Origin of the sequence: Frankia sp. Mgl5, from assembly GCF_023242985.1 — a bacterium.
In the GTDB taxonomy this organism is placed as follows: Bacteria; Actinomycetota; Actinomycetes; order Frankiales; family Frankiaceae; genus Parafrankia; species Parafrankia soli.
This window is the reverse complement of the sequence record NZ_JALKFY010000004.1, coordinates 1-115,343: the sequence shown is the minus strand read 5'-3', so window position 1 is coordinate 115,343 and position 115,343 is coordinate 1. Positions and strand designations below refer to the sequence as shown.

Annotated in this window: 69 protein-coding genes (1 of these 69 running past the window's edge); 27 read left to right on the top strand and 42 right to left on the bottom strand. The window is 73.1% G+C overall.

The genetic code is table 11. From position 1 onward, the window contains the following. The 5 genes from MXD62_RS03335 to MXD62_RS03320 all read right to left on the bottom strand — a co-directional run. Positions 1-140: the start of a lysine N(6)-hydroxylase/L-ornithine N(5)-oxygenase family protein gene (locus MXD62_RS03335; protein WP_248827943.1), read on the bottom strand. 1,252 nt of this gene lie to the left of the window's left edge; only the first 140 of its 1,392 coding nucleotides appear in the window; the start codon lies at positions 138-140; the stop codon falls past the left edge of the window. A 410-nt stretch (positions 141-550) separates the two neighbouring features. Then, positions 551-679, bottom strand: a complete 129-nt coding sequence (locus MXD62_RS39060; protein WP_285223938.1) for a hypothetical protein — start codon at positions 677-679, stop codon at positions 551-553. A 209-nt stretch (positions 680-888) separates the two neighbouring features. Then, positions 889-1,677 carry an ABC transporter ATP-binding protein gene (locus MXD62_RS03330; RefSeq protein ID WP_368862307.1) on the bottom strand — a complete coding sequence of 263 codons (789 nt, stop codon included), beginning with the start codon at positions 1,675-1,677 and terminating at the stop codon, positions 889-891. 173 nt (positions 1,678-1,850) lie between these two features. Further along, positions 1,851-2,906 (bottom strand): FecCD family ABC transporter permease, encoded by a 1,056-nt coding sequence (locus tag MXD62_RS03325; protein WP_368862306.1) that lies wholly within the window; start codon positions 2,904-2,906, stop codon positions 1,851-1,853. Between the two features lie 82 nt (positions 2,907-2,988). After that, a complete protein-coding gene (locus MXD62_RS03320; RefSeq protein WP_248827941.1) occupies positions 2,989-4,128 on the bottom strand; it encodes an iron ABC transporter permease in 1,140 nt (379 codons plus the stop codon). A 275-nt stretch (positions 4,129-4,403) separates the two neighbouring features. On the opposite strand from MXD62_RS03320, the gene MXD62_RS03315 reads away from it, so the two are divergent. The 3 genes from MXD62_RS03315 (at position 4,404) to MXD62_RS03305 (ending at position 31,580) form a co-directional block, all read left to right on the top strand. Next, a complete protein-coding gene (locus tag MXD62_RS03315) occupies positions 4,404-5,327 on the top strand; it encodes an iron-siderophore ABC transporter substrate-binding protein (protein ID WP_248827940.1) in 924 nt (307 codons plus the stop codon). A gap of 254 nt (positions 5,328-5,581) precedes the next feature. Further along, positions 5,582-31,258, top strand: a complete 25,677-nt coding sequence (locus MXD62_RS03310; RefSeq protein ID WP_248827939.1) for a non-ribosomal peptide synthase/polyketide synthase — start codon at positions 5,582-5,584, stop codon at positions 31,256-31,258. 100 nt (positions 31,259-31,358) lie between these two features. Next, positions 31,359-31,580 carry an MbtH family protein gene (locus tag MXD62_RS03305; RefSeq protein ID WP_248827938.1) on the top strand — a complete coding sequence of 74 codons (222 nt, stop codon included), beginning with the start codon at positions 31,359-31,361 and terminating at the stop codon, positions 31,578-31,580. 13 nt (positions 31,581-31,593) lie between these two features. Here MXD62_RS03305 and MXD62_RS03300 read toward each other — a convergent pair whose 3' ends face one another. The 6 genes from MXD62_RS03300 to MXD62_RS03275 all read right to left on the bottom strand — a co-directional run bounded on the left by MXD62_RS03300 (position 31,594) and on the right by MXD62_RS03275 (position 44,079). Then, positions 31,594-33,426, bottom strand: a complete 1,833-nt coding sequence (locus MXD62_RS03300; RefSeq protein ID WP_368862305.1) for an ABC transporter ATP-binding protein — start codon at positions 33,424-33,426, stop codon at positions 31,594-31,596. 102 nt (positions 33,427-33,528) lie between these two features. Further along, positions 33,529-35,265 carry an ABC transporter ATP-binding protein gene (locus MXD62_RS03295; protein WP_248827936.1) on the bottom strand — a complete coding sequence of 579 codons (1,737 nt, stop codon included), beginning with the start codon at positions 35,263-35,265 and terminating at the stop codon, positions 33,529-33,531. A gap of 311 nt (positions 35,266-35,576) precedes the next feature. Next, on the bottom strand, positions 35,577-37,019 hold the full coding sequence (locus MXD62_RS03290) for a lysine N(6)-hydroxylase/L-ornithine N(5)-oxygenase family protein (RefSeq protein WP_248827935.1): 1,443 nt from the start codon (positions 37,017-37,019) through the stop codon (positions 35,577-35,579). Between the two features lie 414 nt (positions 37,020-37,433). Continuing rightward, the gene (locus tag MXD62_RS03285; protein WP_248827934.1) at positions 37,434-38,381 is read right to left on the bottom strand and encodes a methionyl-tRNA formyltransferase; all 948 of its coding nucleotides are present in this window, start codon (positions 38,379-38,381) and stop codon (positions 37,434-37,436) included. Positions 38,382-39,042: 661 nt separating this feature from the next. Continuing rightward, positions 39,043-40,839, bottom strand: coding sequence for a serine/threonine-protein kinase (locus tag MXD62_RS03280; RefSeq protein ID WP_248827933.1), 1,797 nt, complete (start codon positions 40,837-40,839; stop codon positions 39,043-39,045). Positions 40,840-40,929: 90 nt separating this feature from the next. Further along, on the bottom strand, positions 40,930-44,079 hold the full coding sequence (locus MXD62_RS03275) for a serine/threonine-protein kinase (RefSeq protein ID WP_248827932.1): 3,150 nt from the start codon (positions 44,077-44,079) through the stop codon (positions 40,930-40,932). Positions 44,080-44,284: 205 nt separating this feature from the next. Here MXD62_RS03275 and MXD62_RS03270 point away from each other — a divergent pair, with 205 nt between their 5' ends. From MXD62_RS03270 to MXD62_RS03255, 4 genes are all read left to right on the top strand, one after another. Beyond that, positions 44,285-44,731 (top strand): cytidine deaminase, encoded by a 447-nt coding sequence (locus MXD62_RS03270; protein WP_248827931.1) that lies wholly within the window; start codon positions 44,285-44,287, stop codon positions 44,729-44,731. Then, on the top strand, positions 44,728-46,062 hold the full coding sequence (locus tag MXD62_RS03265) for a thymidine phosphorylase (protein WP_248827930.1): 1,335 nt from the start codon (positions 44,728-44,730) through the stop codon (positions 46,060-46,062). Before MXD62_RS03270 ends, MXD62_RS03265 begins: the two co-directional genes overlap by 4 nt. A 324-nt stretch (positions 46,063-46,386) precedes the next feature. Next, complete coding sequence (locus MXD62_RS03260) at positions 46,387-47,487, top strand: adenosine deaminase (RefSeq protein WP_248827929.1); 1,101 nt, start codon at positions 46,387-46,389, stop codon at positions 47,485-47,487. Then, positions 47,484-48,110, top strand: a complete 627-nt coding sequence (locus tag MXD62_RS03255; RefSeq protein WP_308301186.1) for a DNA-3-methyladenine glycosylase I — start codon at positions 47,484-47,486, stop codon at positions 48,108-48,110. Before MXD62_RS03260 ends, MXD62_RS03255 begins: the two co-directional genes overlap by 4 nt. A gap of 25 nt (positions 48,111-48,135) precedes the next feature. On the opposite strand, the gene MXD62_RS39055 is transcribed toward MXD62_RS03255, so the two are convergent. Both MXD62_RS39055 and MXD62_RS03240 read right to left on the bottom strand, forming a co-directional pair. Continuing rightward, positions 48,136-49,497, bottom strand: a complete 1,362-nt coding sequence (locus tag MXD62_RS39055) for a PfkB family carbohydrate kinase (RefSeq protein ID WP_285223937.1) — start codon at positions 49,495-49,497, stop codon at positions 48,136-48,138. A gap of 39 nt (positions 49,498-49,536) precedes the next feature. Then, positions 49,537-50,988, bottom strand: coding sequence for an NAD(P)H-quinone dehydrogenase (locus MXD62_RS03240; RefSeq protein ID WP_112105614.1), 1,452 nt, complete (start codon positions 50,986-50,988; stop codon positions 49,537-49,539). 213 nt (positions 50,989-51,201) lie between these two features. Between MXD62_RS03240 and MXD62_RS03235 the strand changes: the two genes are divergently transcribed. Then, positions 51,202-51,642, top strand: a complete 441-nt coding sequence (locus MXD62_RS03235) for a gamma-glutamylcyclotransferase (protein WP_020463372.1) — start codon at positions 51,202-51,204, stop codon at positions 51,640-51,642. A gap of 97 nt (positions 51,643-51,739) precedes the next feature. Here MXD62_RS03235 and MXD62_RS03230 read toward each other — a convergent pair whose 3' ends face one another. The 4 genes from MXD62_RS03230 to MXD62_RS03215 form a co-directional block, all read right to left on the bottom strand. Then, positions 51,740-52,984 carry an amidohydrolase gene (locus MXD62_RS03230; RefSeq protein ID WP_248827928.1) on the bottom strand — a complete coding sequence of 415 codons (1,245 nt, stop codon included), beginning with the start codon at positions 52,982-52,984 and terminating at the stop codon, positions 51,740-51,742. Between the two features lie 52 nt (positions 52,985-53,036). Beyond that, positions 53,037-54,185, bottom strand: coding sequence for a glutamate--cysteine ligase (locus MXD62_RS03225; protein ID WP_248827927.1), 1,149 nt, complete (start codon positions 54,183-54,185; stop codon positions 53,037-53,039). Positions 54,186-54,454: 269 nt separating this feature from the next. Then, positions 54,455-56,305 carry an aspartate--tRNA ligase gene (gene aspS / locus MXD62_RS03220; protein ID WP_248827926.1) on the bottom strand — a complete coding sequence of 617 codons (1,851 nt, stop codon included), beginning with the start codon at positions 56,303-56,305 and terminating at the stop codon, positions 54,455-54,457. Positions 56,306-56,478: 173 nt separating this feature from the next. Further along, positions 56,479-56,892, bottom strand: coding sequence for a hypothetical protein (locus MXD62_RS03215; protein WP_041256640.1), 414 nt, complete (start codon positions 56,890-56,892; stop codon positions 56,479-56,481). 84 nt (positions 56,893-56,976) lie between these two features. Between MXD62_RS03215 and MXD62_RS03210 the strand changes: the two genes are divergently transcribed. Further along, positions 56,977-57,795 (top strand): purine-nucleoside phosphorylase, encoded by an 819-nt coding sequence (locus MXD62_RS03210; protein ID WP_248827925.1) that lies wholly within the window; start codon positions 56,977-56,979, stop codon positions 57,793-57,795. A gap of 36 nt (positions 57,796-57,831) precedes the next feature. Then, complete coding sequence (locus MXD62_RS03205) at positions 57,832-59,571, top strand: phospho-sugar mutase (RefSeq protein ID WP_248827924.1); 1,740 nt, start codon at positions 57,832-57,834, stop codon at positions 59,569-59,571. A 275-nt stretch (positions 59,572-59,846) separates the two neighbouring features. On the opposite strand, the gene upp is transcribed toward MXD62_RS03205, so the two are convergent. After that, a complete protein-coding gene (gene upp / locus MXD62_RS03200; RefSeq protein ID WP_248827923.1) occupies positions 59,847-60,470 on the bottom strand; it encodes a uracil phosphoribosyltransferase in 624 nt (207 codons plus the stop codon). Positions 60,471-60,520: 50 nt separating this feature from the next. Here upp and deoC point away from each other — a divergent pair, with 50 nt between their 5' ends. Continuing rightward, entirely contained in the window at positions 60,521-61,288 is a 768-nt protein-coding gene (deoC, locus tag MXD62_RS03195; protein WP_248827990.1) for a deoxyribose-phosphate aldolase, read from the top strand. A gap of 68 nt (positions 61,289-61,356) precedes the next feature. Here the strand turns inward: deoC and MXD62_RS03190 are convergent, their stop codons facing one another. The 5 genes from MXD62_RS03190 to MXD62_RS03170 all read right to left on the bottom strand — a co-directional run bounded on the left by MXD62_RS03190 (position 61,357) and on the right by MXD62_RS03170 (position 66,826). Further along, positions 61,357-61,797 (bottom strand): DUF5313 family protein, encoded by a 441-nt coding sequence (locus tag MXD62_RS03190; protein ID WP_248827922.1) that lies wholly within the window; start codon positions 61,795-61,797, stop codon positions 61,357-61,359. A 10-nt stretch (positions 61,798-61,807) separates the two neighbouring features. Further along, a complete protein-coding gene (locus MXD62_RS03185; RefSeq protein WP_248827921.1) occupies positions 61,808-62,524 on the bottom strand; it encodes a histidine phosphatase family protein in 717 nt (238 codons plus the stop codon). A 436-nt stretch (positions 62,525-62,960) separates the two neighbouring features. Further along, a complete protein-coding gene (locus tag MXD62_RS03180) occupies positions 62,961-64,724 on the bottom strand; it encodes a biotin carboxylase N-terminal domain-containing protein (protein WP_248827920.1) in 1,764 nt (587 codons plus the stop codon). Between the two features lie 135 nt (positions 64,725-64,859). Continuing rightward, complete coding sequence (locus tag MXD62_RS03175) at positions 64,860-65,111, bottom strand: acyl-CoA carboxylase epsilon subunit (protein WP_248827919.1); 252 nt, start codon at positions 65,109-65,111, stop codon at positions 64,860-64,862. A 119-nt stretch (positions 65,112-65,230) separates the two neighbouring features. Continuing rightward, on the bottom strand, positions 65,231-66,826 hold the full coding sequence (locus MXD62_RS03170; RefSeq protein ID WP_251081131.1) for an acyl-CoA carboxylase subunit beta: 1,596 nt from the start codon (positions 66,824-66,826) through the stop codon (positions 65,231-65,233). Between the two features lie 83 nt (positions 66,827-66,909). Here MXD62_RS03170 and MXD62_RS03165 point away from each other — a divergent pair, with 83 nt between their 5' ends. Then, entirely contained in the window at positions 66,910-67,839 is a 930-nt protein-coding gene (locus tag MXD62_RS03165; protein WP_248827917.1) for a biotin--[acetyl-CoA-carboxylase] ligase, read from the top strand. A gap of 73 nt (positions 67,840-67,912) precedes the next feature. Then, a complete protein-coding gene (locus MXD62_RS03160) occupies positions 67,913-68,422 on the top strand; it encodes a PH domain-containing protein (protein ID WP_248827916.1) in 510 nt (169 codons plus the stop codon). 23 nt (positions 68,423-68,445) lie between these two features. Here the strand turns inward: MXD62_RS03160 and MXD62_RS03155 are convergent, their stop codons facing one another. The 5 genes from MXD62_RS03155 to MXD62_RS03135 form a co-directional block, all read right to left on the bottom strand. Next, complete coding sequence (locus tag MXD62_RS03155) at positions 68,446-69,126, bottom strand: hypothetical protein (RefSeq protein WP_248827915.1); 681 nt, start codon at positions 69,124-69,126, stop codon at positions 68,446-68,448. Then, positions 69,123-71,285, bottom strand: coding sequence for a hypothetical protein (locus tag MXD62_RS03150; protein ID WP_248827914.1), 2,163 nt, complete (start codon positions 71,283-71,285; stop codon positions 69,123-69,125). The genes MXD62_RS03155 and MXD62_RS03150 overlap by 4 nt, the downstream gene beginning before the upstream one ends. 188 nt (positions 71,286-71,473) lie before the next feature. After that, positions 71,474-72,763 carry a hypothetical protein gene (locus MXD62_RS03145; RefSeq protein ID WP_248827913.1) on the bottom strand — a complete coding sequence of 430 codons (1,290 nt, stop codon included), beginning with the start codon at positions 72,761-72,763 and terminating at the stop codon, positions 71,474-71,476. 427 nt (positions 72,764-73,190) lie between these two features. Further along, the gene (locus MXD62_RS03140) at positions 73,191-73,793 is read right to left on the bottom strand and encodes a TetR/AcrR family transcriptional regulator (protein ID WP_020463351.1); all 603 of its coding nucleotides are present in this window, start codon (positions 73,791-73,793) and stop codon (positions 73,191-73,193) included. 245 nt (positions 73,794-74,038) lie between these two features. Next, positions 74,039-74,488: a GtrA family protein gene (locus MXD62_RS03135; RefSeq protein ID WP_248827912.1), complete on the bottom strand. Its 450-nt coding sequence runs from the start codon at positions 74,486-74,488 to the stop codon at positions 74,039-74,041. A gap of 553 nt (positions 74,489-75,041) precedes the next feature. Between MXD62_RS03135 and MXD62_RS03130 the strand changes: the two genes are divergently transcribed. Continuing rightward, positions 75,042-75,620 (top strand): carbonic anhydrase, encoded by a 579-nt coding sequence (locus tag MXD62_RS03130; protein ID WP_248827911.1) that lies wholly within the window; start codon positions 75,042-75,044, stop codon positions 75,618-75,620. Between the two features lie 42 nt (positions 75,621-75,662). Here the strand turns inward: MXD62_RS03130 and MXD62_RS03125 are convergent, their stop codons facing one another. The 4 genes from MXD62_RS03125 to MXD62_RS03110 all read right to left on the bottom strand — a co-directional run bounded on the left by MXD62_RS03125 (position 75,663) and on the right by MXD62_RS03110 (position 81,499). Next, positions 75,663-77,093, bottom strand: a complete 1,431-nt coding sequence (locus MXD62_RS03125) for a UDP-glucose/GDP-mannose dehydrogenase family protein (protein ID WP_248827989.1) — start codon at positions 77,091-77,093, stop codon at positions 75,663-75,665. Between the two features lie 40 nt (positions 77,094-77,133). Next, a complete protein-coding gene (locus MXD62_RS03120) occupies positions 77,134-78,090 on the bottom strand; it encodes a TIGR03089 family protein (RefSeq protein ID WP_248827910.1) in 957 nt (318 codons plus the stop codon). Positions 78,091-78,290: 200 nt separating this feature from the next. After that, complete coding sequence (locus MXD62_RS03115) at positions 78,291-79,802, bottom strand: LCP family protein (RefSeq protein WP_248827909.1); 1,512 nt, start codon at positions 79,800-79,802, stop codon at positions 78,291-78,293. Between the two features lie 224 nt (positions 79,803-80,026). Then, the gene (locus MXD62_RS03110; protein WP_248827908.1) at positions 80,027-81,499 is read right to left on the bottom strand and encodes an LCP family protein; all 1,473 of its coding nucleotides are present in this window, start codon (positions 81,497-81,499) and stop codon (positions 80,027-80,029) included. Between the two features lie 72 nt (positions 81,500-81,571). On the opposite strand from MXD62_RS03110, the gene MXD62_RS03105 reads away from it, so the two are divergent. Next, positions 81,572-81,781 carry a hypothetical protein gene (locus MXD62_RS03105; RefSeq protein WP_248827907.1) on the top strand — a complete coding sequence of 70 codons (210 nt, stop codon included), beginning with the start codon at positions 81,572-81,574 and terminating at the stop codon, positions 81,779-81,781. Positions 81,782-82,166: 385 nt separating this feature from the next. Further along, positions 82,167-83,237 (top strand): glucose-1-phosphate thymidylyltransferase, encoded by a 1,071-nt coding sequence (locus tag MXD62_RS03100; RefSeq protein ID WP_248827906.1) that lies wholly within the window; start codon positions 82,167-82,169, stop codon positions 83,235-83,237. A gap of 517 nt (positions 83,238-83,754) precedes the next feature. On the opposite strand, the gene MXD62_RS03095 is transcribed toward MXD62_RS03100, so the two are convergent. Continuing rightward, positions 83,755-85,743 (bottom strand): glycosyltransferase family 39 protein, encoded by a 1,989-nt coding sequence (locus tag MXD62_RS03095; RefSeq protein WP_248827905.1) that lies wholly within the window; start codon positions 85,741-85,743, stop codon positions 83,755-83,757. 80 nt (positions 85,744-85,823) lie between these two features. Here MXD62_RS03095 and rfbD point away from each other — a divergent pair, with 80 nt between their 5' ends. The 4 genes from rfbD to MXD62_RS03075 all read left to right on the top strand — a co-directional run bounded on the left by rfbD (position 85,824) and on the right by MXD62_RS03075 (position 91,159). Beyond that, positions 85,824-86,789, top strand: a complete 966-nt coding sequence (gene rfbD, locus MXD62_RS03090) for a dTDP-4-dehydrorhamnose reductase (RefSeq protein ID WP_248827988.1) — start codon at positions 85,824-85,826, stop codon at positions 86,787-86,789. A 108-nt stretch (positions 86,790-86,897) separates the two neighbouring features. Continuing rightward, positions 86,898-88,595, top strand: a complete 1,698-nt coding sequence (metG, locus tag MXD62_RS03085) for a methionine--tRNA ligase (RefSeq protein WP_248827904.1) — start codon at positions 86,898-86,900, stop codon at positions 88,593-88,595. A 66-nt stretch (positions 88,596-88,661) separates the two neighbouring features. Then, on the top strand, positions 88,662-90,305 hold the full coding sequence (locus MXD62_RS03080; protein WP_248827903.1) for a hypothetical protein: 1,644 nt from the start codon (positions 88,662-88,664) through the stop codon (positions 90,303-90,305). Further along, positions 90,302-91,159 carry an NAD(P)-dependent oxidoreductase gene (locus MXD62_RS03075; protein ID WP_248827902.1) on the top strand — a complete coding sequence of 286 codons (858 nt, stop codon included), beginning with the start codon at positions 90,302-90,304 and terminating at the stop codon, positions 91,157-91,159. Before MXD62_RS03080 ends, MXD62_RS03075 begins: the two co-directional genes overlap by 4 nt. A 1,711-nt stretch (positions 91,160-92,870) precedes the next feature. Here MXD62_RS03075 and MXD62_RS03070 read toward each other — a convergent pair. The 5 genes from MXD62_RS03070 to MXD62_RS03050 form a co-directional block, all read right to left on the bottom strand. Continuing rightward, the gene (locus MXD62_RS03070) at positions 92,871-94,010 is read right to left on the bottom strand and encodes a glycosyltransferase family 1 protein (RefSeq protein ID WP_248827987.1); all 1,140 of its coding nucleotides are present in this window, start codon (positions 94,008-94,010) and stop codon (positions 92,871-92,873) included. 64 nt (positions 94,011-94,074) lie between these two features. After that, positions 94,075-95,583 (bottom strand): glycosyltransferase, encoded by a 1,509-nt coding sequence (locus MXD62_RS03065; RefSeq protein ID WP_248827986.1) that lies wholly within the window; start codon positions 95,581-95,583, stop codon positions 94,075-94,077. A 152-nt stretch (positions 95,584-95,735) separates the two neighbouring features. After that, complete coding sequence (locus tag MXD62_RS03060; RefSeq protein ID WP_248827901.1) at positions 95,736-97,154, bottom strand: glycosyltransferase family 2 protein; 1,419 nt, start codon at positions 97,152-97,154, stop codon at positions 95,736-95,738. Beyond that, positions 97,151-98,407: an ABC transporter ATP-binding protein gene (locus MXD62_RS03055; RefSeq protein WP_248827900.1), complete on the bottom strand. Its 1,257-nt coding sequence runs from the start codon at positions 98,405-98,407 to the stop codon at positions 97,151-97,153. Before MXD62_RS03055 ends, MXD62_RS03060 begins: the two co-directional genes overlap by 4 nt. Next, positions 98,407-99,339 carry an ABC transporter permease gene (locus tag MXD62_RS03050; RefSeq protein ID WP_248827899.1) on the bottom strand — a complete coding sequence of 311 codons (933 nt, stop codon included), beginning with the start codon at positions 99,337-99,339 and terminating at the stop codon, positions 98,407-98,409. Before MXD62_RS03050 ends, MXD62_RS03055 begins: the two co-directional genes overlap by 1 nt. Before the next feature lie 341 nt (positions 99,340-99,680). On the opposite strand from MXD62_RS03050, the gene MXD62_RS03045 reads away from it, so the two are divergent. Beyond that, entirely contained in the window at positions 99,681-102,272 is a 2,592-nt protein-coding gene (locus tag MXD62_RS03045; protein ID WP_248827898.1) for an HAD-IA family hydrolase, read from the top strand. Beyond that, entirely contained in the window at positions 102,269-104,581 is a 2,313-nt protein-coding gene (locus MXD62_RS39050; protein ID WP_285223936.1) for a class I SAM-dependent methyltransferase, read from the top strand. The genes MXD62_RS03045 and MXD62_RS39050 overlap by 4 nt, the downstream gene beginning before the upstream one ends. Before the next feature lie 29 nt (positions 104,582-104,610). Here the strand turns inward: MXD62_RS39050 and MXD62_RS03035 are convergent, their stop codons facing one another. After that, positions 104,611-105,432 (bottom strand): SDR family oxidoreductase, encoded by an 822-nt coding sequence (locus MXD62_RS03035; RefSeq protein WP_248827897.1) that lies wholly within the window; start codon positions 105,430-105,432, stop codon positions 104,611-104,613. A gap of 135 nt (positions 105,433-105,567) precedes the next feature. Here MXD62_RS03035 and MXD62_RS03030 point away from each other — a divergent pair, with 135 nt between their 5' ends. After that, positions 105,568-106,284, top strand: a complete 717-nt coding sequence (locus tag MXD62_RS03030; RefSeq protein WP_248827896.1) for a TetR/AcrR family transcriptional regulator — start codon at positions 105,568-105,570, stop codon at positions 106,282-106,284. On the opposite strand, the gene MXD62_RS03025 is transcribed toward MXD62_RS03030, so the two are convergent. From MXD62_RS03025 to MXD62_RS03015, 3 genes are all read right to left on the bottom strand, one after another. Continuing rightward, positions 106,281-108,917: a WD40 repeat domain-containing serine/threonine protein kinase gene (locus MXD62_RS03025; protein WP_248827895.1), complete on the bottom strand. Its 2,637-nt coding sequence runs from the start codon at positions 108,915-108,917 to the stop codon at positions 106,281-106,283. The genes MXD62_RS03030 and MXD62_RS03025 overlap by 4 nt on opposite strands. A 63-nt stretch (positions 108,918-108,980) precedes the next feature. Continuing rightward, positions 108,981-111,092, bottom strand: coding sequence for a DUF2142 domain-containing protein (locus MXD62_RS03020; protein ID WP_248827894.1), 2,112 nt, complete (start codon positions 111,090-111,092; stop codon positions 108,981-108,983). Between the two features lie 4 nt (positions 111,093-111,096). After that, positions 111,097-111,729, bottom strand: a complete 633-nt coding sequence (locus MXD62_RS03015) for a DapH/DapD/GlmU-related protein (protein ID WP_248827893.1) — start codon at positions 111,727-111,729, stop codon at positions 111,097-111,099. A gap of 182 nt (positions 111,730-111,911) precedes the next feature. Here MXD62_RS03015 and MXD62_RS03010 point away from each other — a divergent pair, with 182 nt between their 5' ends. The 4 genes from MXD62_RS03010 (at position 111,912) to MXD62_RS02995 (ending at position 115,287) form a co-directional block, all read left to right on the top strand. Next, positions 111,912-112,856: a glycosyltransferase family 2 protein gene (locus MXD62_RS03010; RefSeq protein ID WP_020463328.1), complete on the top strand. Its 945-nt coding sequence runs from the start codon at positions 111,912-111,914 to the stop codon at positions 112,854-112,856. Positions 112,857-112,864: 8 nt separating this feature from the next. Further along, entirely contained in the window at positions 112,865-114,085 is a 1,221-nt protein-coding gene (locus MXD62_RS03005; protein WP_248827892.1) for a glycosyltransferase family 4 protein, read from the top strand. A 130-nt stretch (positions 114,086-114,215) separates the two neighbouring features. After that, positions 114,216-114,929, top strand: coding sequence for a class I SAM-dependent methyltransferase (locus tag MXD62_RS03000; RefSeq protein ID WP_248827891.1), 714 nt, complete (start codon positions 114,216-114,218; stop codon positions 114,927-114,929). Positions 114,930-115,092: 163 nt separating this feature from the next. Continuing rightward, positions 115,093-115,287 (top strand): hypothetical protein, encoded by a 195-nt coding sequence (locus MXD62_RS02995; protein ID WP_248827890.1) that lies wholly within the window; start codon positions 115,093-115,095, stop codon positions 115,285-115,287. Positions 115,288-115,343 lie beyond the last annotated feature (56 nt).

Genomic DNA, 115,343 nt, shown 5'->3' with positions numbered 1-115,343 from the left:
ACGGCGCGCAGCGCCGCACCGGCGGAGACACTGCTGTTGTGTTCCTCGACTGCGATCGCCAGAGCGATGTTCGAGGGCCCGAACCCGACTCCGATGATGTCGTGCACACCGAGTTCCACAGTCGGCGGACGGTCTACCACGGCTGCCCCTCTGGTCGGTCAATGAAACCGAGCTAAACTTAGGTTTACCTAACTTAGGTTCCGGGAGGCGTGTCGAACTGTCAAGGGATTCGTGGAGGTTGGCCGTCGTCGGCGGCCTCGCGGCGTCGCTCCCGTCGGCTTTTCGGGTACGGCCGCGTCTCGTGCGCGGGGTCTTTCTTCGCGTCGCGTGGCCCGGTGGTGGCGTGGTCGGGGGCTGCTCGGTTTCCCGGCGGATGCGATAAGTTAAGTGAGGCTAACTTAGGTTGGTTGCGGGTGATGGTCAAGCGGATCCCGGGTCGCCGTTCCGTAGCCCACCCGCCCTTGACTCCGCCTGCGATTGCCTGCTAAGGGACAAGTAGCCCAAGATCATATTTGGGGTGGGAACGGTTGGCGGTGCGGCCTCCGGTCGGTCAGCTGGTACAGACGGCGTCGACGGCCTCGTCCGTCGTTCCGGGCGCGTCGGCGTTCTCCGCCAGCCGTCGGCGCCGGGCCCGGGCGGCCGGCGCGACGAGCGGAGTGCCGGTCTCCGGGTCGCGCACCGGCAGGCCTGGTCGAGGTCGTGCAGGACGGCTACCAACGTGCGGCTGCGCTGCTCGTTCACGTAACGGTCCGCGAGATCGTCCGTCCCGGTCGTGGTCAGTGCCCTCCGACTCAAGGAGATCAAGAACTATCTGCGGGAACGCGGTCTCGCCCGGCGTCCGCCCCTGCCCTGCGGCGGGCGCCGCGCGACAGCCCCGGATCTCCGGCGTCAGGGCTCTGGGACCGCGGACCGGGTGTCGTGGTGGCGTCCCATCGGGATGACCAGCGGGGTGCCGCTGACCGGGTCGGTGACCACCCGGCAACGCAGGCCGAACACCTCCTCGACCAGGTCGGCGGTCACCACTGCGGCAGGCGGCCCCTGCGCGACGATGCGGCCGGACTTCATCGCGACCACCTGGTCGGCGTAGCGACAGGCCTGGTTGAGATCGTGCAGGACCATCACCACCGTGCGCCTCTCCCGCTGCTTCAGGTCGACCACCAGGTCGAGGATGTCGATCTGGTGCGCGAGGTCGAGGAAGGTCGTCGGTTCGTCCAGCAGCAGCACGGGGGTGCCCTGAGCCATGGCCATGGCGATCCACGCCCGCTGGCGTTGCCCGCCGGAGAGCTCGTCCACCGGCCGGTCGGCCAGGTCCAGCATGTCCGTCGCCAGCAGCGCCTCGGTCACGGCCTGCTCGTCCGCGGCGGACCACTGACGCCACCAGGTCTGGTGCGGCGAGCGACCGCGGCTGACCAGGTCGATCACGCTCAGTCCGTCGGGCGCGACCGGGGACTGCGGCAAAATCCCCAGCCGCTGGGCGACCTGCCTGGTCGGCATCGCGTGGATCGACCGGCCGTCCAGGTGCACGGCGCCCGCGCGCGGCCGTAGCAGCCGGGCCAGGGCGCGTAGCAGGGTGGACTTGCCGCAGGCGTTGGCACCGATGATCACATTGATCTGGCCTGGGGGTATGACCAGGTCGAGGTCCTCGACGATGATCCGCTTGTCGTAGGCCAGGCGCAGCCCGCTCGCCCGCAGCTCGGGTAGGTGGGAGTCGGCGCCGGCGGCCTCCGCAGGAACGGCCTCCGCAGGAACGGCCTCCGTTGGAACGGCCTCCGCAGGAACGGCCTCCGTTGGAACGGCGTCCGGGGGATCGGCTGGCGCCGCGGGCCACGAGGGCGGCTGGAGTGTCACGGTCAGCCTCCGGAGCTGGTGCGATTCGCCCGGCTGAGCAGCCAGAGCAGGAAGGGGGCGCCCAACACGCCGGTCACGACTCCGACCGGGAGCTCGGTGTCGGGTAGGAGCTGCCGTCCGAGCAGGTCACTGGACAGCACGATCAACGCTCCGGTGAGGCCGGAGGCGAGTGGCGGTGGCCAGGCGAGATTCGCCAGTCGTTGGGTGATCTGGGGCGCCACGAGCGGTACGAAGACGATCGGCCCGGCGGTGGCGGTCGCGAAGGCGACCAGCCCGACGGCGGTGAGCATGAGGGCCAGCCGGGCTCGCTGGACCGGGATCCCGAGCCCGGAGGCCACCTCGTCCCCCATCTGGAGGGTCCGGGTGACCCCGCTGAGGGCCAGTGTGCAGGGGACGAGCACGATCATGGCCAGGGCCAGGGGGCGTACCTGGTCGAAGCTTCGACCGTTGAGGTTGCCGACGAGCCAGCCCACCGCCTGGCTGGCTTCGGCGAGCCGGCCCTTCGCCAGCAGGTAGTCGGTGAGACTGGTGCAGATCCAGGACACTCCGATACCCACCAGGATGATCCGGTAGCCGGAGGTGCCGCCCGCCTTCCAGGCCAGGAGGTAGATCAGCAGGGCCGTGGCGAGGCTGCCGACGAGGCCGAGCAGCTGGGTGCTGAGGCCGGCGCCGAACCCGACCACGATTCCCGCGACGACCGCGGTCTGCGCGCCGGCCGTGATACCGATCATGTCGGGGCTGGCCAGTGGGTTGCGGGTCATCGTCTGGAACACGGCGCCGGAGATACCGAACGCGGCGCCGCCGAGGAGCCCGGCCAGGGCGCGGGGCAGCCGAAGCTCACGCACGACGAACAGGGATCCGGGGTCGCCGGACCCCCACAGGGCCGGAACCACTTCCGTGACGCCGATCGGATAGTCACCGATCGCGATCCCCAGGCAGAACACCGCGAAGGTGGCGGCGGCCATGACGGCGCAGACCGCGACCAGCCGAGGCCGCAGGATGCCGGAGGCGGCTGGTCGCGACAGCCGGAACGCGCTGCGGCCACCCGTCCGGGTCAGGCTGAGCGGCCCCCATGCCGTGGTGGCCGTGGTGGTGGTCGTGGTGGGCGGAGCGGTCGTCACCCTGGAGCTGGCCGTCACCCTAGACCTCCGCGAGGCGCCGACGGCGGACCAGCGCCACGAAGAAGGGTGCTCCGAGGAGCGCGATGATGATGCCCACGTTGATCTCCTGCGGTCGGGCCACCACCCGCCCGATCACGTCCGCCGCGAGGACGAGACCAGCGGCCAGCACCATCGCGGTCGGGAGCAGCAGCCGGTGGTCCCCGCCGCTGATCATCCGGGCGGCGTGTGGCACGACCAGACCGACGAAGACCAGGGGGCCGGCCACGGCGACCGTGCTTCCGGTGAGCACCGTCACGGCGACGGCACCCTGCAGCCGGATGAGGCCGACCCGGCGGCCCAGGGAGGCGGCGACGTCGTCGCCGAGCACGAGGCTGTTCAGCGCGGGCGCGAGCGCGAGGGCGAGCACCGTCCCGGCCAGGATGAATGGTGCGACCTGCGCCACGAGGGAACTGCCGCGGCCCGCGATGGACCCCGCCGACCAGTACCGGTACCTGTCCAGCGCGGCCGGGCTGGCCAGGACGATTGCGCTGGTCACCGAACCGAGAAAGAAGGTGACCCCGACACCGGCGAGCGCGAGCCGGATCGGGTTCGCGCCCGACCGCCCCGTGCTGCCCAGGAGGTAGACGAGGACGCTGGCCGCGAGGGCTCCGGCGAAGGCGAACCAGATGTAGCCGTAGAGCGAGGTCAGGTCCAGGGCCGACACGGCCAGGACGACCGCCAGGGTGGAGCCGGCGCTCACGCCCAGCAGACCTGGATCCGCCAGCGGATTGCGGGTCAGGGACTGCATGACCGTTCCGGCGAGGCCGAGGGCGGCTCCGACGAGCAGCCCCAGGAGCGTTCTCGGTACCCGCAGCCCCCACACGATGGCGTCGACGTCGGTGTCGCTGCGGTCCGTCAACGCTCGGAACACCTGGTCGAGCGGGACCGGCCGGCCGCCCAGCGAGATCGACAGGACGCACAGGACGGCCAGGGCGGCGACGGCGATCCCGAGCGGGACCGGGCGGACCTGGCGTGGCGTCCGCCGTGGCCGCCCTCCGGCGGCGGACCGGGTCCCCGGCCGAGCCACGGCCGGGCCGTCGGGTGAGGCCTGGCCGTCGGGTGAGGCCTGGCCGACCGGAGGGGGCATCCCCGCTGGCGTGATTCGAGTCCTGTCGGTCACGCAATCCTCACAAGTGTGGGATGTTAGGAAAGCCATACCTAAGAGGTGATGGCCGCAAGGTCTTGTTGTTTTGGTAAGGATAACCTTAGTATGCGCTCCGTCGGGTGTCGGACCTGGGCCTTCGGGTCTCGTGTCCGGCCAAACACGAAGAGGAGCTGATGTCCGCCACGTCACCGCGCCCCGCGCGGGTTCATGTTGTTGCCTGGCTGCTACGGTGCGTTTCCATATTTGCGGTGATCGTGGTCGGGCTTGCCGCCTGCGGTGATGATGGAGACGTGACCGGGGCTTCCCCCGCCTCCACTGGCGAGGGTGCGTTCCCCGTCACGATCGGTCACAAGTACGGCTCGACCGAGATCACCGCTCGGCCGACCCGGGTCGTGGCGGTCGGCCTCACGGACCAGGAGCCGCTGCTCGCCCTCGGGGTGAAGCCGGTGGGTGTCGTGGACTGGTTCGGGGAGCGCCCGTTCGGCAGTTGGCCCTGGAGCAAGGACCTGTGGGCCGGGGTCGAACCGGAGATCGTGGGCGAGCGTGGCGAGCTCAACTTCGAGAAGATCGCCGGGCTCAAGCCGGATCTGATTCTCGCGGTCTACTCCGATCTGACGCAGGAGCAGTACGACACCCTGTCCAAGATCGCTCCGACGGTGGCCCAGTCGCCCGACCATGACGACTTCGCCACGCCCTGGAAGGAGATGACCCGGACGGTCGGCCAGGCGGTGGGCCTGGAAGACCGGGCTGACGAGCTGATCGCCGCGATCGACCAGAAGTTCGCGGCTGCTCGGAAGGCCAACCCGGGCTTCGAGGGGAAGACCGCCGCCGTCGTCGACCCGTACGAGCCCGGCAAGTACGCCGTCTTCGCGCCCACCGACCCGCGTTCGGTGTTCCTGGGCGAGATCGGCTTCAAGGTTCCCGAAGAGATCGGGACGCTCGCCGGATCGGAGTTCGCGGCGGAGATCGGCTCCGAGCGGCTGGACCTCGTCGACGTCGATCGCCTGCTGTTCGTCACGAGCGCTCCGGACGCCGAGGCGACGGTCAACGCGGACCCGGTCTACAGCCGGCTGGCAGTGGCCCGGGAGGGCCGCGCGCTCTTCGTGCCCTATGAGACGCCGCCGGTGGGCACGGCGCTCACCTTCAACACCGTGCTCAGCATCCCCTATGCCCTCGACCAGCTGGTGCCGCTGATCGCGAAGATCGGCTCGTAGCTGGAACGGCCGTCCCCGGCCTCGCGATGGCGGGGCCGGGGACTCCTGCGCCTGTTGGACGATTTAGGTAAAGTTAACTTAAATAGATCAAGATCGATGGCCTGACCGGCGACTTCTCACCATGCGGTGCACCGCCCGCCAAGCGCTCCGCGCTGCGGGAGAGGGCCGTGACCAGGGGAGAGGTGCGCCGTCGGCGTCGCGCGGCCGCTTCTCCGGTGGTCGCGCTCCATCAGAGCGTGACCGGGAGGCACAGGGTGTCCGGCAACGAAGCGGCGACCGAGACGCGGACCGCCCAAGGCGACAATGGGGACGACCCGCTGCTTTCCGCGCCACGGGCCGGAGACGGGCTGTCACCGCAGGAGCGGCACCGGATCCTCGTCGAGTGGAACGACACCTCGTGCTCGATTCCGCCGGGGACGCTTCCCGAGATGTTCGAAGCCCAGGTGCGTCGCAACCCCGCCGGCGAGGCCCTGGTCTTCGCCGACACCAGACTGACCTACGCCGAGCTCAACGCCCAGGCGAACCGTCTCGCCCATGTGCTGATCGCCCGTGGGGTGGGCCCCGAGCAGGTGGTCGCCCTGGCGGTGCCCCGGTCGGTCGAGATGCTCGTAGCCGAACTCGCGGTGCTCAAGGCCGGCGGGGCCTATCTCCCGCTGGACACCGACTACCCGGCCGAACGCCTCGCCTACATGCTTGCCGACGCGCGGCCGGTCTGCCTCGTCACCACGGTGTCACTGGATTCCGCGGTCCCCGGCACCCCGGGCATGTCGCGTCTCGTCCTTGACGATCCCACCGTCGCGGCGGCCTGGGCGCACGCGTCGGAGGAGAATCCCACCGACGACCACCGCACCGGACCGCTCCGGGTGCGCAACGCCGCATACGTGATCTACACGTCCGGCTCGACCGGGCGGCCCAAGGGCGTGTTGCTCTCCCACACCGGTGTCGCCAAGCTCGTCGCCACCCAGACCGAGCGCCTCGGGGTCGGTCCCCACAGTCGCATCCTGCAGTTCGCCTCGCCCAGCTTCGACGTCGCCTTCTGGGATCTGTGCCTGGGGCTGCTCTCGGGCGGGTGCCTGGTCATCGTCCCGGCCGACCTGCGGGTGCCGGGCGCCGAACTGGCGGACTATGCCCGCGAGCACGGCGTCACCTTCATGATCCTGCCACCGGCGCTGCTGGCGGCGCTGCCACGGGACGTCCTGCTCCCGCCGGGCGCGACCCTGCTCGCCGGTACCGAGCGGGTCTCACCCGAGCTGGTCGGGCGGTTCGGCCGGGGCCGGCGGATGTTCAACGCCTACGGCCCGACCGAGGCGACGGTCAACTCCACTCTCGGCGAGTGCCATCCCGACAACCTGTCGGGATCCATCGTGCCGATCGGGCGGCCCGACCCCGGCACCCGGGCGTACGTGCTCGACGCCCGCCTCGCCCCGGTCGCGCCCGGGGTCGTGGGCGAGCTGTACCTGGGTGGCTCGGGTCTGGCCCGGGGGTATCTCGGCCGGCCGGACCTGACCGCGGAACGGTTCGTCGCCGATCCGTTCTCCGCCTCGGGCGAGCGGCTCTACCGCACCGGTGACCTGGCGCGTTGGCGAGATGACGGCCGACTGGAGTTCGCCGGGCGTTCCGACGACCAGGTGAAGATCCGCGGCTTCCGGATCGAGCTGGGTGAGATCGAGTCGGTGCTGGCCAGACATCCGTCCGTGGCGCAGACGGCCGTCGTCGTGCGGGAGGACTCTCCGGGCGACCCCCGCATCGCCGTGTACGTCGTCCCGTCGACGACCGTGGAACAGGACCGGGACGAGACGGTCGAACATGATCAGGTCGACGAATGGCGCCGGCTGCACGATCTGCTGTACGAGGCCGCGGATTCCGAGGCCGCCACCGAGAACTTCGCCGGCTGGAACTCCACCTACGACGGCCTGCCGATTCCGCTGGAGCAGATGCGGTCCTGGCGGGACGCCACCGTCGAACGGATCCTGGCGCTCCGGCCGAGACGGGTGCTGGAGATCGGGGTCGGCAGCGGGCTGCTGCTGTCCCGGGTGGCGCCTGCCTGCGAGGCGTACTGGGGCACCGACCTGTCCGCGGAGGCCGTCGCGAAGCTGCGGCGCTCGCTGGCCGAGGGATCCGAGCTCGCCGAGCTCGCCGACCGGGTCGAGCTGCGCGCACAGCCCGCCCACGCGTTCGACGGCCTTCCGACCGGGTTCTTCGACACCGTGATCGTCAACTCGGTCGCCCAGTACTTCCCGAGCGTCGACTACCTCACCACGGTGCTGCGCCAGGCGGTGGACCTGCTCGTCCCCGGTGGTGCCCTGTTCGTCGGCGACGTGCGCAACCTGCGGCTGCTGCGCTGCCTGCGGGCCGCGGTCGAGGTGACGCGGCGGACCGCCGCCACCGGGTCGGTCGATCCGCTCGCCGCGAGCCAGGCGCTGGAACGGGCGGTGCGCTGGGAGGGGGAGCTGCTCCTCGACCCGGACTACTTCGCCGCTTTCGCGCGGTCCGTCTCCGCCGCCGGGGAGGTGGACGTACGGATCAAGCGCGCCGGCTACCACAACGAGCTGTCCCGCTACCGCTACGACGTCGTCATCCGCAGGCGGTCGGCGGACACCCCCGCGCCGGTGCCGGACCTGTCCGCCCCGACACCCGGCGGGGCGCGGTCCGCGGCACCCGGCTGGGGCGAGGTGTCCTGGGAGACGCTGGCGCACGGGCTCGCCGATCTGACCGCGGTGCTGACCGAGCGCCGTCCGGCGCGGCTTCGGGTGACGGGGGTGCCCAACGCCCGCCTGCGTACCGACCTTGCCGTGCTGCGGGCACTCGACGCCGGCATCCCCCCGCCGGCCACCGATGACGACGCCACCGATGACGGGGCCGCCGCCGACGTCAGCTCCGCCCACCCTGATTCCCATGGCGGAAGGGGGCTCTGGACCGACCCGGAGGCGTTCCACGACCTCGGCGAGGAGTTGGGCTACCGGGTGGCTACAACCTGGTCGGCAGGGGTGGACGACGGGAGCGTCGACGTCGTCTTCGTGGATCCCGCGGTTGTCACGCCCGCCGGCCCGCACGACCCGGTGGCTCCGGAGAACGTCTACCGCCCCGGGCCGCACGCGGCCGGGCCGCTGGCCGGGTTCGGCAACCGGCCGGCCCGCTTCCGTGACGTTCCCGCCCTGTTGAAGTCCCTGCGGTCGCACGCGCGGGAGTGGCTGCCCGATCACATGGTGCCGGCCGCCTTCGTGGTGCTCGAACACCTGCCGCTGTTGCCGAGCGGGAAGCTGGACCGCAGGGCCCTCCCGGTTCCGGACAGCCCGGTGTCCACCTCCGGCCAGCGCCCGCGCAGCCCGCGCGAGGAGCTGTTGTGCTCCCTGTTCGCAGAGGTCCTCGGCCTGCGGACGGTCGGCGTCGACGACGACTTCTTCGCCCTCGGTGGCGACAGCATCGTCTCGATCCAGCTGGTGGTGCGGGCGCGGCGCGGCGGCCTGACCATCACGCCGCGCCAGGTCTTCACCCACCGGACCGTCGCGGAGCTCGCGTCCGTGGCGGGTGTCGCCGAGAACCTGGCGGTCGAGGCGGCGGACGCCGGCGTGGGCCCGGTGCCGTTCACCCCGATCCTGAAGTGGCTGGACGAGTGCGGCGGCCAGATCGACGCCTTCAGCCAGTGGATGTTGATCACCTTGCCGACCGGAGTGACCGGCGAGCAGATCGCCGCCGTGCTGCAGGCCGTGGCCGACCGGCATGATCTGCTCCGCGCGCGGCTGCTGCGCGCCGGGCCCGGTGTCGAGGGGATGCTGCGGGTGGAGCCCGCCGGCTCGGTGCGTGCCGGCGAGTGGCTGCACAGAGTGGCCGTCGGTGACCTGACTGGCAGCCGGCTTCGGGAGGTCGTAGATGCCGCGGCCGCCGACGCGTGCGCGCGTCTCGCGCCCGGCAACGGGGTGATGGCCCAGGCGGTGTGGTTCGACGCGGGCGAGACCCGCCCGGGGTCGTTGCTGTTCGCGGTGCACCACGCCGTCGTCGACGGCGTGTCGTGGCGGATCCTGCTCCCGGACCTGGCTTCCGCCTGGGAGTCCGTGGCCGCCGGCGGCACCCCGGAGCTGGAGCCGACCGGGACGTCGTTCCGTCGGTGGGCCAATCTGCTCGCCGACGAGGCGCACCGGCCGGGGCGGGTGGCCGAGCTGCCACTGTGGACCGGGATTCTCGCCGGCCCCGACCCCGCGATCACCGCGCGGCCGCTGGACCCGGTCGGCGATCTGGCCACCGTCGGACACCTGACTCTGCGACTCCCCGCGGATCACACGCTCGCCCTGCTGACGAGTGTGCCGGCGACGTTCCACGCCGGGATCAACGACGTCCTGCTGACCGCGCTGGCGTTGGCGGTACGCCAGTGGCGGCGGGGACGACAGGGCGATCAGGCCCGGTCGGTCCTGCTCGCGCTCGAAGGCCACGGCCGGGAGGAGGAGATCGTCGACGGCGCTGACCTCTCCCGGACGCTCGGCTGGTTCACCAGCATCTTCCCCGTCCGGCTCGACCCGGGGCCGGACGAGCTCGACGAACTGCTCGTCGACGTGGCCGGAGACGGCCTCGGCCGGGCGCTCAAGCGGGTGAAGGAACAGCTGCGCGCCCTGCCCGACCAGGGCGTCGGCTTCGGTCTGCTGCGCCACCTCAACGCCGAGACCGCCGAGGTGCTGCGGAACCTGCCCGCGCCGCAGATCAGCTTCAACTATCTCGGTCGTTTCCAGGTCGAGAGCGAGACCGGCCTCCCGTGGACGGCCGTGCCCGGATTCGGCGTGCTCGCGGGGGGCTACGACGCGGCGATGCCGGTCGCCCCGTACACCCTGGAGATCAACGCCTTCACCGAGGACCACGCCGACGGGCCTCGGCTCGGCGTGACCTGGGCGTGGCCCCGGGCGCTGCTGGCCGACTCCGCCGTGCGGGAACTCGCCGAAAGCTGGTTCACCGCGCTCGCCGCGCTGGTCACCCATGCCGCGACGGCGGGCGCCGGCGGCTTCACCCCGTCGGACTTCCCGCTGGTCGAGCTGACGCAGGCCGGGGTCGACGAGTTGTCCGCGGCCGTCCCGAACCTGACGGACGTCCTGCCGCTCTCACCGATGCAGGAGGGCTTCTTCTTCCACGCGCTGGTGGACGGGGACGGGACCGCCGGCCGGCAGCCCGGGGAGCCGCAGGAGGCCGGCCCGGACGTCTACGTCGTGCAGGTGGTGGCCGAAGTCGCCGGGGAGGTGGACGCAACCGTTCTGCGGGCGGCCGCTCAGGGCGTGCTGGACAGGCACCCTCCGCTGCGGGCGTCGTTCCACCAGCGGCCCGACGGGCGGGTCGTGCAGGTGATCTCCGACGGGCTCACTCTCCCCTGGCAGGTCGTCGACCTGTCCTCGCATGGCGAGGCCGAACGTGCCGACCGGGCGCGGGCGGTGGCCGAGGCCGAGGCCGGCCACCGCTTCGACCTGGCCCGACCACCGCTGCTGCGGGCCACCCTGCTGCGTCTCGGTGAGGGCCGGCACCGGCTGCTGCTCACCCACCATCACATCGTGGCGGACGGCTGGTCGGTGCCGGTCATGCTGGGCGACCTGCTCTCGATCTACACCACCCTTCGGACGTCGCCGGGGGGCGGCGCGGCCCGTCTCCCTGTCGTCACCCAGTACCGGGAGTACCTGCGCTGGCTGACGGGTCTGGACCGGACGCAGGCCCGCTCCGCCTGGCGGGGGGCCGTCGAGGGGATGCGTGAACCGACCCGACTGGTCGCCGCCGACCATCATGGTGTGCGGTTCCGAGCCGGTCAGCGTGGCCTGCGGCTGTCCGAGGACGCCACCGCGGCGCTGCTCGCGCGGGCCCGGGAGCATGGCCTGACCCTCGCGACGGTCGTGCAGGGAACCTGGGGCCTGGTCCTCGGCCGGCTGGCCCGCCGCACCGACGTGGTCTTCGGTACGACCGTCTCCGGCCGCGGGGCGGACGTCCCGGGCATCGAGGCGATGGTCGGCATGTTCGTCAACACGCTGCCGGTACGGATGCGCTGGTGTGCCGACCAGCCGCTCGTGCAGGTGCTGACCCGGCTGCAGGCCGAGCAGTCCGACCTGCTCGACCACCAGCATCTGGGGCTGGGGGAGATCCAGCGGATGGCCGGCCTCGGCGACCTGTTCGACACCGTCGTCGTGCTGCAGAACTACCCGATGGACGCCGACGCCGCGGCCCCGGCGGGGACGCCGCGGATCACCGAGGTCGCGGACCTCGGCGTCGGTCATTTCCCGCTCGCCGTCCTGGTGACCCCGGGCAGGTGCCTGGACGTCCAGTTCAAGTACGACGCGGCCCGGCTCGACGACACGGAGGTCGAGCGGATCGCGCAGCGGTTCACCCGTGTGTTGGAGGCTCTGTCGACCGACTCCCGGCTGCCGGTGGGACGTGCCGCGGCGCCGGGGGGCGACGCGCGTGCCCGGATGCTCGACGAGCTGACCGGCCCGGTCCGGTCCGTGAAGGACACGACGCTGGTGTCCGCGTTCGAGGCGAGTGTGGCCCGGACCCCGGAGGCGGCCGCGGTCGTGTTCGAAGGGCGCGCGGTTTCCTACGCGGAGCTCGACCGGCGCGCGGCGGCGCTCGCGCACCGGCTGCGTGGCCACGGTGCGGGCCCCGGGCAGATCGTCGCTGTCGCGGTCCCCCGGTCGGTGGAGCTGGTGGTCGCGGTTCTCGGGGTGCTCAGGAGCGGAGCGGCCTATCTTCCCGTCGACGTGGACTACCCGGCGGAGCGCGTCGCTTTCATGATCGCCGATTCGGGTGTGCGGGTCATGGTGACGACCTCCGACGGCGTCGCCCGGCTCGCCCCGGTCGACGGTCCGCACCAGATCGTTCTCGGCGCCGTCGGCGCGGACGACCTGACGACCGGCGACCCGACGACCGGCTGGCCGACGACCGGCGAGCCGACCGCGCCGCGACCGGAGCATCCCGCCTACCTCATCTACACGTCCGGATCGACCGGGCGCCCCAAGGGCGTCGTGGTCAGCCACGCCGCCGTTCTCGGTCTGGTCGAGTCCCTGCAGAGCGCGTTCGCGCTCGGCGGCGACGACCGGATGCTTCAGCAGACCTCCACCAGCTTCGACCCCTCGGTCATGGAGATCTTCTGGCCGCTGTGTTCCGGGGCGGCCGTGGTGCTGCCGCGCCCGGACGGCCACCGCGACCCGCGCTACCTCGCCGGTCTCGTGCATTCGCAGCGGGTCACCACGCTCGCCTTCGTCGCCTCGACGCTGGCCGCGTACCTGGAGTACGCCGAGGTCTCGGGCGACCGGAGCGGGGTCGAGGGCCTGCGCCGGGTCATCACCGGTGGTGAGGCGCTGACCACGGACCTGGCCGGGCGGTGGTATGAGCTGACCGGCGTGCCGGTGTCGAACGTGTACGGGCCCACCGAGGCGACCGTGCTGGTCACCCGATGGGAGTTCGGCGCGGGACAGGCCGGTGCCGGGACGGCGGCCGCCGGGCACACCGTGCCGATCGGCCGGCCGGTGCCGAACACCCGGCTGTACGTGCTGGACGCCGGGCTCGATCCGGTCGACGTCGGGGAGTCGGGTGAGCTCTACGTCGCCGGGCTCCAGCTCGCCCGCGGCTACCATGATCGTCCGGGTCTCACCGCGGAGCGGTTCGTCGCCGACCCGTTCGGCCCGCCCGGGGCGCGGATGTACCGCACGGGTGACCTCGTCACCCGCCGGGCCGACGGCGTGCTCGTCTACGCCGGGCGCTCGGACCGCCAGGTCAAGATCCGCGGCAACCGGGTGGAACTCGGGGAGATCGAGGCCAGGCTCGCCGCGGAGCCCGGCGTCGGGCGGGCGGCGGTGGCCGTCCGCACCGACGGCCCCGGCGCGGCCCGGCTCGTCGCGTACGTCGTGCCCGCCCCGGGCGGCGATCCGGACGTCGACGTGCTGCGGGCCGCGGTGGCCGGTGCGCTGCCCCCGCCGATGGTTCCCGACGCCTTCGTGGTGCTCGACGAGTTGCCGCTGACCCCCAACGGCAAGGTCGACCACGACGCACTGCCCGCACCCGTCGTCCACCGGGCGCCCGTCCGCGGGCCCCGCGACGACCGGGAGCGGGTGCTCTGCGAGATCTTCGAGTCCGTACTCGGGATCGACCAGATCGGGGTGGATGAGGACTTCTTCGCCCTCGGCGGGGACAGCATCCTGTCGATCGCCGTGGCGAGCCAGGCGCGTCGGGACGGGATGGAGATCACCGCCCGGGACGTGTTCGCCCACCGGACCCCGGCCGGACTGGCGGCGTTCGTCGCGGCGGCCGCCGGTACCGGGACGGACCCGGCCGGCGGCCCGGCCGGGGCACCGGCGGACGCCGGTGATCCCGACGGCACGGGTGACGTACCGCTGCTGCCGATCATGCACCGGTTGCGTGACGCGGGTGGCCAGATCGGGCGGTTCAACCTCTCGATGCTGGTCACCACGCCGACGGCGGCGACCCTGGAGACGCTCACGGCGGTGCTCGCCGCCGTACTCGACCGGCACGACGCGCTGCGGCTGCGGCTGAGCAGGGTCGGCCTGCCCATGACCGGTGGCAGGCCGCCGGGTGGCTGGGCGCCGCCGGCGCTGTGGTCCCTGGAGGCGTTGCCGGCCGGGCCGGCGGCGGCGGACCTGCTCCGGCGGGTGGATGTGGCCGGCCACGACGACGATCGGCTGCGCGCCGCCGTCGCCGCGGAGTCCGACGCGGCCGTCGGGCGGCTCGATCCCGATGCCGGCGTCATGCTGCAGGCGGTCTGGTTCGACGCCGGACGGGACCAGCCCGGACGACTGCTGCTCGCCGTCCATCATCTCGCGATCGACGGGGTGTCCTGGCGGATCCTGTTCACCGATCTCGCTGCCGCCTGGACGGCGGTGGCGGCCGGGCGACGCCCCGGCCTCGAACCGGTCGCGACGTCGCTGCGGACCTTCGCGCGCGTGCTCACCGAGCAGGCACAGTCACCGGTGCGCCTCGCCGAACTCGGGCACTGGGGCGAGACACTGCGGCCCGGTGGCGAGCTCCTGCCCGGCGTCGGTGGACCGTTCGGAAAGGCCGGCGGGACGATCGGTGGCGCTGCCCGGCACATCGTCGGGTTGGACGCCGACGACACCGTGCCGTTGCTGACCTCGGTGCCGGCCGCGGTCAACGGCGACGTCACCGACGTCCTGCTCGCCGGGCTCAGGCTGGCGGTCACCCGCTGGCACGCCCGGCACGGCCGGGACGACTCGGCCGACCTGCTCGTCGACCTGGAGCGGCACGGCCGGGAGGAGATCAAGGCCGGACTGGACCTGTCCCGCACCGTGGGCTGGTTCACCAGCGTGACACCGGTGCGGCTGGCGGGCCGCGCCGCGTCCGGCGATCCAGCGGCCGGGCCCCGGCCCGCCGGGCTCCCCGGGGCACCGGTGAGCGGGCCGGACGCGGTGGATGTGCTCAGGGAGGTGAAGGAACATCTGCGGGCGGTCGCCGACGGCGGCCTCGGCCACGGGTTGCTGCGCTACCTCAATCCCCAGGTGTCGCCCCTGTTCGCCCAGGCCGCCACGCCCCAGGTGCTGTTCAACTACTTCGGTCGGTTCCCGGCGGGACGGACGGAGGACTGGCTGCCCGCCCCGGAGTCCGACGCGCTCGCCGTCGCCTTCGACGCCGACCACGCGCTGCCCTACCTGTTGCAGGTGGACGCGGTCTGCCGGGAGACGCCGCAAGGGCCACAGCTGACCGCGACCTGGACCTGGCCCGCGGGCGGGCTGTCCGAGGACGACGTCCGCGAGCTCGCCGAGGACTGGGCGGACGCGCTGCGGGAACTGGCCGCGGCCGTCGGTGACGCCACCGGTCCGACCCCGTCCGACCTGCCCGCGATCACGCTCACCCAGGCCGAGATCGACGTGGTGCGGCGGGTGAGCCCGGTGCCGGTCGAGGACATCTGGCCGCTGTCGCCCCTCCAGGAGGGCCTTTTCTTCCACGCCAGCTACGACGCGGGCGAGCTGGACGTCTACACCGCCCAGGCGGCGTTCGACGTCGACGGCCGGATCGACGCGGATCGGCTGCGCCTGGCCGGCGCCACCCTGCTGGCCCGCAATCCGAGCATGCGGGCGGGCTTCACCAGCGACGGCCTGCCCCGGCCGGTCCAGTTCATCGGCGCCGCCGCCGGGGGGCCCGACCGGGAGTCCGCCCCGCCGGCTGAGGGCGGCACCGGGCCCGCGATCCGGGCGGCCGACGGGCTGTCCGTGCGCCTGACCGAGGTCGACCTCACCGGGTTGACCACCGCCGAGCGGGAACGGCGGACCGCTGAGCTGATGGCGGCCGACCGCACCCGGCGGTTCGATCTGGCCGACCCGCCGCTGTTCCGGCTGTTGCTGCTGCGGCTGGACGACGGCCATGACCGGCTCGCGATCACCCATCACGTGCTGCTGTGGGACGGCTGGTCCGGGCGACTGGTCGTCGAGGAGCTGTTCGCTCTGTACGAGCGGGCCGGGGACGACCGGGACCTGCCGCGGCCGGGTTCCTACCGGGACTATCTGACCTGGCTCGCCGGTCAGGACACCGAGCTGGCCGCCGCCTCCTGGCGGGAGGCGCTCGCCGGCCTGGCCGAGCCGACCCTGCTCGGCCGGGCCGGGGGCGGCCGCGCCTCGGCGCTGCCCGAGCGGTGCGGGACAGACCTGTCCGTGTGGCTGAGCGACCAGCTGCGGACCCAGGCCCGACGCCACGCGGTGCCCCTGAACGCCGTGCTGAGCGTGGCCTGGGCACTCGTCCTGTCGAACGCGGTGGGCCGCGGCGACGTGGTCTTCGGCACCACCGTCGCGGGTCGACCGGCGGACCTGCCGGACGTCGACCGGGTCGTCGGACTGTTCCTCAACACCGTGCCCGTCCGGGTCGCGTTCGACCCGGCCGAGTCGGTCGGCGATATGCTGCGCCGCTTCGCGGCCGAACGGACCGCGCTCATGCTCCACGAGTATCTGGGCCTGGCGGACCTGCAGCGCCAGACCGGCCACGGCCAGCTGTTCGACACCCTGTACGTCCTGCAGAACTTCGGCGGTGGCGGTGGGGAGGCCACCGACCGGTTGCGGGAGCGGCTCGGCATCAGCGACGCCGGCTACACCGACGCCACCCACTATCCGCTGACGCTGGTCGTCTTCCCGGGCGAGCGGGTCCGGGTAACCCTGCACCACCGGCCGGACGTCATCGCCCCCGGGCTCGCGGAGAGCCTGCTCGCCCGCTACGTCACCGCGCTGGAGAGCCTCGTCGGTGATCCGAGCGCCAGGGTGGGCTCGCTCGCGCTCGTCCCACCGGGGGAGCGCCGGGCGCTGGCCGAGGACCAGACGGACACCGCCCGTCCGCTGCCCGACGACACCGTCGCCGACCTGCTGGGCGCCCAGGCCGCGCGGACGCCACAGGCCGTCGCCCTCGTCTTCGGGGACCAGCGGCTGACCTACGCCGAACTCGATGCCCGGGTGAACCGGATGGCCCGCCTGCTGCTGGCCGAGGGTGCCGCTCCCGAACGGGTCGTGGCCCTGGCGCTGCCCCGTTCCATCGACATGATCGTGGCACTGTTCGCGGTGCTGCGGACGGGCGCGGCCTACCTTCCGCTCGACCTGGACTATCCGGCCGACCGGCTGGCGTTCATGCTTGCCGACGCGGCTCCCACGTGCCTGCTCACCACGTCCGCGGTCACCTCGCTGCCGCCGGTGCCCGCCAGCGCGGGCGAGTCGGGCGCGGGCGAGTCGGGCGGGGGCGAGGCCGGTGCCGCGGTGCCGCGCATCGTGCTCGACGACCCGGCGGTGGCCGCACGGCTCACCGCGCTGCCCGGAGGAGATCTCGCCGACGACGAGCGGCCGCGGTTCGCGCCCGGTCGGCCGCACCGGTTGGACCACGCCGCCTACATCATCTACACCTCCGGCTCGACCGGACGTCCCAAGGGCGTCGTCACCCCGTACCGGGGGCTGACGAACATGCAGTTCAACCACCGGGAAGCCATCTTCGCGCCGACGGTCGCGGCGGCCGGTGGGCGACGGCTGCGGATCGCGCACACGGTCTCGTTCGCGTTCGACATGTCCTGGGAGGAGCTTCTCTGGCTGGTCGAGGGGCATGAGGTGCACGTCTGCGACGAGGAGCTGCGCCGCGACGCCCAGGCGCTGGTCGACTACTGCGACGCGCACCGCATCGACGTCGTCAACGTGACGCCGACCTACGCCGGGCTGCTGTTCGAACACGGACTGTTGGACGGGGGGGCCGCCGGCGGGCACCGGCCCGTGCTGGTGCTGCTGGGTGGTGAGGCCGTCTCCGACGCCGTCTGGTCGCGGCTGCGGGACACCGAGGGCACCAGCGGCTACAACCTGTACGGCCCGACCGAGTACACCATCAACACCCTCGGCGGCGGGACGGTGGACAGCGACATCCCGACGGTCGGCCGTCCCATCTGGAACACCCGCGTCTACCTGTTGGACGCCTGGCTGCGGCCCGTCCCCGAAGGTGCCGCCGGGGAGCTCTACATCAGCGGAGCGGGCCTGGCCCGCGGCTACCTCGACCGGCCGGGCCTGACCGCCGGGCGGTTCGTCGCCGACCCCTATGACAGCCGCGGCGGGCGGATGTACCGCACCGGTGACCTCGCTCGCCGCCGTCCCGACGGCAACCTGGACTTCCTCGGCCGCACCGACACCCAGGTGAAGATCCGCGGCTACCGGGTCGAGCTCGGCGAGATCGAGTCCGTGCTCGCCCGCCACCCGCAGATCGCCCAGGCGGCCGTGGCCGTCCGCGCGGATCCCGCGGTGTCGGGTCTGGCCCGGCTGGTCGGGTATGTGGTGCCGGCCGAACTGACCGGCGGCGCCCGCGCCGAGGTCGAACAGGAACAGCTCGGCGAGTGGCGCCAGATTTACGACGCCGAGTACACCGAGATCGACACCGCCGTCTTCCAGGAGGACTTCGCCGGCTGGGACAGCAGCTACGACGGCCAGCCCATCCCGACGGAGCACATGCGCGAGTGGCGGGACGCGACCGTCACCCGCATCCGGGAGCTGCGGCCCCGGCGGGTGCTGGAGATCGGGGTCGGCAGCGGTCTGCTGATGTCCCAGCTCGCGCCCGACTGCGAGGTCTACTGGGGAACCGACATCGCCCCAGCCGTGATCGACAAGCTGCGTGCCGACGTGGCGAGCCATCCCGGGCTCGCCGGCCGGGTGGAGCTGCGCGCGCAGCCGGCGCACGTGACCGACGGGCTGCCCACCGGCCTGTTCGACACCGTCATCGTCAACTCGGTGGCGCAGTACTTCCCGGGTGCCGACTACCTCACCGGCGTGCTCGCGGCGGCCGTGGGGCTGCTCGTCCCCGGCGGCGCCCTGTTCGTCGGCGACGTGCGTAACCTGCGGCTCGCCCGCGTCTTCCACACCGCGGTCGCGACGACCCGCGCCGGCGACGGCACCGACGCGGCCCGGCTGCGCCGCACCGTCGACCGCGGCGTGCGGCTGGACAAGGAACTGCTCGTCGACCCGGACTTCTTCGCCGCGCTGGTGGCGACGATTCCGGACGCCTCGGTGAACGTGCGCCTCAAGGACGGCCGGCACCACAACGAACTCACCCGGCACCGGTACGACGTGGTGATCCACCGCTCGCCCGCGGCGCCCCTGTCGCTGGCGGACGCCCCCCTGGTGACCTGGGCGGGCCTGGCCGCGGCGGTCGGCGGCCACACCGGCGACACGGACCACACCGGTGACACGAGCCAGACCGGTGACACGGACCAGACCGGCGACACCGATCACACCGCGGCGATGGACGCGCTGCGCGCGCACCTGCGGGAGCACCGGCCCGACCGGCTGCGGGTCGGCGGCATCCCGAACGCGCGCCTGGCCGGTGAGATCGCCGCCGTCCAGGCGCTGGACGGCGGACACCCGGTCGCCGACATCCGTGCCGCGCTGGCCGTGACCGGCGGCGGGATGGAGCCGGACGCGCTGCGCGTCCTGGGAGACCAGCTCGGCTACGCGGTCCTCACCACCTGGTCGCCTGCCGCGGCGGGCCCCGGCGCGCAGGGGGGACCGGAGGCCGGTGACGGCCGTTTCGACGCCGTGTTCGTCGCCGGCGACCGGCTCGGCGGCCGGGCCGTCGTCGACGTCCACCGCCCGAGCGCGGCGGTGTCCGGGCTCACCAACGACCCGGCCGCCGTGCGCGACGGCACCGCGCTGATCGCCCGCCTGCACGAACACCTGCGGGCCGTGCTGCCCGACTACATGGTCCCGGCGGGGATCATCGCCCTGGACGCGCTGCCCCGGACGGTCAACGGCAAGTTGGACCTCGCGGCCCTGCCGGACGCCGACACCGGCGCCTCCCCGACCGATGGCAGGCCTCCCGAGACCCCTGAGGAGGAGCTGCTGTGCGACCTGTTCGCGCAGGTGCTGGGTCTGCCGACGGTCGGCGTCACCAACAGTTTCTTCGACCTCGGCGGGCACTCCCTGTTGGCCATCCGGCTGATCAGCCGGGTGCGGACCGAGCTCGGCGCGGAGGTCGCCATCCGCGACCTGTTCGAGGCGCCCTCCCCGGCGCAGCTCGCCGCGCGGATCGGCGGTGGCGGCCCGGCCCGCCCGCCGCTGGTGCCGGTGCCGCGACCGGAGCGCGTCCCGCTGTCGTCCGCGCAGCGCCGGCTGTGGCTGGTCGACCGGATCGCCGGCGGGATCGCCTACAACTACCCGCTGATGTTCCGGGTGCGCGGCGATCTCGATCTTGACGCGCTGCGCGCCGCCGCCGCGGATGTGATGGATCGTCACGAATCGCTGCGTACCGTCGTCGAGGACCATCAGGGTTCCGGGTTCCAGCGGATCCTCGACACCGGCACCGCCCGGCCGGAGGTCACGGTCGTCGACTGCGGACCGGACACGCTCGCGCAACGGGCCGCCGAAGCCGCGGCCAGGCCGTTCGACCTGAGCAGCGATCCGCCGTTGCGGCTGGTGGTCCTGCGGCTCGGCGCGGATGACTGCGTGCTTGCGGTCGTCCTGCACCACATCGCCACGGACGAATGGTCCGACCAGCCGTTCCTGCGCGACCTGGACACCGCCTACGCCGCCCGGCGGAACGGTTCCGCGCCCTCGTGGGCACCGCTGCCGGTGCAGTACGCCGACTACACCCTGTGGCAGCAGCGGCTCCTGGGTGACGCGGCGGACCCGGACAGCATGGCCGCCCGGCAGCTGGCGTTCTGGACGGACGCGCTGCGTGACCTTCCCGAGGAGATCCTGCTGCCGGTCGACCGGCAACGGCCGGCGGTCCGCGACAACGTCGGTGCCCGCGTGCGGATCGAGGTGCCCGACACGACGGCGCAGGCGCTGCACGTCCTGTGCGCGCGGACCGGGACGAGCATGTCGATGCTGGCTCATGCCGCCGCCGCGGCCCTGCTGCACCAGCTGGGCGCCGGCGAGGACATCCCGCTGGGCGTCCCGATCGCCGGCCGTACCGATGAGGCGCTGGACGACCTGGTCGGCTTCTTCGTCAACACCCTCGTGCTGCGCTCCGACCTGTCCGGTGACCCGACCTTCACCGAACTGCTGGCCAGGACCCGCGAGACCGATCTCGCCGCCTTCGACCATCAGGACATCCCGTTCGAACAGGTGGTCGCGGCGCTGAACCCGGGCCGGGTCGCCGGCCGCAACCCGCTGTTCCAGGTGATGACGGGTTACCATCGCCGCGGCGAGGACACCGGCACCCTGTTCGGCCAGGCGCTGGACTGGTACGCCACCGAGACGATGACCGCGAAGTTCGACCTGCACTTCACCTTCCTCGAGCAGGTACCGCGCAACGCCTCGGCGGGCCGGATCAGCCTCCTGCTGGACTACGCCACCGACCGGCTCGCCCCCACCGGCGCCGACCAGCTGGCCCGACGGATGATCCGGCTTCTCGAGCGGGTCGCGGCCGACCCGGATCGGCCGCTCGGCGCCATCGACATCCGCGATCCGGCCGAGCGCCGCCGACTTCTGGCCGACGGGACCGGTGCCACCCACACGGTGCCGGACCGCACGCTGCCGCGCCTGTTCGAGGAGCAGGTGGATCGCAGCCCGGACGCGGTCGCGCTGGTCACCGAGAGCGCCACGCTGCGCTATGCGGAGCTGGACGCGCTGGCGAACCGATGGGCCGGACTCCTCGCCGCCCAGGGAGTCAGCCCTGGTTCGGTGGTCGGGGTGGCCATCCCGCGCTCGGTGGAGCTCGTCGTCGCGCTCTACGCGGTACACAAGGCCGGAGCCGCCTACCTGCCCCTGGACACCGACTATCCGGTCGACCGGCTGGCGTTCATGATGGCCGACGCCGCTCCGACGAGAATCCTGACCACATCCGCGGCCGCGGCCCGGCTGCCGGCCACCGAGGCGCCTCTGCTCGTCGTGGACTCGGCCGAGTTCCGCGCCCTGGTCGACACGCACCCGGCCACCCGGCCCGGCGTGGGGGAGGTTCCGGAGACATCCGGCGGGGCTCCGGCCTACGTGATCTACACCTCCGGTTCGACCGGACGGCCGAAGGGCGTGGTGGTCCCGCACGCCGGCATCGTCAACCGGCTGTGCTGGATGCAGCACGAGTACCGGCTCGACGAGGGCGACCGCGTCCTGCAGAAGACCCCGGCGAGTTTCGACGTGTCGGTGTGGGAGTTCTTCTGGCCGCTGCTCGTCGGGGCGACGCTGGTGGTGGCGGCTCCCGACGTCCATCGGGAGCCGGGGCGCCTGGCCGAGCTGATCGACCGCGAGCGGATCACGACCGTGCACTTCGTGCCGTCGATGCTGGCGGAGTTCCTGGTGGAGCCGGTGGCGGCCGGGTGCGCAGGGCTGCGCCGGGTGATCTGCAGCGGGGAGGCGCTGCCTTCCGACCTCGCTGACCGGTTCCACCGGATCCTGCCGGACACGCGCCTGGACAACCTCTACGGGCCCACCGAGGCGTCGGTGGACGTGACCTGGTTCCAGAGTGCGACCGGTGCCGCCGGACCGGGGTCGGTCCCGATCGGCCGGCCGGTGTGGAACACCCGGGTGTCGGTGCTCGACTCCGGGTTGCGTCCGGTGCCGGCCGGCGTCCCCGGCGAGCTGTATCTCGCGGGCGTGCAGCTCGCGCACGGGTACCTCGGGCGGTCCGGGCAGACCGCGCAGCGGTTCGTCGCGGACCCGTACGGAGCCCCGGGCGAGCGGATGTACCGCACCGGCGATCTCGTCCGGTGGACGCCGGACGGCGTGCTGGAGTTCCTCGGCCGGGTCGACGACCAGGTGAAACTGCGGGGGGTCCGCGTCGAGCTCGGCGAGATCTCCGCCGTGCTGCTCGCCGACGTCTCGGTGGCGCAGGCGGTGGCCGCGGTCCGTGAGGACCGGCCCGGTGACCAGCGGCTGGTCGGCTACGTGGTGGCGGCTCCAGGAGGTCGGATCGACACCGGGGCGCTGCGTGCCCGGTTGGCCGCGGCGCTGCCCGCGAACCTGGTCCCGGCGTCGCTGCTCGTCCTCGACGCTCTGCCGCTCACCCCGAACGGCAAACTGGACCGTCGCGCGCTGCCGGCACCGGACTCGTCCGCGCAGGTGTCGGGAACAGCGCCGCGCACTGAGCGTGAGCAGCTGCTCTGCGCGATGTTCGCCGAGGTTCTCGGGCTGGACCGCGTCGGGATCACCGACGATTTCTTCGCTCTCGGTGGCCACTCCCTGTCGGCGGCCCGCCTCGTCGCGCGGATCGGCACCGTCGCGGGGATGCGGCCCTCGCTGCGCGACGTGTTCGACGCGCCGACGGTCGCCGGGCTCGCCGCCTGGTGGGAACGCGCCGGTGGCGCCGGGGCTGCCCGGGAACCGTTGGTGCCCCTGGCGCCGGCCGCCCGTCCCGAGCGGATGCCGTTGTCGTTCGCCCAGCAGCGGCTGTGGGTCCTGCACCAGGTGGACGGCCCCGGCCCCGCCTACACCATCGCGCTGGCTCGGCGGGTGTCCGGCCCGCTCGACCTCGCCGCGCTGCGGGCCGCCCTGGACGATCTGGTGGCGCGACACGAGACCCTGCGGACGATCTTCCCGCAGCACGACGGTCAGCCCTGGCAGCAGGTGCTGGCACCGGAGGCGGCCCGCGTCGGGATCCAGATCGAACGCGTCGACGAGGCCCGGCTCGCGGCGGAGCTGTCCGCCGCCATGGGCCAGGGCTTCGAGCTCGACCGGGAACCGCCGCTGCGGCTGCGGGTGTTCGAGCTGGAGCCGGCGGAGCACGTCCTGCTGTTCCTGGTCCATCACATCGCCACCGACGAGTGGTCCGAGCGGCCGTTCGTCGACGACCTGACCGAGGCCTACCGGGCCCGGATCGCCGGGGCGGCGCCGGCCTGGGCGCCGCTGCCGGTGCAGTACGCGGACTACACGCTGTGGCAGCGCGCTCTCCTCGGAGACGCAGCCGACCCGGACAGCCCGCTGAGCCGCCAGCTCGCCTACTGGCGGGGTGCTCTCGACGGTCTGCCGGACGAGCTGGCGCTGCCCACGGACCGGCCGCGTCCCGCCGAGCTGACCCACCGGGGCGGGCTGGTCGACTTCTCGCTCGACCCGGAGCTGGCCCGCGGCCTGCGCGAGCTTGCCCGGTCGTGTGACGTCAGCATGTTCATGGTGGTGCAGGCCGCGGTCGCGGTGCTGTTCACCCGCCTCGGCGCGGGCACCGACATCCCGCTCGGCACGCCGGTGGCGGGCCGGTTCGACGAGGCGCTGAACGATCTGGTCGGCTTCTTCCTCAACACGCTGGTGCTGCGGACGGACACCTCGGGCGACCCCACCTTCCGCCAGCTGCTGGCCCGGGTACGCGAGACCGACCTGGCCGCCTTCGACCATCAGGACGTGCCGTTCGAGCGGGTGGTGGACGCGCTCGGGCCGACCCGCTCGCTGTCCCGTCACCCGCTCTTCCAGACGATGATCGTCTACCTGGCGGGTGGCGGTGACGAGCCGGGGTTCCTGGGCCTGCGGTCCCGGCCGGAGCCGCTCGGTCAGCAGACCGCCAAGTTCGACCTCTCGTTCGCCTTCGTCGACGACACCGCGGCCGGCGGCGGGCTGGCCGGCGGCATCGAATACAGCGCCGACCTGTTCGACCACGCCACGGTCGAACGGCTCGCGGCCCGGCTGAGCGCCGTCCTCACGCAGCTGGTGGCGGAAGCCGACGAGCCGATCGGGCGGATCGACGTCCTGACGCCGGGCGAGCGGGACCGGCTCCTGCTGGAGTGGAACGACACCGCGCACGCCGTCGCGCGGACCACCCTGACGGACCTGGTACACGCCCAGGCCGCCCGCACACCGGACGCGGTCGCGGTGGTCGGCGAGGACGCCGAACTCACCTACGCGGACCTGTACGCGTGGGCGGGGCGGCTCGCCGGACTGCTGGCCGCGCACGGCGCCGGACCGGACCGGACCGTCGCGGTGGCCGTGCCCCGCTCGCCGGAACTCGTGGTCGCGCTGCTCGCGGTGCACCGTGCGGGTGCCGCCTACCTGCCGATCGACCCGGACCACCCGGCCGATCGGATCGCGTTCATGCTCACCGACGCGGCACCGGTCTGCCTGGTGACCACGTCGGCGGTCCGGCCCGGCCTCGCGAGCGGGGCCCTGCCGGTGCTGGAACTCGACGATCCCGCCGTCGCCGCCGCCATGGCCGGACAGCCCGACCTCGACGGCTTCGGGCCGGACGGGCTCGCCGGCCGCCGGGGAGCCGTGGCGGTGGATCCGGGCTCGGCCGCCTACGTGATCTACACCTCGGGGTCGACCGGACAGCCCAAGGGCGTTGTCGTCCCGCACGAGGGCATCGTCAACCGGCTGCTGTGGATGCAGGACACCTATCGGCTCACCGCCGACGACCGGGTGCTGCAGAAGACCCCGGCCAGCTTCGACGTGTCGGTGTGGGAGTTCTTCTGGCCGCTCATCGCCGGCGCGGCGCTGGTCATGGCGCGGCCCGAGGGCCACCGGGATCCGCGGTACCTGGCCGAGGTGATCAGATCGCGGCGAGTGACGACGGTGCACTTCGTGCCCTCCATGCTCGAGGCCTTCCTCGCCGAACCGACCGCCGCCACCTGCACCGGGCTGCGGCGGGTGCTGTGCAGCGGCGAGGCGCTGCCGGTGAACCTGGCCACCCGGCTGCAGCAGGTCCTCGCCGCCGGCCGGCCCGGCCCGCGGCTGGACAACCTGTACGGACCGACCGAGGCCTCCGTCGACGTCACCTTCGCCACCTTCGCCCCGTTCGCCGGACCGGGCCCGGCCGGCGCCGCGCCCGAACCCGCGGGCGCCGCGGGCAGCCTGGTACCGATCGGCCGTCCGGTGTGGAACACCCGCGTGTATGTGCTGGACGCCGCGCTGCGGCCGGTGCCGCCGGGTGTCGCCGGGGAGCTCTACCTCGCCGGTGTCCAGCTCGCCCGCGGTTATCTGGGCCGCGCGGGCCTGACCGCGCAGCGGTTCGTCGCCGACCCGTTCGGTGCGGCGGGTGGTCGCCTGTACCGCACCGGTGACCTGGCCACCTGGACCGGCGACGGCGAACTGGACTTCCTCGGCCGGGTGGACGACCAGGTGAAGATCAGAGGGTTCCGGGTCGAGCTCGGCGAGATCGAGTCGGTGTTGTCCGGGGTCCCGGGGGTCGCCCGAGCCGTCGTCGTGGCCCGCGAGGACGCACCCGGCCAGCGCCGGCTGGTGGCCTACCTGGTCGCGCCGCACCACGGTGCCGCGGGCGAGAGCGGGGTGGACATCGAGGCTGTGCGGGCCCGGGCGGTGCGGACACTGCCCGAATACATGGTCCCGGCGGCGTTCGTCGTACTCGACGCGCTGCCGGTGACCCCCAACGGCAAGCTCGACCGTGCCGCGTTGCCGGCTCCGGACTTCGCCGGCCTGGTCTCCGACTCCACGCCGGCCACGGACCTCCAGGCACGGCTCGCCGACCTGGTCGCCGAGGTGCTGGGGCTGGAACGGGTGGGCGTCGACGACGACTTCTTCACCCTGGGCGGCGACAGCATCATCGCCATGCAGCTGGTCGGCCGGACGCGCGCGGCGGGCCTGGCCATCAGCCCGCGGGACGTGTTCCGGCACCGGACGGCGGCGGCGCTCGCGGCGGTCGCCGCCATCCTGACCGAAAACGAGGAGCAGGTGGGCCGCGCCGGCGCCGGCGCGGTCGCGCTGACGCTCAACGCGGAGGAGAGCGCGGAGCTCGGGCGGCTGCGCCCGGAGCCGGCGGAGGTCTGGCCCCTTACACCGCTGCAGGCGGGGCTGCTCTTCCACGCCTCGCTCGACCCGCTCACCGACCCGCTCACCGAGCCGGGACCGGATGCCCCGGACGCGGCGTCCTCCGGCGACGACCCGGACGTCTACATCGTCCAGATCGCCTTCGACCTCGACGGTCCGCTGGACCCGGTCCGGCTGCGCCGGTCCGCGCAGGCGCTGCTGGAGCGGCACCCGAACCTGCGGGCGGGTTTCCGCTATCTCGCCTCGGGACGCCCGGTCGCCCTGGTCGCGCGGAACGTGACCCTGCCCTGGCGGCAGGTGGACATCGCGCGCCTCGACGAGGCCGGCCGGCACGCCGAGTGGGAGCGGTACCTGGCCGAGGAACGGCGCCGGTTCGATCCGGCAGCCGCACCGCTGCTGCGCCTGCTGCTGGTGCGTTTCGGTGACCAGCGGCACCGGTTGGTCATCTCCCACCAGCACCTGGTGATGGACGGCTGGTCGGTGCCCCTGCTGATGGCCGAACTCGCCGAGATCTACCGCCGCGGTGGCGACCCGGCCGGCCTGGCGCCGGCCGTTCCCTACCGTGACTACCTGAGCTGGCTCGCCGGGCAGAGCAGGGAGGAGGCTCGGGGCGCCTGGGCCCGGTCGCTGGACGGCCTCACCGAGCCGACCCTGCTGGCACCGGCCGACCCGAACCGCCCACCGAGGACGCCGGACCAGCACACGGCGGAGTTGTCGAGGGAGCTGACCGCGTCCCTGGTGGACATGGCCCGCCTGCGTGGTCTCACCCTCAACACCGTCGTGCAGGGCGCCTGGAGCATCCTGCTGGCCCGGCTGACCGGGCGTGACGACGTGGTCTTCGGCGCCACGGTCTCCGGGCGCCCGCCGGAGGTCGTCGGGGTCGATTCCATGATCGGGCTCTTCATCAACACGATCCCGGTGCGGGTGCGGCTGCGTCCCGACGACAGCCTGGCCGACCTCCTCGGCCGGATCCAGGACGAGCAGTCCGCGTTGATCGCCCACCAGCACATGGGCCTGGCCGACGTTCAGCGGGTCGCCGGGATCGGCGAGCTGTTCGACACGTTGATCGTCTTCGAGAGTTATCCCGTCGCCGACGGTCCGGAACTCGGCGCGAAGGACGGGCTGCGCACCGAGCTGGTGGCGCACCAGGACGCCACGCACTACCCGTTCGCCTGGGCCGTCGAACCCGGCGAGCGGCTGCGCCTGACCGCGGAGTACCGCGCCGACCTGTTCGACGCGGCGGCCGCGCGGCGGATCGTCGGTGCCCTGGTGGGCCTGCTCGAGACGATGGTCGCTGACGCGGACCAGCCGGTCGCCCGGGTGGACATCCTGTCGCCGCGGGAACGCCACCAGCTGCTCGTCGAGTGGAACGACACCGAGCTCGAGGTGCCGCCCTCGACGGTGCCCGCCCTGTTCGAGGCCCAGGCTCGGCGCACCCCGCGTGCTCTCGCCGTGGTCTCCGGCACCACCCGGTGGACGTTCGCCGAGCTGAACGCGCGGGCGAACCGGCTCGCCCGGCTGCTTGTCGAACACGGGGTGGGACCGGAGCGGGTGGTCGGGCTCGCGCTGCCGCGGTCGGCCGGATACCTGCGGGCGATCCTGGCGGTGCACAAGGCCGGCGGTGCCTACCTGCCGATCGATCTGGACAGCCCGGCCGACCGGCTCGCGGACATCGTGACCGACGCGGCCCCGCAGCTGATCGTGACGACCCGGGAGCTTGCCGGCGGCCTGCCGCCCACCGGCGTCGCGACCCTGGTGCTCGACGATCCCGCCGTCGACGTCCGCCTCACCGGTCTCGACAGTGCCGGTCTCGACAGTGCTGATCCCGACGGTGTCGACCCCATGGGCGCCGACCTGACTGACGCCGACCGGGAGCGTCCCCTGCTGCCCGCGCATCCGGCGTACGTGATCTACACGTCGGGTTCCACCGGCCGGCCCAAGGGCGTCATCGTGGCCCATCAGGGTGTGGTGAACCTGTTCCACAGCCACCGGGCGAGGCTGTACGGCCCGGCGGTGGCGGCGACCGGCCGGGCGCACCTGCGGGTCGCGCACGCCTGGTCGTTCTCGTTCGACGCCTCCTGGCAGCCGCAGCTGTGGTTGCTCGACGGCCACGCTCTGTACGTGGTCTCGGAGGAGGAACGCCGGGATCCGGACCTCCTGACGGGGCTGATCGCGGCGGAGGGGATCGACTTCGTCGAGGTCACACCGTCGTTGTTGGCCCGGATGGCCGACGCCGGCCTGATCGAGGGGGACCGCTGCCCGCTCGCGGTGGTGGGCGTGGGCGGCGAGGCCGTTCCCGAACCGTTGTGGAACACGCTGCGCGCGCTGACCGGGACGGAGAGTTTCAACCTGTACGGACCGACCGAGTGCACGGTGGACGCGCTCGTCGCACGGGTGGGTGACAGCGACCGTCCGGTGATCGGCCGCCCGGTGGCCAACACCCGTGCCTACGTGCTGGACGCGCGGCTGCGGCCGGTTCCCCCCGGAGTCACCGGCGAGCTGTATCTGGCCGGGGACGGCCTGGCCCGCGGATACCTGGGACGGCCCGCGCTCACCGCGGAGCGGTTCGTGGGGAATCCCTTCGACCCGGCCGGCGCCCGGATGTACCGGACCGGGGACGTCGCCAGGTGGACCGCGGACGGCCAGCTGGAATTCGCGGGGCGCTCCGACGACCAGGTCAAGATCCGGGGCTACCGGATCGAACTCGCCGAGGTCGAGGCGGCTGTGGCCCAGGTGCCCGGGGTCAGCCGGGCCGTGGTCACCGTCCGGGAGGACCGGCCGGGGGTCCGCCACCTGGTGGCCTACGCGGTGACCGGGCCGGAGCCGACCGGTGACTCCGCCGCACCGGACGCGGCCGCCCTGCGCGACCACGTCGCGGCGGCGTTGCCCGACTACATGGTGCCGGCAGCCTTCGTCCTGCTCGCCGAGCTGCCCACGTTGCCGAACGGGAAGCTGGACCGCGCCGGGCTGCCGGCGCCCGACTTCGCCACCGGCAGCTCTGGCCGGGCTCCCGGCAATGCCGTCGAGCGGTCCCTGCGGGACGCGTTCGCGGCCGTGCTCGGTGTCCCCGATTTCGGCGTCGACGATGACTTCTTCGCCCTCGGGGGCGACAGCATCGTCGCGATGGAGCTGGTCAGCCAGGTCCGGACGGCCGGTCTGCGGATCACCCCGCGTCAGGTCTTCCGGCACCGGACGGTGGCGGGGCTGGGCACGGTGGCCACCGCCCTGGCACCGGCCCGGGCCGGCGGCGACGACGGGACGGGAACCGTCCCGCTGACTCCGATCATGCACGCGCTGCGCGAGCTGGGTGGCCCGATCGCCGGCTACCATCAGTCCGCGCTGGTGCAGACACCGGCCGGGCTGGACGGGCCGACGCTGCTCACGATCGTGCGGGCGCTGGTGGACCGGCATGACATGCTCCGGGCCCGTCTTGTCCGTCAGCCGGGTGACCGGGACGCGCAGTGGTCGTTCACGGTGCCGCCGCCCGGGACAGTGGACGTCGAGGGGCTGGTGGAACGGGTCGACATCGCTGCCGGCGGCGACCGCGGGTCCGATCCCGCGGCATCCCCGGGCGCGCTGCTCGGAGACGCGTTGACCCCGGTGATCGCCACGGCGGCGCTCGCCGCGCGCGCCAGGCTGGACCCGGACGCCGGCGTCATGATCCAGGCGGTGTGGTTCGACGCCGGCACACAGGCACCGGGCCGGCTGCTGCTGATGGTGCATCACCTGGCGATCGACGGCGTCTCCTGGCGCATCCTGCTGCCCGATCTCGCCACCGCCTGGCAGGCCGCCGCCGCGGGACGGCCCGTCGAGCTGCCACCCGTCGACACGTCGTTCCGCCGGTGGTCGCAGCTGCTGGCCGAACGGGCGGGCGATCCCGCCAGGGTGGATGAGCTGCCACTGTGGGCTGACCTTCTGGCCGGAGGTGACCCGCTGCCGCTGCTTCGGGAGCTCGACCCCGCCCGGGACGTGGTGAGCACTGTCCGCACCATCGCGCTGCGGCTGTCGGCCGAGCGGACGTCGCCGCTGTTGACCTGGGTGCCCGCCGCGCTCGGGGCGACCGTCAACGATGTACTGCTGACGGCGCTGGCGCTGGCCGTCGCAGCCTGGCGGGAGCGGCGGAGGGACGGCGCCGGCACCGGCACCGGTGCCGGCACCGGCACCGGCACCGGGGTGCTGGTGGACCTCGAGGGGCACGGTCGGGACGAGGAACTCGCCGGCAATGTCGACCTGTCCCGCACCGTCGGCTGGTTCACCAGCGTGGTCCCCGTCTGCCTGGATCCCGGGCCGGTCGACCTGGCCGAGGCGCTGGCCGGGGGCCCGGCCGCAGGCCAGGCGCTCGAACGTGTCCAGGATCATCTGGCCGGCCTGCCGGCGGCCGGCATCGGCTACGGCCTACTGCGCCATCTCAACCCGCGGACCGGACCGGGGCTGGCCCGCCTGGGCAGCCCGCAGATCGAGTTCAACTACATGGGGCGGTTCGGCGTGCCGGAGGCGACGGACTGGTCCTACGCGGCCGAGGGGGACGCTGCGGACCTCGACGCCGACGGCGACATGCCGGCGGGCCACTGCCTGGTGGTGAACTCGCTCACCGAGGATCGCCTGGACGGGTCGGAACTGGCCGTGTTCTGGTCCTGGCCGTCCGGAGTGCTGGACGAGGACTCCGTCCGCGAGCTGGCCGAGACCTGGTTCCAGGCGCTGGACGCGCTTACCCGCCACGCTCGGGACCGGGCGGACGGCCCCGGGAACGTCGGTGGTTCGCCGGGGGCACCCGCCCCTGGCTCGACCGCCGGAAGGTAGCCAGCCGCCGGGCGCACGACGGCGAGATCCGTCGTGCGCCCGGCGGCCACCGCGAAGGTCCCTTGAAGGTCCCTTGTAGGTCATAAGAAGGGTGACACCCATGACAAACCCGTTCGAGGATCCCGATGGCACCTACACCGTCCTGGTCAACGCCGAGGGGCAGTACAGCCTGTGGCCGGACTTCGTCGACGTCCCCGGAGGCTGGACCGTCGAGCACGGCCCCGACGCGCGCCAGAGCTGCCTGGACTACATCGAGACCCACTGGACGGACATGCGGCCCAAGAGCCTGATCGAGGCGATGGAGGGCGGAGCGAAGAACTGAGCCGGAACCCGGGTCAGGCCTGGAGAATCAGGCCTGACCCGGGGGCTCCCGGATCCCGGGAGTCCGACCATGCCTTCCACAGGGCGGCGTAGCGTCCGCCGAAGGCGACGAGTTCGTCGTGCGTGCCAGTTTCGACGATCTTCCCGTCGTCCAGGACGACGACCAGGCCGGCGCCGGCAGCCTGGGTGAGGCGATGCGCGACGACCAGGCCGGTCCGACCCTCCAGCGCCTTTTCCGCGGCGGCCTCCAGGACGCGGGCGCCCGCACTGCCGGCATCCGCGGTGGCCTCGTCCAGGATTGCCACGGGCGGGTCGACGAGAACCAGCCGGGCGAGGGCGAGCTGCTGGGCCTGGGCGACGGTCAGCCGGTGCCCGCCCTCCCCGACGACGGTGGCGAGCCCTTCGGGTAGCGCCTGCGTCCATTCGGCCGCGCCGACCCGGTCGAGGGCCGTGAGGAGCTCGGCGTCGGTGGCCTCGGGAAGGGCGAGGCGCAGGTCGTCGGCCAGCGGCCCGGCGAAGACGTGCACGTCCTGGGAGATGAGGACGACGGTCCGACGGACGGCGGCCGGGCCGAGTTCGTCCAGGCTCACTCCGCCGATCGTGATCGAACCGCTGGTGGGGCGGTGGATGCCCGCTACCAGCCTGGCCAGCGTCGTCTTGCCCGCGCCGCTGGCGCCGACCAGCGCGATCCGTTCGCCCGGCAGCATCTCCAGGTTGACGTTCCGAAGAACCTCGTGGCCGGGCAGGTAGGCGTGGCTGATTGCGGCGGCCTTCACCGAGGGGTTGTCGGGCATCGGGATCTGCTGCGGCTGTGGTGTCGCCGGGAGGTCGGCGACGCCGACCATCCTGTCCAGGCTCGCCGCCGCGGACTGCGCCTCGTCGACGAGTTCGAGGGCCACGTTGATCGGATTGAACAGGTTGTGGAAGTAGAGGGCCGCGGCGGTCGCGATACCGATGCTGACGGATCCGTCGCGGACGAGCAGGAAGCCGACGGTCAGCACGGCGGCCAGACCGATGAACTCGGCGAGGTTCAGCCGCGCGTAGAACCGGGTGATCAACCGGATTCCCCGCAGGGCCAGGTCGACGGAGGCCTGGGAGCGCTGGGAGACCTCACGGACGTGTTCGGCGTCCCGGCGGAACGCCCGCACCGTCGCCGAGCCCCCGATGGTGCTCAGGAGCTGCTGTTGCAGGGCGCCGGTGGCCACCCGGTGCTCGGCGTAGAGCGCAGCGCCGCGCCCCGCGTACCAGCGCACCGCCCACAGCTGGACCGGGGTGGCGAGCACGGCCGCGAGTAGGAAACGCCAGTCCAGGACGGCGAGCGCCACCAGGGTGAGCCCGACGGTCAGCGTCGCATGGGCCATCTGGGGCAGCGCTCCGCGCACCGCCTCGGTGATCCGTGTGACGTCGTTGGTCACCCGGGAAGTCAGGTCGCCGGCGCCGGCCTGTTCCACCTGCTCCAGCGGCAGCGCGAGAGCCCGCTCCACGAAACGTTCCCGCAGGGCCGCCAGGACTCCTTCACCGAGCCGGGCGACGAGCGCGATTCCGTACGCGGTCAGCACACCCTGGGCCACCGCCACCACGACAAGCAGCACCACCGGAGTAGTGATCGCCTCCGCCTGGCGGCCGTCCGCGACGACGTCCACGATGTGGCCGAGCAGCGGCGCGGTGAACAGACCGACCACGGTCGACAGCGCCAGGACGCCGAAGGAGACGACGGTCAGGGCACGGCGCTCGCGGAGAAGTTCGCCGACCACTCCCCGGGTTCGGGCCCGGGTCGCGACCGGCAGCAGCTTCCGGGCGCCGGGCTGTTCCCGGGCGGTGTCGGGCCGTGCGGGCGCATCGGACATGGCCATTGTCGGTTCTCCCGGGTGGATGTCTGGAAGCGGGGCCGGCGTGCGTACCCGCGCCGGACGACTGTCACGAAACAGAGGTGGCCGAGGGCCGGCGGCTCAGGCGAGCACCGTCGATCGGTAGTCCGTGCGATCCCGGACGAGGTCCTCATGGGTGCCTTCGACAGTCACCGCCCCGCGGTCGACGACCACGACCCGGTCCGTCACCGAGAGCAGTGCCGGGCTTGTGGTGACCATGATGGTTGTCCGCCCGCGGCGGATCTCACGGATCCCGGCCGCGATCCTTGCCTCGGTGACCGCGTCCACCGCGGTGGTGGGATCGTGCAGGGCGAGCACGGCCGCGTCGGCCGCGAGCGCGCGGGCGAGGGCGACCCGCTGGCGCTGTCCACCCGACAGCGAGCGGCCGTGTTCTGTGAGTATCTCGTCGACCCCGGCAGGGAGCGTGCTCGCGACCTCGTCCGCCGCCGCCGCGGCCAGCGCCGGTCCGAGCGCGGTCCTGGCGTCGGCGGGCATGCGGGCGGCGGGCACCGCCGCGTGGCCCTCGGACGGGGCGGCGACGATGTTCTCGAGCAGAGACCCCTCGAACAGGTCCGCGTCGTGCGTGGCCACCAGGATCGCGGCGCGGACATCGGCCGGGTCCAGCGTGGAGAGGGGTACCCCGTCGAGTTCGATCGATCCGGATTCCGGGTCGGCCTCCCTCCCCAGGCACTGCAGGATGGCGGTGGCCGCGGCCGGATCGGTCGCGATGATCCCGAGAAGTTCACCAGATCGGGCCGTAAAGGTCAGGTCCCGCAGCGGCCCGTGCCGGAGGTCGCGGACCTGGATCTCTCCTCGCACGGACGCGGGAAGGCGGCTGTTTCCGCCAGCCACCGAGGGGGGCGCCGCCAGAACGGAGGCGACGCGGGCGGCGGACGCTCGGCCCTGGGCGAACTCCGCGTTGACCCACATGAAGATCGAAAGTGGCCCGAGCAGGAACTGAGCGAGCCCGACCGCGGCGACCAGATCACCGACGCTGATGTCTCCCGCGGTCGCGAGGTGACCCGCCAGCAGCGCGACCAGCGCGATGAAGACCCCCGTCAGCGCGAGCACCCCGCCGTCGTGCCAGGCCTTCGCGTTGGCCGCGCGCAGGGTGGCCGCCAGCGCGTCCTGACTGGTGCGCCGGTAGCGGGCGATGGCCGCGGACTCGGCGCCGAGGCCCTTGAGGACGCGTAGGCCGGCGACGAGGTCGGCGGCGATCCCCGAGGCGTGCGCGGCCTGCTCCTGTTCGGCGTCGCTGCGCCGTTCCAACGGGCGGCCGAGCAGGTGGGTCGCCCACAGCAGGAACGGAGCGCCCAACAGGACGAGCAGACCGAGCGGGGTGGAGACCGTGAGCAGCGCGACCGCGCCGACCAGCAGGCCGGTGACCGCCGCGATCGACGCGGGTAGTGCGGCGTTCACGACCCCGACGCGTTGGGCGTCGCCGTTGGCGATGTTCACCAGCGCCCCGGACAGGCGTCCGGTCTCCGCGCCTCCCCGCGGGTCCAGCACCCGTCCGGTCAGGCGGATGCGCAGGGCATGGGCGGAGCTTTCGGCCGCGCGCTCCCCGAACCGGGCGCCGAAGCGGTAACTGAACGACAGGGCGGCGAAGACGACAGCGAGGACGGCGATCCAGCTGAGGAGATCGGCGCTGGATCCAGTCGAGACGGCCTGGTCGATGATCACCCCGATCAGGACCGGGACGAGGGCCTCACCGATCTGATGCGTGGCGACCAGCGTCGAACCCAGGGCTATCGGTCGCCACTGGTTCCTGATCGAGCTGGTGAGCACGTCACGTCCCGACGGCCTGCTCGTCTGCACTCTCAATCCTCCGGTCCGGGTTCTGGGCGCGCCCCGCGCACCTGGCGGGAGGCGGTCTGCATGGTCGGCGGAACCGACGGAGATTGCCGCGTTCAGCTACAAGGCGTTCAGCTACAAGGAAGATAAATGCGGGGCGATCGGAAGCACCTCGACTGCCTATGTGAAGAATACCCGCGAACCTGACGGAATCTTTTCTCGTCTGGTGTACGAGCCAGCCGGGGTGGCGGTGCCAAAGGCCTGTTCTCGGAGCGCGGCCAGGGCCGTCCGGAAACACTCACTGCGAGCACGACCCGTACCTCCGGACGAGGCCGTCAGCCGCGGTCGGTGCTGAAGGCGAGTGCGCGGCCCGCTCCGTCCGTCGCCGGGTCCACCGCGGGCTCGGTCCGCGGGCCGTGGCAGCGCCCGATCACCGAGTCCAGGATCTCCCCGGACCGCACGGCCACGTTGGACAGCAGCGACGACGAGATCCCATGGCTGTGCTCGGTCGCGCCCTGCAGGTAGATCCCGCACGTGACGTCCGGCCGGGTGACGATGCGGTAGTCGCGGGTCAGCCGCGGCCGCCCCAGGTCGTCGCACGAGACCGTGGTCGCCAGATCGCCGAGCATCGCCAGCGGATCGTGCGGCCGGTAGCCGGTGGCGAAGATGACGATGTCGCTGTCGAGCTCGGTGACCTCGCCGGTGGGCAGGAACTCCACGGCGATGCGGACACCGGCCGGCAGCGGCGTCAGCCCCGTCACTCGCGAGGCGTGGACGACGCGCAGCCGGTGTGTGCCGCAGACCTGTTCCTGATAGCTGCGGCGGTACAGCTCGCTGATGAGGTCGGCGTCGACCACCGAGTAATTGGTGTTGCTGTGGTAGGCCAGCAGGGCGTTTTTCACCTCGTCGCCGGCACGGAAGTATTCGTCGACCGCGGCCGGGTCGAAGATCCGGTTGGCGAAGGCGCTGTCGTCGGCCGGGCTGTAGCCATACCGGGCGAACACGGCGCAGACCTCGCTGTCCGGGAAGCGGGTGTGCAGGTGCTCGGTCACCTCCGCCGCGCTCTGCCCGGCACCCACCACGGTGAAGCGCCGGTGCGGCCGGCTCGGCAGCTGGTCGAGCCGGTTCAGCAGGTCGTGGTTGTGCCAGACCCGCTCCGAGGGGGTCACCCCGCCGGGCAGGTTGGGGTGCAGGCCCTGCCCCATCACCACATTGCGGGTGCGCTGGACGACCGTTGCGCCGTCGGCGAGTCGGGCCTCGACGTCGAGTTCGCGCACCTCGCCGGGGTGGTGTGGGTCGTGGACGGGACGGATCGACACCACTCGGGCCCCGTAGGTCACCACCTGGTCGACCTGTTCCGCGGCCCACTCCAGGTAGTCGTGGAACTCGCGGCGGGACGGAAATATGGTCTTGTGGTTGATGAAGTCCACCAGCCGGCCGCGGTCGGCGAGATAGGCCAGGAAACTGAACCCGCTGGTCGGGTTGCGCATCGTGGCCAGGTCCTTGAGGAACGAGATCTGCATTGTCGCATCGTTGAGCAGCATTCCCCGGTGCCAGCCGAAGGTGGTTTGCGTCTCGAAGAAGCGGGTGCTGATCGGTGGGTTCGCCGGGACGGTCCGGTGTTCCGCCGCGGCGATCGCCAACGCCAGGTTCGACGGGCCGAATCCCACACCGACCAGGTCGACGACGTCGGGTGCCGTCGGTCCGCCTCCGTCACCGGCACCCGCCCTCGTGGTCTGCCGGTGATCTCCGTCGAACTCGCTCCCTGTGACGTCCATGTCCCCTTCTCTTCCGGTCTGGTGACCGAGCTCGCCGTGGCAGTCGGCCACGCCCGCCGCCGCGGAAGTTCCGTCCTCACCACCCGAGTACGGGATCGGCGGTTATGGAACTCCGAGCCGGCGGGTATGCCGGAGTCGTGCAACAGACCCCCGGTGCTCAGCGGACTTCTGGGTCGGTGCGTGCGGGACAGGTGTGATCCCCGCCGGACGTCTGCGTAGATATTAAGTTAGGTTTACTTATACTGAATTGTCACGCTTCGTGTGTCAAGGGTCCGTGTGTCAAGGGAAAGTCACGCCTGATCGCGGCCGTGTGGGGCTGCAAGATCCACCGCGGGTGAACACGTGGGTAACCGCCCGGATCGGGGTTCCGGGAGCACCCGGCGCTCGCCGCTGTCGACCGCGGGAGCCGGGTGGCTACGGTTGGCGGGTGAGGTAACCGCCCATCGTGGTGAAGTACTCGGTTGCCGGCAGCTCGCGGCCGTCGTCGGTGCGGATCGTCTTGACCAGCAGCCCGTGGCTGCGCCCGCGCCGGGCCTCGGCGCCCGCGACGATGACGATCCCGTCGCCCTCCCGGATGAAGATCCGTCCCGGTGTGCCGCCGTAGACGCCCTTCGACACCTCCGCGGAGATGATCCGCAGCCGCTCGCCGTTACGGTACGTGTAGGCGTTGGGGTACGGGTCGCACTGGGCGCGGACGAGCCGGTCGAGCTCCTCGGCCGTCCAGGTCCAGTCGATGAGGCTGTCCACGGGCGACCGCTTGTGGAAGAAGCTCGCCTTCGAGCGGTCCTGCTTCGCCCACTCGGTGCGCCCGGACGCCATCAGCTCCAGGCCCTCCACAGCCATCGGGCCGAACAGGGCCAGGGTGCGGTGGAACAGGTCGGCCGTCGTGTCGCGCGGGCCGACCCGCACCCGCCGCTGCAGGACGACGTCACCGGCGTCGAGGACGTCGGTCATCATGTGCGCGGTCACGCCCACCTCAGGCTCGCCGTTGATGAGCGCCCAGATCAGCGGCGCGAACCCGGCGTAGGCCGGCAGCAGCGAGTCGTGGATGTTCAGCGTTCCCAGCCGGGGCAGGTTGAAAATCTGCGGCGGAATCCAGGTGCGCCAGTTCGTGGCGACGATGACGTCGGGGTCGGCCGCCTTGAGCAGCGACATCAGCTCCTCGTCATCGGGGCGGTTCCGGATGGCCACCGGCACGCCGGCCCCGGTGGCGAGATCGGCGACCGAGTCGTCCCAGATCTTCTCGTAATCGCCTTCGCCCTTTTCGTGCGTGACGACGAGAGTGACGTCGTTGTCGGAGTCGAGCAGCGCCTGCAGTGTTCGATGTCCCCAGGTCTGATATCCGAACATTACAACGCGCATGTCGATGCTTCTCCTCTGATCGGCGCTTCGTGCGGTGATTTCTCTGGAACACTGCTTCATGGTGGATGCGCCGATCGGCCGGTCGCGCTCTCGAAATCGGGCAGGTCGAGGGCGGGGATGTCGCGGGATTCGCCGGTGACGTCAGGTGTCGGCCGCCGGTTTCCCCGGATACGCCGCGCCGCCGGCTCGCGCGGAATCCGACCCGTCGGCGGGCTGGCGGGCGACCACCCCCGGAATGCCGGAGCCCGGCCCGGAAGCCGCCACCGGAGCCCGGCCCTCGCGCGGCGACGGTGCCGCCGGCCGGAAAGCGGCGCGGTGGCCGAGCCTTTCCGATCAGCGGACTCCTCGTGCTTCGGGGTTCACGTGGGCCGAGCGGAAGCCCGCTCGCGACATGACCGTCGGACGCTTAGGTGAGGCTTACCTATGTTGTGATGTCTCGCAGCGCGTGTCAAGCGAATCGGACATGCACGGACCCGAATCGCGTCGTCAGGGCGCATCCCGACGGCTCGACCCCGCACCCGGAGCGAACAACGCCCGAACCGAACCGCACCCGAACCGCACCACGGCGGCAGCGGTCACCGGCCGGCGGTCACCTGCCGGTTCGCGGACCGTCGACCTGACCTACCTGACTATCTGACCGGGCGGCTGGTGCCGGCCGTGATCAGGCGCCGCCGCCGGGGGGCGTGGGGACGACCTGGGTGGGCGTGGGCCCAGCGCCGGTCGGCGAGACCTCCGTCGGCGGTGTGGTCGCGGGTGCCGACGACGCCGGCGCGGTGGTCACCGGTGGTGTTGTCGGCCCCGCCGTGGGAGTCGTCTCGGGCGGATCGGTCTGCGCCGGCGGGGGCGGAGGCGTCGGAGTGGTCGTCCGCCGTGCCCGGGGCGTGTAGGCCGGCCGGTTCGGCGTCTGAACCGGCTCGGTGACGACCACGTCGGTGGTCGGCAGCGGGTCCGGTGTCCGCGGGGCGAACGACGGCGAGGGAGACGTGCCCTCCGCGCTGGTGCCGTCGGAGCCGCCCCCGTTGCCGGTGAACAGCAGGGTGAGCGCGACGGCGAGACCCGCCAGCATCGCCACCGCCGCGCCGGCGACGATCGCGATCGTCGGCGGCCGACCCTTGCGGGCCGATCCACGGGGGGTGTCGCCGCGGTGGTCGCCGCGCCCCGCGGCCGGTGCCCGGTGCGAGGTGCCCCCGCGGCCGGCGCGTTCGCCGTCCCGGTCCAGCGAGAGCAGGCCGGCGGCCATGTTGGCGTCGTCCTGGTCGAACATGTCGACGGCCGCGGCGAGCGCGCCGATCTGGGTGATGTCGTCGTGGGGTCCCGTGCTCGCCACGACCGGCCCGGTCACCGGCGTGTGCCCGACGGCCGTCAGATCGTCGCCCGGGGTCGACAGGTCCGCCCGCGGCGGCAGGGGCGTCATCTCCCGGCCCGGCATCAGCCGGTCGGTCACCCCGATGTCGCCGCTCGGCGCCGGCTGGCGGTCGGTCCGTGGCACCGACGAAGGCGGCGGCGGGGCCAGGTTCTCCAGGCCGTCGTCAGACGAGGGCTCGTCCGCGGCGGGCTCGGACTGGCGGCCGCGCGGATTCGTCACGACATCGGGGACGGGGGTGGCGTTGCGCGCGATGGGCGTCAGCCGGCGGCGGATCTCGTCGACGTCCGGGCGCAGCTCGGCGGGACGGTCGAGCAGGTCGGTGAGCAGCCCGCGCAGCGGCCCGGCGAGCCGGAACGGCCGCCGCCGGCCCTCCACCACGGCGCTCAGCACCGCGTAGGTCTCCGGGCCCTCGAAGGGCGGGCAGCCCTCGACCGCCGAGTAGAGCGTCGCGCCGAGCCCCCACAGGTCGCTCGCGGGCGTGCCCGAGGAGCCGCGCACCCGCTCCGGGGCGATGTAGGCCGGGGAGCCGACGAGCGCGCCCGTCCCGGTCAGGGTCACGTCGCCCTCGGTCGCGGCGATGCCGAAGTCGGTGAGGCGGACCCGGTTGTCCCGGCCGAGCAGGACGTTGCCCGGCTTCACGTCACGGTGCAGCACACCGGCCGAGTGGGCGGCGGCGAGGGCGTCGGCCAGCGCCAGCCCGATCGCGGCGACCTGGTCGAACGGCAGCGGGCCATGGTTCTTGATGGTGTCGCCGAGGCTGTCCGCGTCGACGAGCTCCATGATGATCCAGTGCCGCTCGTGCTCCTCGACGACGTCGAAGACCGAGACGATGGCCGGGCTGTGCAGCCGGGCCAGCGCACGCGCCTCGCGCAGCACCCGGGCCCGAATGGCATCCCGCTCCGCCTGCGCGCCCGCCATCGGCACGAGGATTTCCTTGATTGCGACTGGCCGCTGGAGCAGCTCGTCCTCGCCGCACCACACAACGCCGGCGCCACCGCGCCCGATAGGTGTGTCGAGGCGGTAGCGCTGCGCTACATAGCGGGGTGTGCCGTGCCGAGAGGTGTCGGGGGGCACGCTCGCCGATCTGGCCATCGAGTCAAGTCTGACAGACGAATTGACTGGACCGGACGCAACCCCGCCGGCCATCGGACCCGTCAGGCCGGCAACCGGCCCTGAGGCTCCTCATGAGGCCGGCCTGAAGGCCGCGAAGAGCTGTCGCATGAGCGGCTGATCCGCCTCCCACAGCTCCTCGGCCGTGTACCAGTACAGAGCGTATCCATGCCCGTTTCGCACCGCGCCACGGTTGAGCACATGCACCGTCCCCCCACCGGAGGCGTAGGTGAACTCCCAGTCGGCCTGCGTCGCGCCGTCCGCCCCGTCACCTGGTTCGATCCGTACCCGCCGGTAGTCCCGCACTCGATCCCGGAAGCTGATTTCGTTCGTGCGCCAGTCCTCAATGGCGGAGGTGTTCGCACTCGCGATGCTCCCGATGCGCAAGAACGTACCAGTAGCCGGATCCACGAAGTCCATATTCCCCTCGCCCCCGGGGCCGGGCCGCCGCTGCCAGCGCGACGGGTAGGCGATCGACCAGCCCGTCGGATCGATGTAGGAGACCCAGCCCGGAGGCGCCGTGACCGGCTTCGAATTCGACGCGACCAGGTCTCCAGCCTGGACTGCTGCGGCTTCCTGGTCAGCCTGGACGGTCGGGCGCGGCCCGGCTCCGGCCGGCTCCGCACCGTCGTCACCCCCGCCGAACACCAGGACGGCGGCGACGACCGCAAGCGCGATCACGACGACGGACGCGATGAGGATCACAGTCAGGCGACGTCCGCGGCTGGGCGTAACGGCGCTCGCCCCGTCCGGACGTCCCAGCACCCCACCCGGGTGCCGCCGCTCCTCCGGCTGCCGTTCGGAGGGCGGGCGGAACAGGTTCTGCCCACTCGTCGGCGGCTCCTGCTCCGGCTCCCGCCGCGGATGGGCGGCGGCGCGGGGTGCGCTCGGCGGACCCGCGGAGATCCCCGGACCGGAATCGCCGGAGGCCGTGGACCTGCCCGGCCGGGAGAACAACGCCGCGGCCGCCGAGTACCGGCGCCCCACAGCGGACGTCGGTTCCGTGGCGGTGCCCGGCGTTCCCGTGGCGTCGGGCGTACTCCTCGTCCCGGCTGTCCCGGTGGCCTTGGCTGTCCCGGTGGCCGTGGCGGCGGCCGGTTCGGTGCCCGCGGAACCGGCCGGGCCCGGCACCGTTCCCGTCGCGGCCGATGCCGCACCGGCGCCGGGTATCGGCAGGCCGCCGGTCATGGGATCCAACGAGTCCTGGGATGTCCGCGCCCGCGCCGGGATGCCGCCGAGTGCCCGCATGCGGTCGACCGGTCGCAGCCGCTCAGTACCCCGGGGACGCTCAACCGCCGCGCCCCGCCGCCGCTCCATCGCCCGGAGCCGCTCCAGCCGACCGGTCAACCGCGGGTGCGCACCAGCCGTTCCCGACTGTCCCGCCGTTCCCGCCGTTCCGGCTGGTCCCGCCGCTCCCGACGGTTCTGCCGCTCCAGCCTGCTGTGCTGGCTCCGCTGGTTGAGCCGTCGCGGTTGGCCCGGCCGGTGCCTGGCTGGCCGGCCGTGCGTCGCTCGCCGCCGGGTCGCCTGCCCCGACCCGGCTCGCCGTGGGTCCGACGGCCGCCGAGTCCGGTACCGGGGAGCCGGCCTCCTCCGCGGCGATGGCCGCCGCGCTGTCTGTACCGATGCCGACGCGGGTGTCATTGTCCGCGTCGGCCCCGGTGTCGCCCGTGCTCGCCGGCGACGTCCGGGTCAGCACGGTTCCGTCCGGCGATGCCTCGGCCAGCACGGTGTCGTCCGCCCGCACCCCGCCGGGCACGGTGTCATTCGGCGGCCCCTCGCCGGGCAGGGCGCCGGGCAGGGTGTCGTCTGATGGTGTCTCGCCGGGCAGGGTGTCGTCCGACAGCGGGTCGCCGGACACGGTGTCGTCCGGCGGTGCCTCGCTGGGCGCCGCGTTCATCAGCACGGTGCCGGCCAGCCCCGGGGCGGCTGGCGGTGGGCCGGCGGGTGCGCCGCCAGCAGGTGCCGTCGTCGGGCCCGTGAGCAGCGCGGTCAGGTCCGCGCCGCCGTCCTCCGGGGACGAGCGGTCGTCGGACGTTTCGTCGTCCTCCGCCATGGCGTTGTGCGTCTCGCCGGCGCGCGCGCCGGCGGTCGCCGGTCCGCCGAGGACGGACTCGCCGAGGACGGTGGTCTCGTCGGGCCCGGCATACTGGCTGACCACGGTGTCCTGGTCGGCCGGGGATGCACCGCCCGTGGATGCTCCGCCCGCGGTGAACGTGTCACCGCCGTCCGCCGCGAACCCGCCCGGGATCGGGGCCGTCGGAGGCCCGGGGGCGCCTGGTGCGGGGGTCGCGGGTGTGCCCGACGTCGGAGTGATCGCCGTTACCGCGGGCCGGGATGGCCGGCTGCGGGCCCGGGAGGGCCGGGTGTCCCCGCCGCGTTCGAGGATGTCGCGCAGCCGCGAGCGCACCGTCGCCAGACTCGGCCGGCGTGCCTGGTGGGTGGCCATGAGATCGTCGATCACGGGCGCGAGCCGCCCGGCGGCGCGGAACGGCCGGCGGCGGCCCTGCACCACCGCGGCGAGAATGGAGATCGGGTCGTTCCCGGGGAACGGGGAGACCCCCTCGACGCTGGTGAACAGCGTCGCGCCCAGCCCCCACCGGTCGCTGGCGGCCGTACCGGCGTCGCCGCGGGCCCGCTCGGGGGCCAGGTAGGCCGGCGAGCCGAGGACCATCCCGGTGCTGGTCAGCCGGGGGTCGCCATGGCTGACGGCGATCCCGAAGTCGGTGAGCCGCGCGCGTTCGTCCGCCGTCACCAGGACGTTGCTCGGCTTCACGTCCCGGTGCACGATGCCCAGCCGGTGGGCGGCCTCCAGCGCGTAGGCGAGGCTGATGCCGATGCGGCAGACCTCGCCGACCCCGAGCCGGCCGCGCTCCTCGATGATCGCCGACAGGGACTTCCCGTCGACGAATTCCATGACGATCCAGGGCAGGTCGCCCTCGGCGATGACGTCCAGGACCGCGACCGCGCCGGGATGATGCAGTCGGCCGGCGGCGCGCGCCTCCCGCAGCACCCGCTCCCGCGCGAGCTCCCGCTCCCGCTCGCTGCCGTCGGTGGGGAGCCGGACCTCCTTGACGGCGACCTGCCGGCCGAGCAGCTCGTCGGTGGCCCGGTGCACGACACCGAAGCCGCCCTGGCCGATCACCCCGTCCAGCCGGTACCGACGCCCGACGAGAGTGCGTGGACCGGCTGGACCGGGTTCGCCCCGGCGCTCGCCTGACATCGGTTGTCCTCTCCGCTGCGCGTTGACGATTTCATGGGATCACATCCGGTCCGCTCACCGGCAGTGGGGCATGCTGGTCGGGGCCGGCGCCGACGGGCCGTGCGGGCCGGTCCGCCGGGCCCGGCGTGACGCGGTGCATCTGGTCGGCGACCTGGCGCATCCGGGTGGACAGCCTGGAAGGAAGGCGAACCGTCGGGGAGGGAACGTGGATGACAGCGGCTGGGAGCACCTGCGGGGCGAGGCGGTGCGGGTGGCGCGGCACGCCTACGCGCCCTACTCCGGCCTGCGGGTCGGCGCTGCGGCGATGGTCGACGACGGTCGGGTCGTCGTCGGTTGCAACGTAGAGAACGCCTCCTACGGGCTCACATTGTGCGCTGAATGTGGTCTTGTCTCGGCGCTGCGGGCCAGCGGTGGTGGCCGGCTGGTCGCCTTCGCCTGTGTGGACGGCACGGGCGCGCCGCTCGCGCCGTGCGGTCGCTGCCGCCAGCTTCTCCACGAGCACGGAGGTCCCGAGCTCGAACTGGCGACCGCGGACGGAATCCGTACCCTGGGCGAGCTCCTCCCCGGCGCCTTCGGCCCGGCGGACCTGCCGCCCGCGGCGGAGCGGGCACCTGCGGCGGAGCGGGCACCTGCGGCGGAGCGCGGAGCATGAGCGCTGATGCCCCCGGCGGCGGTCACGGCGGTCCTGCGGCGTCCCACGACGTCGTCGACCTCATCCGGGCCAAGCGCGACGGGGCGGCGCTGCCGGCGGACGCGGTCGCCTGGCTCATCGACGCCTACACCCACGGCCGGGTCGCCGACGAGCAGATGTCCGCCTACCTGATGGCCGTGGTCTGGCGCGGCATGGCCCCCGACGAGCTGGATCACTGGACGTCGGCGATGATCGCCAGCGGCGAACGGCTGGACCTGTCCGGCCTGACCCGCCCGACGGTCGACAAGCATTCCACCGGCGGGGTCGGGGACAAGGTCTCGCTGGTCCTCGCCCCGCTGGTGGCCGCGTGCGGAGCGGCCGTCCCGCAGCTGTCCGGACGTGGGCTCGGGCACACCGGCGGGACGCTCGACAAAATGGAGGCGATCCCCGGCTGGCGCGCCGATCTCGACCCGGGCACCATGCGCGCCGTGCTGGCGGACGTCGGCGCCGTCATCTGCGCCGCCGGCCCCGGCCTGGCTCCCGCGGACCGCAGGCTGTACGCCCTGCGCGACGTCACCGGCACGGTCGAGTCCATCCCGCTGATCGCCTCCTCGATCATGAGCAAGAAGATCGCTGAGGGGACGTCCGCGCTGGTCCTGGACGTCAAGGTCGGCACCGGCGCCTTCATGACCTCACTCGCCGACGCCCGCGAGCTCGCGCGGACGATGGTCGGCCTGGGCACCCGCGCCGGGGTGCGCACCGAGGCCCTGCTCACCGCGATGGACACCCCGCTGGGCCGCACCGCGGGCAACGGCCCCGAGGTGACCGAGGCGGTCGAGACCCTGCGCGGGGCGGGCCCGCCGGACCTCGTCGAGGTCACCGTCGCCCTCGCCCGCGTGATGCTGGACATCGTCGGCCTCAGCGGTGGTTCCGGTGCCGGGCCGGATCCGGCGGAGGTCCTGGCCTCGGGGGCGGCATACGACGTGTGGCGCGCGATGGTCGCCGCCCAGGGCGGCGACCCGGACGCCCCACTGCCGACCGCCGCGTTCACCCGCACCGTCCCCGCTCCGGCGGACGGCTACCTGAGCCGCCTTGATGCCCGTGCCCTGGGTGTCGCCGCCTGGCGCCTGGGCGCGGGGCGCGCGCGGAAGGAAGATCCCGTCTCGCCGGCGGCGGGACTGCGGTGGCATGCGACGGTGGGGGAACAGGTCCAGGCCGGCGCCCCCCTGATCGAGCTCTACTCCGACGACGAGGCGACCTTCTCCCGGGCACTCGCCGCACTCGCGGACGCCGTCTCGGTCACCGACGAACCGCCCGCTCCCACCCCACTGGTCCTCGACCACATCCGCTGACCCGCGCCCCGCCCCGCCCCCACCGGCTCGAGTCGCCCGAAGTGTGGCGGGTGAGTGAGTCTATAGACCCACTCGCCCGCCACATACCGTTTTGGTGTGTGTGGATTGTTTTTATTTGGGTTATTTGTGAATCTGATGGGCGGCTGGTGAACCGCGGGGTGTTGGGATGCGCGGGCTGTGGGGTGCTGGGTCGCGGGGTGCGGGGTGCGGTGCATGGGGGTACGGGGGGCAGGTGGTGCGGGTGCGGTGGATTGGGGTGCGGTGTCTGCTCGTCGTCATGTGGCGGACGGCGAACTGTCGGTGGGGTGGCCTACCGTCAGGGAGGTGAGCGCGGACATCCCTGCTGGCCAGGCCAGCGAGAAGATCACTGAGGCTGCGATCCGCCGGGTTCCCAAGGTCCTGCTGCACGATCATCTTGATGGTGGCCTGCGGCCCGCGACCATCGTCGAGCTGGCTGACGCCACCGGGTACACCGGGTTGCCGACGACCGATGTCGACAAGCTCGGTACCTGGTTCCGTGGAGGTGCGCACACCGGGTCGCTCGTGCGGTACCTGGAGACGTTCAGCCACACGGTGGGCGTCATGCAGACGCCCGAGGCCGTGGCCCGGGTGGCCCGCGAGTGCGCCGAGGATCTGGCCGCCGACGGGGTCGTCTACGCGGAGGTCCGGTTCGCCCCGGAGCTCCACGTCGAGCAGGGCATGTCGCTCGACGGGGTGGTCGAGGCCGCGTTGGACGGCTTCCGCGCCGGCTCGGCGGGAACCGGCCTGCACGTGCGCGCGCTGGTGACCGCCATGCGCCACCAGGCCCGCTCGCTGGAGATCGCGGAGCTGGCCGTCCGGTGGCGGGAGGCCGGGGTGGTCGGGTTCGACATCGCGGGGGCGGAGGCGGGCAACCCGCCGACCCGCCACCTGGACGCGTTCCAGTACATCCAGCGCGCGAACGGGCACTTCACGATCCACGCCGGTGAGGCGTTCGGGCTGCCGTCGATCTGGGAGGCGCTGCAGTGGTGCAACGCCGACCGGCTCGGGCACGGCGTGCGCATCGTCGACGACATCACCGTCGACCCGGACGGAAACGCCATCCTCGGCGATCTGGCGGACTACGTGCGCGACGTCCGCGTCCCGCTGGAGATGTGCCCGTCGTCGAACGTGCACACCGGGGCGGCGCCGAGCATCGAGCGCCATCCGATCGGCCTGCTGCGCCGGCTGCACTTCCGGGTCACGGTGAACACCGACAACCGGCTGATGAGCGGGGTGACGCTGTCCAGCGAGTTCGCCACCCTGGTCGAGACGTTCGGCTACGGCTGGTCCGACATCCGCTGGCTGACCGTGAACGCGATGAAGTCCGCCTTCCTCCCATTCGACCAGCGTCTCGCGCTGATCAACGAGGTCATCAAGCCCGGCTTCGAGGGGCTCGTCCCGTGACTGGGTCGTCCGACCTGGCAGTCGGGGAGGACGGGCGGTCGCGGTGTCCCTGGGGGCTGTCGACGCCGCTGTACGTCGAGTACCACGACACCGAGTGGGGCCGGCCCGTTCGGGACACCGTCGGCCTGTTCGAGCGGATGACGCTGGAGGCGTTCCAGTCCGGGCTGTCGTGGCTGACGATCCTGCGCAAGCGTCCGGCGTTCCGGGCGGCGTTCGCGGGGTTCGACCCGGCCGCCGTCGCCGCGTTCGGCGCGGGCACGGTCGAGGCACTTCTCCTGGACGCCGGCATCGTCCGCAACCAGCGCAAGATCGAGGCGACGATCGCGAACGCCCGCGCGGTGCTCGCCCTGACCGAGCCGCTGGAGGAGCTGGTCTGGTCGTTCGCGCCGCCGCCCCGTCCGGCCCCGGCCCGGCTCGCCGACGTCCCGGCGGTGACCGCCGAGTCCAGGGCGCTGGCGAAGGCGCTGCGGGGGCACGGCTTCGTCTTCGTCGGCCCGACCACCGCGTATGCGCTCATGCAGGCGTGCGGGCTGGTGAACGACCACCTCGCCGGCTGCGCGGCGCGGGACGCGGCCGTCGAGCCCGCCGCCCAGACCGCCGGGCTGACCGCGCCCGCGGGCTGACCGCATCCCCGGCGGCCCGCCGGGGTCAGGTCATCCAGCTGCGGGGGCCGAAGGTCTGGACGGAGCGGGCGGCGACCCGTGAGGCCTCGCCGAGGGCTCCGACCAGCTCGTCGGTCGCGAGCGCGCCGTGGGCCATCATCCAGGCGAAGGCGCCGTGGAAGACGTCGCCGGCGCCCAGGGTGTCGCGGGCGGCCACCACCGGGGGCAGCACGTGGCCGCGCCGTTCCGCCGTGGCCCAGCGGATGGGCCCGGGGCCGTCCGTGACGGCGACGAAGAACGGCCCGTAGCGCAGCAGCAGGCCGAGGATGTCCGCGCCGGGGTCGAAGCCCGGGGGGCGGAACGCGGCCGAGCAGATCACGACGTCGACGAACGGCAGGATCTGCTCGGTGCCGGGCTTCCAGCTTCCGCCGTCGAGGAGGACCGGCGGGCCTGAGCCGCGCAGCGTGCGGAGAAGGCCGATGGCGGCGTCGACCTGGTGGCCGTCGAGCACGACCACGTCGGCGTCGGCGACCGCGGCCGCGGCCGAGGTGTTCGCGGTGCACCGGGGGACCATGCCGTGCGTCGAGGTCACCGCACGCTCGCCGGTCTGCGAGGTCACCATGACCGCTGACATCGGGAGGGCGTAGGACATCGCCGACTGGCCGGCCAGGTGGCCGGCGGCCGCCGTGTTCGGCCCGGTCTGGACGGCACCGGCCAGGCCGGCCATTCCGCCGAGGACGCCGGCTCCACCGAGCCCGGCCCCGCCGGTCACCCCGTGGCCGCCGATCCCGCCGTGGCCGCCGTGCCCGCCGATCGCACCGTGACTGCCAGGCCCACCGTGGCCACCGCCGGGTCCGCTGCCGTGCCCACCGTGCCCGCCGCCATGGGCGCCGCCGACCGGGCCGTGCACGTGGCCGGCCGGCTTGACCGCCCCGGCGGGGCTGTGGGTTGCGCCGCCGGGCAGGCCGGGCCCGCTCCGGCCGCGTACGTGCGGGTATCCGGTGAGCGGTCCCGCCGGGCCGTAGCCGGAGCGGGTGCCGCCGGAGCGCAGCCCGGTGGGCTTGCCGGGCGGGCCGTGCTGGCCGGCGGGACCGGCCACTGCCTGCGCGGCGAGGGCTCCGTAGGGGCCGGCGGCACCGTCGCCGGACTGCTCCGGCACCAGCTCGATGTGCCGGACCCCGTAGCGCGCGAGATCCGCGTGCACGAGCGCCGCGGCCGGGGACGTGCCGATGGCGCTCACGAGGCAGGCCCGCCCGCCGAGGTAGGCGAACGTCACCGCGGCGTTCGTCGCGGGCCCACCCGCATTCATGGCGAAATCCCGCGCCACACACTTCTCGTCGGCACCTGGAAGCCGATCCACGAGGTAGACCGAATCAAGCGTCGTCAGGCCGACGAAGACGCCTTTCATGGGCCCATTATCCGGCCTGGGCCGGAGTGACAGGCCTGTTCAGGCGGGGGTGTCGAAGCCGGCGAACAGGTCGCGCGGCCGCAGGACACGGGCCGCCTCGGTGATGGAACCGGACAAGGAGGGATAGATCGAGAAGGTGTGCGCGATCTGGTCGACGGTCAGACCGTTCTCGACCGCGAGCGAAATTGAGAGGATCAGTTCACTTGCACGCGGAGCAACGATGACGCCACCCAGGACGCTGCCACTTCCGGGCCGGCAGAACAACTTAACGAAACCGTCCGCTATCCCCATCATCTTCGCGCGTGGATTGCGCATCAGTGGCACTGTGGTGACCTCGGCGGCGATCGCGCCGGAGTCCTTCATCCGCTGGGTCACCCCGACGGTGGCGATCTCGGGCTCGGTGAAGATGTTCGACGACACGGTGCCCAGGCGCAGCGGGGTCACCGCCTCGCCGAGGGCGTGCCACATCGCGATCCGGCCCTGCATCGCGGCGACGGACGCCAGCGGGAGCACGCCGGTACAGTCGCCGGCCGCGTACACGCCGGGAACCGACGTCCGGGACATGCGGTCGACGACGACGTGGCCGCCGGAGCCGAGCCGGACGCCGACCTCGGTGAGACCGAGGCCCTTCGTCCGCGGCACCGAACCCACCGCCATCAGCGCGTGGCTGCCTGTCACCGTCCGGCCGTCGGTGAGCTCGACGAGGACGCCGTCACCGATCCGGCGCGCCGCGGCGGCCCGGGAGCGGTTGAGCACCTCGATGCCGCGGCGGACGAAGACGTCCTCGATCACCCGGGCCGCGTCCGGGTCCTCGCCGGGCAGCACCCGCTCGCGTGAGGAGACAAGTGTCACCTCGGCGCCGAGCGCCCGGTAGGCGCTGGCGAACTCGGCGCCGGTGACGCCGGAACCGACCACGACCAGGTGCTCGGGGATCTCCTTGAGGTCGTACAGGTGGCGCCAGGTGAGGATGCGCTCGCCGTCCGGCTCGCAGCCGGAGATCTCCCGCGGCGACGCCCCGGTGGCGACCAGGACGATGTCGCCGACGAACGTCTCGCCGTCGGACGTCTCGACCGCGTGCGGGCCGACCAGGCGTCCGGTGCCGTGCACCACCTCGACCCGCTCCCGCTCCAGGCGGCGCTCGATGTCGGCGGACTGGGCCCGGGCCAGCGCCCGCACCCGTTCGTTGACCTGCTCGGGGTCGACCGTGACCACGTCCGGTGGCGTGAGGTGGGGCAGGCCGGTCAGCTCCCAGCTGCCGACCTCGGCCGAGGGGTCGCCATGTGGGCGCACCCCCAGCGCCGGCGCCATCGCGAAGTTCGTCATCGTCTCCGACGTCGCGATGAGGGTCTTCGACGGCACGCAGTCGGTCAGGACGCACGCCCCGCCGATGCCGTCTGAGTCGATCACGGTCACGGTCGCGCCGAGGGACGCGGCGACCAGGGCCGCCTCGTAGCCGCCGGGTCCGCCGCCAAGGATGACGATGCGCGTCACGTGGGATCCTCCAGAGCTCGTCGTACCTCCCTAGTTTGCCCCTCTTCCGACGTCCCTCTCGTCCCGGTGCGGCGGCCTCCGTAGTATCTTCCACCGACGTCGGACGCCCCCCGTGACGTCGGTCCATCCCCGTGACGCCGGTGGCCGCACCCGGCGTGGAAGCCACCCCCGCGCTCTCGCACCGGGCGGGGGAGATCGGAAGAGACCCCGACGATGACGAAGTACGCCGCCTACGCGAGCAACCTCGATCCGGCGCACATGAAGCAGCGCACGCCGCACTCCCCGGTGATCGGCACCGGGTGGATCAGAGGCTGGCGCCTGACCTTCGGCGGTGAGAACGTCGGCTGGGACGGAGCGCTGGCGACCATCGTCGAGGCGCCCGGCGCCCACGTGTACGTCCTGCTGTACGACCTCGACCGCTACGACCTGGAGCGGCTCGACATCTGGGAGGGCGCCGACACCGGCCTCTACACCCGCATCCGGGTGCGGGTGTCGACCCTGGACGGCGAGAGCCTGGCCTGGACGTACGTGCTGAACACCTACGAGGGCGGGCTGCCGTCGCGCAACTACCTCGACATGATCGCGGACGCGGCCGAGAAGGCCGGCGCCCCCTCCGAGTACGTCACCGAGCTCCGTGGACGTCCGATCGCCTGATCCCGGGCTGACCGGCCCGGCCCCGGGCCGAGACCCGGGCCGGGCCGGTCAGCCAGGTCACCCGGGCCTGGCCCGGGTGGCTGGCCGGGTGGGCCGGTCAGCTGACGAGGTCGTCCGGGCCCACCGGGTCGGCCGAGCGGTCGAGCAGCTCACAGGCGGCGGCGGAGAGGAACCTCACACCGACGCCGACCGCGCGCTCGTCGACGTCGAAACTGCCCTGGTGCAGGTCGTAGGTGGGGCCGCCCGGTGTCCGGGTGCCCAGCCGGGCCAGGCCGCCGGGCACGTGGGTGAGATACCAGCCGAAATCCTCGCCGCCCAGCGACTGGGCGACCGAGGTGGCCGCCCCGTGCCCGAACACCGCGTCGACCACCGCGCCGAACGCGTCGACGACGTCCGCGTGGTTGACCACCGGCGGGACGCCGCGCACGTAGTCGACGGCGATCTGCGCCCCGTACGGGGCGACGAGCTGTTCGGCGAGGCGTTCGACCAGCTCCGGCGCCGCCTCCCAGGTCTCCCGGGACAGCGTGCGGATCGTCCCGCGCAGCTTGCCGGTGCGCGGGATGGCGTTCGTGACGGTGCCCGACTGGATCTGGCCCCAGACCAGCGAGAGCGCGGAGCGCGGGTCGACCCGCCGGGACAGCGCGGCCGGCAGGTCCACCGCCAGCCGGGCGAGGGCGTACACCAGGTCGACGGTGTTCTGCGGCCGTGAGGTGTGCCCGCCCGGCCCGGCCAGGGTGATCTCCACCGCGTCGGCGGCCGAGGTGATCGGGCCGGAGCGCAGCCCGATGGTGCCCACGTCGAGGGCGGGGTCGCAGTGCACGGTGATCGCCGAGGTCACCGGCTTGAGCACGCCGGCGTCGATCACGTCGAGCGATCCGCCGGGCATGGTCTCCTCCGCCGGCTGGAAGAGCAGCCGCACGGTACCCGGCAACGGGTGTGCCCGGGCGTGCTCGGCGAGCGCCAGACCGGCGCCGAGGGCCACGGTGGTGTGCACGTCGTGCCCGCAGGCGTGGGCGACGCCCGGCACCGTCGACCGGTACGGGACGTCCTTGACGTCGGCGAGTGGCAGCGCGTCCATGTCGGCGCGCAGCATCACCACCGGGCCGCCCGAGTCGACCCCCGCGCCGATGTCGCACCACAGGCCGGGCACGTCGGGGAGCCGCTGCGGGCTCAGGCCGGCGGCCAGCAGCCGTTCCTCCAGGACGCGCGCCGTGCGGTGCTCCTGTCGGCCCAGCTCGGGATGGGCGTGCAGGTCACGCCGCAGCGCGATCAGCTCGTCCTCGTGCTCCGCGAGCCAGGCCGCCGTGATCGGCACGCCCGCCGCGGCGGTCCTGTGTGTCATGTCCGCTGTCATCTACCGGGCCGGGCCCTCCGCTGTCGCTCCGGCAGGCCGGCTACCCGTGGGTGACCGGTCGCCCCGCGTTCATCTCCGCAAGCAGCGTATCGACCACAGAGGTGAGGTCTCCGCCGGCCCGCCGCGCGGCAAGTTCCTGTCGGGTGTAGCTCGCCCCGGAGGAGAGGATCCGGTCGACGTTGGTGAGCTCGGTTTCACAGCCGAGTCGGCGGGCGACGGGGAGGAGATCCTCGACGAGGTCGGCGATGTCGGTGCGGACCGGGCGCACGGTGCCGCGGTCGTCCACCATGATCTCCGCGTCGAGCCCGTAGCGGGCGGCCCGCCACTTGTTCTCCTGCACCACCCAGCGTTGCGGGGCCGGAAGCCGGTACCCGCGGTCGAGCTGGGTGTTCATCCGGTCGACGATGCACTGCGCGAGCGCGGCGACCGCGCCGACCTCGAGCAGCGTCGGCAGGCCGTCGCAGATGCGCAGCTCGACGGTGCCGAAGTTGGGGTGGGGGCGGATGTCCCACCACACCTCACGGATCGTCTCGATGGTGCCGGCCGTCACCAGGGTCTCCATGAACCCCTCGAACGCCGCCCAGTCGTGCAGCGGGTAGGGCAGGCCGGCGGTCGGCAGGCTCTCGAACACCCGTGAGCGCGACGACGCGAGCCCCGTGTGCGAGCCGAGCCAGTAGGGCGAGGACGCCGAGAGCGCCAGGAAGTGCGGGATGTAGGACATCAGCGCGTTCACGATGGGCATCGCCTTCTCCGGCGAGCGCACGCCCACGTGGACGTGCACCCCGAAGATGAGCAGTCGCCGGGCCAGCCACTGCATCCGGCCGACCAGGCGGTCGTAGCGGTCGTCCGCGGTGATCTTCTGGGTGGAGTACTCGCTGATCGGGTGGGTGCCGGAGCACATCAGGCCGATGCCGCGCCGCTCGGCCAGATCCCGCAGCACCTCGACCGTGCCGAGCAGGTCGGCGGTGGCCTCGGGCACGGTCTGGCACACCCCGGTGATCACTTCGATGGTCGACTCGAAGAGCTCGTGCTTGGCCTTGGCGGCGCCCTCCTCGCCGACCTTGGCCCGCAGGTCCTCGAGGATCTCGGTCGCGGCACCACGCAGGTGCCGGCTCTGCAGGTCGACGAGTTCCAGCTCCCACTCGATCCCAAGGCTCGAACTCGGCGACGACGAGAAGGGAATGTGCACCGCGGCTCCTCCGGGTGAGCGGGCCCCGCCAGCGGGCGGGCCCGGAACTCGGGCAGCGAGCTCTCCGGGCTGGTTACCCAGATCGCGCGGCGGTACCCCCCGAAGGGACGAAGGCACACCCCTTACGGGTCGTTGGCCACGCGCGCCTCAGTGTCCGGATTTGCTCCGACTGAGAGTTATCTTAGTTTGACTTTTCGTGGTGGTGAGTACTTCCGCGTGACTGACCGGGATCTCTCCGCCGCGCCGGGGACAGGGGAACCCGGCCGCTGTCAGGATGCCGGGCGGGCGGGCGCGGCGGGCGCCGCCGGACCGGCGGGCTTCGCGGGCGCCGCCGGACCGGGCACGGCGGGGGCGACCACGCGGATACCGAGCTCGCGGAGCTGCCGCTCGTCGATCGTCGTGGGAGCGCCGGTCAGCGGGTCGAGCCCGGACTGGGTCTTCGGGAAGGCGATGACCTCACGGATGTTGTCCTCGCCCGCGAGGATGGCGACAAGCCGGTCGATACCGAACGCGAATCCACCGTGCGGCGGGGCGCCGTACCCGAACGGGGTGAGGAAGAACCCGAACCGGGCCTTCGCCTCCTCCGGCGAGATGCCCAGCAGCCCGAAGACGCGCTGCTGCAGCTCGCTCTCGTGGATTCGGATCGACCCCGAGCCCAGCTCCCACCCGTTGAGCACCAGGTCGTAGGCCAGGCTGCGCACCGCCAGCGGCTCGGACTCCATCTTCTCGACGTCGTCGGGATGCGGCCGGGTGAACGGGTGGTGCCCCGGCTTCGGCCGCCCGGTGGCCGCGTCCACGCCGACGAACAGGGGGAAGTCGACCACCCAGGCGAAACGCAGCTCGCCCGCGCCGGCGGGCGGACGCCCGAGGTCGTTGCGCAGCTGGCCGAGCACCTCGCAGGTGGTCTCCCACTCGTCCGCGACGAGCAGCAGCAGGTCGCCCTCCTCGGCCGCGGTCGCCGTGACGATCCCGGTGAGCTCCGCGGGGGAGAGGAACTTCGCGACCGGTGACTCCAACCCCCCGGCGGCGGCGACGCGCATCCACACCAGGCCCTTCGCGCCCAGCTTCTTGGCGCGGTCGGTGAGGGTGTCGAGCGCCTTGCGGTTGTGCGTGGCCGACCCGCCCGGCACCCGGATGCCCTTGACCGCCGGGGCGCCGGCGAACGCCTTGAAGCCGCTGTCGGCGAAGATCGCGGTGAGCTCGACGAGCTCCATCCCGAACCGCAGGTCGGGCTTGTCGACTCCGAACCGGTTCATCGCGTCGTGCCAGGTCAGCCGCTCGATCTCGGGCACGGCGCGCCCGGAGCCCGCCGCGGCCGCGGCGGCGGCGGCGAGCACCGCCGTGGAGACCACATCGAGGATGTCGTCGACGCCGACGAAGCTCATCTCCAGGTCGAGCTGGGTGAACTCGTACTGCCGGTCGGCGCGCAGGTCCTCGTCGCGCAGGCAGCGCGCGAGCTGGAAGTAGCGGTCCATCCCGCCGACCATCAGCAGCTGCTTGAAAAGCTGCGGCGACTGCGGCAGCGCGTAGAAGCTGCCCGGGAACTGCCGGGACGGGACGACGAACTCGCGCGCGCCCTCCGGCGTCGACGGCATCAGTAGCGGCGTCTCCACCTCGACGAACCCGCGGTCGGCGAACGCGGTGCGCAGCGCGCCGAGGACCGCCGAACGGGTGCGCAGGTTGCGCTGCATCCGCTCGCGGCGCAGGTCGAGGTACCGGTAGGTGAGCCGGGTGCTCTCCTCGACGGAGTCGGCCCGGTCGTCGAGCGGGAACGGCGGCGGCGCGGCGACCGAGAGCACCTCGACGGCGCAGTCCGTCAGTTCGACCTCGCCGGTGGCCAGGGCCGGGTTCGCGGTGCCCTCCGGGCGGGCGGTGACGGTACCGGTGATCCGCAGGACGTACTCGGAGCGAGCGTCGACCGAGCCGTCGACGACGCACTGGAGCAGGCCCGAGTGGTCGCGCAGGTCGACGAACATCAGCGACTGGCCGTGCTGGCGGCGGTGCGCGACCCACCCGCAGACCGTCACCCGCTGGCCGGCGTTGCCGAGCCCCAGATCACCGCACAGGTGGGTACGCATCGCGGTGCTGTGCGTTCCGGGCGTGCTGGCGGCTGTCGACATGGTCATCCGTCCTGTGTCACCACTTGCTGATGTCACCGCTAGTGCTGATGTCACCAATAGCTGATTTGACTGATGCGACTGATCGGGAGTCGTGTCACGTCGCTGTCGACCCTATCGGACGGCCCTGCCGATGATCGCCGCGTGGGCGGTGGTGGCGGCCGTGCCGCCGGCGCTCAGGTTTGGCGGGGGGTGGGCTCGGCCGGGCGCAGGGCCCTGATGAGGCGTGCCGCCTCAGACCGCATGCGATTCGGCAGCCGCAGGATCTGTCGTCCGCCGGGGGTCTTCAGCTCGACCACGATCACCTCGCCGTGCCGCAGGCCGCGGGAGGCGGAGACGTCCCGCCGGTCGTAGGAGACGTCGAACCAGTCGCCCTCCCGAGGGAAGGGCGCGACCACCAGCAGCCGCCGCGTGGTCAGCATGATCCAGCGGGACGTGCCGAGGCGATGCCCGACGAAGCGCTCGGCCTTCGCGGTGACTCGCCCGCCACCGGCCGGGTCCGTCATCCGACCGCGCAGCACGACCTCGATGAGCTCTCCGTCCTCAAGCGGCACCCGCGGGGGCTTCCGGACGGAGGGGACGAGGGACACCTCACCAGTGTGCTCCCGAAACGCCAGGCGGTGCCGGGCCGGGGCCACGCGGGAGTGGTATGCCGCGAGTCGTACAGTCGCCTGGTGGCGGACAGCGACATCATCAGCGCCGCCGCCGACGCCGCGGCGTCGGCGGCCTGCCTGGCCGAGCGCACCGGAGCCGACCGGCACGACGTCGCGATCGTCCTCGGGTCCGGCTGGCGGCCCGCGGCGGACGTCCTGGCCGGTCTCGGCACCGACACCGTGGACATCGACTTCGCCGACCTGGGCGGCTTCCCCGCCACGGATGTTCCCGGGCACGCGCCCACGGCCCGTTCCATCCTGCTCGGCGGGCGGCGGCTGCTGGTCTTCCTCGGCCGGGTGCACGCCTACGAGGGCCACGACCTCTCCCGGGTCGTGCACACCGTCCGCACCGCGCACGCCGCCGGCGCGGGCACCGTCGTCCTGACGAACGCGGCCGGTGGGCTGCGTTCCGACCTGCACGTGGGCCAACCGGTGCTGGTCGCCGACCACCTCAACCTGACCGGCCGCTCGCCGCTGGTCGGCCCGCTGTTCACCGATCTCACCGACGCCTACTCGCCCCGGTTGCGCGCGCTCGCCCGCACCGTGGAGCCGAGCCTGGTCGAAGGGATCTACGCGGCGCTGCCCGGCCCGCACTTCGAGACGCCGGCCGAGATCCGCATGCTGCGCGGGCTCGGCGCCGACCTCGTCGGCATGTCGACGGTGCACGAGACGATCGCCGCCCGGGCGCTCGGCGTCGACGTGCTCGCGCTCTCGCTGGTCACGAACCTGGCCGCCGGGATGACCGGCGCCCCGCTGGACCACACCGAGGTCCTCGCCGCCGGCGCCGCGGCGGCCGGCCGGATGGGCTCGATGCTCGCCGAGGTCATCACCGCGCTTTGACGAGCCCTGTGACCACCGCCTCGTGATGACTGCTCTGTGACGACCGGGGAGGGCGCCGTGACGGCGGAGGTCGGCCGGCTGCCCGAGCCGTTGGCGTCGCGGGTCGCGTCCTGGCTGGCGGCAGACCCCGACTCCGGCGACCGGGCGGAGCTCGCCGGGCTGGTGGCCGCGGGTGACGTCAGCGCCCTCACCGAGCGTTTCGCCGGACCGCTGGCCTTCGGCACCGCCGGGCTGCGCGGGCCGCTGCGGGCCGGGCCGGCCGGGATGAACACCGCCGTGGTGCGGCGGACCACCGCCGGTCTCGGATCCTGGCTGCAACGCCGCGTGACCGGTCCGCCGGTGGTGGTGATCGGCTACGACGCGCGCCGGCGCAGCGACCACTTCGCCCTGGACGCCGCCCGGGTCCTGGCCGGGCAGGGCGCCCGGGCGCTGCTCCTCCCGACGCCGGCGCCGACGCCGGTGCTGGCGTTCGCGGTCCGTCACCTGAGCGCGGTGGCTGGGATCATGATCACGGCGAGTCACAATCCGGCGTCCGACAACGGCTACAAGGTCTACCTCGGCGGTCCCGTGGGTGAGGCGGGGCGGGGCGCCCAGCTCGTCGCCCCGGCCGACACCGAGATCGAGGACGAGATCGCCGCGGTCGGCCCGGCCGCTACGATCCCGCTCGCCGACGGCTGGACCCGCCTCGACGCCTCGATCGTCACCGCGTACGTCGAGGGCGCGGTGCGCGCGGTCGACACCGCCCCGCCGGTGGACGGGCCGCCGCTCCGGATCGCCTACACGCCGCTGCACGGCGTCGGCGCGGACGTCCTGGAGGCGGTGTTCACCCGGGCCGGCCTGCCCGTGCCGGTGACGGTCGTCGACCAGCGGGAGCCCGATCCCGACTTCCCGACGGCGCCGTTCCCGAATCCGGAGGAGCCCGGAGTGCTCGACGCCGTGCTCGCCCTGGGGGAGCGCGTCGGCGCCGACCTGGTGCTCGCGAACGACCCGGACGCGGACCGGTGCGCCGCGGCCGTCGGCGGCCGGGTCCTGACCGGGGACGAGATCGGGCTGCTGCTGGCCGACCACGTCCTGCGGGTGCGGCCCGGACCGGTCGCGACGACCGTGGTCAGCTCCTCGGCCCTGGTGGAGCTCGCCCGCGACCACGGCGTGCCCTGCACCCGGACCCTGACCGGCTTCAAGTGGATCATGCGTGCCGATCCCGGCCTCGTGTTCGGCTACGAGGAGGCCCTCGGCTACGCCGTGGCCCCCGACCTGGTCCGGGACAAGGACGGCATCACCGCCGCGCTGGCCCTCGCGCGGGCCGCGCAGCGCGAGAAACGCGCCGGGCGCACCCTGCTGGACGTCCTCGACGACCTGCACCGCCGCATCGGCGTGTTCGCCACCGGCCAGGTGTCCGTCCGCCTCGACGATCTCGCGGCCGTCGCCGCGGCGATGCGCCGGCTGCGGACGTCCCCGCCCGACCGCGTCGCCGGCCGCCCCGTGACCGCCGTCCGCGACCTGCTCGCCGGCGCATCGGACGGTCCTGACGGGCTCGCCGGCCTGCCGCCCGCGGACGTCCTGCTCCTCGAACTGGACGGCGGAGCCCGGGTCGTCGCCCGCCCCAGCGGCACCGAGCCCAAGCTCAAGATCTATCTGCAGGCCGTCGCGGACCGCGAAACCGTGGCGGCGATCGGCCCGGCCGCCGCGCGCCGCCACGCCCGGACCGAGCTGGACGCGCTGCGCGACGGCGCCGCCGCCCTGATGGGAGTCCCCGGGCCTGCGGGCGGCCCGTGACCCGTGGTGGCCGCGTCGTCGAGCGCGCGGCGTGCGCGGAAGCACCGGCGTCCCCGGAGACGGTCGGAAACGATGGATATTCACGCAGGCCAGGCCTTATGTGCTCTGCCCGAGTAACTGCGGCGGTTGAGTGACAGCCAGGACTCTCTGAGTCGCCACACATCACCGGGTGGTGGGACCTGGCATGCATGGTCCCGTGCCCGCCCCGCGCCCGGGCTCTTGCCTGGGCCTCCGGCCCGGCCCGGCCCGGTTCCGGTCCCGGTCCCGGTTCCGGGCTAGACGGCGCCGTAGATCCGGTCGCCGGCGTCGCCGAGCCCCGGAACGATGTAGGCGGTGTCGTTCAGCTTCTCGTCCACCACGGCGGTGACCACGCTGACGTCCAGGCCGCTGCCCTCCAGCGCGGCGACCCCCTCGGGCGCGGCGACGACGGAGACCACGACGATGCCGGTCGCACCCCGGGCGGTGAGCAGCCGCAGCGCGTGCAGCGCGGAGCCGCCGGTCGCCAGCATCGGGTCGAGCAGGAACACCGGCCGCCCCGCCAGGTCCGCCGGCACCGACTCGAGGTAGACCCGGGGCTCGAAGGTCGTCTCGTCGCGGGAGAGGCCGATGAACGCCGACCGCGCGTCCGGCATCAGGGTGAGCGCGGCCGGCAGCATGCCGAGACCGGCCCGCAGCACGGGCACGACCACCGGCTCGGCCGCGAGCACCACCCCGGCGGTGGTCGCCAGCGGCGTCGTCACCGAGACGGGCATCGTCGGCAGCTCGCGGGTCGCCTCGTAGACGAGCATCGTCGACAGGTCGTGCAGGGCGGCGCGGAAGGCGGCGCGTGCCGTGCGCTCGTCCCGCAGGACGGTGAGCGCGGTCGCTGCCAGCGGATGATCGACGACCTGAACCTGCACGGTTGGCTCCTACCGGGACACTCGAGAACCCACACTGCGCATGGGCGATGATGCAAGGTATGACAACGGCTCCCGCCGGACCCGACCGTCCCGCGCCGGGCGCCGACTCCGACGCCGCCGGGCGTCGGGTCGCGCCCCGCCGCGCCGAGCTCGCGCGCATGATCGACCACACCCTGCTGCGCCCCGAGGCGACCGGCGAGGAGATCGTCAACCTCTGCGCGGACGCGGCGAAACTCGGCGTCGGCACCGTCTGCGTCGCCCCGACCCACGTCTTCCTCGCCGCCGCCAGCGCCCGCCAGGCCGGCAAGGACGCCGATCCGTCGTTCGCGGTCGCCTCGGTCGTCGGCTTCCCGCACGGGACGCACCTCACGGTGATCAAGGCCGAGGAGGCCCGGCGCGCGGTGGCCGACGGCGCGACCGAGATCGACATGGTCGTCGACATCGCGAACATCATGGACGAGAACTGGCGCGCCATCGAGACCGAGATCACCGAGGTCCGGCTGTCGGTACCGCCGCACGTGATCCTCAAGGTGATCCTCGAGACGGCCCTGCTGCCGGACGAGAGCATCGCGGCGGCCTGCCGGGCCGCGGAGGACGGCGGCGCCGAGTTCGTGAAGACCTCGACCGGCTTCAGCCCGGCCGGCGGCGCCTCGCTGCGCGCGGTGCGGGCGATGGTCGCCGCGGTCGGCGGCCGGCTGGGCGTCAAGGCCTCCGGCGGCATCCGCACCGCGGAGCAGGCCCTGGCCTTCGTCGACGCCGGCGCCACCCGCCTGGGCCTCTCCGCGACCAAGGACATCCTCGCCGACGTCCCGGCCTGACCTCGCCGTCGGCCCGGGGCTCGGGCGGCGCTCGCCCGGCGCTCGGCCGGGGCGGGGCTCGTCCGGAGCTAGTCCTCGGAGACGGTGAAGACGGGCGGGAAGCCGTGTTGCTCCAGGCGGCGGTTGCGGAAGAAGCCGCTGGTGGCGAAGCCGAGGCCGATCCCCGAGAGCAGGAGGAACACGACGAGGGTGAGCCGCACGCTCAACTGTCCGGGCAGCAGCGCGAACATGATCGCGAACGGCAGCATGAGCAGGAACGGGCGCAACGCCTGGCGTAGCCGCCAGCCCGGGCCGGTCAGGTCGTTCGAGACCCAGTCGTTGTAGCGGGGCGGGAGTGTCCCGCCGATCAGGTAGTGCAGCCGCCCTGTCAGCGGGGGAGTCTTCCGGTCGGGGGACGGGGCGATCGTCCCGTCGTCACCTGGCCGCTGCTCCTGGCCGCCGGGCCGGGCCCGGGCCGCGTCCCCGTCGGGTGGGGTGTCGGTTGCGGGGTGCTCTCCCTGGCCGTCCATGCGTTAGAGACTACGGACGACCCGGCGGCCGCCGTACGTCACGCCGCGCCCGGATGGCGGGCTCGACGTCCCGGTCGGGTAGCCCGAGGGCCAGATGCGCGGTGGAGTTGTGCCACACCAGATGCCACCGGGGCGGGCCGGTTTCCGAGGCGCGGTGGGACCACCAGGTGATGGACGCGTGCGCCAGCACGAACGCGGCCCGCGGGTCGGGGCCGTTCGGGAGCCCGAGCATTGTCGCGTGCGCCACCTCGACGGTCGCCGCGTGCGTGATGAGCAGGGCTCGCTGGCCGCGGTGGCGCTCCACCATGTGCCGCAGGCCGGCGGCGGCCCGGTCGACGAAGTGGTTCCAGCTTTCCGCGCCGGGGGCGACCGGGTCGTCGGGGCGGTCCGCGGGGGTGCCGCCGAACGTGGTCCAGATGTCGGCCCAGGGCTGGCCGTCGGCGTTGCCGTGGCAGGGCTCGGTCAGCCGGGACTCGAGGATCACCGGCATCCGCAGCCTGCCGGCGATGATCTCCGCCGTCTCCCGGACCCGGCGGCGTGGGTCGGCGTACACCGCGTCCACCCGGCGCTCCGTGGTGTGCATGACTGTCAGCCGGCGGGCGGCTCGTTCCGCCTGGGAACGTCCTCGCCTGGTCAGGCCGGTGCAGCCGAGATCACCGCCGGCGATGCCCGCGGTGTCGCAGTGTGCTTCGCCGTGCCGGACCAGCAGCAGATCGGTGTCGGGCATGCGCGTCTCCTCGCGCCAGGGCGGCAGAACCCGCGGCCATGACAACGGCCCGGATCGCCGCGCGCGAGCCGTCTGGCGCCCCGCGACGTCGCTGATCGGACGGCATCGTCCTCACCTGGACCTGTGCCTAGAGTGTGGCGGAGCTTCGGCGCCCCGAACCACGCGACGCCACCGTGCGGCGTACCCGATCGGAGCACCCCGGCGGAAGCGTTCCGCACCGCGGCCGGCGCGCCGCCCACCGCGATCGAGCCGCCGCCCACTGCGATCGAACTGAAGCCCAAAGTGATCGGATCGGAGTCCAGGACGATCGGGCCGGCGCTGATCGCGGATGGCCGCCACCGCCACCGCCACCGCCAGCGTCACCGCGGCCGTGCCGGAAACGACGGCGGCGGCGCTCCCCGTCCGGGGAACGCCGCCGCCGGTGGGCGTCGTTCGGTCAGTCCTTGATCTCGCAGAGAATGGCACCGCTGGTCACGACAGCCCCGACCGCTGCCGCGAGCCCGCCGACGGTCCCGGCCCGGTGCGCGTTGATGGGCTGCTCCATCTTCATCGCCTCGAGGACGACGATCAGGTCGCCGGCCTCGACGGCGTCGCCGTCGCTGACCGCGACCTTGACGATGGTGCCCTGCATCGGGCTGGTCAGCGCGTCGCCGGTGACCTTGGCCGCGGCCTTGCTCGCCGAGCGCCGCCTGGGTGCCGCGGCACCGGCGGAGACGGCCGCGCCGCCGCCCGCGCCGAACCCGGCGGGCAGGACGACCTCCAGTCGCTTGCCACCGACCTCGACGACCACGGTCTCCCGCGGGTCGGTCTCGGTGTCGGCGTCGGTGCCGCCGGCGAACGGCGGGATCGTGTTGTCGAACTCGGTCTCGATCCAGCGGTTGTGCACCCGGAACGGCTCGTCCGCCGCCTCCGGTGCGAACGCCAGGTCGCGCACGACCGCGCGGTGGAACGGCAGCGCGGTGGCCATGCCCTCGACGACCATCTCGTCGAGCGCGCGCCGGGCCCGCTCCAGGGCTTCCTGACGGGTCGCCCCGGTGACGATGAGCTTGGCGAGCAGCGAGTCGAACGCCCCACCGATGACGCTGCCGCTCTCGACGCCGGTGTCCAGGCGGACGCCGGGGCCGGTCGGAGCCGTGAACGTGGTGACGGTGCCCGGCGCCGGGAGGAAGTTGCGACCCGGGTCCTCGCCGTTGATGCGGAACTCGATCGAGTGGCCGCGCGGGGTCGGGTCGACCGGGTCGAGGGCCTCGCCCTCGGCGATGCGGAACTGGGCCCGCACCAGGTCGACGCCGGAGGTCTCCTCGGTCACCGGGTGCTCGACCTGCAACCGGGTGTTGACCTCGAGGAAGCTGATCATCCCGTCCTTGGCGACGAGGAACTCCACCGTGCCGGCGCCGACGTAGCCGGCCTCGTGGATGATCGACTTGGACGCCTCGTACAGGGCGGTGTTCTGCGCGTCGGTGAGGAACGGCGCGGGCGCCTCCTCGACGAGCTTCTGGTAGCGCCGCTGCAGGGAGCAGTCCCGGGTGCCGACGACGACGACGTTGCCGTGCGTGTCGGCCAGGATCTGCGTCTCGACGTGGCGGGGCTGGTCGAGGTAGCGCTCGACGAAGCACTCGCCCCGGCCGAAGGCCGCGACGGCCTCGCGTACCGCGCTCTCGAACAGCTCGGGCAGCTCCTCGGCGCTCCACGCGACCTTGAGCCCACGGCCGCCGCCACCGAAGGCGGCCTTGATGGCGACCGGCAGGCCGTGCTCGTTCGCGAACGCGACCACCTCGTCGACCCCGGCGACCGGGTCGGCGGTGCCCGGGGCGAGCGGGGCGCCGACGGCCAGCGCGATGTGGCGCGCGGCGGTCTTGTCACCGAGCCGGCGAATGGCCTCGGGCGGCGGGCCGATCCAGGTCAGCCCGGCGGAGATCACGGCTTCGGCGAAATCCGCGTTCTCGGAGAGGAAACCGTAGCCGGGGTGCACCGCGTCCGCGCCGGAGAGCTCGCACGCCTGAAGAATCTTGTCGATTCTCAGGTACGAGTCGCCGGGCGTTGTCCCGCCCAGCGCGTACGCCTCGTCCGCGACCCGGACATGCATGGCGTCGATGTCGGGCTCCGCATACACGGCGACGCTTGAATATCCCGCGTCGCGGCAGGCCCGCGCCACCCGGACGGCAATTTCCCCCCGGTTGGCGATGAGGATCTTACGCACGTTCCTCCCGTCCTCGTCCGGCCTGAGTCTAGGCGAGTCGGGCCGCACCGTATTTCTTCTTTGCCATTCCTGCTCTGCCGGCGAGGGTGGGAAGGACCTGCCCCGCCGCCGACGCCATGATCGGTTTTGTCTGGATCACCCGCCCGCGGGGAAGCGTATGCCGCCCGTGCGGGCCGACCGGCTCCAGCCACCGGGCCCGGCCGCGACCCCGCCGCGCAGGCGGAACGCCGGGTCGGCCCAGGTGGACCTGGGCCGGGCGGGCGGCGCGGCCGGGGCCGACCGCGCGGCCAGGACGGCCACGAGCGCGGCGATCTCCTCCGGGGTCGCGTCCCCGCGGACCAGCCGCAGGTGCGCCCGGCCGGGAAGCTCGTCGGGTCTGTCGGCCACCGGCCGTTCCTCCTCGGTCCTCTGTCGTTCGGTCCTTTGTCGTTCGGTCCCGCGATCCCGGCTCCGGCGGGCTGCCCGTCCCCCCGGCGGATGCGCCGGCTCCGGAGGAATGCCGCGGCCTACAGCGGGATGTTGCCGTGCTTCTTCGGTGGGAGTGTCTCGCGCTTGGTGCGCAGCAGGCGTAGCGCCCGGATGACCTCGCGCCGCGTCACCGACGGCGGAATGACTGCGTCCAGGTATCCGCGCTCCGCGGCGATGTACGGCGTCGCGAAATGCTCGGTGTAGTCCTGGATCAGTTCGCTGCGGCGTTGCTCGGGCGCTTCCGAGCCGGCGAGCTCGCGGCGATAGATGATGTTCACCGCGCCACGGGCGCCCATCACGGCGATCTCGGCCGTCGGCCACGCCAGGTTGATGTCGGCGCGCAGATGCTTCGAACCCATGACGTCATAGGCGCCGCCATAGGCCTTCCGTGTGATGATCGTCACCTTGGGAACGGTCGCCTCGGCGTAGGCGTAGATGAGCTTGGCACCGCGCCGGATGATGCCGTTCCATTCCTGCGACGTTCCCGGCAGGAAGCCGGGAACGTCCACGAACGTCAGCACCGGGATGTTGAACGCGTCGCAGGTGCGCACGAAGCGCGCGGCCTTCTCGCTGGCGTCGATGTCCAGGGTGCCGGCGAACTGCATCGGCTGGTTGGCGACGACGCCGACCGAGCGGCCGTCGATGCGCCCGAAGCCGACGATCATGTTCTGCGCGAACTGGGCGTGGACTTCGAGGAAGTCCTCCTCGTCCAGGACCCGCTCGATCACATGGTGCATGTCGTACGGGGTGTTCGGCGAATCCGGGATGAACGTGTCGAGCTCCGGGTCGACCTCGGCCTCGACGTCGGCGACCTCGGTGTAGGCCGGCACCTCGTCCATGTTGTTCGACGGCAGGTAGGACAGCAGGGCGCGGGCCAGCTCCAGGCAGTCGGCCTCGTCCGCGGCCTGGAAGTGCGCGACGCCGCTGCGGGAGTTGTGGGTGGTGGCGCCACCCAGCTCCTCCATGCCGACGTCCTCGCCGGTGACCTCTTTGATCACGTCCGGGCCGGTGATGAACATGTGGCTGGTCTGGTCGACCATGAGCGTGAAGTCGGTGATCGCGGGTGAGTACACCGCGCCGCCCGCGCACGGGCCCATGATCAGCGAGAGCTGCGGCACGACGCCGGACGCCATGACGTTGCGGTAGAAGATCTCCCCGTACAGGCCGAGCGAGACGACGCCCTCCTGGATCCGCGCGCCGCCGGAGTCGTTGATACCGACGACCGGCACTCCCGTCCTGAGCGCGAGATCCATGATCTTGACGATCTTCTCCCCGAAGACCTCGCCCAGGCTCCCGCCGAAGACGGTGAAGTCCTGGCTGAAGACGCAGACCTGGCGGCCGTCCACCGTGCCGTAGCCGGTGACGACGCCGTCGCCGTAGGGGCGGTTGCGGTCCATCGCGAAGTCGTGCGAGCGGTGGCGCGCGAACGCGTCCGTCTCCACGAACGAGCCGGGGTCGAGGAACGCCTCGATCCGCTCCCGGGCCGTCATCTTTCCCTTGGCGTGCTGCGCGTCCACCGCGCGCTGCGAACCAGCGTGGACGGCCTCGTCGGTCACCGCTTGCAGCCGGGCGAGGCGACCGGCTGTGCTGTGCGGTTCGGGCGACGGTTCTTGCGGGGAAGCCGGGAGAGCCATACCGCGAAGCGTACGGCGGTCGGTGGTCCACGTGCTCGATTGATGTGGAGACCGTCTCACCCGACCTCTGGGAAGGTGGTCCCGTGCCAGTGCATCCCGCCGAATCCCCCGGGCGGCGAACGGCCCCTGTCGAGCCGGCCATCTCGCCCCCTGTCGCAGGTCACAGCCCAGCCCCGGCGGTGCCGCCAGGGGCACGACGGCCGCTGGACGCCGACACTCTCCGCCCGCTCGCCGCCCGCCTCGGGCTGGCGCTCGCCGTCGTCGACGAGATCGACTCGACCAACGCCGAGCTCGGGCGGATCGCCCGCGGCCTGCCCGGCACGGTGGGACTGCCCGCGGTCACCCGCCCGCCCACGCTTACGGACGGTGCCCCGGCCGGGCTTGTGCTCGCCGCCGAGCGGCAGACCGCGGGCCGCGGGCGGCTCGACCGCTCCTGGGAGTCGGCGGCCGGCGCCGGGCTCATGGTGTCCGTGCTGGTGCGCCCCGAGATCGGGCCCCGCTGGCTCGGCTGGCTGCCGATGGTCGTCGGCACCTCGCTCGTACGCACGCTGCGCGGGTACGCGGGCGTGCCCGCGGTGCTGAAATGGCCGAACGACGTGCAGGTCGACGGGGTGAAGCTCGCCGGCATTCTCGTGGAGCTGGCCCCGAGCCCGGCCGTGCCGCCGGCGGCCGTGATCGGGTTCGGGCTGAACGTCACCGCCCGCGCCGCGGAGCTGCCGCCGCGCTCCACCAGCCTGCTGCTGCTCGGCGCCGACCCCGCCCGCCTGGACCGCTCCGCCCTGCTCGGCGCCCTGCTGACCGACCTCGTCGAGGCGTTGGCCCGGTGGGAGGCGGCGCCCGAGCGGGCCCGCGGGGAGTACCGCGACACGTGCGCCACGCTGGGCCGGCGGGTTCGCGTCGAGCTTCCGGACGGGACGTCCACGCACGGCACGGCGACCGACGTCGACGAGCTCGGCCGGCTCATCGTCGACGGCCGGGCGTTCAGTGCCGCCGACATCGTCCATCTGCGCTGACGACGGCTGTGTTGTGCCGGCTGGGGGCGGCCCACCGGTGTGCCGCGGTCGTCCGGGATGCGACGATCAGGCGGTGGCGTTCCCCGACGACGTTCTGACCGACGACGAAGATGTGGTCCTCCACCTGCACCCGCACTGGGGCAGCCTGGTGGTGCCGGCATTCTCCGTCGTCGCCGCGCTCGCCCTCACGACCTTCGGCGTGTTCTTCGTTCCGGACGGCTTCCTGCGTGAGGCGGTCCAGTACCTCGTCCTCGCCCTGGGGCTGGCCGCCATCGGGTACTTCGGAGCGGCCCCCTGGCTGCGCTGGATCACCACCCACTATGTGATCACGACCGAGCGGCTGATGATCCGTGAGGGGATCGTGACCCGCACCGGGCGTGACATCCCGCTCGTCTGGCTCAACGACGTCTCCTATGAGCAGAGCCTGCTCGACCGGATGCTCAGCGCGGGGACGCTCTCCATCGAGAGCGCTGGCGAGCGCGGGCGGATGGTCCTCTCACACGTCCCGCGGGTCGAGGATGTGCACGCCACGCTGTACGAGCTGGCCGAGGCGGCGGACGTCCGCCGCCGCTCCGGCGGCTGACCGGATCACCGCCGGGCCACGGCTCAGAGCGGGTCGAAGCCGCGCCACCAGGTGATCAGCCCGGCCGGGTCGTCGCTCTGCGCGACGAACGCCACCCGCTCGCTGTCGATCGTCCAGTAGGCGGCGAAGCGGCCGGGGGCGGCCTGGCAGACGAAGGTGCCCGTGCGCCGGGACGGCAGCAGGTACGCCTCGGTGCTGGTCTGGCCCGCCTCGCAGGAGCCGACGTCCACGATCGCCGCCGCGCGCCGGGCCGCGTCGGAGGCCATGGCCGCCTCGTCGATGTAGCCGAGCACGAGGACGTCTGCCGGCGGCGTCCCGGAGGCCGCCACCCCCGGCACGCACCGCAGCGCGGCCTGGACGCCGGCCGCCCGCGGATCGGCCGGGTCGCCCGATCCGCCCGGGGCGGCGGCCTCGGTGGTCGCCCCCCGGCAGCCGGTGATCTCGAACGAGGACAGTCGGGCCGCCAGCTCGCGCTCAGGGCCTTCCAGGTCCGCCGGCTCGGGCGAGGTACTCGTGCCCCGGGGGCCCGGTGGCGCGGAGACCGTCGCCGGCGGCTGTGATCTCCCGGTGTCCGGTTCAGCCGAGGTGGACGGCCCGCCGGCCGCGCGGGCGATCAGCACGCCCGCCGTGGCGACGGCGGCCAGGGCCAGCCCGCCGGGGATCAGGACGCGCGCCCGCCCGCCCGCCGGCAGGAGCCGCCTCATCGGCGGATGGGGTCAAACGTCTGCCACCAGGTGACCAGCCGCTTCGGGTCGGAATCCGACGCGGAGAACGCGACCAGGTCATCGTCGACGGTCCAGAAGGTGATGAAGCGCTGGGCGAACAGGTAGCACAGCCGCGACCCGCCGTTGGGCTCCAGCGGCGAGTTCCACTCCTCGGAGCTCTGTTGGCCGTCGTCGCAGTTGCCGACATCGGTGTAGTAGGTCTCGCGTGCCCCGATCTGGCGGTCGAGTGCGGAGTGGTCCGGGAAGTGGTAGGCCGTCACCGTCACGCCTTCGGCGCCCACGCACTGCAGCGTGGCGTCCGCGTAGACGCCGTCGCTGACCGGCGGCGTCTCGCAGCCCGTCATCGTGACCGGATTGAGCAGCGAGCGCAGGGTGTCCTCGGGGCTGCTGGTCTGCGGCGCCGGCTGCTGCTGCCCCGCCGGGGCTTCACCGGGGACGTCCGTGGGGACGCCCGCGGCCGCGGGAGGGATCGAGGTGGCGGTCGTCTCGGCGCTGTCGTCCCCGCGGGTCGCCAGCACGATGCCGATGACCGCGCCGATCACGATCACGGCGGCCACGGCGGCAATGATGATCATGCCGCGGCTCGGTCGGCCGGCCGGCTCGGGCACCTGACCGCCGTCGCCAACGGGCGGGAGCCCCGATCCGGACGGGTACTCCGAACCGGACGGGTACTCCGAACCGGCCGGGTACCCGGAGCCGGCCGAGAAGTCGGAGCCGGCTGGGTACTCGGATGAGAACTCGGACTCCGGCGAGCGGCCGGACCCCGGCGGGGGGTCGCCGGCCGCGCCGTCCCTGGTCATCGTGATGTCGGGCGGGATCGCCGGCAGCAGACCGCCGCCGGACGGCGAGTCGAGGTAGCTGGGCGGCGGCACCGGCCAGACGGGCCCGTCCGTGATACGGCCGGGTGGCGGCAGCATCGGGCGTCGCATGGTGAACGACTCCCTGGGCGGCGGCGGCAGCGGATGCGGCCCGGTCAGGGCCGGGAACCCGGAAGACCGGTCCTCGTGGTTCCCGCCGTCGGACGCGTGGGCGGCCGGCTCGTGGCGAGTGCGCTCGGCGCGGCTGGCGTCGGCGCCGGCCTCGGCCGTCAACCCGGGGCCGTCCCCGGCGGGGGAGTCCGCCCGGTCCGGGACGGCGGGGGGCGGCCCCGGCGGGGCGAGCCGGTAGGTCAGCTCGTCGTCCGGCGGCTTGACCTGGGCCTCGGCCGGCGTGGGCGACGCTGCGGGCCCGGGGCCCTCCGCGGCACCGGGACCACCGGGGGAGTCGGCCCACCCGGTGGGAGCGCTGGCGGGTCCTGGTGGGTCGGCCGATCCTGGGGGGAAAGGCGCTCCGGGCGGGTTCCCCTGGCCCGGCGGGATCGGCGGGAGGTCCGGCCCGGGCTGCCCGTACGGGGCCGGCTGCCGGTACAGCGGCCGGCCGGCCGGCACCTGCCCGTAAGGCGGCTGGCCATACGGCGGCTGGCCATACGGCGGCTGGCCGGGCTGGCCGGGCGGGGCCTGGCCGGGTGGCAGTGGCTGGCCGTACGGGGCCTGGCCGGGTGGCAGTGGCTGGCCGTACGGGGCCTGGCCGGGTGGCGGCTGGCCGTAGGGCGCGTGCGCGCCGGACGGCGCGGGCTGGCCGTAGAGCGCGTGCGGCGCCGGTGGTCCGAACTGCCCGGGCGGCACGGCCGGGCCTGGCGACCCGGGCCCCCGGGGCGGCCCGCCCTGGCCGGGTGGCACCGGCGGCGGGGGCGGGAAGCCACGGTCACCGGGGTGGGGTGGATAGCCGGTGCCGGGCCCCGTGCCGGCAGGCGGCCATCCCGGCCCGCCCGGTCCTCCCTGCGCGGGCGGCTGCGGACCGGTGTGCGGACCAGGGCGCAGACCCGGGAAGCCGCCGGGAGCGGGACCGCCGCCGAACGACACCGGACCACGCGGAGGCATCGGCGAGCCCGGAGGCGGTCCGGTCCACCCCGGTCCGCCGGGCGGCGGGGCACTGAGCGAGAGGCCGGTCCGCGCGCCGTCCGGCCTCAGTATCTGCGTGCTGTCCGGCTCGTCCTCGATGTCCGCGGCGGTCTGCGCGTCGTCACGCGACGAGAGCGGGCCTGCCGGCGGCTCAGGGACGGGCGACACGCCGTCGTCGCCGGGGCCATGGCTGGGCACGATTCCTCCCGAGAGGGGATCTGGCCGGAATAGATGCTGCCGGGACGGATGATGGCACCATGCTGATGATGCCGCGCGTCACAGGGTAGGCACACGGTTCCGCCGGATCGTCCCGAGGCGTCCCGACCAGGGGCTTGTTGCGCCGGTGACGGGCCGTCCGCGGCGGGCGCTGGGCATCCGGCGGCCGCTCAGCCTCGCGGGATCGGGTCGAACTTGGCCCACCACTCGTACAGCGCGGAGGCGTTGTCGTTCAGCGCCATGAACGAGACCTGATCGCGGTCATAGGTCCAGAAGATGAAGAAACTGTTCTCGTAGTAGTAGCAAAGGGCCGTGCCCTCGGTCTGACCTTCCTTGAAATTCCACGTGAAGATGTCGGGGTCACCGGATGCGCAGTCACCCTGGTCCTCGACCTGCGTCTTCCGGAACTCGACGTCGTTGTCGAGGTGCGAGGCGTCCACATAGTGGTAGGCGGCGACGAGCTGGCCGTTGTCGGCGGTGCAGAACAGCGAGGCGTCGATGTCCTCGTCCTCGCCGCCCGGGTTCGCCTCACAGTCGGTCATCGTCGTCGGGTCCAGCTTCGCGAGCAGCGCCGACTGTGCCGCCGTGAGCGCGCCGGAGCTCGCCGACGGGGACGCCGACGGCGACGGCGACGCGCTGGTCGGAGCCGTTGACGGGCTGGCACTGGGGCTCGTGGAGGCGGACGGGGTCAACGATCCCGAGGCGACGGGCGGCGACGGCTTGTCGTCGGAGCCGCCGGTCGCGACCAGCGCGACCGGAATCGCGATGGCGAGTGCCACGGCCGCGGCCACCGCGATGATGATGATGTTGCGGCGCTTGTTCGGGTCGGGCGCGCCGGGGCTCCCCGGGCCGCCCGGGTAGCCGCCACCGGGCGGGTAGCCCTGGTAGCCCTGCTGGCCGTAGCCGGGCTGCTGGTAGCCCTCGGTCTGGTAGCCCTGCTGGCCGTAGCCGGGCTGCTGGTAACCCTCGGTCTGGTAGCCCTGCTGGCCGTAGTCGCCGTAGCCGGGCTGCTGGTAGCTCTGGCCCGTCTGGCCGTAGCCCTCCGCGCCCGGCGCGGCGCCGTAGCCCGGAGGGAAGGCCTGGGTCTGCTGGTAGCCCTGCTGCCCTGGCGGGTTCTGCTGGCCGTAGCCGTCGTATCCGGGCTGGCCGTATCCAGGCTGCTGGTAGCCCTGCTGGCCCGACTGGGGCTGGCTGTAGCCCGCGCCCGGCTGCTGCGCGTAGCCACCGGTCGACCCGTAGCCGGGCTGCTGGTAGCCGCCGCCCTGCTGGTAGCCGCCCTGCTGGTAGCCGCCTGCCGCGCCGTCGTCGACGCGCCGCGTCGCCTCGTCACCGGGGTGCGCCGCGTAGCCGCCGTCGTTCACGAGCCGGGTCTCGGCGTCGTCGCCGTAGCCCTGGCCACCGCTGTCGACCCGCCGAGTCTCGGCGTCCGGGTCCTGCGAACCCGGGTTCGGTGGCTGCATGACGTTCCTCCTGATGTGCCTATGTCGCCCGCGTCGACGGTCGGCATGGACCGTGGGCGGCGGTGGAGCGGCGGTACCTGAGACCGCCCCGCGGGACGGCGCCGTATGGGCTGGGCGCCGAGGCGCCGGGCGTTTGCGGGCGCCCGGTCGTCCCCCGTCTCCGAAGGGCGTCGAGCGCGTGCCCGCGGAGGGTCTTGTGAGGGTTCGACACCAGGTGCCGGCTCAAGCGTAGGAGTTCCGTGTTGATAACGAAGGCGCGGGTCGTATTTCGGACATGACTGATCGGTTCTGGTTCTCGCACCGTCACAGCACGGAGCGGGTGCGTCGCCGATCTCCCGCGGACCTGTCCCGCTGTTGTCCCGCCGCCGCGGTCCTCCAGGCGGCCCGCTACCGGCGGGCCCGTTTCAGGGCTGGCCGGGCCCCGCGGTCAGCCGCGGCTGGCGTAGGCGATGATCACGTCGTCCACGACGTGCTCGATGAAGGCGGAGTCGACCGGGTCCCCGGTGATGAGCAGCCGCTGCAGGATCAGCGCGGTGCCGATCTCCATCAGGATGGCCGGGTCGGCCTCCGGGGTTATCTCGCCGCGCGCGATCCCCCTGGTGATGATGACCTCGGACATCATCTTGCGCTGGCTCCACATGCGCTCGCGCACGGCGGCGCGCAGCTCCGGATTGCGCGGCATCTCGGAGACCATCTCGGCCATGATCCGGCCCTGCTCACTGCCGACCAGCTCATGGAACGCGGTCAGGAACAGGATCATCTCGGTCCGCAACGAGCCGCTGTCGGGGATCTGCAGCGTTTGTTCGGTGAACTGGGTGATCGAATCCATCACCAGTGCGACCTTGGACGGCCAGCGCCGGTAGATGGTGGCCTTCCCGGCCTTGGCTCGGGTGGCGACCCGGTCCATGGTCACGCCGTCGTAGCCGTGCTCGGCGAGCAGCTCGAGGGTCGCCTGGCGGATCGCGCCGTCGCGGCTCTCGTCGCGCGGGCGACCGCCCGGCCGGGGCGATGCGAGCGTCGGCCGCGTCACGGCGCACCCTCCTGGCTCTCGAACCGGCTGCGCGGCGGTCCCGGTGAGCGAGTCACCACTGGTGGAGAACCGGGCACGCTGTGCATGGGCTGGCCTCGAGAGCCTAGCGCAGCCGGGCGTCAGGAGAACTGATCGGTACCGGAACCCCGTGGTTCTCTTAGAGTCCCGATGGGATGAGAACGGGACAGGGCGCCGTTCGGCTCCGGGTCGCGAAGAACCCGGAGCCTTGCGGCGCCCTGGGTGGATCAGGCCTGGCCGGCGGGCGCGGGGACCCGGTCGGCCTTCACCGGAGGTACCACCACCTTCGGGTGGTCCGGGTGCAGGAAGACGTATTTCTTGTACGCCCAGAAGCGGAAGACCGTGCCCAGCCCGGTGCCCAGGACGTTCCCGAACAGGTTGAACGCGAGCACGCCCTCGAGGTGGAGCACGTACTTCGCGAAGCCGAGGCAGGCCAGCGCGATAGCCAGCCCGACCGCGTTCAGGATCACGAAGAGCGTGTACTCCCGGCGCAGGCCCGTCCGGGCGCGGTGGTTGAACGACCATTGCCGGTTGCCGACGTATGAGCAGGTCGCCGCGACCACCGTCGACACGGTCTTCGCGCTGAGCGGGCCCATCCCGAGAAGGGTGTGGCACAGGTTCGAGACAGCGAAGTCGATCGCGTAGCAGGCCGCGCCGACGACGCCGAACTTGCCCACCTCATGGATGAGGACCTGAAGTGGTGAACGTGGAACCCGATGGCTCACCACGGGCGGCGCCGATCGACTTCGAGAACATCGATTTTGACCACCAGGAGAGACTACCGACGACCTGTGCGGCGCCATCTGCCACCCCCGAATGCGCACTCCGCCGACGCCTGTCCGGTCGCCGTCCCGAATCGTCCGTTTACCAACTGGCGTCCGTTCCTTGAGGGGAACCGAACCCGCCGCCCGGGCGCTCCGCCGGGTTCGCCGCCCTGCGGCGCCTGTCATCGTGCCCCGGCCGGGCCAGGTGCGCCGGCCGGGAGCGACGCCTCGGCGCGGCCAGGGCAAAGACAACGCCAGGTGACGGGTCACTGCCTTAGTGTTCCCAGCTGTGCGCTGCGTGATACGTCGGCACTCCTGGGCGTGTCCCGTGATCCGACGCACCTGCCCGATCGCGGCAGATGGGTGGCGGTGGACGTCCCGTGCACTGCATCCTTGTCAGAGTGGCAAGCCTCCGCGGCGGTGACGCCGTGTGAGCGACGTAACCGACGGAGGTGACCCCCCGGTCATGAGCGCGCCCGAAGAACTCGGACACGCCCAGGGCACGACCGACATCCTGCTGGCACGTGCGGCGAGCTTCGCCGCACGGCGCCGCGCGGCGGGCGGCGGCTCGGCCCGGCCGGCCAGCCCGGCCACCGGCGTGGCAATCGTGGCCTGCATGGACGCCCGCATCAACCTCGAGGCGATCTTCGGCCTCGCGGAGGGCGACGCGCACATCCTGCGCAACGCCGGCGGGGTGGTGACCGAGGACATCGAGCGATCTCTGGCCGTCAGCCAGCACGCACTCGGGACCACCGAGATCATCCTGATCCACCACACCAGGTGCGGCATGGAGACGCTCACCGACGACGGCTTCCGCGCCTCACTGGCCGAGCGGACGGGTGTGCGCCCGACGTGGCGGCTCCAGTCGTTCACCAGCGCCGCGGAGGACGTCTGGCGTTCGGTCACGGCGCTGCGCTCGTCACCGTTCCTGCGCGCGTCGACCTCGGTGCGCGGGTTCGTGTACGACGTCGAGACCGGTGAGCTCGATGAGATCATCGAGAGCCCACAGCCGGCCGCGTCCGCGCCCACCCAGGCGACCGCCTGACCCGCGCGGCTGAGCCCCGGCTGGCTGAGCCCCGGCTGATGGTCAGGCCGGTGGACGGCCGAGCGCGTAGTACGCCCACCCGGCCCGGCGCCAGGCCGGGCCGTCGAGCGCGTGCCGGCCGTCGACGACGACCCGCCCGGCCACCCGTGGGGTGAGCGCGTCCGGGTCCAGGTCGCGAAACTCGGTCCACTCGGTGAGCACCGCAAGCGCGTCCGCGCCGGTCGCCGCCTCGTGCGCGGACGGCGCGTACTCCAGCTCGGGGAAGCGCCGCCGGGCGTTGGCCATCGCGGCCGGGTCGTACACGACCACCCGGGCGCCGGCCCTGTGCAGCTCGGCGGAGATCTCCAGGGCGGGCGAGTCGCGGATGTCGTCCGAGTTCGGCTTGAACGCCGCGCCGAGCACCGTGATCCGCCGGCCCTCCGCGCGGCCCCTGAGGGCCCTGGTGATCAGGGCGACGGTCCGCTCCCGGGCCCGCAGGTTGATCCGGTCGACCTCGGCCAGGAAGCCCAGCGCCGGGCCGGCGCCGAGCTCGGCCGCCCGCGCGTGGAAGGCCCGGATGTCCTTGGGCAGGCAGCCGCCGCCGAAGCCGATCCCCGGCCGCAGGAACCTCCCGCCGATCCTGGTGTCGTGGGAGAGCGCCCGCGCCAGGCTCGTCACGTCTCCGCCGGCGGCGTCGCAGACCTCCGACATCGCGTTGATGAAGGAGATCTTGGTCGCCAGGAAGGCGTTCGCCGCGACCTTCACCAACTCGGCGGTGGCATAGTCGGTGACGATCACGGGCGTGCCGGCCTCGATCACCGGCGCGTAGACGGCCCGCAGCACCGCCTCCCCGCGCCCGCCCGGGCGGACGCCGAAGACCAGCCTGTCCGGGCGCAGCGTGTCGTCGACCGCGAACCCCTCGCGCAGGAACTCCGGGTTCCACGCCAGCTCGACTCCGCCCGGCGCCGGCTGTGCCGTCCGTGCCCGGCCTGTCCCCGTTCCGCCCGGCGCCGCCTCGCCCGTCCGGGCGCCGCCCGGCCCGGTGCCGCCGGTTCCCGCTGCCAGCCGGCGCGCGAGCCGCTCGGCGCTGCCCGCCGGCACCGTCGACTTGCCGACCACGAGCGCGTCCGGCCGCAGGCCGGCGCGGATCAGTGTCTCGACGGCCGCGTCCACGTAGGTCATGTCGGCGGCGCCGTCACCGGCCCGCTGCGGCGTGCCGACACAGATGAAGTGGACGTCGGCCCACCCGGCGACCTCGGCCGGGTCGCAGGTGAACGACAGCCGGCCCGCCTCCAGGTTCTTGCGTAGCAGCTCCTCGAGCCCCGGCTCGAAGAACGGCACCTCGCCCGCGCCGAGCCGGCGGACCTTGTCGGCGTCCGTGTCGAGCCCCACGACCTCATAGCCCAACTCGGCCATGCAGACCGCGTGCGTGGCGCCGAGGTAGCCCGTCCCGACCACGCTGATGCGGCGGACGGCCGGCAGACCGCCCGTCATGAGCGGCCCGGGGGACCGCGGGTCGCCGGTCACGTCGTCGCTACCGCGGCCGGGCATGCGCGTCGACGGGGTCGATGGGACGAACCCCGGCTGGCAGGGCTTCGGTGAGTGGGCCCGATATGGACCAGTCCACCGCGGTGATCCGTTCGCTGTCGGCCCGGCGGGCCAGCGCCGCCGGCTCGATGCTGTCCAGGTTGCGGCACAGCACGACCGACGCGCCGCTGACCAGCGGGATGAGGACCCCGGTGAGTAGGCCGGCGGCGGTGGCGGGCCCGGCCGCGGTGAGGATCCGGTCGTCCGGGCCCAGCCCGGCGCGGCGGGCGGCGCTCTCGGCGATGCGGATCAGCCCCGCCTGGCCCGCGGGCGGCGGCGGCGCCGCGTAGCGGTCGCCGTGCGGCGGCACCTCGACCGCGTAGTCGAGCACGCCCGGCACCGGACGCCGCAGCCGGCCACCGAGCGGACGCAGCGACAGCGCGACGATCTCGTCGACGCCCAGTCCGGTGGCGATCTCGAGCCGGTCCTCGCTGACGAAGACGACACCGAGCTCCTCCGGAGCGGTGCCTGCGTCGGTGTAGCCGCCGGCGCCGGTGGCCGGCGGCCCGGCACCCTCCGCTCCCTTGCCGCCGGGGCCGCCGTCCGGCGTCTCCGGGCCGACGGCGACATGCACGTCGAGCCCCGCCGACCAGGCCGCCAGCAGGATGACGCAGGTCGTCCAGTGCGCCGGCAGGTCGACGCCCACCGCGTCCCCGGGCGCGAGGCCGACCGTGTCACCGAGCAGGTTCGCCGTCTTCGCCACCCAGTTGTCCAGCGTCGTGGTGGAGAACTCCACCCGCTCGCCGGTGGCGTCGTCGTAAAAAGTGATCATCGGACGTGCCGGGTCGCGCGCGAGCCGCGCGGCGAGCGCGGCGGCCACCCCGGGGAACCGCGCGGGCGGCGCGTCGGGCGGTACGGAGCCGCCGGGAAGGATCGACGGTGCTGGGACGAACCGGACGTCCAACGGTTCCGGTCTCCAATCCGGTCGGGGCGGGCGGGCGGGCGAGCCCGGCGGTGGTCGGGTTCCGGCGAGCTGAGCGCCGGCGATCCGCCGCGGGCGGTAACGCTACCGACTCCCGTCCCCAACTCGGACGTCCACAGGCACGACACGGCGCGGACGCCGTTCGCACACCGGGGATCGGGCCACTCGGCCGGGCTCGGCGGTCAGGGGGTGCAGGAGGTGTCGGCGGGCACCGGCACCGCCGATGCCGTCCCGGCGGCGGTGCCGGGGAGCGGCGTCGTGCCGGGGACCGCGGTGCGGTCGGCCGTCGTGCCGGCGGACGCTGTGCCGGCGGACGCTGTGCCGCTCGGGCCGGCGGAGGGGGAGGCCTGCGCCGTTCCCCCCGGCGCGGCGCCGGCGCCCACGGAGACGCCCGGCGCTGTGGGCGATCCGGAGCCGCCGCCGTTCTCGGCCGTGGCCCGCATCGGGCCCACGATCGCCTCCAGGCCGGCCGGGTCGTGCAGGAGGACCATGCCGTGCGGCGGGATCGTGCCCATCTCGTCGACGGCGCCGTCCGAGGGCAGCGGGACATACGTCGGGATCGTGATGAACCGCAGGCCGCCCGGGCCGAGCTCGCTGATCCGCTTCGCCAGCCGGAGCATCTCCGTCTGGGTCAGGCTGTCACTGATCTGCAGCGCGCCACCGACGGCGCCGAGCAGACTGGTGATCCGCGCGGGATTGGTGAGCACACCGGCGCTCGTCGCCGCGTCGAGCAGCCGGGAGAGGAACTGCTGCTGGCGCAGGATGCGCAGTCGCTCCTCGCCCAGCGCCTTGCGGGTACGGACGAACGCCAGCGCCTGGTCGCCGTTGAGCCGGTTCTCGCCGAGCTGGCCCCGCCACCCCGACTCCCGGTCCCGGAGGTTGCGGGTACTGCCGTCGGGCAGCGGCCGGACGCATACCGTGACGCCGCCGACGGCATCCGTCATCGCGCGGAAGCCGGCGAGGTTGATCGAGACGGTGTGGTCGATCTTGAGCCCGGTGAACGCCTCGAGGGTCGAGATCAGGCCGGGCACGCCCGCGAGCGGGATGACGTCCGCGATTTTCGACAGGCCGTCCGGGGTGGTGGCGGCGGCCGCGGGCACGACGGGCACGAGCGTGTCGCGCGGGAAGGACACCAGCGTGACGGACCGGTCCGCGTCGAAGTGGGCGACGATCGTCGTGTCCGCCCGGGTGCCGCCCGGGTCGCCGAACTCGCCGTGGGTGCCCTCCCGGCTGTCGTTGCCGAGCAGGAGAACGTTCAGGTCACCCGGGACCACCGCGGGCCGGGCGCCGGCGACGGGCGTCCAGTCCTTGCGGTCGATCGCGCTGTCGAAGTGCCGGTAGGCCGCCCACCCGACCGACGTGGCCCCCAGGACGCACAGCGAGATCATCGCGACCAGCGTGACGGACAGCCGGCGCAGCGGCGAGCGCCGCCGCCGGACAAGACGCGGGCTCAGCTCCGGTGGCAGCGCGGCGTGCGACCCGATCGCGGGCGTCGGCTCCGCGAGGCGCGCCTCCGTGAAGTACGGCTCCGCGGAACGCGGCTCTGGGAGGTTCGGCTCCGCGACGCGCGCTTCCCGGAAGTGCGGCTCGCGTGGGCTCGGCGGACGCCAGGTCGCGGGCGCGGGCGGCTCGGCCGCATCCGACCAGGTCAGGTCGGATCTTTCGGCTGAAAGCTCGTCTCTCGGGCGTCTCATCGCAGACTTCAGACGCCCGGTGATGTCCGGTGGTTGTTTGGGGTGATCCGAGGGTGGTGTGTGACGCCCCGCACATTCATGCTGTTCGCCGGCGCCGGGGGGGGGGGGGGGGGGGGGGGGGCCCCCCCCCCCCCCCGGGCCGCCCCCCCCGCGGGGGGGGGGGCCCGCGGATAGGGGCCGCCCACGGCCGGATCGGCGCGCCGCCGGTCAGGAGGTGCAGCCGGTCAGTACGTGCAGCCGGTGGTCAGCTCGGTCGCCGTCACCGGGGCGGTCGGCCTGGTGGGGGCTCCGGACAGGGCCGAGCCCGCCGGGCCCGTGGACCCCGTCGAGGCGCTGCCCGGTGCCGACGGGCGCATACCGGAGACCGCTCGGGCCCCGGCCGCGGGGACGCCGGTCGCGTCCACCTTCTCGAACGACTCGCCCAGCACCAGGGAGATCCGGTCGGCCAGGTCGTCGTCGCGGACAAGCCTGGCGTCGGGCACGACGGCCCGCACGGCGCGCGCCGCCGCCTCGCCGCCGGGCCCGTACCGCACCTCGCTGGTCTGCAGCGAGCCGGCGGGCCAGTCCCGCGGGGTTCCGACGTGGAACCCGAGACCGGCGAGGTCACTGCGCACGGCCGCGGCGAGCCCCCCGACCCGCGCGGCGTTGAACACGTCGACGGAGACCTCGCCCGGGGGCGACGCCGGCGGGGCGGGGACGGCCGTCGGGCTGGTGCCGTCCCGGCCGCGCAGCGGCGCCAGGAACGCGTCAAGCTGCGCCTGGTCGTAAAGCTGCACGGAACCGAACCGGGGCAGCTCGCCGAGCGCGTTCCCGCCCTCGGCCGGCGACGGCGCGTGCACGGGGATGGTCACGAATCTGATCTGGTCGGAGCTCATCGACCCCATCCGCTTCGCGAGCAGCCGGAGATCCTCGATGTCCGTTCCGTCGTCGATGGTCAGGGCCCGCGTCACCGCGCTGATCAGGTTCTCCAGCCGGGCCGGGTTCGTCAGCACGCCGTCGCTGGTGGCCTTGCGGAAGACCGCCCCGATGAACTGCTGCTGCCGGCGGATGCGGTCGAAGTCGTTGTCGGGCAGGCCGTGGCGCTGGCGGACGAACGAGAGGGCCTGGTCGCCGGTCAGGTGGTTCTCGCCGACCCGCCCCCGCCACTGGGACCACTCGTCACGCAGGTTCGTCCGCCGTCCGTCCGGCAACGCCTTCACGCAGACCGTGACCCCGCCGATCGCGTCGGTCATCTCGCGGAACCCGGCGAGGTCGACCGAAACGTAGTGGTCGACGCGGATGTCGGTGAGATTCTCGATGGTCCGGACCAGCAGCCCCGGGCCCCCGATGGAGATCGCCTGGGTCAGCTTGTCCCGGCCGTGCCCGGGGATGCGCACGAGGGTGTCGCGCGGGAACGACACCAGGGTCGTCGTCCCGTTCGCGTCGAGGTGGGCGAGGATCGTGGTGTCCGAGCGCTGGCCGGCGACCTCGCCGCCGCGCTGGAACTCGCCCCCGGTGCCGGCCCGGCTGTCCGAGCCGACCAGCAGGAAGTTGGTCGTCCCCTCGACGGGGCTTGCGGGCCGGTCGCCGTCCAGGCTCAGCCGCAGCCGGTTGATCTGGCGGTCGAAGTGCTCGTAGACGGCGAACCCGCCGACGGCGAAGGCGAAGATCAGGCACGACAGGATGGCGGAGACGACGACGGCGAGCCGCGACGCCACGCCACGCCGCCGACCGGCCGACCCCGGAAGCCACCCTGACCCGTGGCCGTGGCCGTGGCCGGTGCTGTGGTCGTGGACGCCGTTCTGGGCATGGTCCTGAGCCTGCTCCAGGCGCTGCTCCCGGGTTCGGACGTCCGGGCCGGCCTCGCCCGGGTTCCGGCGCTGGAGCCTGTCCCAGCCGCCGCGGCGCTGGTTCGGTCTCGGCTCGGTGAGCTCGGCCTCCGACCCGTCCTGGTTCGCGTGGGTGACCTCGCGCTGGCGCGAGCGTGCGCGCGGCCGTGACCTCGGCCGGCGCCGCCCGCCCGCTGTGGGGTCGGAGCCGGTGCGGGACGACTCAGGCCCCTGTCGAGGCCCTGTCGAGGTGCGCGGTCCAGCGCCGGTCACCGCGTCCCCCCTCTGTGGTGTGCCGGGTATCTCGGCGTGCCTGTCGGTCGACCGGCCTGCCCGTCGGACGGCTGGCACGCCGGTCCGCGGTGGCGGCGACCCGCACCCCTTGGTTACTCAACGTACCCGGAACGTGACGGCGTAAGCGCTCATGGGTCGGCGTCCGCGCGGACTTGTCGAGGGAGAAGGCCGATGTGGACATCTGGCTATGGCGTGCATCACGTTTTGGTTACTTTCCGTCAGGGCCTGTCTCCTGGAGCTACCCACGATAGGGTTTCGGATCATGAAGGCACTCGTGCTCGCCGGTGGCTCCGGGACCCGTCTTCGGCCGATCACCCACACCTCCGCCAAGCAACTCGTGCCCGTCGCCAACAAGCCGGTGCTGTTCTACGGGCTCGAGGCGATCCGCGGCGCCGGGATCACCGATGTCGGGATCATCGTCGGCGAGACGGCGGCCGAGATCGAGAACGCGGTTGGTGACGGATCGCAGTTCGGCATCACCGTCACCTACATCCGCCAGGAGGCGCCGCTAGGTCTGGCGCACGCCGTCCTCATCGCGCGGGACTTCCTCGCCGACGAGCCGTTCGTGATGTACCTCGGCGACAACATGATCATCGGTGGGATCTCCGGGCTGGTCGAGGAGTTCCGCCACACCACCTCCGATGCGCTCATCCTGCTCACCAAGGTCGACAACCCCTCGGCGTTCGGCGTCGCCGAGCTCGGCGCGGACGGCCGGATCATCCGGCTCGTCGAGAAGCCCGCCGACCCGCCGAGCGACCTCGCGCTCGTCGGCGTCTACATGTTCGGTCTCGCGATCCACGAGGCCGTCCGCTCGATCAAGCCCTCAGGGCGCGGCGAGCTCGAGATCACCGAAGCGATCCAGTGGCTCGTGGACGGCGGCTACGACGTCGCGCCGCACCTCGTCGAGGGCTACTGGAAGGACACCGGCCGGCTCGACGACATGCTGGAGACCAACCGGCACATCCTCGAATCGGTCGAGCCCGCGATCCACGGCACCGTGGACGAGCACAGCACCATCGTCGGTCGGGTGGTGATCGAGGAGGGCGCGTCCCTGGTGCGCTCGACGGTGCGCGGCCCGGCGATCATCGGCCGCGGCACCCGGCTCGTCGACACCTACGTAGGCCCTTTCACCTCGATCTACCACTCGTGCGTCGTCGAACGAACCGAGATCGAGTACTCGATCGTGCTCGAGCGGGCCACCATCCGCGGCATCGGTCGCATCGAGGACTCCCTGATCGGGCGGGACGCCGAGGTCGTGCCGTCGAGCGCTCTCCCCAAGGCGCACCGCCTGATGATCGGCGATCACTCCCGGGTCTCGGTCGCAACGAGCTAGCAGCAGAAGGACCCGACTCCCGCCCAACTCCCGGCCCGGCCCGGCCCGGATCCGCCTGCGCGCCTGCTGGCCGATGTCCGGTCGCGGTCCGGGGACCGGCGGAACGACGTGTTTTCGCTGCCCAGGTGTTGCCCAGGTGTGGAGCCGCCGCCCGGGCCTCGCCGCGGGGCGCGGTCTCGCCGATGTCCCGACCGTCGGCGAGCCTCGATCTGCCGGTGGCGGCCCCGGTCCGTTTCGGGCGCTCGGCTACTCGCCGTTTGATTTCCTTCTCGCCGTTTCAGGCAGCATTCCCGGCGAAATCCGCTCTGAAAGGGCGAGAAGGATGCCAAACGGCGAGCAGGCCACCCCCATGTGCGGGGTTTTGTTCGATAGATGGCGGTCTGGCCGGGCTGTGGTGGCGCGGGCTGTGGCTTCACTGCCCACGGCTCCGAAGACCAGATCAGCCACTGCGGGGACGGGCGGGACGATGTCTGGCCGGTGCGGATCAGCTGGTTCGGCTTGCCCTGGCGGGCGGCGGTCAGCCTGTGGGCGTGCCGGCGGGGGTGCGGTGGCGCAGAGCCGGGATGAGAGCGAGCGCGAGGGCGATGATCCACAACAGTGCCGTCCCGGCGACGACGGTGATGGTGACGCCTACGGGGAACGGGGCCCAGCGGGAGATCGCGGAGACGACGTCCGGGATGCGGGCGGGAGTGAAGGAGACCTGGCGCGGCAGCCAGTAGTAGCTGCACACGGCGAGCAGGGCGAGGGCCTGCATGACGAGCCCGCCGACCAGCATGATCACCGGTGCCCACCGGGCGCGCGCGCCCAGCAGCCGGCCGAGCCCGGCGACCACGACGACCGCGAGGCCGACGATTCCCAGGTACAGGTAGCGGCCCTGCACGGCGATGCCGCGGGTGTACCGCTCGTATTCGGCCCAGCTCCGCTGCCCGACCATCAGGTACGCGAAGGCAAGAGGGGCAAGCAGGACCAGCGGTGCCGACAGCCGGGCCAGCCGACCGGGGCCCGCTGCCGCGCCGCTCCCGGTCGGCGTCGCTGCGCTGGTCGGGGCGCGTCGGGCGGCGGTGATCACGGCGAGGGCGCACAGGACGGTCGTGACCACCGTGGCGGTGACGATCGCGACCGGGGAGAGCTGCGGCGGCTCGAACATGCCGAGACCGCCCCAGAACCTGCTGATCATCGTCCGGACGAAGTACCAGAACCAGGTGAAGAAGGAGTCGGGGAGCAGGAGGGCCTCGCGGCGTGGCGGGTTCGTCGCCCAGCCGTTCGGCTGGAGGGCGTCGTACAACAGGTAGTTGCGGATCCACCACCAGCCGCCGATGACCAGCCCGAGCCCGACCGCGATCGCCGCCGGCAGCAGCGGCAGCCGGACCCGGCCCTCGCCCCGAGCCGGCTCGGCGCCGGACCCGGCGGCGCCGGTGCCGGGTTCCGCTCCGGGTTCGGTGCTGGCGGTCGCGGCGGAGGCCCGAGCTCGCCGGGTGTGGAGCCAGCCGACGAGGTAGGCGGCGGCGATCGTGAACGGGAGGGCGAAGGCGAACGCCTTGGACAGCATGGCCACGCCGAACCAGACGCCGGCCCACAGCGCGGTCCGCTTGCGCAGGTCGCCGCGTACGACCCCGGCCAGGACCACGGTGAGGGCACCGGTCGCCAGGATGAGGATGCCGTCGTTGTTGAAGGTCGCGCCGACCCTGGTGAACCCGGGTATCGCCAGCGGAAGGGCCGCCGCGGCGGTGGCGAGCGGGCCGCGCAGGCCGAACCGGCGCGCCGCGGCCCAGGCCAGCAGGGGCAGCGGGGCCACGATCAGGATGTTGAGTAGCCGCAGGACCAGCACCTGCTGGTCGTAGGCCCAGTTCTCGGAGCCGGGCAGTGCCTCCAGTAGGCCCGCTCCGATCGCGTAGACGAGCGGCGGATGCTGGATCATCTGGTTGGACAGCCGGCCGTCGTCCACCGGGGTCGGCCCGCCGAGCTCGTCGAACGACTGCCGGGCGTCGCGCGGGGTGGGGGCGATCTCCGCGAACGACGGGGAGCCACGCCGCTTGCCGCCGGACTGGAACATGTCCTGGAACCGGCCGCGGTCGAAGTCGTCGGATGTCGCCGCGACCCCGGTGGCGATCATCTTCTCACCCGGTGCCGGCCAGCCGGCCCCGTGCTGCAGGCCGTAGACCATGTCGACGTGCTGGGCCTCGTCGTAGCCCGTCCAGGTCGTGTACACGAACGAGTAGGTCACGAGCAGGGCCACATGCAGTGCGGTGATGAGCAGGACGATCACCGGAACGCGCCGCGGTCGCCGCGGAGGCCGGGCCGCGGACGCCGCTGGTTCGGCGGGCGGGGCCGGTACCGGAATGGCTGGCACCGGAGTGGCCGGTGCGGCTGGCACGTCCGGGCCGGGAGGCGCCTCGAGGTCAGCTGGCTCTTCCCTGAAGGCGGTTGTCGCCTCCTCGGTGCCCGCGCCGGCCGGGCCGCCTGACCTGCGGGGCTGATCCTCGCGCAGGTCGGGCTTTTCGGTCATTGGCGTCTCGGGCGTCACCGGGATCAGGGTAGCCGCAGCCTTCTCGGGCCGGTCGGTGCCGGTCCGGCCGACTGCGCGTGATGGCGACGTCACTGTCGGGGTGTCGCCAGCTGTTCGTATACGTCTGCCAGACTCGCGGGGTGCGCATCCTCGTCACTGGTGCCGGTGGACAGCTTGGTAGCGACCTGTGTCGTCTCCTCGACGCTCAGTCGCAGGTTGACAACCCGCGAGTACGGGCCTGGTGCGGGCTCGCCCGATCCGAGCTCGACCTCGCCGACGCGGCCCAGGTGCGCGCGGTCATCGCCGACCAGGCCCGGCCGGCGAAGATCCAGGGTGGGCTCGTCGTGATCAACACCGCCGCCTGGACGAACGTGGACGGCGCCGAGTCGGACGAGGCGGGCGCGTACGCCGTGAACGCCACCGGCGCGGCCCACCTGGCCGCCGCGTGCGCCCAGGCCGGCGCGGCGCTCGTCCACCTTTCCACCGACTACGTCTTCGACGGTGACGCGACCAAGCCCTACGAGACGGACGACCCGCCGGCGCCGGTGTCGGTGTACGGCCGGACGAAGCTCGCGGGGGAGGAGGCCGTCCTGGCGCTCTGCCCGGAGTCGTACGTCGTGCGGACGGCCTGGGTGTACGGGCGTACCGGCGGCAACTTCGTGAAGACGATCGCCCGGCTGGCCCGGGAGCGCGACGAGCTCGCCGTCGTCGCGGACCAGCACGGCAGCCCGACCTGGTCGGCCGACCTCGCCGCCGGCCTGCTCGACCTGGTCACCGCGCGCCCGGCGCCCGGGGTGTACCACTGCACCGCGGCCGGGGAGACGACCTGGTACGGCTTCGCCCGTGCGATCGTCGCCGCGCTCGGCCAGGACCCGGCGAAGGTCAGGCCGACGACGACGGAGGAGTTCCCACGCCCGGCGCGCCGGCCGGCCTACTCGGTGCTCTCGGCCCGGTCCTGGCTGGACGCCGGCCTGCGGCCGCTGCGCTCCTGGGACGACGGCTTCGCCGCCGCGTTCGCCGAGTTCGGCGCCGAGCTGCGGGGCTGACACCGGCACTGCCACGGCCACTGCCACGGCCACGGGCCGCCCGGCCCTCGACCAAGCCGGGCACTCGTCGCCGGTGCCGATCTCGGCTGACGTCCAGCGGGTAGCTTGATGGCTGTGAGCACTCAGACTCCCGACACGGCGGCGCGGCACGGCAGCCGTCCCGTCCTTGTCGCCGTCGCGTGGCCGTATGCCAACGGGGCACCGCATCTCGGGCACATCGCCGGCGCCTACCTGCCCGCGGACATCTTCGCCCGCTACCAGCGGATGGCGGGCAACCGGGTGCTGATGGTCTCGGGGTCCGACGCGCACGGCACCCCGATCACGGTCCGGGCGGACGAGGAGGGGGTCACCCCGCAGGAGATCGTCGACCGGTACCACCCGGAGTTCCTGCGCATCTGGTCCGAGCTCGGGATCAGCTTCGACCTCTTCACGAGCACCCGGACGGACAACCACAGCGCGGTCGCCCAGGACGTGTTCACCCGCCTGCGCGAGGCCGGCTACATCTACGCCAAGGAGACCTCGCAGTTCTACGACCCGGACGCGGGGCGCTTCCTGCCCGACCGGTACGTCGTCGGCACCTGCCCGCACTGCTCGTATCAGCAGGCGCGCGGCGACCAGTGCGAGAACTGCGGGCGCACCCTCGACCCGGAGCTGCTGATCGACCCGCGCAGCAAGGTCACCGGGGCCGTCCCGGAGATGCGCCAGACGACGCACTTCTTCCTGCGGCTGTCGGGCCTGGCCGACCAGCTCCTCGACTGGCTGCAGACCCGCCAGGGCTGGCGCCGGCACGTCCTGAACTGGTCGGTGCAGTTCGTCAAGGACGGCCTGCACGACCGCGCGATCACCCGGGACCTGGACTGGGGCGTCCCGCTGCCGACCGACGAGCTCGGTCCGGGCAAGCGGCTCTACGTCTGGTTCGAGGCCGTGATCGGCTACCTGTCGGCGAGCAAGGAGTGGGCGGCCGCCTCGGGTGATCCGGAGGCATGGCGGGCCTGGTGGGAGGACCCCGAGGCGGCGGCGTACTACTTCGTCGGCAAGGACAACATCCCCTTCCACACCGTCATCTGGCCGGCGATGCTGATCGGCTACGGCGGCCTGAACCTGCCGACGGACGTCCCGGCGAACCAGTACGTCACCTTCGGTGGGGCGAAGGCGTCGAAGTCGGCGGGCATCGGGCGCGGGGTGCGCGAGTACCTCGACCTGCTCCAGCCGGACGCGCTGCGCTTCGCCCTGGCCTCGGTGCTGCCCGAGCAGAACGACACCGAGATCTCGGACGCGGACATCATCCGCCGGGTGAACGACGAGCTGATCGCCAACTGGGGCAACCTCGTCAACCGGGTCCTCGCCCAGATCAACAAGTTCTTCGACGGCGAGCTGCCGGAGACCGGCGAGCTCGACGGCGTGCACGCGGCGCTGCTCGACTCGGTGGACGCCGGCCTCGTCCGGGTCGGCGAGCTGCTGGGCAAGGTCGAGCAGCGGGCGGCGCTGCGGGCGGCGATGGAGATCTCCGCCGAGGTGAACGCCTACCTCTACCGCGAGGAGCCGTGGAAGACCGTCAAGGTCGACCGGGCGGCCGCGGCGCGCAGCCTCGCGGTCTCCATCCAGGCGATCTCCGGCATCACCACCGCGCTGGCCCCGTTCCTGCCGTTCACCTCGGCCCGGGTGGCCGAGGTGCTGGGCATCGACCTCGACGGCTGGGAGCGCCGGCCCGTCCCGGCCGGTCGTCGCCTCGCGTGGTCCGGCGGCCTGTTCACCAAGCTGGACGTCGGTGCGCTGGACAAGGCCCCGCAGGACGCCGACGCCTGACCCGGGAGGCCGCCGGGCCGGGGGCGCCGCCGAACGTGCCGGGCCGGCCTGGGAGACTGTGGCGCAATGGCGAGCTCATCGGGCCCGCCGCCCGTCCTGGGCACGCCACCCTCCCAGGCCGGGCCGGCGGCGGGGAATCTACCGCTACAACCTGGCCCTGCCCAGCCTGATCGTCACAATTCGCGACCTCATCGTGAGGATCGGTGGCGCGCGGATCGGCCGTCCGGCGCGCCGCGCCGCTGGGGCTTCGTGCGGCGCCATGCCGCCTTCCTGATCCTGCTCACGCTGGCCGTCGGGGCCCGGGCTGCCGTCCTGCTGGCCTACCGGCCCGCGCTCTTCTACTACGGCGACTCGCCCGCCTACCTCGACCAGGCCACCAACCGGCTGTGGGCGGGCGACTGGCGGCCGTCGGGCTACCCGATGTTCCTGCGGGTCATCGGCGCCCCCGACCACCTGACCCGGCTGGTGCTCGGCCAGCAGGCGGCATCGCTGCTGGCCGGGGTCGGTCTCTACGCGGTGGCGTGTCGCCTGTTCGAGCGGCACGGTCCACTCGCGGCGGCCCGCCGCACCGGGAGCTGGCCGGCCGCGGTGGTCGCGGCACCGGCACTGCTGGCCCCCTGGGTGCTCGACCTCGGCCAGTTCGTCCTGGCCGACAGCCTGTTCGGGACGCTCGTCCTCGGCGGGCTCGTGCTGCTGGCCTGGCCCGGGCGGCCGGCCGCGTGGCGCTTCGCCGTCGCCGGGCTGCTGCTCGGCGCCAGCCTCACCGTCCGCACGGTCGGCTACGGCCCGCTCGCGGTGGGCGCGGCCGGTGCCGTCGTCCTGGCTGTCACGCACTGGCGGCGGGCCCACGCGGCGGTCGTGGCGGCGGGGGCCGTGCTCGCGTTCGTCCTGGGAGCGGCCGTCCCGGTCGTCGCGTACTCGGCGTGGAGCGCGGGGCAGGGGAAGGGCTTCACTGTCACCGCGCACTCGGGGTTCTTCCTGTACGGCCGGGTCGCCCCGTTCGCCGACTGCGCCCGCCTGCCCGACGATCCCGACCTGCTGTCGCTGTGCGACCCGCGCCCCGTCGCCGAGCGCGGCTCCCCGGTGGCCTACCTCTGGCCGGACGACTCGCCGCTGCGCCAGGGCAACGACCTGGTCCCACCGGGCCGCGAGGAGCTCGCCGGCGAGTTCGCCCGGCGCGTGATCCGCGAGCAGCCGTGGACGATGGTCACCTCGACCGCCCGCTACCTGGCCGGGTACTTCTCGCCCGTCCCGTACGAGAACAGGCTCACCAGCCGCGCCGACACCTGGGAGCTGCCCCGGACGGGCACCAACCGGATCGGCTCGGACGGCCCGCACGCCGCCGACGGGTACTTCTCCGCCGCACGGCTGAACGACCCCCCGGCCGAGCTGCTCGCCTTCTACTCCCGGCTGGGCTACGGGCCGATGCCCCTGGTCGGCCTGGGCCTGCTCGCCGGGCTGCCAGCTCAGATCGTCGGGCGGGTGCGCGGGCGCGCCGGCCCCGGTCGGCTGTTCTGGCTGCTCGGGGGAGCAAGCCTGTCCACCCTGCTCCTAAGCTCCCTGACCTCGGCGTTCGATTACCGCTACCTGGGATCGGTCGTCGGCCTGCTCGCCCCGGCCGCGCTGCTCGGCGCGGTCGGGCTGGCGCGGGTGCTTCGACCGCGGCCGGTCGGCCGCGGCGGGAGTGTCAACGAGGGAGGTACCGCGTGAGGGTCGCGTTTCTCGGCCTGGGCCGGATGGGCGTCCGGATGGCCCACCACATCCTGGCCGCCGGGCACGAGCTGGCCGTCTGGAACAGGACACCCGGGCGCGCCGGCGAGCTGACGGCCCGCGGCGCCAGCGAGGCGGCCGACCCGGCGGCCGCGGTGCGCGGCGCGGACGCCTGCGTGCTGATGCTGTTCGACCCGGCGTCGGCGGCGGATGTCCTCGCCGCGGTGATCCCCGCCGCGCCGCCCGGCCTGCTTGTGATCAACTGCACCACGGTCGGTCCCGCGGCCGCCCGCGAGCAGGGCAGCGTCGCCCTGGCAGCGGGCCTGCGCTACCTGGACGCGCCGGTGATCGGCACGATCGGGCCGGCCGAGGCGGGCACCCTGCGCGTCCTGGTGGGCGCCGCCGACGCCGATCTCGCCGCGGCCCGCGGGATCCTCGAGACCTTCGGTGACCCGGGGCGCATCGACCATGTCGGGCCGGTCGGTGCCGCCAGCGCGCTCAAGACGGTGTTCAACCTCGGCCTGGCCGAGGCGACGGCCGCCGCCGCCGAGGTGCTCCGCTACGGCACCGAGCTCGGCGTCGACCGGAGCCTGCTGCTGTCCGAGCTCGCCACCGGGCCGCTGGGATTCATCGTCGAGTACAAGCGGGCGATGCTGGAGTCGGGCGACTACTCCACGCCGGCCTTCACCGTGGCCGGGCTCGCCAAGGACGTCCGGCTGGCCACCGAGTCGGTCGCGGGACGGCTGCCGATCGCCGAGGCGACCCTGGCCCTCACCGCCGCCGCCACCCGGGCCGGCCACGCCGAGCACGACTTCGCCGCGCTGGCCGCCGCGGATGTGCCCGACCCGGCCTGAGCCCGCCCGACCCGGAGCCGACCCGGGCCGGTTCCGGTTGAGTCCGGGTCGGCTCCGGTCAGGCCCGCGGCGGCGCTGGCTGATGATCGGTTTGGCCGGCGTGGGCCTGCTGTTCGGCTCCGTCGGCCTGCTCACCGCGTTCGCGGCCGCCCCGTTCGCGGGGGCCGACGAGGCGCAGCACACCGCCTACGCCCTCGAGGTCGCCGACGGCCGGCTGCCGGAGCTGGACACCGCCGTGCGCGCGGCCGTCCCGGGCATGCCCGGGCTGCCGGCCGGCTGCCGGGTGCCCCCCGAGGAGGCGCGGGCCGCGATCGACCTGCGGGAGGTGGCGATCCTGCCCGCCTGTGCCCGCCGCCCCGGCGGGCTGAGCAACTTCGACCTCGTCTACACGGCGAACCATCCGCCGCTGTTCTACCTGCTCGAGGCCGTCCCGCTCGGCGGTGGCCGGGCCGCGGGGCATCCGCTGGCCGGCTTCTACGCGGCGCGGCTGCTCAACCTCGCGATCGGGATCGGCGCCCTGGTGGCCACGGCGGCACTGGCCCGGGCCCTGCTGCCCACCCGGCCCGACCTGGCGGTTGCCGCGGCGGCGCTCACCGCGGTGATCGGCGGCTTCGTCGTGGTCGCCGCACAGGTCTACAACGACGCGCTCGCGGTCGCGCTGATCACCGGCGCGACCGCGGCGACGCTCGTACTGGCCCGGCGCGGGCCCTCGGCACGAACCCTCGTCCCGGTGATGCTGCTGATCCCGGCGGCCGCGCTGAGCCGGGCCAGCGGCGCGCTGGCCGCCGCGGTTCTCGTGCCGGCGGTCGCCGCCGCGTTCGTGCTGGGCCGTGCCGTGCCGGACCGTGCCGTGCCGGCCCGGACCCGCGGCGGGTGGGCCCGCACCCTCCTGCTGGGAACAGCCGTCGCCGCCGGGACGGCCGCCCTCACCGTGCTGGCCGCCGGCTGGTTCTACCTGCGCAACGTCAGGCTCTACGGCGATCCGACGGCCACCGGACGGATCGCCGAGGTGTTCCCCACCGGAGCGGAACCGCGCTCGGCACGCGAGGTGCTCGTCTCCGGCGACTTCTGGTGGTTCGTCTACCGCGGCTTCTTCGGCCGCCAGGTCCTGCTGACCGGCGCGGCCCGCTGGGTTCCTGTCGCCGTCGGCCTGGTCATGGTCGTCGGACTGCTCGCCGCGGCCGTCCGTGCCGCCGGGAACCTCCGCCGCCCCGGCCCCGGCCCCGGCCGTCGCCTCCGGCGGAGTAGCGCGGTCGGCGTGCTGTGCTGGCTTGTCGCGATCGCGCAGGCTGTGCTCGCGGGCGCGACGCTGGTCGGGTTCGTCGCCGCCGGAGGCGCTCCCTTCAACCGCTACCTGCTGCCGGCGCTGCCCCTGCTGGCCGTGGCGCTGGCCGGCGCGTGCTCGGCGCTCCCGGCCGCGCGGCGCGGTCTGCCGACGTCCGCCCTGGTCACGACGCTCGGGATCACTGTCGTGGTCATGCTCGGCCGTGAGCTGGCGCGGCGTGATCCGCAGCTCGCCGGCCGGAATGTCCTCGGCCGGCTGCACGGCGCGCTCGCGGCGACGGCCGTCGGCCCGGACCGTGCCCCGGTGCTCCTGGGCGTCCTGGCAGTGCTGGGCGTGCTGGGCGTGTTCCTGACAGCCCTTTCGATGGCCAGGCTCGCGTCGTGCGCCATCCCATCGTGGCGGGGCGCGCTGAGGGGTGGGCAGCCCTCAGCCGGCGACGCGGCGGTAGACGGCGGCGGTCAGCTCGGCGGTGCGCCGCCAGGTGAACGCGCGGGCGTGCTCGCGGCCGGCGGCGGCCTGGGTGGCGGACTGGGCGGTGTCGGCCGGTTCGGCGAGCGCGGCGCCGAGGGCTCCGGCGAGGTCGTCGGCGAAGACGTCCCGCCGGCCGGGGGTGACCAGGCGGACACCGGCGGCGGCGCCGACCACCTCGCGCACCGCGGGGATGTCGGCGGCCACGACCCGGGTACCGGCGGCCAGCGCCTCCAGCGGCGGTAGCCCGAAGCCCTCGTAGCGGGACGGGAAGCACAGCGCGGCCGCGCCGGCGACCACGGAGCGCAGCTCGGCGTCGTCGAGGTAGCCGACGGTGACGACGGCGTCCGCGGGCAGGCCCGAGGTGTCGAGCGCCGGGCCCCAGCCGGGCGGGCCGACGAGCGCCAGCGGCGGGGTGTCGGGCGCGTCGGCGCGCAGCCGGCGCAGCGCCTCCAGCAGCACCGGCAGGTTCTTGCGCGGCTCCGCCGACCCGACGAACAGCAGGTACCGCTCGGGCAGTCCGCGCGCGGCGAGCCAGCCGCGGGCCGGGGGAGCGGCGTCGAACCAGGCGGCGTCGACGCCGAGCGGGGTCGGGGTGACCATGTCCGGGTCGAGCCGGTAGGCGGCGATCACCTCGTCGGCGACGGCGCGGCTGGGGGTGAGCACCGCGGCGGCGCGGCGCAGCCCGCGCGGCACCAGCGTCGCGTAGCGCGCGGAGGCAGCCGACACCGTGTCCGGGGTGCGCAGGTACGACAGGTCGTGCACGGTCAGCACACCGCGCGCCGATGACAGCGGGCCGAGGACGAAGTTCGTCCCGTGCACGATGTCCGCCCGCCCGGTGAGCCACTCGGTGGGCGGGCGCTCCGAGCGTGTCCAGGCGTCCTGTAGCAGCCGCGCCGGGACGCGGCGCGCCGCCGGGCGGACCCCGGCGGGCAGGGCGGCGTCGAGCCCCGCCCCGCCGCGCCAGGTGAAGGCGGTGGCCGCCACGTCGAGATCCGCCCCGGGCAGCTCGACGAGGCCGGCCAGCAGCGCCGCCGTGTATCGGCCGACGCCGGTGCGCGGCCCGAGCAGCGGGGTTCCGTCGAGGACGACGCGCAGCTTCGGCACCGTGGTCAGGAGTCCGTGCTCAGGAGTGGGTTCGTGCTCAGGAGGGGGTCCACGGTCAGGAGTAGAGCCGGCGCTGCTCGGCGATGCCGTGCCAGCGCTCGGCGAACGCGGCGTCGGAGAACTGCTGGGCCCGCTGCACGGAGGCGGCGGCCAGCCGGGAGCGCAGCCCGTCCTCGGCGGCGAGCCGGCGGGTGAACGAGGCGACCTGCTCCGGGCCGGTCCAGCGGTAGCCGTCCACCCCGTGCCGGACGATCTCGCGCTGCCCGGCGCGGTCGATGACCACGGGCACGCAGCCGCCGGCCATCGCCTCGACGGTCGTCATCCCGAAGTGCTCCGCCGTCCAGGGGCGTTTGCGGTCGTCCTCGCCGTAGCCGGTCGCGGACCAGAAGACCGAGCTGGTCGACAGCAGCCGCTCCACCTCGGCGCGCGGGGCGTTCGGCAGGACCTCGACGGGCACCCCCGCCCCGGCGGCGCGGACCTGCTCGACGTACGGCTTCTGCGAGTCCTCGCATCCGCCGACGACGTACATCCGCCAGTCGGGCAGCGCACCGGTGCGGTACAGCTCGGCGAACCACTGCACCATCTCGAGCTGCCGCTTGGCATGGCCGAGGCCGGGGGCGAAGAACCGGCCGACGGTGATGACGGCCTTCTCGCGCTCCGGCGCCGGGGTGAGCCGGTCGACCTGGATCGGCGGGAACAGCACGTCGGAGTCCCGCCGCCACATCCGCCGGATCCAGCCCCGGGTGTACTCGGAGTTGGCCATCACGGTGTCGTAGCCCTCGAGGTAGCCGAGGTCGGCCGGGTCGCGCAGCAGCCAGGGGAAACGCAGCGCCATCCGCTCCAGCGGCCCCTCGTCGGCGTCGGTGACCCGCGGCCGGCTGACGGCCACACCGAGCTCGCGGACGTCCGCCACCCCGGGGGAGAAGACGTCGCTGACGAAGGTGAGCTCCGTCCCGGCGGTCGACGACGGCAGGGTTACCTCGAACGGCGCGAACGCCTGGTCGATCTGGAGCTTGGCGAGGACGGTGCCGTCCGCGTCGACGACCCGCAGCCGCACGGCTCCGCTCGCCCCGGGACGCCCGATGTCCGCGCGCAGAGTGCGCCCGCCGCCCGGGTTGACGGCCAGGATGCCCTCGCCGTTCGTCCACGTCCACTGCCGGCGCCGGCCGCCCTCGGGCGGGTACCAGCCCTGCCCGAAGCTGACAGCCGGGCTCACCCCGCGCAGCAGCGGGCCGGCGGTGCGTACCGCGGCCTTGCGCCAGGCGGCCATGTCGTGGTCGAACGGCGTCGGGAAGAAGCACAGGTAGGCCGACCGCGGCGAGCGCGGGGCGAGCCGGCTCATGTACGAGCCGTTCACGAACAGGTGGTACGACTCGGACAGCGCGGCGATCGCGTCCTCGCCACGGTCCGGCAGCCGCCGGTACCGGCAGCCGGAGAGATCCAGGCCCAGGTGGCTGCCGAGCGCGTCGAGGTCGACGTCGGAATGCCCGATCAGGTCGACGTCGAGCCCGTCCGCGGCCAGCACCTGCGCGATCATGCCGTTGTGGCGCTCGCCGCCGCCCATCGAGTGCCAGAAGCGGTTGTAGACCGCCGCCCGCAGCCCGGGCGCGACCGGCGGGCCAGGCGCGACCGGCTTTACGGTCGTCGCCGGATCGGTCGCCGGCTGGTCAGTCGCCGGCTGGTCGGTTGCCGCGGGCTCCTCGGAGCCGGGCGTGGTCATCGCTCCACCAGCCAGCTCTGCAGGCTGACCCGGCGTTCGGTGGCGGTCGCGCCGATCTCCCGGCGGCGGCGCAGCATCGCCGGCAGCAGCCGCAGGTAGGAGGCGAAGACCCGAACCCGCAGCACGGTGGGCCGCACCGCCGGGCGGCTGCGCGAGCGCCAGGCCTGCCGCCACGTCCGCACGGCGATCGACGCGGTGGTCAGCGGGTAGCGCGCGACCGCCGAGACCGCGGCGCGCGCGGTCGCGTCCTTCGTCAGCATCAGGAGCCGGTTGCGGTCGGTGTGGAACACGAACAGCGGGGACCACTCGACGCTCGACGCCGAGTGGACATGCCGCAGCACCGCGCCCGGGACGTAGCGGATCTGGTACCCGCGGGCCCGGATGCGCCAGGAGAGGTCGGTGTCCTCGTAGTAGAGGAAGAAGTCGTCGTCGAACCAGCCGAGCGCCTGGCCGAGCTCGGTCCGCATCGCCATGCCGTTGCCGCAGGCGGTGAAGACCTCCTCGGGGTTGTCGAACTGGCCGGTGTCGATCTGCTGGTAGCCGCGGTCGGCGCCGTAGCCGTCGGTGAGCACGATCCCGCCGACGTTGTTGATCACGTCGACGCGCGGGGCGCCCTCGTCCACGGTGAACGACACGGTGGACGGCTCGGTGCCCACCGGCAGCGTGCGCGTCGCGGTGGTGTCACCGGCGCCGGCCCAGCCCAGGGTGACCTGCTTGGCGGTGTCCGCGGCCCAGGTGAGGCCGATGGTGACCGGGCCGCCCTCGGGCACCGGCACGCACAGCTCACCCTCGCCGCGGGTCCAGAAGAACGGCGCGTCCGCCGGGCCCTCGGCGCCGAAGGTGAGCTTCTCCCACAGCACCTCACGCAGCGCCTCGCGGCCGTTCACCGTCACCGAGCTCACCCGGACGCCCAGCTCGCGCGGGTCGTGCGGCCCCGGCGAGAAGGTGGGCGTCGACAGGGTCAGCCGCAGGAAGCGGGGGAGGAACACGACCTTGCCGGTGACGGCGCCGAGCCGGTTGCCGCCCGGCTCGGCGAACGGGGCCAGCAGCCGGGCCAGCCAGTCCGGCTCGGGGATCGCGTCGTTGTTCAGCAGTACCGCGTACGGGGTCGTGACACCCCGCAGGGCGAGGTTGTTGCCGCCGGCGAAGCCGAGGTTGCGGTCCGAGGGGACGAGCTTCGCCCACGGGTAGCGCTGTGCCAGCACCTCACGCGAGTCGTCGGCCGAGGCGTTGTCGACCACGTGCGTCTCGAAGGTGAACGGCGCGTCCTGCTTGGCGACGGCGTCCAGGCAGGGCGGGAGCAGGTGGGCACCGTTCCAGTTCACGATGACGATCGTGGCGAGCGGCTCGGGTGCCGCCTGGCCCGTCATGGCCACCTTGGTCATCGCCCCGTTGCTCGTCGCCCGGTCCGTCATCGGCGCAGCCTCGCCTCGTAGTCGACCTTGAGCAGCCCGGCGACCTGCGGGCCGCTGACCCCGAACAGCTCCTCGAAGCGCCGTACCGTCACCGGCTGGCCGGTGGCCGCGTCCGACACCCGGACGTTGATCGCGAACGCCCCCAGCAGCTCGGGCAGCCGGGGGACGACGAAGTCCACCACGGCGGTCCCCGGGCCGGGGCTGACCCCGCCCGGCGGGGTCTCCATCATCCAGATCGGTATCTCGCCCTGCCCCATGATCTCCACGTGCAGGTAGACGTACTGCGGCGCGCTGTCGGTGAGGTCGAGCTCGACGCTGACCGTGAGCTGCTCACCCGGGTCGTACTGCACCTCGGTCGGCCCGCCCGGGTTGCGGCTGAACGCCACCGCCGTCGGCTTCACCGGCGCCAGGTCGAAGGGGATCGGACTGTCCGCGGGCAGGCTGCCCAGCCGCTGGCGCAGCAGCTTCGTCCCGACGACCGGCTGCCCGTCGAAGATCAGACCGCCGGACTCCAGCACCAGGATCCGGTCGCACATGTTCTCGATCAGGTCGAGGGAGTGGGTGACGAACAGGATCGTCCGGCCCTCGTCGCGGAACTGGGCGATCTTGGCCAGGCACTTGCGCTGGAACGCCTCGTCGCCGACGGCGAGCACCTCGTCGACGAGCAGGACGTCCGGGTCGACGTGCACGGCCACGGCGAAGCCGAGGCGCACGTACTGGCCGGACGAGTAGTGCTTGACCTCGTCGTCGATCTTGTGGCGCAGCTCGGAGAAGTCGACGATCGAGTCGAAGAGCCGGTCGATCTCGCGCTTGGACAGGCCGAGCAGGGACGCGTTGAGGTAGACGTTGTCCCTGCCGGAGAGCTCGCCGTTGAACCCCGCGCCCAGCTCGAGCAGGGACGCGATCCGACCACTGACGGACACGTCGCCGTGGGTCGGGCGCAGGATGCCGGCGAGTACTTTGAGCAGCGTCGACTTGCCCGAGCCGTTCGCCCCGGCGAGCCCCACCGTCTGCCCGCGGCCGATCTCGACGTCGATGTCGCGCAGCGCCCAGAAGTCCTCGCCGCTCGTCGTGTCCCGCCGGACGAAGCGTTCCTTCAGGCTGGTGGCGCGCTTGTGATAGGCGACGAACTTCTTGCCGACGCCGGAGGCGCGGATGACCACCGGGGCGCCCGGTGCCGGCGGCGCCGACGGCGCGGAGGCGGCCGGTTGCGCGGGCTGCATCGGGGGCGGGGCGAGCGGTTGCGACGGCACTAGAGGTCCTCGGCGAAGTCGGCCTGCAGCCGCCGGAACACTCGCAGCCCCAGCCACAGCACGGCCAGCGAGATGAGCCCGGCGATCGCCAGGTGTTCGAGGTAGAAGCGGTACCCCAGATCGGCGAGGATCGGCGCCGAGCCGGTCGAGTTCCCCTTGGGCGGATCGTAGATCGCCCGTTGGAAGGTGGTCACGACGACCGCCATCGGATTGAGCATGTACACCCACGTCCACTCGTTCAGCCTGTTCTGGATCAGGCCGAACGCGTAGACCATCGGGTTGATCCAGAACCAGGCGAGCAGGGCGACGTCCAGCAGGTGCTGGGTGTCGCGGTAACGGACGTTGAGCGCGGACACCAGCACCGACAGCGCCACGGTGAACAGCAGAGCCACCGCGCCGGCCGGGATCAGCAGCAGTAGCTCCGGCCCGAGCAGGCTGTAGCCGAACCCCAGCATGACGACGAAGAGCACCGCGAGCTGGAGCGCGAAGTGCACCGCGGAGAAGCCGACCGCCGACAGCGGCAGCACCAGCAGCGGGAAGCGCACCTTTTTCACCAGGTTGGCATTGCCCACCACGGCGCCGCAGGCGGCCGAGACACTGCCGGAGAACGCGTTCCAGACCAGCAGTCCCGACATCAGATAGAAGCCGAAGTTGTCGATCCCACTTTTCAGAACGACCTGGAAGACGAAGGTGTAGACGGCCAGGAGGAGCAGCGGATTCGCCAGTGACCAGGCGAAACCGAGCGACGACCCCTTGTACTTGACCTTCAGGTCCTTGCGGATCAGGTTTCGCAGCAGCTCCCAGCGGACCCGGGTCTGCGCACGGCTGCGATGGTCGACGTGACGCGCACCGGACCCGCGCGGACGGTTCGCCGGAGCGCCGCGCGTCGGCTCCGGTTTCGGGAGCGTGGACAGATCAGCCACCCTCGACATGGCCTGCTTCTCCCCGCGTCGGGCGTGCATCTCGGACCCGCACCGTGCTCGGCCCCTCCTCCGCCCAGCGCAACCGTCACCGGTTGGCCTCGAGTGTCGTCAACTCGGGTTCGTGACGATGGCCGTAGACCGTACCGCGCACCCGCCCGAGAGGTGATGCCCCCAGTCCGGTGACTGCCACCTCCAGGGTGGTTCATAGTATCGACCCGTCTATCTGGCTCCGGCCGGCAGCCGCCACGACCCGAACACCGCGCCTCGTACCCGAGCCGCATGTTCCCGCCGGGCGCCTGGCCGGCCCAGAAGAGGCGACCGGGGACCCGGTCGCCTGGAGGGGGCGGGCAGTGTTCACCGACGTCCGACTTCGCGAGGTCTGGTCGCATCTGGAGTCGGGCGGTGCGCAGGCCCTGACTCTGGACGTATTCGACACTCTGCTCTGGCGCATGGTGCCCGAGCCGGTTCACGCGTTCATCACCCTGGGGCACCGGCTGGCCGACCTCGGCCAGCTGCCGTCCGGTGTCACACCGGGCGAGTTCGCCCGGCTGCGGGTCTTCGCCGAGCACAAGGCCAGGCTGCACTCGCACGAGGTGCGCGGCACCCACGAGGTGCGCCTGGACGAGATCTGGCAGGTCCTCGTCCCCGCGCTGCCCGGCGCGGGCAGCATCGGCGACCTGATGGACGTCGAGCTCGCCGTCGAGCGGGACCTGTGCCGCGCCGACCTGGCCGTGGTGGAGCTCGCCGAGCTCGCCATGACCAAGCTCGGCCTGCCGGTCTACCTGCTCTCCGACACGTACTTCTCGGCCGCCCAGCTCGAGCGGCTGCTCAGCCGCCCGGAGCTCGCCGGGGTGCCGTTCACCCAGATCTTCACCTCCTCCGACTCGGGGATCAGCAAGAGTGACGGGCTGTTCCGGCACATGCTGGCGGCCTCGAACCTGCAGCCCTCACGGGTCGTCCACCTCGGCGACCACCCGGTCGCGGATGTGGAGAGCGCCCGCGAGCACGGGCTGGTCGCCATCCACTACCCGAAGTACTCGGGTTCGCTGAAGGCGACGATCGAGCTGGAGGGCCTGCTCACCGGCCCCGGGGACGACACCCCCCTCGACGCCGCGAACGGCGACTACGGCATGACCGCGCTGCGGGCCCGCTCGCTGCACCGGGCGGACGCCGCCGCCGTCCCGCCGGGGCTGCGGCGCTACTGGGAGTCCGGGGCGACGGTGTTCGGCCCGGTCTTCACCGGGTTCGCCGACTGGGCGGTGGAACGCACCGGAGACCACGGTGCCGACCACATCTACTGCCTGATGCGGGAGGGTGACTTCCTCTCCCGGCTGATCGCCGACCCGGGGGCCGACGCCGGGGTGACCACCTCGACGCTGTGGGCGTCCCGGCAGGTCTGCGCGCTGGCCAACGTGTTCGAGGGCAGCCCCGAGGAGTTGCGCGGGTTCCTCGTCCGCCGGCACGCGCCCAGCGTCGGCCAGCTGCTGCGCCAGCTCGGCGTGGCCATCGACGACGTCGCCGGCATCTCCTCGCTCACCGACCGCCGGCTCGACGTCCCCGGCCTGCTCGACGACACCCTTGAGGCGCTGTGCTCCGATGAGCGCATCCGCAGCGAGATCGTGCTGACCGCCGGCCGGCTGCGTGACCGCTACGTCCAGTACCTCGACAGCCAGCTGCCCGATTCGGGCCGCATCGTGCTGGTCGACCTGGGCTGGGGCGGCACCATCCAGGCGCTGCTCGCCCGGCTGCTCGCCTCCACCGGGCGCGAGTTCGACGTCGTCGGCCTGTACATGGCGACGAACGCCGCCGCCGGCACGCACCGCCTCGCCGGCCTGCAGATCGAGGGCTACGCGGCCTCCGGCGGGCAGCCCGAGTTGATGGCCAACCAGCTCATGCGCAGCCCCGAGGTGCTCGAACAGCTCTGCATGCCCGACATCGGCTCGCTGGTCTCCTTCGACGACGACGGCCGGCCCGTCCTGAGCATCGACCGGACGTCGCGGACCCAGGTCGCCCAGCGGGCCGCCGTCCAGGACGGCATCCTCGCCTTCCAGCGGGAGTGGTTGCGCTACCGGCGCTCCGAGACGGCCATGCCGTCGCTGTCCGAGCCCGGGGCCCGGCACGCGGCGCTGCGCACGCTGACCCGGTTCGTCTCCCGTCCCACCGCGGCCGAGGCGTCGGCGTTCGGGGCCTGGGCGCACGACGACAACTTCGGCTCCGACTCCACCGAGGGCCTGCTGCCGCCCGAGCTGGTCCGTCGGATGCCCTACCTGACCCCCGCGGACGTCGAGAAGATCACGATGCGGGAGCTGTACTGGCCCGCGGGCGTGGCCGGGGTCGCGAACCGGTCGCTCGCGGTGATCAGCGGCCTGGCGGCCGCGGCCGGGGTGCCCGCCGAGGAGGTCTCCCCGGAGGCCGCGGCCGGCCCCGTCGAGCTGTACGTCGACACCGGCACCGACTTCGTCCACGGCCAGAAGGAGACCGCGGTCACCCGTTCCGGCCGGGACGGGATGTCGATCGTGCGCCTGCGCATCGACGGGGTCGGCGTCCGGCGGGTGCGCATCGACCCGGCGGGCCGGCGCGGCCTGCTCCGCCTCGACTGGCTGACGATCTCCTTCCACCTGCACAACGCCCCCGAGCCGTACAAGGTGACCGTCACGTCGCTGGACGACCTCGCCGGCCAGCAGATCGCGCTGGTCGGGGTCCGCCTGCTGCAGGCCAACCTGCTGGAGATCGTCGGCGACGATCCCCAGATCATCTACACGATCGATTTCACCTCCCAGCCCACGCTGGGCGGAACGTACGCGATCGAGGTCGAGATGGCCTTCGGCTGGTTGGGGATCCGGGCCGACCCGCTTCAGGTGCGCACGGCCGGTGTCGCCCGCACCGGCCTGCCCGTCCGCGCCGCCCGCAAGATCCGTCGTGAGCTGGGCGGCCTGCGATGACGTCCGAGCCCGGCGGCCCGGACGACACCGACGGGACCGGTCGGGACCGTGCGGACAGCCGGGACCGTGCGACCCTGGGGCGGGATGCCGGGAGGCAGCCGGCCCAGGGCCAGGACGACCCCGCCGGCCAGCCGGGCGGGGTCGACGCGGCCGGCCGCTGGTTCCGCCCGTCGACAGACCAGACGGTGGCCTGGCCGGGCCGCTCGTCCGAACGCGGTGCCTCCGGCCCGGCGCAGTCCCCGCCGCGGAGCGCGGTGCCGCCCGAGAGCGCCGTGCCGCCGCCGACCGCAGCGCCGCCGCCGACCGTGGTGCCGCCGGCGGCGCTGCCGCGGACCCCGGCCGAGCAGCGTCCGTCCGCGCGGCCCTCGGCGACGCCGCCACCGACCGCGCTGCCCCCGTCCTCGCTCTTCACACCGCGCTCGGTGCCGCGCCCCGAGGCGCCCCCGGCCTCGGCGCCCGGCGAGCGGCCGACCGGACCTTTGCCGTCGCGGCCGTCCGGACCATCGGGCACCGCTGGACCACCGGTAGCCGCCGGGCCGCCGGTCACCCCCGGGCCGCCGGTCACCCCCGGGCCGCCGGTCACCCCCGGGCCGCCGGCAACCGCCGCGGAACGACCCGGGCCGCCTGGGAGCCCGACCGCTCCCGTCTCGTCCGGCTACGTCGTCTCTCCGGGGAGCTCCGCGACGTTCGACGTGCTCGCGGGCGGATCGGATCCACTGGCTGGAGGCAGGCGTGGCAGCGCCGGGGCCGCGCCACGTCGTTCCGCCGCGAGCGGCGGTGTGCCGGGGCCGGGTTCCGGTGGCGCCTCGCCGGGCGGCCCCGAACTCCGGGCACCGGGCGGCGGCATCCGCGGTGAGGCCGCGTCGAGTGACGTGACGCCGGAAGACGCAGGCCCGGAAGACGCAGCCCCGAGTGGCACCGCCCCGGGCGGCACTGCCCCTGGCGGTGAGGTGCCAGCCGGCAGCGAGTCGGGTGATGCCGGGGCAGGCGGGCGCGCACCCGCCGCCGCGGGGACGGATGTCGAGGTGCGCGACAGCTTCGCCGAGCTCGCGGCTGTCACCTACGACGGCGGCGACCACGCCCCCGAGATCACCGAGATCACTGAGAAGACACTCGCCCCCCTGCTGCTGCACTCACTGTCGGACCTGCGCGAGATGTGGGTTCCGCTGCTGGAGGCATCCGGCGCGCGCAGCATCGCCGAGATCGGCTCGGAGAGCGGCGTGACGACGTCCCTGCTCGTCGACCTGCTGCGGCGGGGCGGCGGCGGGCGGCTGCTGGTCATCGACCCCGAACCGGGTGTCGCGCCGTCCTCCGGCGGTGGTCTCGACGTCGAGGTCATCCGTGGCTACAGCCCCGAGGCGCTCGACGGCCACGCCCCGACCGACGCCTATCTGATCGACGGAGACCACAACTACGCCACGGTCCGCGGCGAGCTCGGGATGATCGAGACCGCCGTGCGTGACTTCGGCCGCTCCTACTTCCCGCTGGTGATCCTGCACGACGTCGGATGGCCCGCCGGCCGCCGGGACCAGTACTACGCCCCCGACCGCATCCCGGAGTCGATGCGCCAGCCCAACTCGTGGGACGTCGGCGTGGAGATCGACAGGACGGACGCCGTCCCCGGTCGCGGCTTCCGCGGCATGGGCGCGTTCTCCTGGGCCCTGGCCGAGGGCGGGCCCCGCAACGGCGTGCGCACCGCCGTCGAGGACTTCGTCGCCGAGCATCCCGACCTGCGCTTCTTCACCATCGCGCCGATCTTCGGCCTCGGTGTGATCCTCGACCGCCGCGCCCCCTGGGCCCGCCGCGCCGCCGACCTGCTCGCCCCCTGGGTCGCCAACACCCTGCTGGCCCGGATGGAGCGCAACCGCGTCGACCTGTACCTGCGTGTCCTCGCGCTGCAGGACGACGCGGTCGGCGCCGCCCGCGCCCGGCAGCGGGAATGGGCCCGGATCGACGCCGAGCGCAGCGAGGCCGCCGCCCGTGACCTGCAGCGGCTGAACCGGATCAGCGAGCTCGAACAGGAGCTGGCCGCCGCACGCAAGGTCCCCCGCCCGCCGTGGGCGCCCGCGTCCCCGGACGAGCCGAAGCTGGTCACCGCGGCCCGGATCGCCAACGCCGCGCTGCGCGCGCGCCTCGGGGGCGGCTCCGGCGCGCAGGCCGCGGCAGGCTCTGCCGGCGGCCGCGTCGGCAGTGCCGTTGTCGCCCGACTGGGCTCCGGCCTGACCCGCCTCGCCGACCACGGATCCACCACGAACCGCCCCGCCACCGGCTCCGCCGGGCCCACCGCATCCGCTGACCCCGAGCACTAGGCAGGTGGTCCGGTGACCCCGGCGGTTTGTCAGAGTGCCAGCGTCTGCGCCGGTCGCACGACGATCTCGGGGATGTTGAGCCGGAGCGGGGTGCCGAGCACGTAGAGCACGGCGTCGGCGATGTCGTCGGGCCGGGCGATGTGTGTCGCGAGCGCGTTCTGCGCGGCGTCGAGCACCTTGTCGGGGAGGCGCTCGCCCGGGGAGAGCTGGAGGCCGACACCGGCGAGCGCGGCGATGCCCGCCACCGCCTCCGGGGCGAAGTTGCGCACGGCGTTGGTCGCGACCGGGCCGGGGAGCAGGGACGTGACGCGGATGTCGTCGCCTTCGAGCTCCTGGCGCAGTCCCTCGCTGAGGTAGCTGACGGCTGCCTTGGTGGCCCCGTAGATGCCGGAGTCCGGCCGCAGCGCGGCGGTCGAGGAGATGTTGATGAGGTGTCCGCCGCTGCCGGTGCGGCGCATCGCCTCGATCGCGGCCCGACAGCCGACCAGCAGGGCGAGCACGTTGACGTCGAGCATCTCCCGGGACCATTCGATCTCCTCGGCCAGAATGGGGCCGTTGCGGGCGACGCCGGCGTTGTTGACCATCACGTCCAGGCGGCCGGCCTCCTCGGCGACCCGGCCGACGAGGGCCGCGAGCGCGTCGCTGTCGCGAACGTCGAGGACGGTAACGGTCGCGGCCCCGCCGGTGGCCTCGATCCGGGCGACGGACTCCCGCATGGGCTCCGGGGTCCGCCCCACGAGATGGACCGTCGCGCCACCGGCCCCCAGCCGCTCCGCGATCGCCCGGCCGATGCCGCTCGATGCGCCGGTCACGATCGCGGTCCGACCGCGCACCGTCGAGTCGCCAGCCATGTCGATACTCCTCGGTAGCCTGGAACAACACGAGCGATCGCTCGCGCCTGGAACAATACGAGCGATCGCTCGTGTTTGGGAAGAGTGCGAGCGATCGCTCGTATTCGTCAACCGCGCGCGGAGGGGACTGACGACGTGGTGCCCGCGAAGGAGCCCGAGGAGCAGGCGGGGCCGAAGCGCCAGGAGCGCGGGCGCCGCCGCATCGAGTCGATCCTGGACGCCGCTGAACAGGTCGTCGCCGAGGTCGGCTACGACGCCGCCACGACCAACCTGATCGCGGCGCGGGCCGGGATCTCACCCGGCTCGCTGTACCAGTACTTCGCCAACAAGCCAGCGATCGTCGAAGCCCTCTCCCGGCGCTACCTGGCCCATCTGGCCCAGACGGGCGGCGACCACTTCTGCGCCGGACTCGCCGACCTGCCCATGCCGGAGATCGTCGACGGGGTCGTCGACCCGATCGTGGCGTTCAACCTCGCGCACCCGGCCGCCAGGTCGCTTCTCGCCGGAGCCTGTGTCTCCGCGGAGCTCGCCGCGGCCACCGCGGCGCTGCACGCGGCGATCTGCGATGAGGTGGAAGCCCTGATCGGCCAGTTCGCACCGGATCGGAGCACCGGCGAGGTCCATCTTGCCGCCACGGTCTCGTTCCAGATCTTCACCGCCGTGATGCCGACCATCGCCACCGCGACCCACGACGAACGGCCGAGGGTGATCCACGAACTCAAGTCGGCCCTCGCCGGCTACTGGAACGGAATCCGCCTCGACCGCGGAGACCGCCTCGACCGTCTCGACCACGGGCGAGCAGACCGTGACGACGACCCGCTTCCGCCTCGACTGGTTCCGACTCGGTACTAGCAGACCGGCTGGTACGGGATGTCGATGATGTCGCGTTGCCACTCGGCCGCAGTGATCTGGCGGGACGGGTCCGCGCAGGCGCGCGCGACCAGCCCGGCGTCGTCGATCCGGGAGATCCGGGCCGTGTGGTCGTCGCTGACGGACACGATGGACGTCCCGTCCGGAATGAATTCGACGGCCTGGACCCAGTCGCCGTGGCCGGAGACCCGGCCGGCCGGCGCGGGCTGGCCCGGCGCGGTCAGGTCCCACAGATGGACGCTGGTATCCCAGCCGGCGGTGGCCAGGGTCCGGCCGTCCGGGCTGTAGGCGACGTCGAAGACCCACTTCTCGTCCGCACGGAACGAGGCGGTCGCGCCCGGCCTGGTCGGGTCGGTGATGTCCCAGATCTTGACCAGGCCGTCGTAGGCACCGGTGGCCAGGCGCCGCCCGTCGGGGCTGAAGGCCACCGTCCAGACGAAGTCCGTGTGCGTGGTGATGGCGGCCAGCGGGCGGGGCTGGCGCGGGTTGGCGATGTCCCACAGGCGGGCCGTGTGGTCCGCGCTCGCGGTGGCGAGGAGCTTGCCGTCCGGGCTGAAGGCGACCTCGTTGACCCAGCTGGTGTGCCGGTCGAGCACGGCGAGCTCGCGTGGCGACGACGGGTTCGTGATGTCCCACAGCCGGGCGGTGTTGTCGTAGCCCGAGGTGGCCAGCATCCTCCCGTCGGGGGAGAAGGCGGCGTCGAGGACGTACCCGTTGTGCGCCAGCATGACCGAGAGCTGCTTCGGCCTGGTCCGGTCGCTGATGTCCCACAGGCGCGCGGCGCGGTCGTATCCGACGGTCGCGAGCAGCTTCCCGTCGGGGCTGAACGCCGCGTCGAGCACCCAGGCGCCGTGCGCGTCGATGGTGGACAGCTGCCGGGGGCGCGTCCGGTCGGAGACGTCCCACAGCCGGGCCACGTTGTCGGCGCCGGCGGTGGCGATGGTCCGCCCGTCCGGGCTGATGCCCAGGCCGAGCACGGAGCCGGTGTGCCCGGTCAGTACGGTCGCGGTGGCGGCCGAATAGGACGTCCGCAGGCTGGCGCGGGCCTGCGGCACCGGGCTGATCCGGAACGCCGCGAGGCTCAGCCGCGCCGCGCGGCCGGCGTCGGAGTCGCGCACCGCCTCGGCGGTCGAGGCCACCCGCCGCGCCACGTCGGCCTGGGTCTCCTCCTTGCCGGCGCCGGTGCTGAAGGCCAGCGGGATGAGCGCGGCGATCAGCAGCAGCGCGATCACCGGCGCGGCGAACAGCGTGAACCGGCGCCGCGAGGTCGCCGCGAGGAACCGGGTGGCCCGGGGGCCGTGCCCGCCGCCCGGCGCCGGCTGGCGGGGGCCGCCGGCCTGGTCGTGCTCGGGCGCCGGCTGTGCGGGGACGTCGGCGAGCGATCGTGCCTCGCGCCCCGTCGTCCCGCCGCCCGAGGCCGTTCCCGTGCCGCCCGCATCGGTGCCCGCACCAGCCACGCCAGCGCCTGTTCCGGCCGCGCCGGTGCCGGCACCGGCACCGGTCGACTGGCCCGGCAGCACGGCACCGCCGCCTTGGGGCGCCTGCACCGTGGCGCCGGCCTGGCCCGGCGGTGCGGCACCGCCAGCCTGGCCTGACGGCGCGGCGCCGGCGGGAGCGCCGTCCAACGGTGGTGCCCCGGAGCCGGCCCGAGGGTCCGTGCCCGGGGTGATGACGGGGGGTGAACCTGTCTTGATGACCCGCGTGACGTCGGGGTCGGGATGGGTCGCCGGCCCCATGCCGACCAGCCGGAGGAACAGCTCCTGCGCGGACGGCCGCTCGGCCGGGTCCTTGCGCATGGCGTGCTCGACGATCGGCCGCAGCGCGGGGTCGAGGCCGTCCAGCAGCGGTTCCCGGTGGACGACCCGGTAGAGCTGGACCGGCGTCGGCCCGTCCCCGAACGGATAGGAGCCGGTGCCGGCATAAGTGACGAGCCCGCCCCAGGCGAAGATGTCGGCCGCGGCGGTCACCGCCAGGCCGTTGGCCTGCTCGGGTGCCATGAACGCCGGCGTCCCGATGCGCTGGATCTCCTGGCTGAGCATGGTCTGGGCGTCGAGGGCGCGGGCGATACCGAAGTCGATCACCCGCGGGCCGAGGGTCGAAAGCAGCACGTTGGACGGTTTGAGGTCACGGTGCACCAGCCCGGCACCGTGGATGGCCGTCAGCGCGGCGGCGACGCTGACCGCGACGCGCTCCAGGTCCGCCGAGCGCAGCGGGCCCTCGACGGCCACCGCCTGCGCCAGCGTGAGACCGTCGACGTACTCGGTGACCAGGTACGGCTGCCCGTCGAGCGGGTCGACGACGTCGAGCACCTCGGCCGTGCAGAAGCGGGCGACCCGGCGCGCGACGTCCGCCTCCCGCCGGAACCTGGCCCGGAACTCGGGGACGCGGGCCAGGTCGGCCCGGATCACCTTGACGGCCACGAGCCGGTCGTCCGGGCTGCGCCCGAGGTAGACCGTTCCCATGCCGCCCTCGCCGAGACGCCCGAGCAGCCGGTAAAGCCCAAGTTGTTCGGGGTCGTCCGAACCGAGTGGCAGCGCGATGTTCGACGCGGCGGTGGTCGAGGGCCCGGTGGGATCCGGAGGCGGCGCGGTCTCCCAGTCCCGCTTTCGGCGCACGGCTCCCCCCGAACCGAGATGGCTGACACCGCAGAGCTTACGCGTGCGCTCCACAGCCTGGATTCAGTGTGACGGCACCGGGCTCGTCACGCTCGACGGGTCGCCTTTTGCCGCGGAACGCGTCGTCGAGGTACTCGTCGCCTGGGAACGCCCCGACTCGGGAGACCCGGGGTCAACGGGTGTGGAGTCAACAGGTGTGATGTCCATAGGGCCGGAGTCCACAGGTGCCGAGTCCATCCGCGCGGATTCGGTTGGTCCGGCCTCGGAATGCGCCGATCCCGAGTTCGCCGGTGCCGAACCGGTTGATCCCGGCGGCGCCGGTTCCTGATCCGACGGATCGGGACGTGCCCAGACCGAGCTTTCCGGCTCCGAATCCACCGGTTCGAGAACCGCCGGCCACGAATCGGCGAGATCCAGGCCCCGGGGCGCGGAGCCGGCCGGGTCCGGGTCGGCCTCCGGCCCGAGGCGGAACGCGATCCACACGCAGCTCACCAGCACTGCCAGCGCGAACGCGGCGCCGATCCACATCGTGGTGACGGCGGCGGCCGGCGGCCAGGGGGACCAGGCCGTCATCGCGTCCCAGGCGTCGGCGAGATCGCCACCAGGGGGCTTCCAGAAGTACGGCAGAACGGTTTTTATCGACCACCACTGGGCCGCCGCGGCGGCCGCGAAGAAAAGGGTGGGAAAGGCCCGGGAGGCCCGCCGGCCGAATGCCAGAACACCCATTCCCACGCCGATCGCCAGCGAAGGTAGGCCCGCGTACAGATAGCGCCCCGAGATCCCGCTGACGTGGTGATGGTCGGCGAACGCCAGCGCCGACTGCAGGGTCATCAGTCCGAACAGGCCGATTGTCGGCCACAGCAGGAACAGTAGATTCACCCGCGTCCGGCCGTCGCGTCCCCGGATGATCGCCAGTGCGAAAAGAACGACCACGGCGACGCTCGCGGAGCGGACGAACTCCGTCGGCAGGTTCGCCTCGAACCAGCCGAACGAGCCCCACCAGCGCAGGATCGTCCCGTTGACCAGTACCTCGGTGTAATCCCCCCAGTCATTCAGGTGGTCGCCGAGGGGGAATCCCGGGGTCTCGGGCTGGAAGGTCTGGTAGCGGACGACGTTGACGACCCACCACCAGCCGCCGAACCCGATCATGAGCGCGCCGCCGAGCAGGACCTGCCGCCACGGGGGCCGGGTCGAACCCGGTGGCACCGCCATGAGACCGGTCTCGGCGAGCAGGAACGGGTCGTCCGGGCCGCGCCGCGCCGCCGGCGCGGGCAGGGCGTGCGCGTCCCGCCGGGCGCGCCGCCAGGCGACGAGGTAGGCGAGCGCCACCATCGGCACGAGCACGATCGCCAGCGATTTCGAGAACAGGGCGAGCCCGATGAACACCCCGGCCCACGCGGCCGTGCGCAGGGACGTGTCCCCGCACAGGACGTAGACGATCGTCACCGTGGCCAGGCCCGCGGTCAGCGCGAGCAGGTTGTCGTTGTTGACGCTCGATCCGATGTGGATGAGCTGCGGAATCGCCAGGGGCACCAGCGCGGCGCAGGTCGACGCGACCCGGTTGCCGTCGCTGAGCCGGTGCGCCCCCGCCCACGCGAGCAGCGGGAGCGGCGTCACCATCAGCGCGCTCATCAGACGCAGGATCCCGATGGTGACGTCCCAGCGCAGGCCGTCGCCGTCGCCGCCGGGCAGCGCCCAGAGCACGGCGGCGCCCACCCAGTAGTACAGCGGTGGGTGCTGAACGAGCTGCTGGATCTCCCCGGGCGGCTGCGGCTCGCCGTCAGGCTGGCGGGTGTCGCCCATCTCGTCCCAGGTCGGCCGGTCGGCGCGCGGCGTGGCGTCGCCCTTGGCGATCGGGGCGTAATCGAGGTCGTAGGGGAGCGCCTCGGTTCCGTAGGGTGACGCGGCGATAGTGCCGACCCCGTCGGGACGGACGAACGCGTGGCCGGGATGCGGCCATCCGGCGCCCTGGACCAGCCGCATCACCGCGTCGACGTGGTTCGGCTCGTCGGGCGCGTGGTACTGCGGCACCAGCACCGACCAGCTCGCGAGCAGCGCCGCGAACAGCCCGGTGATCAGCCAGATCGGCAGCGGCGCCGAGCGCAGCAGCATGATCGGCCGGAAGCGCGCTCCGACCGGGTAGCCGGTGGGGGAGGCGGCCAGCGACACGGACACCGGCTCAGCGCCAGTAGTCGATGTGCCCGACGATCTTCGCCGGTGAGCCGGCCGCGATCGCCTTGGGCGGGACGTCCTTCGTCACCACGGCACCGGCGGCGACGACGGCGCTCTCCCCGACGGTCACACCCTTCAGGACGATCGCCCCGGCGCCGATCCAGGCCCGGTCCTCCAGCACGATCGGCCCGCTCATGGGCTGTTCCACGCCGTCCACGACCATGGGATGGAAGTCGTTGTCGAGCAGCTGGGTGTTCCACGACACGTTGCAGTAGGCGCCGATCCTCACCCGTTCCCGGACGAGGATCTTCGCGAAGCCGTTGATGTTGGCGAACGGGCCGAGCTCGAGCACCCCCGAGTCGACCACGACGCGGATGCCACGCTGCAGCGAGACGACGCCCTCGCAGCGCACCCGGCCCTCCGGGTGCACGCGCAGGATCGACACGTCGTGCTTGGTGGTGAGCCCGAACGGGGCGAGCCCGATGCGCAGCGCGGCGCCGTCGGCGAACTCGATCCGCTCGTGGCCCTCGATCACCGTCGGTGAACCGATCCAGATCGGCTGCTTGTGTGCGAGTGGATACCGAAGACCGGCCACGAACGAACGGGCTGACGTCTCCCGTGCCGCCCGCAGAGTCCGCACATGGCGCACATACTCCCGTAGATCACCTCTGAACGTCCCCACGAGCGGTAACAGTAGGCGCAGTCGGGGGGCGACCGGAGTTCGGGCCCCGGCGCAGGCCGTGTCACCCTGGAGAGCGGACTGCCCGCGACCTGCCGGGGACGGAACGCGGGCACGCAACGACGACCGGGAGTCACACCGACGTGAGTGTCAGCGCCATCCATCCAGCCGAACAGCCGACCAAGACGGCTGTGGAGACACCGCCCTACGTGACCGTGGTGCTCCCCTGTTACAACGAGCAGGATCACGTCGTCCTCGAGCTCGAGCGCATCACGGCGGCGATGGACGTCAGCGGGTACAGCTACGAGCTGCTGGTGATCGACGACAAGTCGACCGACGGCACGCTGGACGTCCTGCGCGACGTGGCGGCGAACTTCCCCCATATGCGGCTGATGCCCTTCCGGCGCAACGGCGGCTCGGGCACGGCGCGGCGCATCGGCACGCAGGAGGCCCGCGGGAAGATCGTCGTCTGGACCGACGCGGACATGACGTACCCGAACGAGCGCATTCCGGAGTTTGTTCGCTACCTGGACGAAAACCCTGACGTCGATCAGGTCGTCGGTGCACGGACGACCGAGGAGGGCACGCACAAGTGGGCCCGCGTGCCGGCCAAGTGGTTCATTCGCATGGTCGCGCAGCGGCTGTCCGGGACGAAGATTCCCGACCTGAACTCCGGCCTGCGCGCGTTCCGCCGGGACGTGTCGCTTCCGTACCTGCGCCTGCTCCCGCCGGGATTCTCCTGCGTCACCACCATCACCATGGCGTTCCTGTCCAACCAGCACCCCGTGGACTACCTGCCGATCCACTACGCGAAGCGCTCGGGGACGTCCAAGTTCCACCCCTTCAAGGACGCCCGTCGATACATCCTGCAGGTGCTGCGGATGGTCATGTACTTCGACCCGATCAAGGTCCTGATGCCGGTCGCCCTGTGGATCATGGCGCTCGGTTTCGTGAAGTTGATCGTCGACCTCGTCCGGTACGACCTGCGGGTGACCACCTCCACGCTGCTCGCGATCCTTGTCGGGTTCCAGATCGTGGTTCTCGCGCTGATCGGTGACCTGGTGGCCCGGTCACGCAGCGACACCTGAGCCTCGGCGTGCGTATCGCGATCATCGGGCCGACCCACCCGTACAAGGGCGGCATAGCCCAGCACACCACCGAGCTGGCGCACCGCCTCGCCGCGCGCGGGCACGAGGTGCGGATCGAGTCGTGGTCCCGCCAGTACCCGGCGCGGCTCTACCCCGGACAACAACGGGTGGACACCCCGGAGGGGACGCCGTTCGCGGCGACGTCCTACCCGCTGTCCTGGCGCCGCCCCGACTCGTGGTTCCGGCTGGGCCGCCGGCTGCGTGCTCCGGCCTCGGGCGGCCCGGGTTCCGGCGCCACGGTGGACCTTGTAGTCCTCGTCGTCGTCACCCCGATCCAGGCTCCCGCCTACCTGGGCATCCTGGCCGGGCTGCGTGGGCTGCGTGGGCTGCGTGGGCTGCGTGGGCTGCGTGGGCGTTCAGGGGGCGGCCGGTCGTCCCGCGACGTCCTCGCGCTGTGCCACAACGTGCTACCGCACGAGCGCCGGCGGATCGACGAGCCACTGGTCTCCGCGGTGCTCCGCCGCTGCTCAGCCGTCCTGGTGCACACCGAGCCGCAGGCCAGGCTCGCCGCGGAGCTCACCGCCGCCCCCGTGCGCGTCGCCGAGATGGCACCCCACCTGTGGACCGCCGCCGGCGGGGACACGATCCTGGCCGGGGCCGGGTCGGCGGGCGCGCCAGAGGCGGGATCGTCACAGCCGTCGCCGTCGCCGTCGCGCGAGTTGCTCTTCTTCGGGCTGGTCCGGCCGTACAAGGGCCTCGACGTGCTGCTGCGCGCCCTCGCCGCCGGCCCCGAGGACGTCCGCCTGACCGTGGCCGGGGAGTTCTGGGGCGGCATCGAGAGCACTCGTACCCTGCTGGCCGAGCTGGGCCTCGGCGAGCGGGTCACGCTGCGCCCCGGCTACGTGCCGGCGGAGGACGTCCCCGCCTTGTTCGCCGCCGCGGACGCCCTCGTCCTGCCCTACCGGGCCGGCACCGCCTCGCAGAACGTCGACCTCGCGCACCTGCACGGCGTCCCCGTCGTCGCCACCCGCGTCGGCACGCTCACGACCTCCGTGCACGACGGCGTCGACGGCCTGCTCGTGCCGCCCGACGACCCGGCGGCGCTGGCGGCGGCCCTGCGCCGGCTGTACGAGCCGGGAGTCCTCGCCGCCCTGCGCGCCAAGGTGACTCCGCCCGACGTCGACAGCGCCTGGGACAGCTACCTCGACGCCGTGCTGAAACCGTGCTGACGGCGAAGGCGCCGCTGTCGGCGGCTCAGGAGCGGGGCAACCCGAAATGTGTCGCCTGTGAGTGTGATCAGTTGGATGTTCAGCGGGTCGGGACCAGGTCCCGCCTGGTGGGAAAGGCAGACTGTGCGCCATGAGTTCCCTACGTGACGACGCCCTCGCCTACGCGGGTCACCAGGTGCATGTCATGCGCCGCCGCGAGGTCGGGACCCTGCTCTCCTGGGCGGGCGACCTGCACGGACGGACCATGCTCGACGTCGCCGGCGGCGACGGCTACTGGGCCGGCCAGGCGGTCCGCCGCGGCGCCCGCGCCGTCAGCCTGGACCTCGCCCGCCACAAGCTGGACTTCGGCAGCCGCCTGAAGCACCGTCCCAGCCTCGTCGAGGGTGACGCGCTGCGCCTGCCGTTCGCCCCCGCCACCTTCGACATCGTCATGTCGGTCTGCGCGATCGAGCACTTCGACGACGGCCCCGCCGCACTCGCCGAGATGGCCCGAGTCCTGCGCCCCGGCGGCGACCTGGTGATGTCCGCGGACGCCCTGACCCGGGCCGAACGCTGGCCGGACCTTTTCGCCAGCCACCGCGAGCGCTACCACGTGCAGCACACCTACCCGGGCGAGCAGCTCACGAAGCTGCTCGCCGACGCCGGGCTCGAGGTGGTCCGCCAGACCTACATGTTCCGGTCCGAACGGGCGGAGCGCCTCTACCTCGGCCTGTCCGCCAAGGGCGGGCGCATCGGATGGAACGCGGCCGCGGTCTTCTCCCCGCTGGTCGCCCTCTCCGACCGCCGCGCACCCGACACCACGGGCAGCGTCGTGCTGACCCACGCCCGCAAGCGGCAGCCCTGAACACCCCGCCCCCGCGGCCGCGCACACCCCGGCCACGGACGTCGACAGCCCAGCTCCGGCCGGCCCTGGGCCGGTCGGTCCAGCTCCGGTCGGCCCAGGATCGGTCGGCCCAGGATCGGGTGGCCCAGCCTCGGGTGGCCCGGCTCCGGATCGGAGCCGTCTCGTGAGCGCGCCTGCGCCTCCCGCGCAGAAACTGCTGGCCGCGTTCCTCACCGTCATGCTGTTCGCGCTGGTCATCTTCGGTCTCGGGGCCGCGTTCGACTCCTTCGGTCACCGCGGCTGGGGCTACGTCGTCGGCATCAGCTGCTGCGTCATCATGGTCATCGCCGGCCTGGCCGCAGCCCGCCGCGACCGCTGACCCACCCCACCTGCCTGAGGATGTGTGGCGGGTCAGTGAGTCCATGGACTCACTGA

Excerpts from the sequence above, each read along its gene's own strand:
- MXD62_RS03305 (WP_248827938.1), top strand. The coding sequence starts at position 31,359 with ATGACAAACCCGTTCGAGGATCCCGATGGCACCTACACCGTCCTGGTC.
- MXD62_RS03300 (WP_368862305.1), bottom strand. The coding sequence starts at position 33,426 with ATGTCCGATGCGCCCGCACGGCCCGACACCGCCCGGGAACAGCCCGGC.
- MXD62_RS03290 (WP_248827935.1), bottom strand. The coding sequence starts at position 37,019 with ATGGACGTCACAGGGAGCGAGTTCGACGGAGATCACCGGCAGACCACG.
- MXD62_RS03285 (WP_248827934.1), bottom strand. The coding sequence starts at position 38,381 with ATGCGCGTTGTAATGTTCGGATATCAGACCTGGGGACATCGAACACTG.
- MXD62_RS03280 (WP_248827933.1), bottom strand. The coding sequence starts at position 40,839 with ATGGCCAGATCGGCGAGCGTGCCCCCCGACACCTCTCGGCACGGCACA.
- MXD62_RS03275 (WP_248827932.1), bottom strand. The coding sequence starts at position 44,079 with ATGTCAGGCGAGCGCCGGGGCGAACCCGGTCCAGCCGGTCCACGCACT.
- MXD62_RS03265 (WP_248827930.1), top strand. The coding sequence starts at position 44,728 with ATGAGCGCTGATGCCCCCGGCGGCGGTCACGGCGGTCCTGCGGCGTCC.
- MXD62_RS39055 (WP_285223937.1), bottom strand. The coding sequence starts at position 49,497 with ATGAAAGGCGTCTTCGTCGGCCTGACGACGCTTGATTCGGTCTACCTC.
- MXD62_RS03235 (WP_020463372.1), top strand. The coding sequence starts at position 51,202 with ATGACGAAGTACGCCGCCTACGCGAGCAACCTCGATCCGGCGCACATG.
- MXD62_RS03230 (WP_248827928.1), bottom strand. The coding sequence starts at position 52,984 with ATGACACACAGGACCGCCGCGGCGGGCGTGCCGATCACGGCGGCCTGG.
- aspS (WP_248827926.1), bottom strand. The coding sequence starts at position 56,305 with ATGTCGACAGCCGCCAGCACGCCCGGAACGCACAGCACCGCGATGCGT.
- deoC (WP_248827990.1), top strand. The coding sequence starts at position 60,521 with ATGCAAGGTATGACAACGGCTCCCGCCGGACCCGACCGTCCCGCGCCG.
- MXD62_RS03190 (WP_248827922.1), bottom strand. The coding sequence starts at position 61,797 with ATGGACGGCCAGGGAGAGCACCCCGCAACCGACACCCCACCCGACGGG.
- MXD62_RS03185 (WP_248827921.1), bottom strand. The coding sequence starts at position 62,524 with ATGCCCGACACCGATCTGCTGCTGGTCCGGCACGGCGAAGCACACTGC.
- MXD62_RS03170 (WP_251081131.1), bottom strand. The coding sequence starts at position 66,826 with ATGGCTCTCCCGGCTTCCCCGCAAGAACCGTCGCCCGAACCGCACAGC.
- MXD62_RS03155 (WP_248827915.1), bottom strand. The coding sequence starts at position 69,126 with ATGAGGCGGCTCCTGCCGGCGGGCGGGCGGGCGCGCGTCCTGATCCCC.
- MXD62_RS03145 (WP_248827913.1), bottom strand. The coding sequence starts at position 72,763 with ATGCAGCCACCGAACCCGGGTTCGCAGGACCCGGACGCCGAGACTCGG.
- MXD62_RS03130 (WP_248827911.1), top strand. The coding sequence starts at position 75,042 with ATGAGCGCGCCCGAAGAACTCGGACACGCCCAGGGCACGACCGACATC.
- MXD62_RS03125 (WP_248827989.1), bottom strand. The coding sequence starts at position 77,093 with ATGACGGGCGGTCTGCCGGCCGTCCGCCGCATCAGCGTGGTCGGGACG.
- MXD62_RS03115 (WP_248827909.1), bottom strand. The coding sequence starts at position 79,802 with ATGAGACGCCCGAGAGACGAGCTTTCAGCCGAAAGATCCGACCTGACC.
- MXD62_RS03100 (WP_248827906.1), top strand. The coding sequence starts at position 82,167 with ATGAAGGCACTCGTGCTCGCCGGTGGCTCCGGGACCCGTCTTCGGCCG.
- MXD62_RS03095 (WP_248827905.1), bottom strand. The coding sequence starts at position 85,743 with ATGACCGAAAAGCCCGACCTGCGCGAGGATCAGCCCCGCAGGTCAGGC.
- rfbD (WP_248827988.1), top strand. The coding sequence starts at position 85,824 with ATGGCGACGTCACTGTCGGGGTGTCGCCAGCTGTTCGTATACGTCTGC.
- metG (WP_248827904.1), top strand. The coding sequence starts at position 86,898 with ATGGCTGTGAGCACTCAGACTCCCGACACGGCGGCGCGGCACGGCAGC.
- MXD62_RS03080 (WP_248827903.1), top strand. The coding sequence starts at position 88,662 with ATGGCGAGCTCATCGGGCCCGCCGCCCGTCCTGGGCACGCCACCCTCC.
- MXD62_RS03065 (WP_248827986.1), bottom strand. The coding sequence starts at position 95,583 with ATGGGCGGCGGCGAGCGCCACAACGGCATGATCGCGCAGGTGCTGGCC.
- MXD62_RS03060 (WP_248827901.1), bottom strand. The coding sequence starts at position 97,154 with ATGACGGACCGGGCGACGAGCAACGGGGCGATGACCAAGGTGGCCATG.
- MXD62_RS03050 (WP_248827899.1), bottom strand. The coding sequence starts at position 99,339 with ATGTCGAGGGTGGCTGATCTGTCCACGCTCCCGAAACCGGAGCCGACG.
- MXD62_RS39050 (WP_285223936.1), top strand. The coding sequence starts at position 102,269 with ATGACGTCCGAGCCCGGCGGCCCGGACGACACCGACGGGACCGGTCGG.
- MXD62_RS03035 (WP_248827897.1), bottom strand. The coding sequence starts at position 105,432 with ATGGCTGGCGACTCGACGGTGCGCGGTCGGACCGCGATCGTGACCGGC.
- MXD62_RS03000 (WP_248827891.1), top strand. The coding sequence starts at position 114,216 with ATGAGTTCCCTACGTGACGACGCCCTCGCCTACGCGGGTCACCAGGTG.